We start from the raw sequence: 89,944 nt of genomic DNA, 5'->3' as shown, positions 1-89,944 counted from the left end.
TGCACCCTGATAACTAACTCCCCTGACTGGCTAACACCCGTTGGGGGATTTTTTTTCGGCATTTTTCCGGGAAATGGTAGATATGCAAAGAAGATTAAATTAGTAGATGCACCCTGATAACTAACTCCCCTGACTGGCTAACACCCGTTGGGGGATTTTTTTATGCCGTTAACAGTAACGATGATTGATGATATGCTTCTCCGGAGAATGGTAGTTGCAGCGCGAAGATTAAATTGGTAGATGCAACCTGATAATTAGTTCCCCTGCCTGACTAACACTCATTGGGGGATTTTTTCCTTCTGCGAACAGCAACTATCATATCATTAATGATAATTTTGTCCAGTGTCCAGAATAAACTCAACTATTTAATCTAAAAACGGATTCTTGATAAATGAGTCCTGACAATTAACTCCCCTAGACCGCCACCACTGAGAGATTTTTTTATGTTGGATGTAACCAACATTCCCAATTGTGACAATTCTATCCCGAACATACTATTTAGTCCTAGAAAAGTTGATTGGTAGATACACTCTGATAACTAACTCCCCTGGCTGGCTGCCACCACTGGGGGATTTTTTTATTCCAACAAAATAATAACAACTCTGGGGAAAGATTTATCCGGAGAGATGGGCTTAACCTTAGAACATTTAACTAGTAGATGCACCCTGATAACTAACTCCCATAACGGGCAAAGATTTGATGGAGTTTTTTAAAAAAGTCTTCTGCCGATAGCCTTGGCTCATTTGTAGATGCTTAGGTAAATATTATAACGCAAGATTATAAAAATATTCTAATGTCGATAGTTTTTTATTTTTATTATGATCATAGTGTTTTGACACAGCCTCAATTTAACCCAGCGCCCCAGGAGGGGAAGTCAAAAGTCAAAAGTATTAAATTGCCTCGCAACGAATAAAACAAACACATTTTTTTGTTTGGCTAAAAGCCCTGGTATATAAGCGTTATAAAATGTGTTACTTAGGAGTTTTTGAATCATTGGTTTTTCCCAAGTGTCTCAAGGTTATCATACCAATTAAGCTTTTGCATCCCGTCTCAATCAGATTTTGGTTGATAGTAGCACAATTAGCTTTTGCTATAATATGCCCAAACAGAAAGAACTGTCTAGATATATTTACACATTATGCTAATTTTCACACCTAATTACCAGGTTCTGCACCGATGAGGTTTTCAAAATACTCTTAGTGTTTATCGCACTTTCTAGGTCATTTCACCCTAAAACCATGATCCTTAATGCATACAAGTATTGCATTTTTGCATTACTTTTTGGTGTTGCCTAAGTCTTTTGCCTAGTTATGATGCGAAACTACATCTTGTAGATGTTTTGATTGTAGTTTTATCTATCTTATCATAATTTTAGGATAAATAGCTAGGTTTTTGTTGGCTAGCTTTAACCTTGTAACAAGCCGGGGGATCATTTCGTTACAAGCTTTCTAGTAAATTTGCTCACCCTAAAGTGCCGCTTTGCTCACATAAAGCAATAAAACTTAAACAATGTCATTGCGAATGAAGCGTTTGCGTAGCGTGGCGTAAAGCCCTGGGGGTATGGCTGCGGCGTTTAGAGCCATAACGGAATGTAGGCGGAAGCGGGCTGGGATTGCGTCGCTTGGCTCGCCATGACTGTAAATATTTTTGTCCGATTACAGCCTCGGATAGCTGCTGCAAAAGAATATTTCCACTGATGTTTGCTCAAAGGATTAATTTTTTATAGAATTTTATAGTTTATTTTTGAGAATATGGTAGTCTCCCTAAAGCTTATATGCACATAGCCTCATGAGTTTAGCTGTTATTAAATTTTCTTCAGAAGAGTGTGGCATCTGCCACAAAATGTCTTTTTATGACAAAAAGGTCGCTCAAGAACTGGGTTTGGAATTTATCGATGTGAAAATGCAAGATACGGCTAGTTACCGTAAGTATCGCCAAGTTTTGTTAACTCAGTATCCAGATAAATCAGAAATGGGATGGCCTACTTACATTATCTGTGAATCTCCAGAGGGAGAATTTCAGATTAAAGGTGAAGTGAAAGGAGGTCATCCGAAAGGTGAGTTTAGAACTCGTCTACAAGAAGTTCTCAATTCGGCGGATAGTTAGATTACCTCAAATGAGTTGACTTCCAGGACAGGGCCAATCATGGCCATGGTCATGACATCTTCACGTACCTGTCCTGTAACTTTTGCTGTTTGTCCGGCTTTGAGCAAGTTTTTGTCAGCACCTCTGAGGATTTCGTAAGTGTTACCCTCATCTGTAACTAACGCCCAAGCGCCAGTACCAATATCTCGACGTTCAATTGTACCTGTAATTGTAATGCTCATAAAAAAGTGCTGAGTGCTGAGTGGGTAGGGGCGGGTTTAAGCAGTCGGTCTGTGGTTCGACGAAATCCTTAGTAAACCCGCCCCTACAGGAGTGGGGAGTGGGGAGTGGGGAGTAGGGATTGCTGAGTAGGGAGTTCGCGGTTTTTTCCCCCTTCCCCCTGCCCCCTGCTTCTTTCCTGTTATGCTGTTTGAGTTTCGGTTTTTAATGCTAAACGCGCTAGTCCATAACAGAGTACGGCGTTGGTGATGAGGAAACTCCTCGCTAGGTAGCTACTTCCTAAACCCCAAACGGCTGGGTCGTAAATGGCACTGACTGTTAAAAATGCCGCAAAGCCTAAGCTGGAACCAATGGCAAACCATTTCCAGCTAGGATGTCCTAAGAATAATGCTATTAAGACTACGGGAATTAGCACGCTGGCAAATATGGGATTTAAGGCATTAGTTCCTTGGAGGGTGTTTCCTAGTTCGGGAATAGAACTGCCTAAAACTCTAAAAGGCCATTGGGGTAGGTCAAATATATATAATCCCCGGAGGAAAAATAAACCAGAACTACCAGCTATTAAGCCACTGGATAACGACCAACTCCAGGCGAAGGGGAAGTAAACTCGCAAAAACCAAGCCAGCAGATAGGAACCAAATACCATGAGTAGTTTAGGTACTAGTGCGACTGCACCGCCATCAATCCAAAAACGGGGGTTGAGATAGCCGTTATCTCTTAACCAACGGAAGAAGTCTTGGAAGCTGATTTGTCCTGTGGTGGCAAGTTTTACTGCTGCTTCGGCGTTAAGTTGTCCAGCGCCATAGTAGTTGAAGCTATCTTCTTGGATAACTCTTGCTGACTGCTTGAGGACTTTTAATATTTCGTCTGGTTCTGTAACTCCAGATGCTTTAATTAATGCGGCTACACCTGCAACGTGGGGGGAAGCCATGCTGGTTCCCTGGAGTGCGAGAAATACTCCTTCGCCGTTGTTTTCGGGGTCGATGGTTTCTTGGAGAATTGCACCTGCGTCACTACCACCAGGGGCAGAAATATCTACGCCTGCGCCAAAGTTGGAATAGGCGGCTTTTTCTCCGTCTGGACCAAATGCAGAAACGCCAATTACGTGGGGGTAACGTGCAGGATAACTTGCGCCATTGGCATTTTCGTTGCCGGCTGCGGCTACAATTACTACACCTTTATTGTGGGCGTAGTCGATGGCTTGCTTCATTAATTGGCTTTCGCCACCGCCACCTAAGCTCATATTAATTACGTCTGCACCGTTGTCAGCAGCAAATTTAATTGCTTCGGCTATATCGGCGACGGTTCCGCCACCGTAGGCGCTGAGGACTTTTAAGGGCATGAGATTGGCTTCGTAGGCAATGCCGGCTACACCATAAGTGTTATTGGTAGCTTGGGCTATGGTGCCGGCGACGTGAGTACCGTGTCCGTTATCGTCTGTGGCTTCTTCACGATCGCTTACAAAATCATACCCTTTCACAAATTTCGTGTCTACCAAGTCACGGACGCGAGTTATCCCAGTGTCAATTACAGCTACTGTTACGCCGCTACCTTTGGTTTGACTCCACGCGCCTTCCATGCCGATGTTGTGCAGGTTCCACTGTTTGCTGTAAAATTGGTCGTTAGGGCCAATTAATGCCGGATTTGCTTGATTATCTGGAGATTGTAAAATCTCTTCAAACCAAATTGCTTCAGCTGGTAGAGGAATCTTTCTATAGATGTAATTTGGCTCGATTAATTGGATAAATTCGGCGAATGGAGATTTTTTCAGCTTTTTCAGTCGCTGGCGATCGCCTTCAATAATATACACATTATCTGACGCTGAAAATTGATTGTCTAATCGGGGTGTAACGTTGTATTCTTGAGCGATCGCTTGTAAATTCTGCTGTATTACTTCTGCGGGAATATCTTGGCGAAAATCTAGCAAAATCGTCTCAAACTCGCCTTTAGCTGCTAAACCCTGAAAATTCAGGAAACCAAAAACAGCAGCCCCCAACCCAATGACAAACAAGCACAATAATAATATAAGTCTTTTCATCTTAACTGATCACAGCTTTTTGCCAGTTTTCTCACTACCATAACTTATCTTCGTGCCTGATTGGTGTACTATTTACAATTTTTACTCAATATTTAGGACTGTTTAAACAATGGAACGTGGTCTTTTATGGTTGCCTTTACTATTTGCATTTTTCTGGTTGGCTTGGCAAGGCTCAAGGGAGTACCAGAAGTTGGAAGCATATCGTGTTTGGGCGGAGCAATTTGACAAAGCCAAGTATGATATTTATGCTGTATTGGGTCTAAAAGATAACATTATAACCTGGGGGCAACCCACAACTAAAGGTCCAATTAAATTAGAAACTTTTTCTCTGCTGGATGTTAAAGATATACGTCTTTTGGTAGATGATAAAGTAGTAGAACTAGAAAATTATCCCCAAAAAGGTCGAGTTATTCAGTTAGAATTCATCTTGTCTGAATCCCCATCGGTACGCATCCCATTCACAGAAGTTCCTCTAGCTGCTAAATGGGGTAAGTATTTGCAGGGAGTCTGGCAAGGTTTAAATACAGAACAAAAGCAGTAGTTTATCAGATTATATTTTTTAACTAACTGCTAAGGGCAAGATCCCCGACTTCTTCAAGAAGTCGGGGATCTGGATTTATCCAATAGTAATTTTAATTATGAAATCATTTATCCCATTTTTCGGTATTATCTTACTACTCAATTCCTGTGCTTCCGTCTCTAATAGTTCTGGTCAGGCAGATAATGTTGCGAAACCTCAAGTAGGAAATTGTCCCCAAGAAACAGTTGTGGCTTTACCTGTTACCCAGCAGGATGAAAATTTCTCTGATAGGTTTGATTTCCATATTTACAATGTTTTGGCAGATGCTGATACTCTGAAGTTTCAATCTTTAAGACAGGATTTTGTTTTTTGCCGAGGTAACAATACTTGGACGGTGCAACCAGGAACTTTATCAAAGGATTTACAGCCACCAAGTAACTATACAGAATTAGCCCAAGAGTTAGTAAATCCTAGTTTAAAAAATATTGACCTTCAGGGAAAAATTTATCAGTATCGAGTTTTGAGAGAGCCTTCATTTTATCTAGAGGATGATGCTTTTATTACCAGAGAACAGGAGCCAGATCCAGCAGAAGATAAAGTGGTATTTGAGTTATTTATCCCTGATAATGAAACCTCTCAGAAAAAAACACTCTACACTCTTGAAGATTTACAAGCAGCAGCATCGGGAAGTCAATTAGGTTTTCCTCGCATTACCAGTGCAATGACTTATGGAGAAAGTATTTGGTGGACAGTTGCTTTCGAGCAAGGTGAAGGTAATAACGGCATTGCTACTATTATTAGTTATGATCCACAAACTAATGAGTTTACTTTAATTCAACCAGAGGAATTGGAATTTATACAAATTACCGATTTATCTATTACCGGAGACGCAAAAAAACCGACTTTATGGATGGGGACTCAAATTAGTGGCGAAGGAAATCCCTACATTCCGGCGAAAGGAATAGTTGCTTATCGTCCTAATTTGCAAAATCCTAATTCGGGTTCTTTGACTGCATATACTGTTCATAATAGTCCTTTAGTGGGGGCAATTCCGGATAAACTGCGGTTAGAAAATGAGCTACTTTGGGTGAGTACTGCTAACGGTGTTTGTCAAGTAAAATGGCAAAGTGCTGATAATTCTGATAGTTGGAATTGTTGGCGATTTGCAGCAATGGCTAAACTACCAACGGAGGAATTACCGCTTTACAGTACATCTACTAATAAAACTCCGGCTGTCTCTTTATCTCCTAACAACGGCGAGGAAATTATAGAAGTTTTGTGGTGGAGTCCGGTTGATTCTCAGAATGATAAAGGACGTTATGAAGTGAGATATCCTCAAGGCTTTACAGCAAATCTGGATGAGGGTGCAAGTCGTGATGAGTTTTCTTTACCACCAGGAAAACCACCTGTTTATTGGCCTGGTTTTAATTGGCATTGGAATGGCGCTGGCTTTGTGCGAGGATGGGATGAAGTATCTGGAAATTTCGTCGGTGGTGGACCTCAAGGCATTGGTTCTGGACAATTCTCACCGAATGCTCCCATGAATTGGTATACCATGCGTGGCGATTTAGAGTTACTGGAGCTTTCTACCGAATCTACTAGGTTAAAATATTACTCTGGCTGGGTTGATGAAGCCAAGCTGCAACCTTATTTAACAGTAATACCGCAAGAACTAGCGCAAAATCCAAAACCCAATCCTTTGGCAGCAAAAGCCCCGCAACTACCATCTCGCCGATAACTTTTATGAACGCTGATATAACCTCTAAAGTACCTGTGGCTTTAACCATTGCTGGTTCAGATAGCGGTGGCGGTGCGGGTATTCAAGCTGATTTACGTACCTTTGCTTTTCACTGTGTCCACGGTACTAGCGCTATTACCTGCGTGACGGCACAAAATACTTTAGGTGTGGTGCGGGTTGATGCTATGCCCACTGAGGCGGTGATAGCCCAAATTCAAGCTGTGGCTGAAGATATTGGTGTGCAAGCTGCGAAAACTGGAATGTTACTGAATCAGGAAATTATCTCTGCTGTCGCCCAACAAGTGGAAGCATTGGAAATTCATAATTTAGTCGTTGACCCGGTGATGGTATCACGCACAGGGGCGCAATTAATTGATGATGATGCGGTGAAAACTCTGCGTTATGCCTTGTTACCTCAAGCGGCTATTATTACACCAAATCGTTACGAGGCGCAGATTTTAAGTGGTTTAACAATTAATACTTTAGATGAGATGCGGGCGGCTGCTCAAGTTATACACCGAAATGTGAGAGTAAAAGCTGTTTTAGTCAAAGGTGGCGGGATGCAGGGAAGTTTGCGGGGTGTTGATATCTGGTTTGATGGGCAGAAACTGGAAACTTTGATTACAAAGCAAGTGGAGACGAAAAATACCCACGGTACTGGTTGTACACTATCAGCTGCGATCGCAGCAAATTTGGCGATGGGTATGGAACTATGGCCAGCAGTACAACAGGCAAAGGAGTATGTTACTAATGCACTCACTTACGCCCTCGATATTGGCAAAGGACAAGGGCCTGTGGGACACTATTTTCCTTTGTTACAAAAATAACTCTTAGGAATGCAATTTTTCTATTATTCTTGGGCTAGTTTCAGGGGGGGGACTATACTTTGATAATATCTTTCTACAAACTCTTAAATTAAATTTTTGATACCAATTTATCTATGCAAACAACTCCAAATTCTGTTGGACGTAATTCAGCCAAACCCCCCAATTCTCAAACCCAGCCTACATCTGTACCATTGTATGTGTACCGAGAATTGGCAACAGAGTTACAGTCAACCCAAGCAAAATTAGACACACTCACTAGCAAAAATCACCAACTAGAGCAAGAAAATCAATTACTCCGCCAAGAAATTACCAAAGTTGTTCAGTCTTTTTTACATCTGCAAAAGTTGGTAGATTATAGTCCTCAACCGAGTCATCCCCAAGCTACCCATGCTGCTAGTGAAGTGAAAAGTCCAGCTACAGCAACCCGTCCACCTCAGCAGGCTTCTCGTCAGCGTCCACCCGTCGTTAAGAAAAAAAGTCATCACTCTGACTTTTCTGCACCTGTAGAAATAAATAACCCGATACCAGAGACATTTTTTATAGAAGAGCAAGAAGTTAACTATTATCCCTCGACGGAAAAAAAAGTTAAAGAATTTAGTGGCTGGTGGTTAGCTGTTACTATCTTGTTAATCATGCTCACCGCTTTTGGGGCTGGGTATTTGATTGTGCAGCCCTTGTTTGAAAATCAAAATCGTTAGTCTCCCTCACAACCAAAATTACAAATTTTGTGAGAATAGCGCTAATGGTGAAAGTGTCTGACATTATATCTGGTTAAATTGATTAATAGTCGCTGTCGGTGCTACAGAGACTCAAAACGTATATCAAGAATCTATAAGACCTGGAGCAATTCAGGCAAGACTCGGTGAAGCCGGAATCGCGTGACGAATAATCATGCGAGGTTCAAAAACGAACCTATTAGAAATTAAGGAGTCGAGACCATGAAAAAAGTAGAAGCAATAATTCGCCCATTTAAGCTTGATGAAGTGAAAATTGCTTTAGTCAACGCTGGTATTGTCGGGATGACGGTTTCTGAAGTCCGGGGGTTTGGACGGCAGAAAGGACAGACAGAACGTTATCGCGGTTCTGAGTACACTGTTGAGTTTCTGCAAAAACTGAAAGTGGAAATCGTGATTGAAGACAACCAGGTTGATATGGTGGTGGATAAAATTATTGCTGCTGCGCGCACAGGCGAAATCGGCGATGGCAAAATTTTCATCTCGCCTGTAGAGCAAGTTGTGCGTATTCGGACTGGGGAGAAGAACACAGAAGCTGTATGAAGAGTGCTGAGTAAAAAGTGCTGAGTGCTGATTTCTATCAAGTCCGGTTGAATACTTACGAAACGCGAAAACCTGCCAAACTTTTGCTTTATCTCCCCTCCTCGCTTGCGGGGAGGGGTTGGGGGTGGGGTGACATGATTGTGTTAATCGTAACTAATTAAACAGACATGATATTACCAGTATTTTCAGGTAAATAGACCACACGGTAGGGGCGCAAGGCCTTGCGCCCCTACGACAGATGTGGTTCAAATACATGAAAACTGACGTAAAATACCACTTACAATGGGTGGGACATTTACTCAGCACTCAGCACTCAGCACTCAACATAGATGGTAAACAAAATTGAGTTTACTACACAATAGTTTATGTTTAAATATTAAAAACAGTTGCGTAATGTGACTTTTTCTGCAATCTCCTCATAATTTCTCATTACACTTGAGATATAAATAGTTTTTTTTAAGGAATATGGGCTGATTAATTAACAGCCCTGATTTTCAAGAGACAGCTTTAAATTATGAGGATTGTAGAATATTATGAATTACTGTCCTTGTTGTTCAGGATTACTTTTGCCGCATATACGTGTTTCAGGATTTGCTTGGTTTTGCCGTCATTGTTGGCAAGATATGCCAGTATTTTACCTGGAAAATCCTAGTTCTTTAGAAAAGGCTTTTGCTGATAATTTAGCTGAAAAAATTCAGCCTATAGACAACAATCACATAGTTTACCCTAGTAAAGGTAAAACTATAACTGGCTGGATTGGCTTAAAAGATGTGGCCGTTAATTAGACTAGGACTTACGCACTGTACAAACTAATCATGGTATGCTGTTACCAAAATAGCCAATTTCCGGCTTTGAACAATGACTATGTTAATAGTAAATATACCCGTGTGGTAGGGGTTTAGCATTGCTAAACCCCTACGAAATATGTGCTTTTCAGGGTTATACATATTTAGTAGTTATTGTCAATGCGTAAGTCCTATAAACATAGACGTAGCAGCACTATTTTCATCTTCTCAGTCCACTACAATAATTAATTTTTTTCATAAATTAAACCGGATTCTGATAATGTTTTACTCCCAAATAATCAGACTTTTTAAACATTATTTGAGACAATATTTTATCTACCCACTAAAAAAAGCGAATCACATTTAAAAACCACGGATTAATTCGTGGTTTTTTTACAGCATTTCTGGTATAACTTGCTTAAAGTAACTTAATTGTCACACTGTCAATCTTCTTCCCATGTTTCACTACTCAATAGGTCAATAATCCTATCTCTGAGCAAAAATTCATGCTTTTCTAGTTCCGTCTCAAACAATATCCAGTCTCGATTAGGAACGTATCGACAGAGAGAGTAAATGGGCTGTTGACGGTCAAGTAGTCCTTTTTTGACTAATTGACGTGCTTCTTCCCTAATAACTCCAATATCATATTTAACAGCAGTATCCATAGCTCATTTTTTTGCTTTTGCTCAAGGAATTGATATTTAACACAATAATTTTTTTTGCTCTATCTTTAACTTATCAAAAAAAACAGAGAAAATTGTGAATAATCAAAACATCTCAATTTTTGAGAGCCATCTTTTTTTTAATACCAAGTTGCACTTGCCGAGGCAGTTTACCTTTATGAGTCCAGCTTAGATGTACTCTATGTTTATACACTTTGCCCAGAATCGCATATTTAAAAGCAAATTGGTATCAGTCTTGGGATAGACTCCTCCAGAAGTATTAAGAAATAAACTCGGCGCGATTCGCCATTAAAAAATATTATTACCACAAGAGGATGTAGATTGCCTACTGGGTGACTTACCTATTGGCTAAATCAGAGATAAATGATACATTTCATCAGTCATTCTGATTTTGTGGTGTATGTTCAATTGAGAAGGCTAATTATATAAAAATTAAACTATGTTCCTGAATATTGACAAAGTTCGCCCATATTTTCCCGCACTGGCTGGAAATTGGACTTTTTTTGATAATGCTGGTGGGTCGCAAACTCTGAAAAAAGTAGTAGATAGAATTAGTGAATTCCTTTTGACTACTGATGTTCAACTGGGGGCTTCTTATGAAATCTCTCAATTAGCTGGAGAAAGGGTGGCTTTGGCTAATAGGGGAATGGCGACGTTGATTAATGCCAAATTGCCAAATGAAGTAGTGATGGGATCATCTACTACTATGATGTTGAAAATACTTTCACTGTGTTTGAGCCAAACTTTTACACCTGGGGATGAGGTGATTGTTACTAATTGTGACCATGAAGCTAATATTGGGGCTTGGGTAGCTCTGGAAAAGCAAGGAATTAAAGTTAAAGTTTGGCAAATTCGCCCAGATACTTTAGAACTGCATTTGGAGGATTTAGAAGTATTAATGAGTCCGCGGACAAAGTTAGTGGCTTTGACTCATGCTTCTAATATTTTAGGAACTATCAACCCAATTAAGGACATTACGGCATTTGTCCATGAACGGGGCGCGTTGGTTTGTGTGGATGGTGTAGCTTATGCGCCACATAGATTAATTGATGTTCAAGATTTAGATGTAGATTTTTATGTTTTGAGTTGTTATAAGGTCTATGGTTCTCACTGTGCTTTACTTTATGGGAAAGAAGAGCATTTATTAAGTATGCCGGGATTGAACCATTATTTTATTGAGCAGTCTGATATTCCTTATAAATTTCAGTTAGGAAACCTGAATTTTGAATTAACTTATGGGATGTTAGGTTTATGTGATTATTTGAGTGAATTGGCACAATTACACTATGGGGATCAAACTGCATCGGAACTCAGAAATCAAATGCAGCAGGTATTTGATTTGATTAGTGTACATGAAGAAAATTTGAGCGATCGCCTGCTACAATACCTCAATAGTCAGCCGAAAATTCGGGTAATTGGTAAATCAACGGCGCATGGTGAATTGCGTGTACCAACGATATCTTTTGCTGTTGACGGGGTTCATAGTTCCACTATTCCCGCCCAAATTGATTCTAACTATATTGGGATTCGCTATGGCGATTTTTATGCTAAACGCCTGATTGAATATTTGGGTTTAGCTCCTCAAGGTGGAATCATTCGAGTCAGTATGGTACATTACAATACTGTTCAAGAAGTTGACCGCTTGATTTCGGCTTTTGAACGGGTTTTATAGACAGCCCTGGCGACTAGAAGTCGCGGCTATACAAACTAAACCCGCCTGCGCAAGTTAAAAGTCGCATTTTTTCATTAGTCCAGGTCGGTGGACTTCCCTCCGGGAAGCCGCTACGCGTCATGCCTGTGTAGTAGCGTATCGCTAACGCGAAGCGTAGCCATATTATATTCGCCCAAAACTTTTCTGTTCTCACTCTTTTGAAATCACCTTTGGGGATTTGCCGGAGTGCTAACGAATTCGCTAGTCTATAAATATCCTATTTATTCTTAGCTGTGCTATGGATTGTGAAGGCAAAGCTACGTCCCCAACTGCTGCGAAAAATATAGAATTTGCTCAACTGACTACTACTCGTCAGCCACTGGAATTGCTGCGATACAGTGAGGCTATGTTACGTCGCCCGACTCTGGCTGTACTGACACCGATATTACCGCCAAAGCTGAGTAAAAAATTGCAGCTAGCTTCAATTGTGGCTGATGAGTCGTTACAAGAACTGGCAGAAATTAATCTAGAGCAAATTAGCGACTTTGAACTGCGTCCAGCCCGGATTTATATTGGTCTAAGCTTTGTGGGTTTTGGGGCGTTGATGATACTTGTGCTGCTGCTGTATTTAAACTCTTTGCATCCAGCACTCAATACAATTGACCAAATGCGCCGATATTGGTATGCATACGTTTGCTTTGTTAGCTTAGGTGTAACGGGAATGTTTGTTCTGGGTAGAGAAACGATGCGTCCTATTCCTAAGACCAAAAAATTTAAAAAACGTTAAAATTTATTTTCTATATGTCTAATATCCAAATATTTATAATAAGAGGATTGAAGCTGCACAAGCCTATTCTTTTATTTGCCTTTACCTCTTCTTAAACAAGGGAAGAAAGAAGATATAGCAACGTGCTGAGTGCTGTAAAGCCCTGCGGGCATGGCTGCGCTTAAAGCGGTAGCGGGGCGTTTAGCCCGTGCTGAGTAGTAACCAAGACCCAGAAGACGGTGCGTTAGGCTAAAGCCATAACACGCCACTACTGGCGTGACAAGCTTAAAATGTTGCAAAAAATTGTAGGTTGGGTTGACGTAAGGAAACCCAACATCATTGTTCGCGTTGGGTTGCGCAGCGCTTAACCCAACCTACTTCTAATGCACTGTTTTAGGCTTGTCAGTCCACTACATATACTTAGATTTTTCAATAATCAAATCGGATTCCTATAGAGCTAAATATTTGCTAAAACAAGAATATAAACTATTAGTTTTAGTAGTTCAATATAAAAAGACAGAGAGTGACAAAATAATATAGAATATATTTATTGGTGTAAATGACTTTAATTTGCTCCGTAAATATAGTACTAAAAATTTGGCGATCGCTATCGACCAATCAGCTATGACACAAAGGGCAGAAAATCCTAAAAGTTATCCACCACGCTTTGCTAATGCTAACTTCGATATTGTGGCTATAGCATCTTCGGCTGGTGGGTTGACTGCCTTAAATACAATTCTATCAGCATTACCAAAAGATTTTCCGGCCGCGATCGCATTGGTGCAACATCTGGCTCCCCAGCATCCCTCACTCATGTCACAAATTTTAGCACGGCACACTGCCCTAGAAGTCAAGGAGGCAGAAGAGGGAGATCGTCTCACCCCAGGGAGAATTTACATTGCACCACCTGATTATCATTTATTGGTGAATAGCGATGGCACACTGTTTTTATCTCAGTCAAAACAAATAAATTATTTACGCCCTTCGGCGGATGTGTTATTTAAATCTGTTGCTGACAGTTACAAAAACCGGGCGATGGCTATTGTTCTGACTGGAACTGGTAGAGATGGCGCGACGGGGGTAGAGGCTATCCATGAAATGGGCGGTACTGTGATTGCCCAAGATCAAAAAAGCAGCGAATTTTTTGGTATGCCTAATGCCACAATTAATACTGGCAACGTAAATTATATTTTACCGTTAGATGAGATATCAAAAACCTTATTATCTTTAGTGCTGGGATAAAACATCAGCCTATTTTTTGAGCAAAAAAGCAGGAGGGATGGGGAATAAAGTTTATCCCCTTGTTTTCTTGTGTCCCATTACTCATTTTTTTGTATGACTTCCGCAGAAAACAACCCTGAGTTTGAAAAATTACTTATTTATCTGAGACAAAGCCGAGGCTTTGATTTCACAGGCTATAAACGCTCAACTTTGATGCGTCGGGTACGCAAGCGGATGCAATCTTTGAATATTGAAAGCTTTGAGGATTATTTAGACTACTTAGAAGTTTATCAAGACGAATTTAATCAATTATTTAACACGATTCTGATTAACGTCACTGCCTTTTTTCGAGATACCGCAGCTTGGGAATACTTAGCAGAGCAAGTGTTACCTAAGATTGTGGCGCTTAAAAAAAAATCTGACCAAATTCGTATTTGGAGTGCTGGTTGTGCTTCTGGAGAGGAAGCTTACACTTTGGCTATACTGATGGCGGAAATTATGGGAGCCGAAGAATTTCGCCAACGAGTCAAAATTTATGCTACAGATGTAGATGAAGAAGCGCTGAATCAAGCCCGTCAAGCTGTATATTCAGTTAAGGATATCCAGGTAGTACCACAGGAACTACAAGAGAAATACTTTGAAATTACCGGAAATAATTATGTTTTTCGCCAAGATTTTCGCCGTTCGGTGATTTTTGGTCGTCATGATTTGCTGCAAGATGCGCCAATTTCGCGTTTAGATTTGCTGGTATGTCGCAATACATTAATGTATTTTAATTCTGAGACTCAGGGGCGAATTATGGCTCGGTTTCATTTTGCTCTCAATGATACTGGGTATCTTTTTTTAGGAAAGGCAGAGATGCTGTTAATACATTCTAATTTATTCACTCCTGTAGACTTAAAAAATCGCATATTTAGCAAAGTAACCGTAGCAAATTTACGCAATCGCCTGCTAGTAATGGCAAATGCCGTCGAGGAAGAATCTAACCATCGTTTATCTCGGTATATGCGTCTGCGCGAGATGGCTTTCGATTCTGCATCCATTGCTCAGATAGTCGTCGATACCAGTGGTACATTGGTGCTAATGAATTCCCAGGCTCGCACTATATTTGGCCTTTCACCCAAGGATTTAGCTCGTCCTTTTCATGATTTAGAACTTTCCTACCGACCAATAGAATTGCGATCGCTCATTGAACGGGCTTATGCAGAACGTCGTACTATCACTTTGACAAATGTAGAGCGCTATGTATCCAATGCAGAAATGCAATATTTGGATGTGCGAATTACACCTTTGGAAGATGTTGATAATTCTCTTTTAGGTGTGAGCATTGCTTTTAATGATGTCACCCGTTTTATTCAACTGCAAGAAGCGTTACAACGCTCTCGACAAGATTTGGAGACGACGAATGAGGAACTCCAGTCTACTAATGAAGAATTGGAGACGACGAATGAGGAACTTCAGTCTACTAATGAAGAATTGGAGACGACTAACGAGGAACTCCAGTCTACTAATGAAGAATTGGAGACGATGAACGAAGAATTGCAATCTACCAATGAAGAATTACAAACAATTAATAACGAACTCAGCGAACGCACCACAGAACTCAATCGGACTAATCTTTTTTTGGTCGGTATTCTCAGAAGTCTCCAAACAGGAATAGTGGTGATTGATAATAGTTTTAGTATATTAGTTTGGAATCATATAGTAGAGGATTTGTGGGGATTAAGAGCAGACGAAGTATTAGGAAAATCTTTATTTAGTCTAGATGTGGGTCTACCCTTAGAGCAACTGCGATCGCCTATCCGTGATTCCCTGGGGGGAAAAGAGCAATTCCAAGAAATGATTTTAGATGCTACCAATCGCCGGGGAAGACAAATAAAATGTTATCTGGCTATTACTCCTTTGTTTGGCACAATCATGGAAGGAGCAGTCTTGATGATGACAGATGTGGAGCGAGTCAAAAGTATGATTTCTAGCAAAGAAATTGCTCAAAGACGACAGCTACAGGAATAGGAGTAATTACCAAGGAGCCGGAAAATGATTCGGGACAATTTAGAACAAGCGATCGCCGGGGCGCATCACCGACTAGAGAATTTATCTGCGCGTGCTAATCAAACTGAAGATTCTAGAGAAATATTACAAGAAGCGATCGCGGAAATTTCCATTTCTTTAGAAGAACTACACGTATTAGCTGAAGAGTTAACACAGCAAAACCGGGAATTAGTCACTACTCGCCATCTTGTAGAAGCAGAACGCCAGTCTTACCAGGATTTATTCAATTTTGCCCCCGATGGATATTTAGTTACTGATCTAGCTGGGGTGATTCAAGAAGCTAACTATGCGGCGGCCAAATTACTGAATGTCCGCCAGTCTTACTTAATTGGTAAACCGTTGGCGGTATTTATCCATCAAACAGAACTGGCAAAATTTCGCGACTGCATCAGCAAATTACAAGAGCAGCAGAAACTTACAGAAGAGTTACGGATATTTCACAATGATGGGAAAATAGATTTTCCGGCTGAAATGACAGTTGCTCAAACTGAAGGTAGTTCTGAGCAGGAAAAACCAAGTTTGAGATGGTTATTTCGAGATATTAGCGATCGCCTCCAAGCACAGCAAAAAATCTGCGAACAGGCGGCGCTGCTAGATATTACGACAGATGCAATTCTGGTGAGAGATTTGCAAAACCAGATTTTATATTGGAACAAGGGCGCAGAAAATGTTTATGGCTGGCGCGCCGAAGAAGCCATAGGCAAGAATACCTGGGAACTTTTGTTGCCAGAAGCTTCACCTCAATTCGCAGTCGCACTGCAAACTGTTTTAGAGGATGGTTCATGGGTTGGGGAGTTACGAAAAGTCACCAGAAAGGGTAAGAAAATCATCATTAACAGCCGTTGGACACTGATGTATGATGCCGCAGGTTTGCCCCAATCGATCATGACTGTTGATACGGATATCACTGAGAAAAAACAACTAGAACTAGAGCTTTTACGCGCCCAGCGATTAAAAAGCCTCGGTACTCTTACAAGTGCGATCGCTCATGACCTGAACAACATCCTTGCGCCTATGCTCACAGTAGCGCAACTTCTGCCCCTGAAACATCCTCGGTTGAATGAAAGTTCGCTACAGATGCTCAAGTTATTGGAAACTAATACCAAACGGGGGAGTGATTTAGTTCAACAAATTCAGTCATTTACCAGCAATCTTCCCGGACAAGGTGCAATTGTCTCAGTCTCACATCTCATGAAAGATATTGAGCAGACAATCAAACATATATTCCCAAAATCTATCGAAATTGAGATGAATAGATCCTCAGAGATAGAATTAGTTCTGGGAAATCAAGCCCAGCTGCATGAAGTATTTATCAACTTATTAGTGAATGCTGGTGATGCTATGCCGCAAGGTGGTAAAGTGCAAATCTCTACCCATAAAGCCTTAATTGATCAAAGTTGGACAAAAACCCACACTGCCGCAAAAGTTGGTGACTACGTAGTAATTACAGTTAATAGTACTGGAGTTGGCATATCTCCTGAAATTAGTGATCACATTTTTGAACCCTTTTTCACTTCTCAAGAACAGAATAAAGGAACTGCTTTGGATTTAGCTATTGATATCATCAATAGCTACGGTGGTTTTGTGGAAGTATCCAGTCAAGTAGGAGTTGGGAAACAATTTCAAGTTTACCTACCCAGTTGCGAGAACAGCACTCCCTCCATACTAGAGGAGATTAAACTGCCCACAGGAAACGGAGAATTAATTTTAGTTGTAGATGACGAAGCGGCAATTACACAAATTACTAAAACTACATTAGAAATTCACAACTACAGGGTATTAATTGCCCATAATGCCATTGAAGCCCTAACGCTTTATGGTCAACATCAGCAAGACATTGAACTGGTATTAATGGATATGATGATATCATCAATGTCTGGGGCAAAGGCTATTTGCACTTTGCAAATCATCAATCCGCAGGTAAAAATTGTAGCTATGAGTGCATTGGCTGCTGCTGAGGCTTTAGCACGAGCGAATGTGACAAAGATTCAAGGATTTTTAGCAAAGCCTTTTACTGCGGATGAATTATTAAATTCCATCCACGATGCACTTATAGCTGTAAAAAGTAATTAGTTTGTTGAGTACCCAGTTAAATGATCACTGGACAAATTAATGTCCTTAACTTTTTTAGCACGTTGTTAATTTATAGTGGCAAAAACACATGATGGATGACAAATTGGCGAGCTAGTATATGTGTAGTTTCTTTAATTTGCGGGTGATTTTGTCTGAGAGAGGATTCACATAAACCACTTGGTGGACTAATTCGCAGTTCTTTACACCGATTTTTTACTTGGCTATCTACTGCTTTGATCGCGGTTGTTGAATCACTATTCATAATGTAACCAATCATGCCTCCACAGATCAGATCGGAAGCATATTGTGATGTTACATATCTCATCATTCCATCTACTACATAATCTTTTGCTAGAGATTTGCGTGTTCCATTTTTTGAAACTATATTAAGTCGTTTACATTCAAATGAAAAATAAACATCTTCACTTATTCTTTGAACTGATGTAAAAAGCAGATCAATACGTCCTTTTTCGTTTCCTTCTGAGTCATCCTCTGGGATTTCGCGGTCAATCCTTACAGGTAATCTTACCAAATCTCTTTGCTGCCTCAAAGTAGCTCTAAAACGCTTAGTTATGGGTACTTCATGGTCATCAATTTGAGGTTTATTAAAAACTTGCCATGCAGACAATACCAAATCTAAAATATCGGGAATAAGATGATCAGGAAAAGTATCCGCCCAAAGACTACTGTTACCAACTATTGCCATCAGCTTTCCCTATAGTTGCTCGTGAGGATTGCTGCTGCTATTTCGTCTGCATCATTCAAAGCAGAAGTCTTAGTCCAAAAACGACGAGCTAATGGCTTAAAAATATAAAGCTTGTCTTGGTCGAAAACTTTCAGATTTCGCAAAAAACTAATGCTTCCTTGTTGATTTGGTAAAAGACGAATAATTCGCTGGAGAATATCATCTAAATCCTGTATAGACTCCTGCTCAATATCTACCCAGCTTTGCTCCACATTAATTTTTCTGTCTAAAACAATTATTGCTGCACCCATCTTAGGAGAAATGATAACATTTGCAATTATAGTATACTGACTTTTACGCCCCCAATTATTAAGTACATCAGATAAAAGCTTCAAATATTCTTTGCGTTCTTGGGGTTCACTCCTAACCAATGTAGGAATCGGCCAAGTTCCTCGATTTGGCTGAATGCTTGGTATATAAAGATTTATGGTGTCATTTATTAATATTTGTTCATATTCATCAATATCATAATATTCATAGACATATTTAAGTAATTCGTCTTTCTCATTTTGTATTATCTCCTGACGATTTAATAAAAAGTGTTGACTAATCTGGCTTTTTAAATGTCTAATTTTGTCTGCAACTTGTTCGACAATTTCTTTTGCTTTGGAAGCATCTTGAGTAATTTCCGGTAATGGAAATGGGAATCTTAGCAGTTCCGTAATGTCTATATCACCCCTTTCGATGCCCCAACTAGATGCTGTATGAAATAAGAAATATTGTACTAACTTTGAATTTAAAACAGTAGTTAAAAACATCAAAATTTTCGTATCTTCATGATTGCCATGAATACTTCTAAGAGCATGACGAAATACAACGTCAAAGTCAGCAAAAGCTACTTTCAAACTTTTACTTACAATTATAAGTGGAGCGGTAAATATTTTTTGATCTGGCAGTCTACGAAGCTTTTTAAAGCGATTGCCAATAGGAGTACAATCAGATTCTAAGACAATCAAATCAATATTTTTACTCTTACCCTCTAAAAATAATGTTTTTGAAGAAAAAGGTGATAATATGAATTTATCTGGATCATCATTACCCCCTTCTGGTTGGAAACCTCCACCCATTAACCACCTTTTTGTTATCTGCTTGGTCTTCTTTTTATATTGGTAGTCTTTTAATGTATCTACTAAATCATCTAGTTTTGGTAGTGCAGATAATTTTTCCAGAAACTTTATGTCTCTGGGAGTTCCCCAAAAAGATTGTTTCCAAACCAGCGCAACTTCTTCATTATTAAGGTCATATAATACTTCTCTAAGTCTAACTTTCTTTTGATCATCTGGTGAAATAGATAGAATTTCAGCCCTAATAGTCTCCAATTCTGTTTTAGGAGTTATGTAGTCAATACTGCTAGTTTTTCTATCTGGTTTTTCTTTTCGATACCTGACAATAAGTGTAGGGCTATCAGCACCATCAAACAGGTAAAATCTCATATCGGATAGATTAATTACCTGCTCAAGAGTATATGTCGATAACCACTCCTTTTGAAATGCTAATGCTTTATCTTGGTGGTTAAATAAAATTCCTTCTGCTGGAAGTAAAAAGCAAATACGTCCTTCATCCCGTAAGTGTTGCGGAGCCTTCCATACAAACCCACACGCTAACTGTCTTTGGGCAATTGTATGTTTTTCTTGTTCACACCACTGCTCCATAAGGTTTTTTTGTTTTCCTGTTACTTTTGCCCAAGGTGGATTACCTACTATCAAGTCAAATTCATTCGCATAAATGGGTAAATCTTGAGCAAAAAAATCTTTGCAAATAAGGTTGTTATCTACTAATTTTGGAAGTGCATTACCCTTGTTTTGAAGTTTTTGAATATCTCTAGGATCGAGCTGATCTAAAAAGGCAAGATATAAACTAAAGGCTGCAATACGACAAGCAGTTTCACTAGAATCTGCATCTATGCCAAAAATATTCTGTTTGAGAATATTAATTAGGGCTGGTGCAAGTTCTTCATTATTATTGCTAATATTTCTGTGCTTGATACGCCATTCTTCAGCTAATCGGTTAAAAATTGCTACCAAGAATATACCTGAACCACAAGCTGGGTCAAGAAAACGCTTTTCTAATAAAGAAGTCCATCCATCTAATGCTGTATCCAGAACTATCTCAGCTAAAAATCTTGGTGTGTAGTATATGCCATTTTTCCGTTTTTCTTGTGTTTCAAGAAAGTGTTCATAAATACTACTTATAGTTTCAATAGGAATAATGCTAAAATCATAAGCCCAAAACCCCAGTGACAGTTGACCACTACTGACATCATCACCACGAAAAACCTTTTTTAATATATTGATATGTCCATCTTGAATAAGTTGATTTTCTGCTTGAAGGTCAACATCGAATAAGTCACCATTAAAATCAGATTTAAGTTGTTGAAATAAAGCATATAACAAATGCTTTGCTTCATTAGGTTCGTTTCTTTCTAAAAGGTCAATTAGTCTGTGACAATCTGTTGCGCCTATTTTGTCAAAATAAGAATAATCAATAATTTCTCTATCAACTAGATAACAGGTAAATATTGTGCGCCATAGCAAAGCATTGACAGTTCTGATATCTAGGGTCTGAACAGGTTCTTCTTCCAATAAACTACGACGTGCAGCCGCAAGATTTTTTAGAAGGTAGCGGTCAACGCGCAAATTTGGGTCAAAAGATTTTGGCTGTTCCCTAAATAACTTACCCAGTTCTACTGCTCTGATAAATTGCCTGAGTTCAATTTCATCAGCTACCCGATCTAATATTTGAACAAGACGGTTTTGTTGGGAAACATCTTCTTCCTCTTTGGCAGGAATCGCAAGACTAGAATAAACTTGAACTTCAGTGGGACTAACAATTACAATTAATGGGGCAATACCCTGATTCCAAATCTGGCGATGTAATTCACGCAACTTGTCAGAATCTATACTAGGAACTTCCTTGAAATAGATATAAGGTGCATTATTGACACATAAAATACCATTAAGTTCTAAATCTTTCCAAGCCCTACGCATGGCGTGTGCCTGTGGAGGAGACTGATTACCTGCATTGATTTGTTCAAGGCTATCAAAAAATTCTGGTGGTTTTCTTCCACTAAGTCCAAGTTGTTCTCTCCAATGTAGAATAGGTGATTTATTCATAGTTTTTTCTCCCTTCCTACTCAGGGAAGTTTAAGATATTTCGTCAACTACCTCCATTCATTTAGAAGCAAGGCTATTATCTTATGATGGTAATCTTCTTATATGTAGAAAATTACCAAACAACCATCTAAGTGGTAGTGATTAGAGTTTTATGATCAGGCGTACTACAATAATTAATATAGAAGAAACATCCAAAAAAAGCGATCGCATTCAGAGCGTAGCTTTCTATACACCACAAATAAACAAACCAGGATTCTTGATCTCATTCTTTAACCAAGACTCTAGCAGAAAACAAGCATTGATCTATTAATTTATAGTAAAAATCGGGATGACTGGATTTGAACCAGCGGCCCCTTCGTCCCGAACGAAGTGCGCTACCAAGCTGCGCTACATCCCGTCATAGTAAGCACTCAAATATTCTATCATAGACAATCATAAATTCTCAAAAGATGCTAATTATTTAGAGCTTTGCTTGTTAGGATGAGATTTGTATAACTTCATCAGAGCCGATTGTGACTGTTAAACCAGACTGGTTGCGAGTAAAAGCGCCTCAGTGGGAGCGCGTTGGGAACGTCAAAGAAATTTTACGGGATTTAGCACTCAATACCGTTTGCGAGGAAGCATCCTGTCCCAATATTGGTGAGTGCTTTCAAGCCGGTACTGCGACATTTCTGATTATGGGGCCGGCTTGTACTCGTGCTTGTCCCTACTGTGATATTGATTTTGAGAAAAAACCCCAACCTCTAGATCCCACAGAACCAGCACGACTGGCTGAAGCTGTGCGCCGAATGAAACTCAATCACGTGGTGATTACTTCTGTAAACCGAGATGATTTGGTTGATGGTGGTGCTTCTCAGTTTGTCCGGTGTATTACAGCCGTGCGGAGTGTTTCACCTCAAACTACAATTGAGGTGCTAATTCCTGATTTGTGCGGTAATTGGAATGCTTTAGCCATAATTTTGCAAGCTGCGCCAGAGGTACTCAACCACAACACAGAAACAATTGAACGCTTATATCGTCGGGTGCGTCCCCAAGGTAACTATCAGCGCACTTTGGAATTGCTCAAGCGAGCGCGTCAAATAGCCCCTGAAGTATACACTAAATCAGGGATCATGGTCGGGCTAGGTGAAACTGATGCTGAAATTCGCCAAGTTATGCAAGATTTACGCTCTGTAGATTGTGATATTTTGACTATTGGGCAGTACCTCCAACCCAGTCAAAAACATCTACAAGTTAATGATTTTATTACCCCCGAACAATTTGCAGCTTGGCAGGTATTCGGTGAAGAAATCGGATTTTTACAAGTTGTTTCCTCCCCATTGACAAGAAGCTCATATCATGCAGAGCAAGTCAGGGAATTAATGCAACGCTATCCCCGGTGAGTGGGGAGACGCGATAAATCGCGTCTGTACAAGAAGTTATTAGTGGTTTGTAATAGTAATGATAGCGGTGCGAGAAACTACCATAGCGATTTTGGGTGCAGGTGCTTGGGGTATAGCTTTAGCAGATTTGGCAAGTGCAAACGGACATAAAGTGCGTGTGTGGTCACGTCGGGGATCAGCAAATCTGGAAGCAGTTCTACAAGATGCCCAAATTATCTTGTCGGCTATCTCTATGAAAGGGGTGAGTGATGTCGTCTCTAAAGTCAAATCTATCCCCCTTTCGCCAAAAACAATTTTTGTCACGGCTACCAAAGGCTTAGATCCCCAAACTACTTGCACTCCGTCGCAAATTTGGCAAACAGCATTTCGGGATTATCCAGTAGTTGTTTTATCTGGTCCGAATTTATCGAAGGAAATTCAACAATCTTTACCAGCTGCAACAGTAGTAGCCAGTCATGACACTGCGGCGGCTGAACTTGTGCAACTGGTATTTTCTTCTCCTCGTTTTCGGGTATATACCAATCCTGATCCTCTAGGGGTGGAACTAGGGGGGACATTAAAAAATATCATGGCGATCGCAGCTGGTGTCTGTGATGGCTTACATCTGGGAACCAATGCAAAAGCGGCTTTAGTCACCCGTGGACTCACAGAAATGGTGCGTATTGGCAAGAGTTGGGGTGCAAAGACGGAAACATTTTATGGTTTATCAGGTCTAGGAGATTTGTTAGCAACTTGCAACAGTCCTCTGAGTCGCAATTACCAAGTTGGTTATCAGATGGCTCTTGGTCAAACACTTCCAGACATTCTGGACAACTTACCAGGAACTGCTGAAGGTGTCAACACTTGCCAAGTGTTAGTACAACGAGCCAGACACCATAACATTGCTATCCCGATTACTGAGCAAGTTTATCGCTTACTTCAAGGTGAAGTCAGCACCCGACAAGCACTATCGGAACTGATGCTAAGAGATACCAAGCCAGAGTACAACTAGTGAACCTGAATGGGAGCAATTTAATAGTGCTTTCTCAGTGTATACTAGGCTATCTAAGTTAACCTATCACTTCTAGTTATTCCACAATAATCCCTAGGAAAAAAAATAATAAATCGTCAGGATATTACTTTCATCCCATGTAGATATGACTATGCCAATGATAAACATGATTTTTACTGACCAATGTTTATACCAGTTACCAACGCGACGATAAATATTTATCCCCGTTGAAATACTAACTAGTACAGTACGGATTAAATAGGTATACCATTTCAAAAAGTTCAGAATTCCAAAATATCAGCCTTTTGACTTTTGACTTTTGACCCTTCGGCTACGCTCAGGGTAAAATTTTGACTTCCGCCTTGCGGTGGTTGGTACTGTGTAATCTAAAGCCTAAATCTAAATTTGAATAGCTATTGGTTCAATTCAGACGCTCCACCGATACAGTTCGGTACTAGTCTGAGAAAAATTCAGTATGTTTTCTTAAAGAATAATTACTGAAAACCTCAACCGTGTTAGTTCATCTTGAATCACGGGAACAATAGCAACAGTTAATTAGCTGACCGTAATCTATTGTTACCTGGAGCCATTGAGACGATCCTTATGCCAGCAACATCTTTTTACGCAGATGCGGCCTCCAATATCAAAAAGTCCCGCCAGGCTTTGGATGAAGACCTCATTATCGATGATAGTGAATTGTCGGCAGATGATATCCAAGAATTGGAAGTAGCTGCTGTTGACCCTGCTAACTTTGCAGCCAACAACAACCGTCGGAGTACAGACTTAGTACGTCTATATCTTCAAGAAATTGGGCGGGTTCGACTTCTCGGACGCGATGAAGAAGTTTCCGAAGCCCAAAAAGTCCAACGCTACTTGCGGATGCGGACTGTACTCGCCGATGCAGCAAAGCAAGGGGATGAAGTCGTTGCACCATTTCTGAAGTTAGTTCAAGTTCAGGAGCGTCTGACATCTGAATTAGGACATCGCCCTTCTTTAGAAAGGTGGGCTACCACTGCTGGTATAGAACTGGCGGATCTCAAACCCACTTTAGCAAATGGCAAGCGTCGTTGGGCAGAAATTGCTAAATTAACAGTTGAAGAACTGGAGCAAGTGCAGACCCAAGGACTTCACGCTAAAGAACACATGATCAAGGCGAATTTGCGCTTGGTGGTGTCGGTTGCTAAAAAGTATCAAAATCGCGGTTTAGAACTATTAGATTTAGTTCAAGAAGGAACTCTAGGCTTAGAACGAGCTGTAGAAAAATTTGACCCGACTAAGGGCTATCGCTTTAGTACTTACGCTTATTGGTGGATTCGTCAAGGAATTACGCGAGCGATCGCCACTTCTAGTCGAACAATTCGCTTACCTGTTCATATTACAGAAAAGCTGAATAAAATTAAAAAAGCTCAACGCAAAATTGCTCAAGAAAAAGGTCGGACCCCCACCTTAGAAGATTTAGCAATCGAGTTAGATATGACACCAACCGCAGTGAGGGAAGTGTTGCTCAGAGTCCCTCGTTCTGTTTCTTTGGAAACCAAAGTCGGTAAAGATAAGGACACTGAATTAGGGGAATTACTGGAAACCGATTGTGTAACCCCAGAAGAGATGTTAATGCGAGAATCTTTACAAAAAGACTTGCATAGCCTGTTGGCAGATTTAACCAGCCGTGAGCGTGATGTCATTCTCATGCGCTTTGGTTTGTCAGATGGTCATCCCTACTCCTTAGCCGAAATTGGCCGCGCTCTTGATTTATCCAGAGAACGAGTGCGTCAAATCGAATCCAAAGCTTTACAAAAGCTCCGCCAACCCAAACGACGTAACCTAATTCGCGATTATTTAGAATCTCTAAGTTAGTTATGAGTCGGTTGTTCTTAACATTCGGCAGTTTCAAGTCAAGCAGAATATCTAAGAGTTCAATTGTATCTCTTAGATATCCGACTGTCGAAATAAAAATTCAACTCAGTTGATATTGAAGAATTATTCTGAAATATTTAGTAAAACTTCGCAATAAGACATGATTGTTGCAAATTGCCCCCAAAATTTGTTATATTCTCAATTAATAGGCTTTGTTGAGAAATATTAGTATGACTGTTTACACATCTACTTCACTCAAGGCAGAACTGAATGATCGAGGCTGGCGTTTAACTCCCCAGCGCGAAACAATTCTACACATTTTTCAAGAACTTCCGCAAGGGGAACACCTCAGCGCGGAGGATCTTTATCATCGGCTAGAAAGTGATGGGGAAGGCATCAGTCTTTCCACTATCTATCGGACGTTGAAATTGATGGCACGCATGGGGATTTTGCGGGAGTTAGAACTGGGAGAGGGACATAAACATTATGAAATCAACCAGCCCTACCCGCATCATCACCACCATTTAATTTGTGTTAAATGCAACGCGACTATTGAGTTTAAAAATGACTCTATTTTAAAAATAGGTTCAAAAACTGCTCAAAAAGAAGGGTTTCACCTGCTTGACTGTCAAATGACAATCCACGCAGTCTGTCCTAAATGTCAACGATCGCTCATGCCTTTGTAGTGAGTGCGTTCACATCACAACTGTCCTAATCGATAGGACTCGCCACGGCGGAAATAGGACAAGCAGAAGAAATTAATGAAAAGCCCTGACTGAGTAGGGGTGTATTGTAATACGCCCCTACTGAAGAATGCCTTGCGGTAATAGGGCTATTATTAATCGGTTGGGAAATCATTATCTATAGCCGATCTAAAAGCGTCCGCTTCTGATATCTCTAAGACTAATTCCGTAAAATTCTTGGGCTTGCTTAATGGCTCTTTTGGTATCATCTGCCATCACACCGTTGAGACTTCCTTTATAGAAACCCTTATCTCGTAGTCGCCTTTGGATTTCCAAGACACTAAATTCACCAGAACCTGCGCTAAGGACGCTATGTAACTTAGCTCTAGTTGTGGGGCCAGCGATTCCACTGGCAGCTAAGTAATTAGCAGCTTGAAACCTCCGGACAGCATCCGCAGTATAAGAACCAAAGTATCCATTTGGTGTGCCATTCAGATATCCTGCTTGGATCAAATGTTGTTGAAGTAGTTTGACTGCTTCACCCCGATCTCCCATAGTGAGATTGTCTGTATTCACTGTCTGTCTGGGAGGAGTTTCTACTCCACCACCCACACCAATCGGTGGTAATTTGCTGACTGTTGCTGGTCCGACGATGCCATCAACTTCTAATTTATAAGCTGCTTGGAACCGCTTCACAGATTCTTCTGTAATCGGGCCAAATATGCCTGTGGCATTACCGGAATAGAAACCTGCAACTCGCAAGCGTTCTTGTAAAAACCTGACTTCTTCCCCCTCATCACCTTTAACCAGCACGTTAGAAATGCGGCGTGTATTGGGAGTAACCACAGCACTAACAGGCGTGGTGGCGGCTCTGGGCGGTTGTGGTGGGTTGCTCGTATTAATGGTTTCAAATGGTGTACTGGCAGTAGTCAGTAGTGGCAGTTCTATATTGTTAGTGCTGATTGTAGTAACTTCTGTACTTGCAGAACTGATTGGCTGTGTCTGCCAGTTGGCTAATCTTTGCCGTGTACTGACTCCCACAATCCCATCAACGGCTAAACCATTAGCTTGTTGAAAACGCCGCACAGCATCTTCTGTGGGGAAATCGTAGACTTCTGTGATGCTACCACCATAAAAGCCTGCTTGTCGCAATTGCTCTTGGAGACTCCGCACAGAAGGCCCTTGATCGCCTCGTTCTAGTGCTAAAACGCTGCTGACAGAACTGAGAATAGATAAAGCGATCGCTAGGGGTAACAAATGCTTCCAAGCCTTACTAGAAAAGCGTTTCCAGTCTGGTGCAGATGCTTTGTTTAATAAAGCACTTAGAGACACCAGTTCACTGGATGCGTCGTTTTCATAGGCATCAGCTAAATGAAAATAAGCCAGGTTATCCATATCTGTTTCCTATTCCTACACCAATTATTGTTCTTCGATGGTCGCTTCAGCTTGATGTACTAAGTTTCGCAAATTTTCTAATGTCTGTATACTTACATCCTGCCATAAATTACGTTGGTGTGCTTCGAGTAATTTTTCAGCAATATCACGCATAGCCCACGGATTTTTATCTTGGATAAATTCACAGACAACGGGATCTTGTAAATAGGCTTGTGTTACACCCTCATACATATAATCTTCTACACATTGGGCTGTAGCATCGTAGGCGAATAAATAATCTACAGTTGCAGCCATTTCAAATGCACCTTTATAACCGTGGCGCATCATCCCCTCAATCCATTTGGGGTTAACTACACGAGAACGATACACCCGTGCAATTTCGGCTTTGAGTTCACGAACTCGTGGTTGTTCTGGATTAGAATTATCACCAAAATAGGTTTGAGGATTTTTTCCTTGAAGCGATCTGACTGCGGCTGTTAAACCACCTTGAAACTGATAATAATCATCAGAATCGAGGATGTCGTGTTCTCGGTTATCTTGGTTGTGTAGCACAATCTGCATTTGTGCTAAACGTTGTTCAAAGGCTTCTGGGGCAGAAATTCCCACTAATTCGCCTTTTGCATCAGCTGAACTAGCGCTGGTGTAAGCGTAGCAACTCCAATTAATATAAGCACGAGCTAAATCCTGGTCATCTGTCCAATTTTGCGAAGCCATTAAGCCTTGGAGTCCTGCACCATAAGCACCCGGTTGAGAACCAAAAATCCGGTATTGCGATCGCGCAACAGCTGCTTCTGGAGTCAAACCTTGTTGCATCCACAAATCGGTATCCTGGCTAACTTGGGCTGCTAAGGGATTATACTCTGAAGATTCATTCATTGCTGCTACTGCTGCTACGGCTTGCTCGAATAAATCAATTAAGTTAGGGAAAGCGTCTCTAAAAAATCCCGAAATTCGTAAAGTGACATCGACACGAGGACGACCCAATATACTCAGAGGTAGAATTTCAAAGTCTACAACGCGCCTAGCTGCACCATCCCAAACCGGACGTACACCCAATAAAGCTAAAGCCTCGGCGATGTCATCACCACCAGTCCGCATAGTTGCAGTTCCCCACAACGATAACCCCAATGTTTGGGGATACTCACCGTTTTCTTGGGTGTAGCATTCAATGAGATTTTCCGCCGCTTTTCTGCCCACATCCCAAGCGGTTTCTGTAGGAATAGCCCGAATATCAACGGAATAAAAGTTTCTCCCTGTGGGTAGGACTTCTGGACGGCCGCGTGTCGGTGCGCCGGAGGGAGCGCTGGGGATATATTTACCATCAAGTCCGTGCAGTAAGTTGGTAATTTCTGCATCTGTTTGTTGTAAAGCGGGGAGGAGTTTCTTGCTAATCCAGGAAGATATCTGATCAATCGCCGAAGAACAGACGCAATCAATCGCCGAAGAACAGAGGAGTTGTTCTACTAATAGGGCGGCGTGATTTTCCAAAATTTCTACCGCATCGCCAACCGTCCGACTTGTAGAGACGCGATGAATCGCGTCTAGAGAAATTTTAGTATCTAATACCTGCCGATCGCCTGCTGATAATGGCGTGTTGAAATCTGTTGTCAGGGGATCGAAATCTAAACCCCAATCTGTAGCTATAACACGGGTAATACCTTCAGAATAGCGGTTAGGGATGCGAGCGATCGCCACAATTAAATCTCGCAGTTGTCGCCCTTGGGGACATTGCCCAAAAATGTGTAAACCATCGCGAATTTGCGCTTCTTTCAATTCACAAAGATAGCCACCGATGAAATTTAAAACTACAGATTCAAACTTTAAAATATCGGTTTCATTGGCGATCCCTAAATCTTTGTGAAGATTTTCTTGGATGACTAATTCCCGAATGCGATCGCGAATTAAAGGTAAACGCGTCGGATCTAAACTTTCCGCCTCGTAATATTCATCAACTAAATTTTCTAACTGTTGCAAAGCCCCATAAAGTTCCGCCCGTGTCATTGGGGGAGTGAGATGATCTAAAATCACCGCTTGGGCGCGTCGCTTGGCTTGTGAACCCTCACCAGGGTCATTGACAATAAACGGGTAAAGGTGAGGAAGTGCGCCAAAAGCCACTTCCGGATAACAACCACTAGATAAAGCCACGCTTTTACCCGGTAGCCATTCTAGATTGCCATGTTTGCCCACATGAACCACCGCATCAGCATTAAAACATTCCCGCACCCAATGATAAAAAGCCAAATAAGCGTGAGTTGGAACTAAATCCGGTGCATGATAATTCAAACTAGGGTCAATATCATAGCCCCGTGACGGCTGAATCCCCACAAATATGTTACCGAGTTGCATCCCAGAAACGGCGAAAACAGAATTATCCTCCTCCTCTGTGTCCTCTGCGCCTCTGTGGTTAGTTTCTCCAATCAAACCCCATCTTTCAGTAACTTCTTGCTGTACAGTTATCGGTAAACTAGCAAAATACGCTTGATAATCTGCACCAGAAACACCTTGCAGCACAGGCCGCAACTCTCTACCTTCAGGATCATTAGTTACCCCAGTGGTGAGACGTTGAATTAATTCATCTCCGTGGGTGGGGGGATTATCCACCACATACCCAGAAGATTGTAAAGCTTTAATTATTTCCACACAACTGGCTGGCGTGTCCAAGCCTACGCCATTGGCTAACCTGCCATTGCGATTCGGGTAATTTGCCAAAATCAGGGCAATGCGGCGCTCCTGGGGTGGCTTAGAGCGGAGATTTACCCAATTGGCTGCTAGTTCAGCGACAAACTCAATGCGATCGCTTACCGGTTCATAAACCATCACATCTGTTTCTAAGTCAGGATTGCGCGTTTGTACAGTTTTAAAGGACACAGCGCGAGTAATAATCCGTCCATCTACCTCTGGTAACGCCACATTCATCGCCATATCACGAGGCGAAAGCCCTTGTAACTGTGACTCCCACTGTTCCACACCACCGCCACTCAGAATAACTTGGAACACCGGCACATCTAATTTTTGCCACAAGTCGAGCTGGGGTGCTTCTGTTTCTAAACGCGCCAGAGAAAAACTCGTAGTATTCAGCAATACGCCAATTTGCTCTGTATCTTTCGGCTGGAAAAACTCACTCAATTCTGCTTGGACATCAGGATCACGTAATGAAGAAACAAACACGGGTACAGGTTGTAAATTGCGCTTGATTAAAGCTGTACACAAAGCATCAATTACCTTCGTATTCCCAGATAAATAATGCGCGCGGTAAAAAAGAATGCCAACTTTAGGGAGTGGTAATTCCCCTGTAGGGGCGGGTTTATAGATATCATTCAACGTCAATGAGGATTTTACTAAACCCGCCCCTACTACTCCCCAGTCATACAAGCCGACACGCGGAACCCCTTGCGGTGGTAAGGGTTGAAAGGAAGTATCCAAGCAAGTATCCGAGATAAATTGCAAAGCGTTAACAATGTTTTCCACTCCGCCTTCTCTGAAATACTGTAAAACTTGATTAACGGCACTCAAAGGTAAAGTAGATTGAGAAATTAATTCAGGATCAAGACCATCGTCCCCAGGCATTACTATCAGAGTTGTACCTTGACGTTGTACAATTTCTTGCACTACTTCTAAACCATAAGCCCAATAAGAACGTCCTCCTAACAGGCGCAAAATGATTACTTGGGCAGATTCTAAAACGTCCTCGCCATAAGAATCGATACTTATTTGTTGTTGTAACTGCAACAAACTAGCAACTCTGATGTCTGGAAATGTTGCAGGTAATTTAGGAACGGCGGCTGCTAACGTTTGGATGTCAGTATCAGCAGCAGTAATAAAGACAAAAGGAGCTGGAGTTTGTTGTAAAAAAACTACATCATCTGATTGATTCCATCCGCCCGGTGTGGCACTGATACGATGCATAATCTTGTATTACTGTCTTAAACTGTTGGTTAGAAAACATTAGCATTGAGCAACTTATTCACAGACCATTGAAAATGCTTAGTTCTCCTGATTTGAGTTTTTCTCGAAACTTGCCTTTAGTTGTTTTTAATCAGCTTGGGGAATTGTTACAGCAGATGGCTCAAGTAGTAGGAACTACTGTACTGGTACTCACAGAAGCTGTCTTGGCAAGGGTTGACATACCACTGGAGTGGCAGAGTCAAAGATTTACGCTGGTGATTTCTGAGCAGTTTAGCGCACTTTTGCTAGGGACGCAGGAGCAAGGGGAACGGAAAAATTCCCCAGGATTAAATACTAGTTTGACATTTAATTCGGAAGCGATCGCTTTATTTGTTTCCCAGGTGCGAGACTTGTTTGATGGTAATTCCTACACTCATCAACATCTAGAACGCTATCGTCAAGCTCTTAAACCGAATGAAACCGAGATCCAAACTAAGTTTACGCTGTTGTTATTAGAGTATCTCCTGCCACAGCTAACTGAGGAAATTACCGAAACTCAAGTTGATGACTGTCCACCTGTGGAAGATGCCTGGAAACACAGAATGCAGCGAGAGCATTTGTTAAATCAGGTGACAACCCAAATCCGCAAAAACTTGGATTTGCCAGTCATTATGGCGACAGCAATGGCTTTAGTGCGGGAGTTTTTGGAACTTGACAGGTTAGTAGTATATAAATTTGAAACGTCTCAAGTCAATAGTCACGAAACCCCAGCCCAACGCCTTGGGGGTTATGTCGTCCACGAAGTTTGCGCTGAAAATGCTATTTCATCGGTGTTGGATTATCGAGAAGAAACTTGCTTTACCAACAATTCGACCTGTTGGGAAAAATATCGCCAAGGATTTACTTTAGTTGTTGATGATGTCGAAAAGACTTATGCTCTGGAAGAGTGTTTATTGAATTTTTTAAGAAATAGCCAAGTCAGGGCAAAATTGGTAGCACCAATTATCTTTGAACAAAAGCTATGGGGGTTGTTGATTGCTCATCAATGCCACACTCCGCGACAATGGAGTGAGAATGAGAAAAGCTTATTAACGTCCATAGCTGAACAATTAGCGATCGCCATTCATCAATCTGAGTTAAAGCAATCTCTGCAAGACGTGACACGCACCCTCACAGCAGAAAAACAAACTCTGGAAAAACGCGTCATTGAACGCACAATGGCTTTGCGGGAGGCTTTACTGGCGGCTGAAGCTGCTAGTCGTCTCAGAAATCAATTTCTCGCTACTATCAGCCATGAATTGCTTACGCCTTTAACTTACGTCATCGGGATGTCTTCCACTTTGTTACGTTGGCCTATGGGCGAATTGAGTCAACGCCAACGGGATTATCTGCAAACAATCCATGATAGTGGAGAACATTTATTAGAACTAATTAACGACATCCTCGATTTATCACAAATTGAAGCGGGGAAAACAGTCTTAAATATCACAGCATTTTCTTTGACGGAAACAGGCAAAAGTTCTGTAGAGTCCCTATTCAAAAAAGCTGACAGCAAACAAATCAATCTTAAACTGGATTTGCAAATCGATCCCCAACGCGATCGCTTTAAAGCTGACGTGGGACGAGTTGGACAAATTCTGTGGAATCTGTTAACTAATGCCATTAAGTTTACCCCAGAAGGTGGCAGTGTCACTTTGCGGATTTGGGTAGAAGATAATATGGCTATCTTTCAAATCGAAGACACTGGAATTGGCATTCCTGAAGCACAATTACCACTACTGTTTGAAAAATTTCAGCAACTCGATACACCCTATCGCCGCAGCCACGAAGGTACAGGACTCGGTTTAGCTTTAACCAAACAACTTGTAGAACTACATCGGGGTCGAATTGAAGTAGAATCAACTGTAGCTATTGGTTCAGTTTTCACTGTATGGATACCAGCCCAATCTTGAGGGTGGAGACGCGATGAATCGCGTCTGTACAAGAAAGGACGGAATGTGGGTTAATTTTTGGAGATTGTTATGACAGTCGGGTTGCAAGCAAAACGGGTGGTGGTTGTTGGTGCTGGTTGGGCTGGTTTAGGTGCAACCTACCATTTGGCAAAACAAGGGTACGATGTCACACTTTTGGAAGCTGGTTCCTACCCTGGTGGATTAGTCGCCGGTTGGAAAACCACAGACGGAAAATCTGTAGAAGCGGGAATTCACGGCTTTTGGTATCCTTACAGAAATATTTTTTCCCTAATTAATGAATTAGAAATAAATCCCTTTACTACCTGGACTCGTTCCGCCCAATATTCTCCTGCGGGGTTGGAAGTTGAATCACCAATTTTTCAAGATTTACCGCGATTACCTTCGCCTCTGGGTACTTTTGTTTATACTCAGTTTCAGCGATTACCTTTAATCGACCGCATCAGCGCTTTGCCTTTACTTTATTCTGTGGTGGATTTTGATAATTCTGATGAGGCTTGGCGGCGTTATGATTTTGTCACAGCCCGTGAATTATTCAAAGATTTTGGTGTTTCCGCCCGACTTTACAAAGAAGCCTTTGAACCAATGTTATTAGTGGGCTTATTTGCCCCAGGTGAACAATGTTCAGCCGCCGCCACGTTAGGAATGTTGTACTTTTTTATTCTGGCGCATCAAGCTGATTTTGATGTGGTTTGGTGTCGCGGAACAGTTGGAGAAAAAATATTTCGTCCTTGGGTGGAAAAAATAGAAAAAGCTGGCGCGAAAGTTCTACCCCAGAGGCGTGTAACTGACTTAATTGTGGATAGTCAAAATCAAGCCAAGGGTGTGGTTTGTGGTGATGAAGTATTTGATGCCGATGCGGTAATTTTTGCCGTTGGTGTCACTGGGATGCAGAAAATTGTTGCCAATAGTCCCAGTTTACAAAGCCGGGAAGAGTTCCGCAATTTAAGTAATTTAGGGGCAATTGACGTTTTAGCCACCCGTTTATGGTTTGACCGCAAAATTGAGGTTCCTCGTCCTTCTAATGCTTGCTTTGGCTTTGATGACACCACAGGATGGACATTTTTTGATTTAAATGCTCTACATGATGAGTACAAAAATGAGCCGGGAACGGTGATTGAAGTTGATTTCTATCATGCCAATCAGTTTCTCAGCATGAATGACGCAGACATCATTACTAAAGTCAAGGATTATTTAACAACTTGTGTCCCAGCCTTTGGCAAGGCTGAAGTAATAGATAGCAGTGTAATTCGCTTACCTAATGCAGTGACTCACTTCGCCCCTGGTAGCTATCGTTATATGTTGCCAGCTAAGACCAGTTTTGAGAACGTCTTTATGAGTGGTGATTGGATTGTCAATCGTCACGGTTCTTGGTCTCAGGAGAAGGCTTATGTCACAGGTTTAGAAGCCGCAAATTTAGCAGTTTCCTATTTAGGTCAGGGTCAGCCTGCCCAGATTATACCTGTAGAAGAGGACGAAGCGCACATTCAAATGGCGCGATCGCTCAATCAAAGTGTGCGCGACTTGGGTAAATCGGTTTTGCCTGATTTTTGGTTGCCTTAGCCGAATCTACGACAAACAACTCAAAAAAAAAGTCAACTTGCTCTTTGCCGCATATATTGTCCACTGAGTCCTTGCTGAATCCAATTCAAGCACTCATATTCAGACTTGAATAATTTGGGGGCGGCAATATTATTCAACAGTTCTGGGGGATAATGATCATAAAAATATTTATCCCCCTCTTGAAAGACGATAATCAAGTTATTGCCGTATACATAGCGAGACTTGAAACTATCTCCCTGACTGACAAACTCTGAATTTTGGTCAATATGTTCTTGGGCAATATCAACAATATTATTGATGCTATTGCCATAGATTTCGGCTGGATTATCGGCTTTATGAAATTTGCTTCCACGTCCAATTTCTGACAAGAGTTTATACGAATAAATTTCGTAGTTATCCGCTTTGCCAAAAACGAATGGAATGATGAGATATCCTTGATATGAAACTGATTTTTCATAAATAAGACGACTCATCTTAACCTCCTTTAATATAACTGCTTGTTTTACCACAATCGCCTCAATTACACATCAACATTCAATATCTTTGGGTAATTTAATTTAGGCGTTGTAGTTCACCTCTTGCTATTTTTGCCAAGAGGGGTATTACCCCTTTTTTTGATTAGGGGGGAGTGTGTCGAGTTTGGTCACAAAATCATTGTAATAACCATTATCACTCTTTTTTAAATAAGAGTAAATGTCATTTTCCTAAGACTACCATAAACTCAATTGATTGGGAGGATAATCAAGCTTATTCCAAGGTAGAGGCGGAATTTCTGTACCATGTTGTGACAATAGCTTTTGGAAGTAACGCGCTGTTCCAGGCGATCGCCAAAGGCGGGGCGTAGCCCATCGCTCTTCTATAGGACAATGAACAAAGAAATAAATTCGTTTTCCCGCCTGTAACCACTGCTGAATTTGTGTTACCCACTCTTCCATAAAAGGCTGATTCGTTGATAAATTTGGGTGAGAAATAAATCGAATCAGGATGAAAGGGGCTGTTACACTAAATTGCAATGGCAATTGGGGTTTACGCCGTTCTGAATTTAATTGTGGATCATCTTCTCCAGTGTAGATCGGGCGGGAGTCTAACAACACTCTGCCCACACCTAACTTTTCCAAAAGATTGGTCAAAATACTTACATGAGGTTCATTAAACCAGTCACGATGTCTAACTTCTACGGCTAAAGGTGCTTCTGTACGCGGCCAAGCCTCCAAAAAAGCCGTCAAATCATCAAGGTATGCTGGGCTATAACTGGGAGGTAATTGAGCAAAGACGGGGCCAAGATGCTTACCTAGAGGACTCGTCACCTCTAGAAATTGCAAAGCACCGGGTATAGAGGGTTGCAGTAAACCTTTATGGGTGATATCTCGTGGTAATTTGAGGCAAAATTCAAAACCCGGTGGTACTTCATTCGCCCAACGAGCGATGGTTTCTTGGTTCGGCACAGCATAAAATGTAGTGTTACCTTCTACAGTGGTGAAGCGACGGCTGTAGAGGTGAAGAAATTCCGCAGCACGAGTACCTTGGGGATAGAGTTCATCTATCCAACCTTTATATGCCCAAACTGCACAACCCAGAAAAAAGTTCACTCTGCTATATGTGTATGACACTACATTAATTTTATGCGATCATCGCTTGCCCTGAATTTCTGCAAATTCCTAATCAGGCTAAAGTTTCCGCACATTGGCCAAATTAGCACCAAAGAATTCGCTCAGTGGTTATTAGATTCTACAAAAATACAGCCTTTGGTAATTGATGCCCGCAGTCAAGCAGAATATGAAGTAAGTCATCTGAAATCAGCAGTACATATTGATCCGATTGCGCCTGACTTGCAAGCATTATCAGAAGTAGAAAAAGACACGCCTATAGTTGTGTATTGTTCAATTGGCTATCGTAGTGCCACAATTGCCCAACAGCTTCAGCAAGCAGGATTTACCCGTGTTTTTAATTTGAGTGGTGGTCTTTTTCAATGGGCAAATGAAGGAAGACTCATGTTTCAAAATGAGGAAGTTACACAGTGTATTCATCCATATAATGCGATGTGGGGAAAATTGTTGCAAGATGGAAAGCTCACGCAGAGTCGCAGAGGCGCGGAGAGATAATTTTTTCGCGTTATGCTTGACAAGGGCATTTTATTATTTTTGCTTGTATAAATGTCTCATGTTTCTATTGTTATTCCGACTTTAAATGAACAAACCAGCTTGGGGCGAACTTTACGCCAGCTGACTTTGCTAAATCCTCCAGCTTGGGAAATTTTAGTGGTGGATGGTGGTAGCTGTGATCAAACTTTGGCGATCGCTCAGGGAGTGGTAAATGTACAAGTTCTCTCCTGTGCAGAACCGGGGCGTTCTATTCAAATGAATTACGGCGCATTAGCCGCAACTGGAGATATTGTTTGCTTTCTCCATGCTGATACTTGTGTTCCGGATGATTTAGTCGAGGTGATTTCCCAAACTCTAGCCCAGCCAAATATTGCCTGTGGGGGCTTTATTTCTTTAATGGTAGGCTCTCAAACGACTCGCTGGGGGATATCTTTACATAATTATCTCAAAACCTATTACGCCCCACTGCTGTTTAAACCTTACCTATTTTTTCAAGGATTACGCCTGTTATTTGGAGATCAGGTGATATTTTGTCGTCGCCATGATTTTTGGGATTGTGGCGGATTTGATCCAGCATTACCAATTATGGAGGATGGGGATTTATGCCTCAAACTTGTCAAGAAGGGAAGAATTTATCAAGTTAACCGTATTGTCCAAAGTTCTGATCGTCGTGTGGCAAAATGGGGAAGTTGGAAAGCCACTGCAATTTATCTCTACATCGGGTTTTTGTGGGGAATTGGTGTTTCAGCAACTTATCTCAAGCGGTTTTATCAAGATATTCGCTGATTTGGCGTTGCTGATTGAGAATATGGATTTGTGTCACGCAAAGGCGCATCAGCGAAGCGAAGCACGAAGTGCGTTAGGCGCAAAGGTATAGAGAAAAGGCAAGGTATTTTGGTATTTTGGGCATTTTATACTCTGATTTAAGTAAGTCGGCGTGAAAATTTCGATGTATGTCATTGCGAGTGGAACGAAGTGGAATGAAGCAATCGCAAGGCTCTTGGGAGTTTTACATTCTGTTACATAATTGGGTTTATTTGCGCCGACTTACTTAGCAATGCGGCTGATTCAGGTTCCAGTCATAGTGCAAATAAGAAATTGGTGTTGAGGCGGTTAAGGGTGGATCTGTTTTCAGGTATAAGCCAATGTATTCTGGAACCGAGGGCGCAACCTTTAAAAAGTCCTGACGATACCACTTAAGAATTTTGTTACAGTACAGTATTTGATTTTGGGAATCATAGCGCACTTTCTCAGGATTATTCATGAAACGATGAGCATCTTCATCTAACTGCTGAGTGACTTGTTCAGGAAAATAAGCTCCCGGACGCAGCAGAGGACAACCAACGGAAGCGCAAACTATGGCAAAATGAATTTTTGGCTCTTGTAATTTGTCTCGGAGAATTTGGTTCTCGATTTGAGCGAGGCTGTAACGCTGACCAAAAAGTTCATAAGCTTGACGTTGGAAGAACCACAAAAACGCCAGCCAGTTGGGAATTCCTAAGATTTGCGGGCGAATTGACTTAATTGGGTATCGTTCTAAAATTGTTGAAATCGTAAATGCGTTGTAGAGGTTAATCCATAATGCTAATTGTGCAGTCGTGGAAGAATTAGATGGCAAAGACAGATGTTTTTGGCTGGATAACCAATGATAAATCGCTTGCGGTTGTTCTCGTTTCCAGGCAAGATAATTTACACATCCGGCTTGGTCAACATACTGACGCAGTAACTGATCCCAGGGTTCAAAATCAATCATAAATATCAAATTCCAGACTGTACACGCCAAAGATTTGTATAAATTCCATTCAGCGCTAGCAATTCCTCATGCTGACCCTGCTCGACAATTTGACCGTGAGCCATGACATAAATACAATGACTGTGGCGAATTGTAGATAGACGATGGGCAATGGCTATCGTAGTCCGATTTTGGGTAATGATAGCTAAAGATTTCTGAATAGCCGCTTCCGTCTCATTATCCACCGCAGAGGTAGCTTCATCTAAAATTAAAATTGCTGGGTCTTTGAGAATAGCACGAGCGATCGCTATCCGTTGTCTTTGCCCACCCGAAAGCTTCTGACCCCGTTCGCCGACAATAGTATCGTACTGAAGGGGTAGTTGCAGGATAAATTCGTGAGCCTCAGCTAATTTGGCAGCATGAATAATTTCATCGTGACTTGCATCAAAACTACCATAAGCAATATTCTCAGCTACCGTACCGTGAAATAAAAACACATCCTGACTCACCCAACCGATACAACGACGTAAATCGCATAAATTGAGGTCGCGGATATCAATGTCGTCAATTAAAATACGTCCACTTTGTACCTCATAAAACCGTAGTAAAAGTTTAACTAACGTACTTTTACCAGAACCCGTTGCTCCCACAATACCGATTGTGGCTCCGGCGGGAATCTGGAGAGATAAATTTTTGAGTATATCTTTGCGTTCGTTGTAGGCAAAGGTAATATTATCAAATTGTACTTGACCCTTGACGGTTCCTGTCGGTAATAATTGCTGTCCGTGGGGAATAGTCACAGAGGTATCCAGTAAACCCATGACACGCCGCACCGAAGCCATCGCTCGCTGATATTCGTCCATGATTTCGCTGAGAAAAGTGAACGGCCAGAGTAAATCTTGCACAATAAACACCATAAAGCCATAAGTACCCACAGTCAGGCTACCTTGTAGCACTTCCCGACCACCCAGATACAGCGTCAGCACAAACCCTAGTAAAATCAAAAATCGTAGCACGGGTTGAAAAGCCACACTCAAGGCGATCGCCTGTTTGTTACTGCGACGATAGGATTCACTTTCTTGGTAAACGCGATCGCTTTCATAAGCTTCAGCCGTAAAGCTTTTGATGGTGGCAATACCAGAAATGTTGTTAGCGAGGCGATCGCTGATAATTCCGGCGCGATCGCGTACTGTATCATAGCGGGGAGCTAACCGGGATTGAAAGGTGAACGTTCCCCAGAGGATAAACGGGATGGGTAACATCGCCAGCCACCCAATACCGGGAGCCAAAAGCAAAAAGCTCATCCCCACCGCAGATACTCGCGTGAAAAAGCCGATGAGGTTCTGAGCGCCAGAGTTGAAAAAGCCCTCAAGCTGGTTGATGTCATCATTGAGAATAGATAGCAGGATACCCATGCTGCGGTCTTCAAAGTAAGCAAGTTCTAGTTCTTGTAAGTGGTTGTAAGTATCAACTCGTAATTCGTGTTGTAGGGTTTGTGCTAAATTACGCCAAATTTTGTCGGCTGCATATTGGCTGAGGGATTCTAAACCCCAAGTGGCGATCGTCAGCATAGACAATACTAATAACTGATTCAGGGGATTTTGAATACCAAACCGCGCAATTAAAGAAGTTTCTCGTTCGACTACCACATCTACGGCAATACCGATGAGATAAGGTGGTGCTAGGTCTAATAGAGTACGCAGAATCGAATAAAGAACTGCACCCCAAATTTGAGGTTGATAGGGTTTGGCATAGCGCAGTAAACGCGGTAGGGGGTGAGCAGCAGGTTTTGACATATTGATGGACAGGTTCATAAGAGGAGTGAACTAAAAACTAAAATTTAAAAACTAAAATTTTTGATCAAAATTTATTTTTTGCAATTAATTAGACATGGCAAAATCTTCCGATATCAGTAGTAAAAAAATTATTAGTCTTGTCCCGATAAATGGGTAAAGCGTTGCATTGTTGTTGCCCACATATCGCAGATAAATTATTAACTTAAGTTACGGTAGTTGAAAGTTTATTGGTTTGCTTGATCAGTTTTGTGAGGTTACACTACGTTTCAACGCCATTTGCTACAACGGAGGAACTACCGCAACGCAGTGGCTCCTCAACCTACGCTTGTCCACGCGATCGCACTAACTGTCTATCTTAATCTGGTACGGAAGTTAGTTGTGCGTCAACTCCTTGCCACCCAATCGTACTTGTGCTGGGAGTAGATTTTACTTGAGGTCGCCAATTACCTCAATCAGTCCAGTCTGGAAGGCTCTGTCATAGGTGATAACAGGCCAGCTTTCGAGTTCAGCTTGAGCCATTATCATGCGGTCAAAAGGATCTCGGTGGGCAATTGGTAAGCTTCCTGCTCTAAGGGCATGATCTGTAGTTATGGCAAGTTCGATAAATTTAGCCTGATGCAGTATTTGCGAATATTGTTCAACCAGTTGTTTGGCTTCGGGTAGTTTGCCGATGCGGTATTTGGTGGCAATTTCCCAAGCGGAAGCACTGCTAACAATGATGCGATTTACTGGGTTGCGAATGATTTCTCGGCAGTCAGTGTGGAGCTTTGGATCGTCAAAGAGCCACCATAGAAAGATATGGGTGTCAAGAAGGTAGCTCATTCCCATTGTTGGAGTTCCTCTTCTGGGAGTGGTTCAAAGAAAGCATCACCAAGTTGCCCTTTCAATAAACCAGGGGTGCGGGGTTGTGTGCGTTCCTGATTTAAACCTAGTCGAAAATAATGAATTAGGTTATAAAGTTCTGCTAGTTTATCTTCAGGTATATCTTGCAGTTCTTGAACAATCTTTTGAATTAGCATAAGTCAAGTATTTTTCAGCTTAGTGATATTATACCCCCTCTTCATGCCTAAATAATATAATAATACGATACCATTGTTTGACTTAAAAAGTATTGAAGAGGTATTTGTAGCGGTTATCAAAAACATTGGAAATGAAGTTTGGTTTAGATGGTTTAGAATTAATGCTGACTATCTTCCAAATTAGTGATTTGCAGAAATTGCAAGTAGTTAAGCAAGCGATTAAAAGTTCAAATACTGTTGAGTACTTGCAATCATTTTTGTAGGTTTGTTATCATGGGAGCTATGAGTTTTATCAGTTAGTTTTGTTCGGTTTCACTACGTTTCACCCAACCTTCTGTAGATGGCGAACGACTTACGTCGCGCAAGCTTCGCCCCACGGCTCAGGTAAGGTAGTTGATATCAAAGCGATCGCAGTCGAGATTTGCTCCCAGGATGACTGTGTACTGTTTGAAGTCAGAATAGACATAAAGGCAGGCGATCGGGTGTTGGGAAATCAGTTTAAGGTGTGTTGACGAGGTATTTGTAGAGGTCATCAATCACAGCATTAGCAGCAGACGGATCATTCCATGTCCATGTCCAAAAATCGACGAGAAAAACCTGATTATTCTTAACAGCTTTTAGCTGCTTCCAAATGGGCTTTTTCTTTAATCTCTGATAAGTCTCCATTTCTCCATAATCGTAAGTGTATAGAAGAAACAAAAAATCGCCATCTAGTATATCCAGCCTTTCCTCAGAGATATTAAAAATTCCACGATCAGGGTTAATAACATCCTGTGCTGCTGGGCGTTGCAGTCCAACATCATCAAGAATGGAACCCGAAAATGAATTTTTGACTAAAACATAATTGTTGGAAGGAGAAGTACTAGCAACCGAAATGGTTCGATTTTCATAACGATCGCCTAATGCTGCTTTGAGTTCTTCAATTCTCTTATAATATTGTTCCCAGGCTTGCTGCGCTACTGCTTCTTTCCCTAGTATTTCAGCCACCAAATTAAAATGGTCTTTCCAGTCGGGCATATCAAAAGGAATGAGTACCGTAGGTGCGATTTGAGAAAGTAAAGGATATATTGTTTTAGAAGCTTCCCAAGCCAAAATTAAATCAGGCTTAAGCAGCAAGATTTTCTCCAAATTAGGGTTGTCTGGTAGTCCTACCTGCTGAATTCCCTCTACTTTTTCGCCTAAAAAGGATTGTTCACGCAAATATTTTCCTTTAAGATCCTCAAGTGTATTAGCATTACTACCAATGGGTTTAACACCTAGAGTGAGTGCATGACTTAGCAAAGCACGGTGGGAAATAACAATTAACCGTTTAGGATTATTGGGAACGCAGGCTTCCCCAATTGAGTGTTTTACAACTCGGCAAGGTATTGAGATATTCGTTGCGTGTTCCGTTGAAATATTGCTCATTTGCATCTTTGAACTGTTGCAAGCTGTAACCAAAAGAACGGATAAAGCTATTAATAGCAATGGCTTCATTACCACATAATTCATCAGGTATTTCTTCACATTCATTGGGCTAGTTTTCCACAGCATTAAACTCTATGAAATTTGTGCCAGTTATCGAATAAGTAGCACAAAACGCTAATTAAAACTCCCAACTAACGGAGCCAACAATGGTCAGTGGGTTTCCTCTATTGACAAAGAGTGTGCCGAAATTAGCGGAACCAACATAATCAGTGTTGAAGAGGTTACGAACATTGATTGCTGCATTGAAATTGTCTCTACGATAGTAGATTGCCGCATCTGTGCGGAGATAATCACTGACTTGAGATGAGTTTTCTAGATTGGCTTGACGCTCACCCACATAAAATAATCCCAAGCCAAATCCTAGCCCTTGCAAATCTCCTGTTTGAATGAAGTAAGTCGTCCAAAGACTTGCTTGATTTAGTGGTATGTTAGTAAGACGACTTCCAACTACAGAAGGAATAGCATTATCTCTAGTAACCTCTGCATCTGTGAGAGCATAGGAAGCAACAACATTCCAACCTGGCAAAATTTCACCTGTAACATCTAACTCAATTCCACGGCTGCGCTGCTCTCCAACTTGCACCTGAAAGCCTTGTCTAGCAAGGTCAGGATCAGGATTGGAAGTTAGCACATTTGTTCTGGTGAGATTGTAAGCTGCTAGCGTCGCTGAGAGTCTGCCATCGAGAAAATCAGCCTTGACCCCAACTTCGTATTGAGTTCCTCTTGTTGGTTCAAACGGTTTGTTATCTGGATTACGCCCGATTGATGGACGGAATGATTGACTGTAGCTCGTATAAAGTGAAACAGTCTTACTGGGCTGATAGACTAAGCCAATTCGAGGGCTAAAAGCTCCGTCGTTTTGAATTGTCTTATCACCATCAATCGCTCCACCTTCATTGGTAATCCAATCGTAACGCCCCCCAATCAACATTTTTAGGTTATCGGTGAATGAGATTTGATCTTGAAGGTAAAATCCATAGGACTGGTTAATGCCAAAGTCTGTGAATGAAGCTAATGGAGCTACTGGGAATGAAATCCGATAGTTTGGATTAAGGATATCTAGCGGTGGTAAATCAACTGAATTGCCAGCAAATCCAAAGTAGTTGACTTCGCGATTAAAATCAAAGCCAACGACAAGTTGATGAGATACTGAGCCAGTCTTAAAGTTCCCAACTACATCAATAACCCCAAGATATTTATCAATTGACTGAACAAAATCAAAGTCAAAGTAATCTGTAAGGAAGCGATCATTCAACAAATTCCCGTATTCTAATGACCTGTTATCGGTTGTGGAAAAACCAGTTGTGAAACTATTACGAAGTTGCCAATCGTCATTAAATGCGTGATTAAGGGTATAACCAAACCTTTGACTTGCAGTCTCTATCCCTCCAAAGTAGTAAGGTGTAACATTTCTAGGTATTAAACTGTCATCACTCCTGAGAGGTTCATAAGTAGGGTTTGAAGCACTCTTTCCATATTCATAAAAAAGATTTAGGTTTGTGCGATCGCCTAATTTAAATGAAATTGAAGGCGTAATGCTTGCTATGTATTTTTGAGTAAACGTGAAGTCTTTGAAATCACCTCCACCTCCGTAGGCAGCAATTAGGCGGTATAGGACAGTTTTGTCCTCATTAAGAGGTCCTGATAAGTCAATGCTGGGTTGATAAAATCCATAGTTGCCTACTTCAAATCCAATTTTGTAGTAAGGTTCAGACAAGGGTTTTTTAGTTACAAAGTTAATTACTCCACCTGGTTCTAATGCTCCAAATAATACAGATGCTGGTCCTTTTAGCACCTCTATCTGCTCGATCGCTCCAATTGGAGTAAAGCTGCTGCTATTATCACTTTGCAAACCATCCCGAAAATTTCCACTTCTTCTGGTAGAAAACCCTCGAATAGCAATGTCAGTTGCTCCGGGAATAAATCCTGAATTGTCACCACCCTCAACCAAACCACTAATTGTCTCTAATGCTTGAGTTTGCCTCTGGATACCTCGATCTTCAATCACCTGTCGCGGTACAACCTGAATTGATTGGGGAATATCTCGTAGTGGGGTATCGGTTCTCGTTGCTGTACTGGCATTCGGTACGCGATAACTATCCCGTTCCCCCGTCACTACCAACTCAATCGGCTCATCCTCCTGCGCTGCTGGTTCCTCTTGAGCTTGCGGTGTTTCTGGAGGCTGTATCGCCGTTGCTGTAGATGCTACCGCCAAAACCAGCCCTGCATCATCATCAAATAACTCAACTGTGGGTAAAGCATTCTCACCTACCACCGCCACTCGCACAGTATTTGCATCAATATTTGTGACTGTAATTTCCGTAATTCCCTCAACTGGTTTTTCCGAACGAAATGTAAACGCCTCACCACTGGATAAACGCAATTGAGCATTGGGAATATCTGCAATAAAGTTATTCTCAGCACTGCGATTTATCACTTGCAGTTGTTCACCAAGGGTTGTCTCTAAAATCACCTCCACCCCTTTATCGGTGGGATTTGCTTTCACACCCGTAATTGTGACAATACTTCCCGGAACAACAGGGGGATTGCTGGGAGTTGGTGACTGCACTAGCAGTTGAGCGTTAGTCGTGGGTAGTTCTATTTCGCTCAATTGGCGAATTTGAGAACTTGTTTGATTTTGTATGTCTACATCTTGCTGTTTCTCACCAGCCCATACCGATGAAACTGCAACAATACTCAAACATCCCGAAAGACTGATTAAAAAAGATAGACGAACAGATAAACACCAACTCCTCATAGTTCCTCACACAGCAATCAAAGCTTTTGTTGCTAATTATTTTTGTTAGCTATGAGGTGTAGTGTAGAGAACTTGATTGGGGTGTGTCTATCTAAAAAATGCCATTTTATGATCCAAAAACTGCTTTTTTCCCTGCCAAACACTGACTAGGTGTGATACCATACTGCCGTTTGAAGGCTGCTGCAAAGTTGCCCAAATGTCCATAGCCTACTAAATTTGCCACTTCTACCACTTTATGATCGCCTTGACGCAACAATCTTTGGGCATTCTCCAGCCGTTGCTGTGTCAAATAACCCATGACAGTTGTGTTAAAAAGTGCTGAAAAACCTCTCTGGAGGGTGCGAACACTAACTCCCACTTGCTGCGCTAGTTCACACAGGGATGGCGGATACTCAAGTTGTGTGGTCAAAATTTCTTTAGCGTGGTGAATACGGGCAATGGTATCAGCTTTGAAACCTGGTAATTCATAAATTGGTTGTTGCTCTGCCGCAATCAAATCCAGGTGCATCGCTACTAACTCAAATACCTTCCCTTGCAGATACATCCGCTTTGCAGTACCGCGATAGGGCGGATTCCACATTTGTTGAGCAAGCGATCGCATTGTTGGTGTCACTTTGGGATAAAATGAGGTTTTACAGTCTTCCCCTTTAAACAGTAATTTCTGGATATCAGAGCTATATTGCCCATCCTCCTGCAAAAACGGGTCTAGCACTTCTGGGGAAATCTCTACATTCACCAAAGTTAAACGCTCTCCAGCGCGATACTTTTCAATGTAGCCAGGCGAAATTCCACTACCAGAAAAGTAGCAATGGGTTCCACCCATATTAGGATGAACATTATCAAAGTAAAGCAAGCCTGATAGAAAAATTGTGAACTGAATCGGATGCTCATGAACAGGTGTTTTCACCATCAAGTCCTGGTGATATTCGCAATCTGATAAATTCAACCACACCCCAGGCGATAGCTTCATGCTGCGATTATAGCCCCGTCCCAGGATTTCCGGCACGCCCTCAAGCTCCTCAAAGCTATCAAGTAGGAGATTCTGCACCTGGGGTTGAGGAGCCTCTTGGCACAGTTCATCAAGGTCTGATTCGCTGAGGATGAGTGTCATGCTGGAGTGGGCTAAGTGCAACTTATTATCAATAAATTTACCACTAAATTGCATAATAAGCTACGCCATAACCTAGTATTCACCGAGCGTTCAACTTCTTGAATTAATAAGAAGCTTTATTATAGCGGTATGCACTTGAATGAAATACATCATAGCCCCCTCCTCGCTTGCGGGGAGGGGGTTGGGGGTGGGGTTCTTGTATCTCACTCAACCGAGAACCGCTATAATCGCAGAAAGGGTTCTCTAATAATAACTCTGGAAAACCTTTAAAATCATCGACATTGCGAGTCAATAAAATAGCTTCCTGACATATAGCTGTTGCCGCAATTATTGCATCTGGTAACTTGATTTTCTTTTGTCGTTTTAAAGTAATTGTTTTATTTTCAATATGTTTAATGTACAAATGTATTGTAATCTATCAATACCTTTGCCAAATCGAAAAATCCTTGAATTCATAGCTTGGGTTGTTCGCGTCAGCGTTGCGGAGTAATGGTACAAAACCCAATAGGTTGGGTTTTCCGTTGCTTAATCCCCGAACAGCAGATTATCCTCGAAAGTATGAGTAGGAACGTATCCAGACTGTACGTTCCACAAACTGGTATAAATTCCATTAAGTTCTATTAAGTCCTCGTGCTTACCCTGTTCGACAATTTGACCATGAGCCATAACATAAATACAATGACTATGGCGAATTGTCGATAAACGATGGGCGATCGCGATCGTAGTCCGATTTACAGTAATCTTATCTAAAGAGCGTTGAATTGCCGCTTCCGTCTCATTATCTACCGCAGATGTCGCTTCATCCAAAATCAAAATTGCTGGGTCTTTGAGAATAGCACGCGCTATGGCAATTCGTTGTCTTTGTCCACCTGAAAGCTTTTGACCTCTTTCGCCGACAATAGTATCGTATCCTTGGGGTAGTTGCAGGATAAATTCGTGAGCCTCAGCTAATTTCGCAGCATGAATAATTTCTGACTCAGTAGCATCAAAACTACCATAAGCAATATTCTCCGCCACCGTACCGTGAAATAAAAACACATCCTGACTCACCCAACCGATACAGCGCCGCAGTTCCCCCAGTTGTAACTCCCGAATATCGATATTATCAACGAGGATTTGTCCGCCTTGGATTTCGTAAAAGCGTAGTAGTAGTTTAACTAAGGTACTTTTACCAGAACCCGTTGCACCGACAATACCAATATTTGCTCCTGGGGGAATGTGCAGTGATAAGTTTTTCAGAACATTGGTACGTCCGTTGTAAGCAAAGGTAATATTGTCCAGATGCACTTCACCGCGTACTGCTAGTAAAGAACCGTTTCCTGTGGGGATAGTTATCGGCGTATCTAATAATCCCATGACTCGATTAATAGATGCGATCGCCCGTTGATATTGATCCATAATTTGACTCAAACTGGCAAATGGCCAAAGTAGTCGTTGGACAATGAACACCATAAAACCGTAGGTTCCCACAGTTAACTGATTATTCGCCACCGCAACCCCACCAAAAAACAGCGTAGCGATGAAACCTGTAACTACCACAAAGCGAATAGCTGGATAAAAAGCAGCCGAAAGTGCGATCGCATGACCATTACTCCAGCGATAAGCTTCACTTTCAACTAACACACGTTCTCTTTCGTAGGTTTCAGCAGTAAAGCTTTTAATTGTGGCAATTCCTGAGAGATTATTAGCTAAACGACTATTAATAAATCCGGCTTTATCGCGCACATCTGTATAGAGGGGAGCGAGTCGTTTTTGGAATGCTAACGAACCCCAAAAAATGAAAGGTGTAGGTAATATTGCCAACCAAGCGACATTGGGGGCGATAATCACAAATGAACCACCTACAAATAAAACTGTGGTGATAAAGCGCAAAATACTAGCTGCACCCGAATCAAGAAACCTTTCTAATTGATTGATATCGTCATTTAGTATTGATAAGAACGTGCCTGTAGAGCGTTCTTCAAAGTAGCTTAATTCTAATTCTTGTAAATGGCTATAGGCATCAAGACGTAACTCATGTTCCATAGTTTGGGCGAGATTTCGCCACAGGCGATCATAGATAAATTCAGATAATGATTCTAAAGTCCAAATTAGTAATGTTAATAATGATAAAATTGCCAGTTGTCCAATGGTATTAGTAATACCAAATTGGGCAATTATGGAATTTTCTTGTTCTGCAACAATATCTATAACTACCCCAATTAAATAGGCTGGGGCGAGGTCAAAGATGGTATTGAGGATAGTAAAACTTGCCGCAGTCCACACTTGAGATCGGTAGTTTTTAACGTAGTGTAAAAACCGGAAGAGGGGATGTTCTTTAGAAATAGAAGAAGATTTCATTGTGATTGAGCAAAAATAACTTTAAAATGATTGAAAATATGGGAATTTAATCAAACTACGAATTATTTTGTGGGGGAATTTGGGCGAAAATAGTAGACTGTAACAGTTCCGGAACTTGTTTCCAAACTACATTTCCTTTTTCACTTTTGATATACAGTTGCATAAAATCTAGTAAGGCTGTGGCACTTTCTCCGGGGGTGAGATTGACGAAGAGATAGGTGGATTTATCTGGACTGACGACAGACACAACACAGCCATGATTGCACGCCCATAAACATCCCACTGGTTGAATTTCTACTTGATTATCTGGGAATTTTTCATTGCATAAAGTGTTTAGTTGATCAAGTAAAATATTGCCATCAAAAGGTGGATTTTCTGGTCTTTTTTCAGGGGAACGGTGGCAGGATTTGCAAACGAGTAACGTATGTTTGGGCATTGGTTTAGTGGTAATTGAATAGCAATATTAAGGAAAATATGGTTAGATATTGGATAGGCTTAACTATTCACTGGAATGCTTCATGCGGCGTGATTCGATTTTTTATAAACTATTTCAACAATCTCCTAGTTTACTGTTTGAACTATTGACAAATCCCCCAGAGAATGCTGATGTATATCGGTTTGACTCGGTGGCTGTCAAAGAACCTAAGTTTGAAATTGATGGGGTGTTTCTACCACCTGAAAATGCAAGTCCAGGTGTGGTGTATTTTTGTGAAGTACAGTTCCAAAAGGACGAAAAGCTTTATGAGCGGGTATTTGCAGAATCATCATTATATTTTTACCGTAATCGTGACAGATTTAGTGATTGGCAAGCAGTAATTATTTATCCGTCGCGTAGTACCGAACAAAGTGATATTTATCCTCATAGAAGTTTACTTAACGGAAACCAAGTGCATCGGGTGTATTTGGATGAGTTAGGAGACATTCGTTCTTTGCCTTTGTGGGTGGCCGCGATGGTATTAACTACTGTCAACGAGGAAGAAGCCCCAGAACAAGCCCGGTATTTGTTAAGTCGAACTCGCGCTGAGTTATCGCCACCAAGTAGTCGTGCGATAATTGAGATAGTTACAACAATCATGACTTATCGGTTTGATCAACTGAGTAGAGTGGAGGTAGAAGCAATGTTAGATATTACACTAAAGGAAACGAGAGTTTATCGGGAAATTAAGCAGGAAGGACGAGAGCAAGGACGGCAAGAAGAGGCTGTTAATTTGGTTACTCGACTTTTGAGGAAGCGGTTTGGAGAACTACCCCAGGAGGTGCGTTCTTTGGTTTCGGGTTTGCCTTTGCCAATGTTGGAAGATTTAGGTGAAGCTTTGCTTGATTTTACCAATGTGGCTGATTTGCAGGCTTGGCTAGAGGCACATCAGTGAACAGTTATCAGTTATCAGTGATCACGGTTTTGCTGTTTTGATTTGGCGGCGACTTGATACCAATAAAGTGTTGAGTTGATCAAGTAATTTGTAGTGTCGCACATTTAATTTTCTGCTCATTCTTCAGATAAACAGTGACAAGATTTGCAGAAGAATAACGTGTGTTTGGACATGGATTTAAGGTGTATTGACAAGATATTTATACAAGTCATCTATTACAGCTTCGGCAGCAAGGGGAGTTCGCGCTCTCCAGATTATAGGGTCTACATAATAAACACGATTTTGTTGAACTGCTTTCAGGGTTTGCCAAAGCGGTTTCTTCTGAAGAATACTTAAGTCACGCTCACCAGTTTCATTACCGCCATGAGCAACGACAAACATCACATCGCCATCAGCCATTTCTAGAGTTTCTTCAGAGAAGTTAATAGCACCTTTTGGGTTGAAACCTTGTGATTCTGGGCGTTGCAGTCCCGCATCTCTTAATACATCGCCAATAAATGAGTTTTCTGTTTCACTATATATACCGCCACAGCAAAAAATGACAAAAGAAATCGTTTTGTTTTTGTAGCGATCGCCTAATGCCATCTTCAGTTGCTCAATGCGCTGATTATAGTGTTGCCAAACCTGCTGTCCAATTTCCTTTCTGTTTAATACCTCAGCCATAAAGTTAAAATACTCTTTCCAATTATCCTGCTTTATGTTGTTGCCTAGCCAATCGTATAAGGCTGTAGGAGCAATGTTTGATAGCTGAGAATAAATTGATTCATGACGATTTTTCCAACTGATGATTATGTCCGGTTGAAGCAGCGTTATACCTTCTATGCTGGGTTGTGCGTTTCTTAATGGTTTTATATCGGTAGTCTTATCCTTTAGGTAAGCAGGAAATTTATTGTCATGTTGGAGAGTGCTGCCAACGGGTTGAATACCAAGGGCGATCGCATTCCCTAAAGAGGCTTCATCCAATACTACAAGACGCTGAGGATTGTTAGGAACACAAGTTTCCCCCATTCCGTGCTGCACTACTCGGCATTCTGGCAATAACTGCTTCGAGCTTGTAGCACTCTGATTGACATTTTTACTACAAGCTGAAACAAGTAAGCAGGTTAAGACACCTAAAAATACTAGATAAGTCAGGCGATGTAAGAATATTTTCATTGCGAGAAAAACTTATTTTTAACATCCTCATTGGTATATTTGAGCAACCTGATAATTTAGGAAAGAGAAGATTGTACTGATTCATCACTTATGATCATGTTGATTGAATACATTAATCTTCCTCCACATCCCCTACTTTAGACTTAAAAGCTAAATTATCAAGTTAAAATCGGTATGAAATTGAACTAGTAATTGCAAAGGGTGAGCCTTGAGACACATTAGCCGCATTCACAGTAGAAGCAACATATCTCGTGTCAAATAGGTTCTCAATTCCCAAGCGAAATGTCAGATTTTCCAGCTGATATGAAGCTCCCAAATCTACACGCACATAGCTAGGAACATCAAAAGAATTAGCATTATCGCCCTGTCTGTCACCCACGTAGACTAGACCACTGTTCAAGCTAAGTCCTCTCAACCCAGGTTGCGTAAAATCATACTTAGCATACAAGCCAAAACTATTGGATGGAGAGTTCACAAAGTTGTTACCTTGCAATCCAGTTGTATTTTTTGTCACTTCTGCATCTAGTAATGTGTAGGCAGCAATTAGGCTGAAGTTATCTGTCACCTTACCTGCCATTTGCAGTTCCAAGCCGCGACTGCGAACCTCACCAACCAGAATACTAAAATCAGGATTGTTAGGGTCAGTCTCTGCAACATTGGTTTGAGTTAGGTCGAAGAGAGCCGCAGTCACACTGAGTCTGTCATTGAGAAAGTTTGCCTTGGCACCGATTTCATACTGAGTTGCAGATTTAGGATCCACGAATCCACCACCTGCTAGATTGCCAAATTGTGGTTCTGCCGATTGGCTAAAACTAGCATAGACTGATGCAGAATCCGTGAGGTTATAAACTAACCCCAGTGTCGGAGAAAGGAAAGTTGTTTTTTGAGTGTTTTCATTATTAAACTCTGCATCAAACCAGCCGTAACGTAGACCAGCTAAGATGCGAAACCTTCCCAGCGTGATAAAGTCCTGGATGTATACGCCATAATCTGTATTACTAAAAATTGACCTACTAGGAGCCAAATCAGTTGGCAATGATTCACCAAAGGTAGGATTAAAAACATCAATATTACCGAAGAAGATATTTCTACTATTTCCAGTGAAATCTGAGCGGAATCTGCTATATTCAAAGCCTGCCAATAATTTGTGTTCAGATGCTCCTATTTTGAAATTACCTCTTACCTCACTTCGTAAGTTGAATTGAGTGTAGCTATCAGTAAGTGGATTTCTGTAGAGGTACTCAAGTGTATCTCCGTTAAATCGAAAGGCAGAAAGAGTAAATGAATCTCGGTAAATGTCTAAGTATTGACCGTTTAAACTGAGTGACCAGTTCTTGCTTAAAGGCTGCTCAAAATAAGCACTCACACGATAATTATCACGCTGACTGCGATCGCGCGGATCAACATAACTGCGATCGTAAAGAAATTCATTGTTAAAAAATTTGATCCCGGAATTAAAATTTTGTCGTTGCTGATAATACTCTGTTTCAACCGTTAAAGAACTACCGTTACCGGGCAACCAAGTAATCGAAGGAGCAACTAGGAGGCGATTATCCTCAACATTGGCATAAAAAGAGTCTGCTTCCTGTACCGCAGCTACGAGACGGTAAAGTAGCGTCTGATCAGAATTAAGTGGCCCTGTAAAATCCACTTCTCCACGGTAAGAGTTAAAACTGCCTGCTTGAAAGGTAACAGTGTTACTTGGTATTGCTTGTGGCTTCTTGGTGACATAATTGACTAAACCTCCCGGTGTGCCTGTGCCGTAGAGTAAGGAAGATAGTCCTTTAAGAATTTCAATGCGATCAATGTTTGCCAAATCCCGTACAACAAAACGTTGACTGTCTCGCAAACCATTGATGTAAGTTTGTCGCGCAACGCTAAAGCCACGAATTGTGAATTCGGGAATATTTCCTCCTTGGATATCGCCTCCTCCCGTTCCTCTAGTAACGCCAGGAACAAAGGGAATCAAATCTTCTCCACGCTTGGGAGCGATATCTTCAATCAATTCCCTGGGAATCACCCCAATAGAAGCAGGTGTTTCCAGGAGTGAAACATCTAATCGTGTGCCAGAGGTCGCATCGGTTACACGATACCCCGTATCCTGCTGTCCGGTCACTATCAATTCAATCGGCTCATCACCCTGCGCTGATGGTTCCTCTTGTGGTGTTTCACTTGTCGGCTGCTCTATTTCAGGCTGCATTGCAGTTGCAGCAGGTGTGAAACCAAAAATCAACCCTTCGTTACTGTCAAATAACTCAACCGTTGGCAATCCTGTTTCACCCGCCACTGTCACCCGAATAGTATTAGCATCAACATTAGTAACCGTTATCTGTGTAATCCCCTCAATTGGGTTTTGGGAACGGAATGTAAACCCATCGCCACTGGGTAAACGTAATTGAGCATTGGGAATATCAGCGATAAAGTTATTCTCAGCACTACTATTAGTAATTTGCAGTTGTTCGCCTTGAGTCGTCTGTAATATCACCTCCACACCGTTATCAGTGGGATTAGCTTGCACCCCCGTCACCTGTATTACCTCTGAAGATGCTGGCGACTGTACAAGTAATTCTGCACTCTGGGAAACCTGCGAAATCTCATTCAGTTGAAGAATCTTTCTGTTTGATTTCTCTGACTTCGCTCTTTGCAAAGAACTTGCAACTTGAGACGGAAAATCTCGGTGCTTCCTATGACTAGCAGTCAATACTGGAGATTTACTGTTTCTGACTCCCAGGGTGTCCTTGAATATAGATTCTCCTACCCTCGCCGTAGAAGATTCGCCTTGATTTACCTCACTTCTAGCAGGAGTGCCAATCAAAACCACAACTGCACCCGTCAGCAACAGACTTTGAAACAATTTATCTAACTTCATTTATTTACCTACACTCCCTGACACCACTTGGCAGTATTAAGAAATCTTCCTAACTAAACTGGCAGTGTATGTATAATATGGGATGCGGATTTTGATTTTGAACGCTAGACGGATTTTTTTTGAACGCTAGACGGATTTTTCTGATACTGAAAGTATTGTTTGGGATTTAAGCCGAACTTTTTGCGGAAAGCGGAGGCAAAATAACTGCGACTGTCAAAACCTACCCTAAATGCCACTTCTTCAACGTTCATTTCTCCTAATACTAAAAGTTGTTTGGCTTTTTCTAGGCGATAGTCGTGCAAATATTTAAATGCAGATGTGCCGAAAACTTGACGAAACCCACGCTTCAATTTGAAGTCATTTAACCCTACTTGCCGTGCTAACTCCATCAGGCTGGGTGGATTTTCTAAATTATCTAGTAAAATTTCTTTAGCTTGGTAAATTTTTTCCACATCACTCAAATCCCTTGGTGGAGAGCGATAATTAGAAATATTCTGCTCTTGGAATTGCTGACAATGAAGGGTAATCAATTCCACAGCCTTACTTTCTAGATACATCTGCTTCAGATATCCTTGATGGGGACACTGAAGAATATGAGATAATACAACCCACATTTCCTGTGTGATTTCCCCTTGCTGGTAATAAGGCTGTAATTTATCGCCCATTAAGGCTTGACGCAGAGAAATTGGGATCTGTTCTAAGTCTTCGTCGCCAAAACTTGAGAAAAATTCCTGCGGTTCGATTTTTAGATAAATTCGGGAATACTTCTCTCCGGCTTTCCAATACTCAGTTTCTTTGATGTCGCAGTTACATTCTGAATAATATCTGCCTACTGATTCATCAGTCTCGTCAGTTAAACCGTGGCGTTCAATTCTCACTTTTCCTGAGAGAAAAAAACTTAACCCAAATTGAGATTCATCGAAACTATCTCTCATCCACACAAGGTCATCAGTAAACTCTAGTTGGTTGATTAAAATAGATAATCCACTGCGTAACTTTGTCCAGCAGTCACGAATATGACAGACATCGAGAATCTTTCCTTGGCGGATAGTTTCAACTCCCTTTGTTTGAATGGAAAGTATACCCTTTTGCTGACTTTCTGCCTTGAGTTCTTGCCAGTCTGTATCTGTAAGAATTTTGGTCATGGTTTAATGATAATTTATCTCATTGTCAAGTTGATATATGAATAGGGCTAAGGCGCTGCTTGGAAGTTACCCGAAAGACAAAACTATACAATAGACATCTGGTAAAAATTAAATATGCGGTTTCTAGAAACCTTGTAGAGACGTTTCATGGAACGTCTCTACATTCTTTTTCAGATTAGCTCTTTAACCAGTTATTTAAATAAGAAATATTCTTAATTATTGCATGAAATGGACTGTATGAAAACTAACCATGTATCAAGTTACTTGTTCTAATTCTTTTGACTGTGATCACGAACAGTCTATCTAGTTAAATATAATATTTGCTTAATAAGTATAAAATTTAACTGTAATTAGGGGCAGAAGAAAGGCGATCGCCCTCCCCCAAGAGTATGCGATCGCTTGTCAGCGAATGACCGAATTAATTCGATCATGATAAAATTTCATCTCTCACAACAATCCGCGATAATGAATAAAAACTAACATCACCGACCACGACCCCAACGCCACTTTGACTGCAACTAAGATATTCAGCAAAGGTATCACACCACCACTGACAAGTGCGCCCAAATCTCCGTGGGGTAACTCAAATCCTGCCAAAGTTATCACCGCCAGTACAATAAAAATCAGTACTGAAACCTTTTCCCATCTAGCGGCATTCCAGCGCGTGTAAATCGCCTGCATCCACTCCGATGATGAGGTAATTGCAATCAGTCCGATAGCCGTACCACCCGCTACCCCAGCCGCAAAACCACCGCCCGGACTCAGATGACCCCTAATCGCCAGCTCGATACCTACCAATGAGCAAATAGTCGCTCCCAGACGCGCCAAAATCATGGATGGTTCATCTGTAAACTGATAGATAGTGCAGAAGGGTCTTTCATCAGCCAGCAGAAAACGCGCACCCATAACCGCGATGGTAAATACTACTACTTCAAAAATAGTGTCATACAGCCGATTCCTGAGAATGATACCCGTAACTGCATTAGGTACTCCACTATCTTGTACAACCGATTTGACGATAGAGATATCCGATAAATCCGGTGTTCGATTGGGCATGATCAGAAATATCATGTAAAGCGCTATTCCGGCTGCAATGTAGACCCATTTCATAGATGTTTCTCCCCTGATTCTGGTACATTTACATAGGTCAATATTGTATCTGGTAATAAAAGGTCGGTTTGCATAATGTCATAAATGCGTCGAACCCTGGTTTCGGTGTGATAGAGTTGCTTTTCCTCTCCACTGGTTGCGAGGTCTTGATCATTGTGTTCTTGTGATCGCCGGACACAAGTTGCATGGACTTCTTTATCCATCAGCGCCCGGTGCAAAGCTTGAATATTTGTGTAAGGGACTAACTCCAGACGCATATAGTATTTGCTAAAAATTGTGCGGAAATTATCCATCAGTGGCCCAAGATGGCCTGTGGCTATATCTTCGGCTAGAGAATTTTCATCTGCTGCCTCTAACTCAGAGGACTCATCTTGAAGCACACCCAGACGCATCACCAGAGAAGAACGCACTGCGATCGCATAAAGCGTAATCCCCAGCAAAGTCCCCATTAATGCTTGAGTCAAAGCCACATCCGCCGCCCCCAAAACGGCAAATACCAATGTCGCCACAGCTCCCAGTATTCCCTGAACTACCAGGGCATTGTATGGATTAACCTGAATTACCAGCATTAACGCGGATAACGGCAACAAGGCGGTGATTATATACACATAACTATTATCATTCATGGCGATCATTGGGACTAGAACAATATGCCAAAACATAACCCAGCACTGTATTCCAGATAGCCAAAGAGATGATGCCCAGAAGGAGTAGCGGCCATTCACTGGGTATCTTCAGCAGTAACCCAAAAATGATACTCATGGAGCCGAGGGTATCTGCAACCGAAAGACTATGTAGTTTAAATAATACCGAGCGATGACCGAGTAGGGGTAAAGTTCCCCAAAACCAGAAGAAAAGACCTAAGCATAAGCAGGTATAACTCAACAAGTCAATCATAAATCACTCATGCGTTTAAGTAGATGTGCCAATAACATTAATCCGGCATTACCCACACTGAGAATAATAATCCCGACAACACCAATCATCCAATCATCACGTAAGACAGATACCATCAGAATCATGATTGATGTTTTGGTGGCAATACTGGCAAAAGCCAACATTTTTTGCCAAATATCATCATCTTGCCAAGCTTCATACATGGGTATGAGCAGGGCTAAAATCATGGCAAACAATATCAGATTCACACTTTCCTCCTCCGTCTCACCAGGTGTACTTCATACAACCCCTGTTCGTGATATTTCAAGACAATCGTTTTGGGCGTAAAGGTAATCAGGAATATATCTAGGAATATGAGTCCAGGTGTACGTTGAGGTTTGACTCGTTCCATGATCACATCTTCGTGGTTATGGGGACGAAAGATGATTTCAAATGCCTCAATATAGGCCTGGGGAATGGCTACTATCACCTCACCTAGTACACGTAACCAATCTCTTAATGCTTCCGGCACTTTTTGACGACCAGGTAATAATAGGGCGATGCTGACACCAATAATAATATTAGCCAGACTCAAATCAGAGGTAAGCAAAAACCAAATAGTCAGTCGCAATATCAGATTTAGATGTCCAATCATGCTAATACCATCCCCAACAGCAAAAGCAACATCAAACTCATTACTCCAATCAGATGTTCAAGTTGCTCAAGCACACGTGGTAAGCTGACAACTAACCGTTGAAAAATTAAAAAATGTGCCAACCAGCCAATACCGATGATCGCTAATGATTTGGTGATATTTGCCACAGTGTACGCCTCATAGTAAAGACTACTTGAAGCAATGAGCGCGCCTAGTAATAGGATCAGTGGTGGCCAAAAACCAGGTTTGACATCCTTTCCTTGTCCATGCGGCAGAAAGACGAATTTGGCATAGACGATTGCAGTTCCTACAGCCCCAATATTCATTAACATAACTTGCCAAGGAAGAACATTTTTCAGCGTCAGCATCTTAGCCCCAAAGCCAACCAGTAAGGGACAACCCGATATTGAAAGACTACCCATGACAAGGGCAATCCACAGCGCATTATTAATTGGCTGATTTTGCAATTCCTTGAAGTCTCGACTGGGTAAGTTACCTGCAATCAGGAAAAGCGTTGATTTTGCCAGTCCGTGTCCCAAGGCATAAAAACCTGCTACCTCTGGTGCAACGAGAAGCCAGCCTAGCTGAGAAATACTACTCAACGCCAGCAAACGCTTCGTATCCTTTTCAAATAAGGCATAAATTACGCCCAGAAACGCTGTGGCTACTCCAAATATCCTGACAATGGGATCAATCTCTGGCACTAGCAAAGCACAGCGCACCAAGGGAAATACACCAGTTTTGACAACAACTCCTGACAGCATGGCCGACACTGGCGTTTCTGATTCGGAGTGTGTCAAGGGTAGCCACAATCCTGATACAAATATTCCCCCTTTTGTCAAGAGTCCGACAAAGATTAAGGCGATCGCCTCGGTAGGTGCTTTACTTAACCCAGAAAAAGCAAATGAACCATTCGCCTCATAGACCAACACCGCGCCCACCAGATAAAACAGCATTGCCGTATTACTGACAAACATATAGCGTAAAGCTACCCAAATCGACCGATTGGTTCGGGTATAGGCAATCAAGAGAAACGCCGCAATCCCAATTACCTCTAACGCCACATATAAACTGATGAAATCCGCAGAGACAAAAGCGGCGTTAACGCTGCCATGCAAAATAGCAATTTGTGTATAAAAGAAAGCCGTTTTATCAGTGCGCCAACAGTAGAGGATCACCGCAGTAGTTACCACTGCATTTGTCAATATAAAGTAACCACTTAATTGATCAACTACTAAGGTGACACCGAAACTATCCAGTAAATTTAGTGTCAACTGGGACTGGTTAAAAAATAGCGACAACGCATATCCAGCCGAAACCAGCGCTACACCCAAGGCGAGGTATCGGTCAAGTTTGGGAAGCAGATAAATAACGAATCCCAAAAACAACGGTAATGCGATCCATGCAATAGTAATGTTATTCATGGCGTGTTATTTTTCTCAATTTCGTTGCTTTCCAAGGTCGGATTATCCCGTGCTAGCTTCATTACACCCACCAGCATTATGGCCTGAATCGAAAATCCGATCACAATTGCCGTCAATATAACCGCTTGGGGAACTGGGTCAGCATAAGCTGGATTTTCTCCGGTGATAACAATCGGTGTAAAAAAGCCCTTTCGTGATGCAATCAGCACGTAATAGGCGATAACCCCCGTACTCATCACATCCATAGAGATGATCTTCATCACCAGGTTCTTTTTCAGGATAATGCCAAAAAATCCGCACAATATTGTGGCGAATATATATGCTTCTAACACGGTAATGACCTGTTGGATAGTGGGATAAAATTAGCTATTAAAGCACAGTGTAAATAAACAGATTAGTCAAAAGTCAAAAAGCCTAGATAATCAGCTTTTTGACTTTTGACCCCTCGACTTCGCTCAGGGTAAACTTTTGATTTCCGCGTAGCGGTGCTAGCCTAATAAATTGGCTTTCTCTAAAGATTCTTTTTCTGCTGGCGATTGTTTAAATGCAAACCGCAATAAAGGCGGTGCTAAAAAGGTTGTTAAAATCACCATAATAATGATCGCCGCTTGTAATGGTTTATCAAGAGTACCACTAGCTGCACCAATCCCCGCAAATACTAACCCAACTTCACCACGGGGAATCATTCCTGCACCAACCGCTAACCGGTTAATTTTAGCTTGGCCGAAAACCGCCCAACCTGTAACAATTTTACCGATAATCGCTATCACCAGTAAGAAGGTAGCAATAATTAATCCTTCGCGATTTTCTGGAATGAAAGGATTCAGAACGCCTAAATCAACTTTCGCGCCAACTGTCACAAAGAAAACTGGGACTAAAATATCCGCGATGGGTTTAACCTGCTCATCTAGTTCTTTGCGTTTATCGGTTTCATCCAAAACTAAGCCAGCCGCAAATGCGCCTAAAATAGCTTCTAGATGAATGGCATTACCTAGAAAAGCCATGAAGAAGGCAAAGATTAAAGCCGGGATAATTAAGTTTCCTCGCGTTTGCAATTTATTGGCAATGGCGACAAAAGTTTGATTGAAATATTTGCCTAATAAAATAGCACCAATCAGAAAGACTGTAGCGCTAACAATCAGATAAATGACGTTGAGAATATCAATCTCACCAGTTTTAGCAAGACTCGCAACTACTGCCAAAACAATGATGCCTAAAATATCATCAATGACTGCTGCACCGACAATAATTTGACCTTCACGAGATTTTAACTGCCCAATTTCTGACAAAACTTTGGAGGTAATACCAATACTAGTAGCTGTCAGTGCCGCACCAGCAAAAATCGCTGGAATTACTGGGACATTAAAGAGCAACATCAATCCTGTAGTACCGGCCGCAAAAGGAACAGCGACCCCAACACAAGCAACAACTACCGCTTGTGAACCGACTTTCTGCAATTCTTTTAAGTCCGATTCTAGACCAATTTCAAATAACAGAATAATCACACCCAGTTCAGCGAGAACGGAAACGATTTCACTCTGACTTTGAAAAATTGATGTTACTGCTTCGGGACTGATGTTGTTAATAAATTGCAGGATAGTCATAATGATGGAGTCTGAAGCAGCTGCACCACTGTCAGGAAACACCACCAACTTTAGTGCTGAAGCCCCTACCACTACGCCACCAAGTAACTCACCTAAAACGGGAGGCAAATCTATCATTTTAGACAATTCACCGCCAATTTTACTGGCAAGATAAATGACTATTAAACTGAGTAATACACCAGCTAAGACAATAGGGGCATTTTCAGCTTCGTTGGTAGTTGCGAGTAAAGGATTTTGCCACACGGAGTTAACTATTAATTCTGAAAAAATCATGTTATCTGTCTGTTGTGTTGATGAATTCTGCGGTTAGATTAAGTCCTTGGAGAAATACAAAAGTAATTGTGAAATAGTGGGTAGTTATAGCAACCGCCAAGGTGGTTAGGACATAACAAAATTCCAAAACCCATTCACAGCAAGCATTTCAATTTTGACTTTTGACTTTTGACTTTTGACTTCTGCAACGCCTACCATGCTTCATTAAGTTTGATATCCGTAGGTATCAGGATCACTGACTGTGGAGCCATATTCACTAGTAGCAGCAACATTTCTACTGTGGGCAGAAAGATCAACTAAAGCCAAAGCTTGTTTAAGTGCCTCGGAACGATTCATAAAGAAATGATGTGAAGGTACGAATTTCTCAATGCCAAATTTTTCTAAGCGGCGTTTAACTTTGCCAGCTGCACCAACAACTAATATTTGACGACCTTGCTCATGAGCATCTTGGATAGCATTTTCAATTGCCAAAGAAGCTGTTACACCCAACATAGGGACATCGCTGATATCTAAAATCAGCACATCAGAATCTGCCATTGCTGAATGTTCACGCGCGATCGCTTTGGAAACTCCAAAAATCATCGGTCCACTCAAGTAGAATAATAGGACACGTCCATTAGCTTGATCAAGTAATTGCTTCTCTTCATCGTTCAAGACAATGGCATCATCCGCATCGGTAATCGTCTTCACATCCTGAGCTTGTAATTGAGAAAGACGTTCGATAGTTAAGATGTTGGCAATGAAAACTCCCACGCCGACGGCAACAATCAAGTCAACAAATACGGTTAAGAACATCACACCGTACATAATCAGCGCACCCTTCACGGATACCTTATGAGCGCGTTGCAAAAAGCTCCAGTCGAGAATGTCAATCCCCACCTTAAGAGCAATACCAGCCAATACTGCCATTGGGATAGGTTGAGTTAAAACAGCTGCCCACAAAACTACCACCAGTAAAATCAAAGCACGAGTCAAACCAGATACAGCCGTTCTCGCACCAGTCTGGATGTTCACGACCGTTCCCATCGTTGCACCAGCACCAGGGAGTCCACCACATAAACCAGATACGATGTTACCGATACCTTGACCAATTAATTCCTTATCAGACTTGTGTTCAGTACGAGTCAAACTATCTGCAATTACTGCTGTTAATAAGGTATCAATACAACCTAACATTCCCAACATTGCTGCATCAACGAGCATTCCCCGGATTTCTGATACACTGAAGGTAGGTATTTGCAACGTTGGCAGTCCCATTGGGATTTCGCCAATCCGTCTGATGTCAAAATCCCCGAAAAATACCAGGGAAACTATTGTTACTAATACTAATGCCACTAATTGTGGTGGTACAAAGCGCTTGACTTTAGATGGCATTAAGAAAATAATTGCCAAAGTCATCGCTCCCAAAGCTGTTTCCACAGGATTAATATTTGCGAACAGCTGGGGTAAATTTTGCACCGTTCCTAATACGCCACCTTTAGGACTGGATTGACCCAGAAAAGGAGCAATTTGCAACAAGACCAGGATGACTCCAATCCCAGACATGAAGCCGGAAATTACGCTGTAGGGCATGAGGGTAATATATTTACCCAGCTTGAATACTCCCAATAAGATTTGAAATACCCCGGCTAGCATCACTACTGTAAATGCCATTGCCAAGCCGTTTTCTGGGTTCTTGGCAATCATGGAACTGACAACAGCAGTCATGATTACGGTCATCGGCCCGGTAGGTTCAGAAATCAGGGTTGGTGTCCCACCAAATAAGGCGGCGAAAAAGCCAACGCAAACTGCACCATAAAGACCAGCCGCAGGCCCCGCACCAGAGGCGGCTCCGAACGCTAACGCTAGGGGTAAGGAAACGATCGCGGCGGTTAAACCACCGAATAAATCGCCGCGTAAGTTTCTAAAATTGATCGTATTAGTGAATGTCATGCGAGATTTGTGGTTAGGCAAATAGTAAAATTTGGATTTTTGAAAATTGCCAGCTACTTTCAGGAAGTTTCATGTTTTATGATCATGGAAAATTCAGCCAAGAAAGGTTTAATTCTTTGCAAAGCAGTAGACGCTATTTTTTTTATACGTGGCGATTCGCTGAATACGAATCACTTATAGACAAATCTTAGATCCAAGACATCTAAAAAACTTGAGCCAAAAAACTTACATAAATACAAGTTTTTCTGACAGCTAATTTTTATGGCGTTAAAGATAGTTTACAGCCTAGTGGGTCAATATGATTAATAGACTAACCTAAATATAAAAGAAATATTAAATTGCTTTCATAGATAAAAGGTTATGGATATTAAATAAATTAAATCTAAATAATTGAATCTATAACTAAAACTTATGTAAAATCTAAAATGAAGGTTTTTCTTGAGTGAGTAACCATCAATTTCTATACGGGGATCGACAAATTACTCACCTTAATCAATGAAGTCTCAAAGTTCAAGATGAACCATAAAAATTATAAAAACAATCAATCAGACCAGAATAAATATAAATGGTAAAATGCACCCAAATAATTAATACTGCGTTCCATCACCCAGATTGTCGCCAATCTACTGGAGTTTCCAAATAATCAGGGAGACGGGTTGTGCGATCGCCTAGCGCTGTTCTAATCTGTTGTAACTGGACGTTTTTCGCCCCAGTCAAAATAGCCCCTTCTAGTTTGACATCACGGAGGTTAGCATCCGATAGGTTAGCTCCCATGAGGTTAGTCCCAGAAAGATTAGCTTGATAAAGGCTAGCCCTATTCAAGTCTGAACCCATAAGATTAGCTCTATCTAAGTCAGCTTCAGCAAAACTGGCTTCGGTGAGGTCAGCAAAAAAGATTTCTGTTTGTTGCAATTTAGCAGCATTCAGGTTAGCCCCATTTAAGTTAGCCCCATTCAGGTTAGCCCCTTGTAAGTTGGCTCCAATGAGACCGGCAAATTGCAGATTGGCTTTACCCAGTTTTGCCCATTGCAAGTTAGCTAAAAACAACTTCGCTCCAGACAGATTAGCAGCTTTTAATGTCGCTTGTTGCAAGTTGGCTTTATAAAGGTTAGCCCCAGACAGGTTAGCAGCACGCAGACTTGCTCCCAAAAGGTTGGCTCCTCGTAAATTAGCCCCAGAAAGGTTAGCATGATTCATGTTTGCCCAACAGAAGTTGGCTCGATTCAGGTTCGCTTTCATCAGGTTGGCTCCATGAAGAATAGAACCAGCTAGTTTCGCACCGTCGAGATTGGCTTCACACAGGTAGGAACCGCGCAAGTCAGCTCCACAAAGGTTAGCGCCACGCAAATCAGCTCTTTCTAGGTTGACTCCCAGCAAATCGGCTCGCCGGATATCAGTATTACGTAAATCCAGTTTTTGATTTTCCCCGTCTAGTAGAGAATTACGCCGTCCGATCACAGTCAGGGCTGCTTGAATATCCTGGCGAATTTTTGGTAATACTTCCCCGGTTTTCGGTTCCTCCTGTGGTGTACGACGCGCCCCATTTTTGTGTCTTCCCAAATATATGGGTTGTAAATATTCCAGCTTTCGTTGCTCGTCTTCTGTTTGAATGGGAGCATTTTCTCGCACAAAAGCAGCGAGGATTTCCATGATTGTCCAGTGTTCTTTGGGAAAATCCTGTGTTACTCGCTCTAAAAGATAAATTGCACCTGTTCGGGTTTCAATTTTTTCATGCCCCAGTTGAGAAATTGCCCCCAGAAAGCGTTCTACAATCAGCTTGTCTTGACTGAGTTGGGAATTTTGGATGCTAATTTCGTTGCTTTTTTCAGCCGCGATCGCATTTTTTTGCATAGCTTCCACACGCTTGGCGGAATAGTAAGCATTAATTAACACTGCAAATCCGAGAAACACTATAGCAGTGGTTGTTAAGGCCTGATTTCTATACTGTATTCGTTGATCAACTGTCAAGTCCTCAAGGTACGACGATGCAAAAACAATCAAAGTCAGTGAAAGCACAAGTATAACCGTTGTAGCTATCAACCAACGCCAGAATTTGTCTGTCTTATAAGCAGACATAGCAGTAATATTCCTCACGACACAGAATTATTACTTAGAGTTTAGGAAAGATTAGTATATCATTTAGCTTATGATTTGAATATGCCCCATAACTGATAATTTTTGAATATATTCCATAAGACGGAAATTAATACTTATTTTATGGATAAGATGGCATCAAATATAACAGTACATTAGTTTATCAGTAAATTAATAGGGCGATCGCCAATCAGGGACTGACAATTAAAAAAATATTCCATTGCTGAGGTAGGCAGGGGAGCAGGGGGGATAAAGAATTAATATGGTCTGATGAAATGGGGCAATTTATTTTCTGGCAATCCCTAAGAGGCCTACGGTGTACACACAAGTATTGTCAAGTTGCCTCATCACGTTTTGATCACCCCTAGCCCCCCTTGAGAAGGGGGGAAAATTTCTTAAAGTCCCCCTTTTTAAGGGGGATTTAGGGGGATCAGATCATTTGTGTGTACACCGTAGCCTAAGAGGCAGGGAGCAGGGAGGGAGACAGTAAATGCAAAGGTCACTAGGACAGCAAAGCGTAAATAAACTAACGAAACGCCTGTGATATGGTAATTAAGAATTACGAACTACGTTAGCGTAGCTCTCCCAAAGGGAGCATTACGAATTACGAATTAGTTAAATTTGGCTTCTCGGAGATTTGCATCTTTGAATATGGCATCGCTAATATTAGCACCCTGTAGATTTGCTAGATAGAGGTTTGCTTGTTGTAGATTAGCACCTCTAAGATTAGCCCCAGAAAGGTTAGCTGCACTAAGAATAGCTCCAGAGAGGTCAGCCCCAGAAAGATTAGCCCCACAGAGGTTAGCTGCGCTAAGAATAGCTCCAGAGAGGTTCGCCTCAGAAAGATTAGCCCCACAGAGGTTAACTTGATAAAGATTTGTTAGTTTTAGGTTCGCTTGATTGAGATTAGCCCCTCTCATATCTGTGTGGCTCAAATCCAATTGTGTCTCTACCTCGTCTTTATCAGCATCTCTTCTCCCAATTACCGTTAGGGCTACTTGAATTTCTGTAGGAATTGTTGATGATGGATTGTTGTTAAACTGATATCGATTTAGACCAGCAGAATAATTTTGCACAAAATACGTGAGAATGCCCATGATTTGCCAATGGTATTGAGGATAACTTTGAGCAAATTGTTCTAATTCATAAATTACTGCCAGTTTGTCCTCAATCTGCTCCTGATTTAGATGTTGTGCAACTTCCACTAAACGTTTTTTTAGTGCCTGAAGTTTTAGATTTTTCGCTTGTTTTTGGGTAACAACTATCCCCAGGATGATTTCTTTTAATGCTATCTGTTTACTTGTGAACTGCTGTTTCAATATTTGATAAGTATTAATAATTGCCATCTATATACAGATAATAATCTTCTGTTGCTATTCATGTATTCTATTGTGCTTGTATATAACACTTTAAACATTAGTAAATTTAATGATTTTTTCTATTTTTGAAAAAACCAAAAAATCACATATAATTTTGTAAATCTCACTAATGTGAAGATAGCTATATATTAATTTTGGTATAAAATAATCTAAGTTGTTTATAGCCATAATAATGGTGCGTTACGGATTTCATCCTAATGCACTACTTTAAGCTTGCCACGCCACTACGATACTTAATTTTTTTTCATAAATCAAACAGGATTCCTATATATTCAAATTTATACAGCCTATGATGAAAGATTTAGTGTTAATTGGTGGCGGACATAGCCATGCCATTGTATTAGAAATGTTTGGACTGAATCCTTTACCCGGAGTCCGTTTGACCTTGATTACCCCCAACTCAGACACACCCTACTCCGGGATGCTACCAGGACACATTGCGGGGTTTTATAGCCATGATGAATGCCATATTGACTTACGAAAATTGGCTAACTTTGCTCAAGCCAAGTTATACATTGATAGAGCAGTTGGACTAGACTTGAACAACCACCAAGTGATTTGTGCTAATCGTCCACCCGTAACCTTTGATGTCTTGTCTGTTGATATTGGCAGCACTCCAGCCACAATATCTGTATCGGGAGCAACAGAATATGCAATTGCGGCTAAACCAGTACCAAAATTATTACAACATTGGTATCAGCTCTTAGAAAATGTCCGCAAAAATCCCCAAAAACCGATAAATATAGGGATTGTAGGTGGTGGTGCTGGTGGTGTGGAGTTAGCGCTGTCAATGCAAACTCATTTACAGGCAATTTTGCAACAATATCAGCAACCAATTCAAAATTTACAAATTCATTTATTTCAACGTCATGAGAAACTGTTGCCGAATTACAATCAATCAGTGCAGAATCAATTTCAGCAGATTTTAACTAAACGTGGTATCAATTTGCATTTAGGGCAAACGGTATCTGAAGTTGCACCACTGTATAACAACAAGAATTCTTCATTAACCAACAGAGAAACGCCAGAAATATTTCAGATTAAATGTGAATCTGGTTTATTGGTAGATTGCCATAAAATTTTTTGGGTGACACAAGCATCTGCACCCCAATGCTTAAAAACCACAGGACTGGCTACTGATGAGTCAGGATTTATTTTGGTGGAAGATACATTACAATCTCGAACTCACCCAGAGGTATTTGCGGCTGGTGACATTGCCACAATGATAAATCATCCGCGTCCTAAAGCTGGGGTGTTTGCTGTGCGCCAAGGTAAACCATTGTTTGAGAATTTACAAAAAACTTTATTAGGTCAGCCACTCAAACCCTACATACCACAGCGACAATATCTCAGTTTAATTGGTACTGGTGACAAACGGGCGATCGCTTCTAAAGGAGCTTTAACTTCACCACCGCATCAATTCTTCTGGTGCTGGAAAGATTGGATTGATCGCCGCTTTATGGCACGCTTTGGGGAGAAGATAGGGGACTAGTTCCTGTATTTTTGGGCAAATTAGCGCCCATAATGGCTTAAATTGTTGATGGTGCGTTGCGCTGCGCGACAACAAACCCTACGCTAGTTAAATTTGTAGAGGCAGATACTAAATGGGGTTTAAATTAGAAAGCATTATTCCTTGGGGACGTTCAATGCTGGAATATATCCAGATGTTTGATTTAACTCCTGACGAACTCAAGTTAAATATACTCGATTGTGCTGGAGGTCCTGCTAGTTTCAATGCAGAAATGAAACTTCAAGGCTACAAAGTTATTTCTTGTGACCCGATTTATCAATTCACCGCCGATGAAATTGCTCAACGCATTCAAGAAACTTATGAAATAGTTATCCAAGGTGTGAAAGCCAATCAAGAATGCTATGTTTGGCAGAATATCCCATCACCGGAAATGATGGGTGAAATTCGGATGTCAGCAATGGGTAAATTTTTAGAAGATTTCCCTAGCGGAATTAATCAAGGGCGTTATCTAAAAGATGAATTACCTGTTTTACCTTTTACAGGAAATCAATTTGATTTAGCTTTGTGTTCTCATTTATTATTTACCTATTCTGAGCAACTTTCAGCAGAGTTTCATTTAGCATCAATTATGGAAATGTGCCGAGTTGCTAAGGAAGTACGCATTTTTCCATTGTTACAATTATCTGGTCAACCATCTCCCTGGCTGCAACCAGTCGTCAATGAATTACAACAAAGGGGATATGCGGTAGAAATCAAACAAGTTGCTTATGAATTTCAGAAAAATGGTAATCAAATGTTATGTGTAAAATTAGATAGTTGAAACTGAGGATTCTTTACACTTGGCTCTGCACTAGACAAAGTTACTCAACATCGGAGTATATTAAATTGGCTGCCACGGGCGTGGTAATATTTTTTGTACTCAGCCTGCGGGAAATATATCAAATTATCCCATGAATCAAATAGTTTGGATTGCAAGACACGCTAACCGCCTCGATTTCGTTAACCCTGATTGGTTTCTCACCGCCCAAAGACGTTACGATCCACCCTTATCTGATGATGGTATAGTGCAAACACAGCAATTAGCGAAACGCTTGCAATCAGAAAAAATTGCTCATATTTTCGCTTCCCCATTTCTGCGAACTGTCCAAACAGCCAACGCCGTTGCAGAAGTTTTAGATTTACCCATTAAACTAGAAACAGGTTTGAGTGAGTGGCTAAATCCAGATTGGATGACAGAAGCACCAGAAAGACTGTCAATTCAAGCCTTAGCAGAATTATTCCCCAGAATTGATACTACCTATACAGCCCGTATCGCTGCTCAATATCCTGAAACTCACGAACAAATACAAGAACGTTCTGGAAACACTGCTATCTGCTTGGCTACCGAATATTCTCCCCAAAATATCTTGCTGGTAGGACATGGTGCATCTGTACTGGGGGCAGCAATGGGGCTAGTAGGAGACATTGCCAAAACAGAAGTCAAGGCTTCTTTATGTTCCTTAGTCAAAGTCGTGCGCCAAGGGCCTGAATGGTTGCTAGAACTAAAGGGAGATACTTCCCATTTGACAGAGATAGAGTCAGTAATTCGATTTGCTTAAGTCCTTGATAAGGACTTTAAATATTTACACTCTCCGGGCTAAAGCCATGAAGATTCTTGGTTCAACGAGTAGGGGCGGGTTTAGAGATATGATTCATGATTAATCAACATATTAGTAAACCCGCCCCTACAACTCAGGTGTTTTCAGCGTCTTTCTTATAACTCGCTCTATCCTGGGTTTACGCTACAGAAAAACTAATTAATTCGCTCATTAAATTGTATGACCTTGTTACTAGCAGGAGATATCGGTGGCACGAAAACTATTTTGCGGTTGGTGGACGCATCAGACTCACTAGAGTTACAGACTATTTGTGAGGAATCTTACCGCAGTGGGGATTTTCCAGATTTAGTCCCGTTAGTGCAGCAGTTTCTGATTAAGGCTAATACGCCGACACCACAAAAAGCTTGTTTTGCGATCGCCGGGCCAGTGGTAGATAATACAGCCAAGCTGACCAATTTAACCTGGTTTCTCGATACCGACCGTTTAAAACAAGAATTGGGCATTGATTCGATGTGCCTAATTAATGACTTTGCGGCTGTGGGTTACGGCATTTTCGGGTTAAGTAAAAAAGATTTGCTGACTTTGCAAGTTGGTAAACACAAATTAGAAGCACCTATTGCCATTATTGGGGCTGGGACTGGCTTAGGACAAGGATTTTTGATTAAACAGGGTAACTACTATCAAGTCTTTCCCTCAGAGGGCGGACACGCTGATTTTGCTCCCCGCAGTGAGTTGGAATTTCAGCTATTGAAATATCTCCTGGATAAACATGATATCCAGCGTGTTTCTGTAGAAAGGGTAGTTTCGGGACAGGGCGTTGTGGCAATTTACCAATTTTTACGAGACAGAAAAATATCGGCCGAATCACCAGAAATCGCCCAAATCGTCAGAACCTGGGAACAAGAAGCCGGACAGCCGGAAAAAAGCGTTGATCCAGGTGCGGTGATTGGTATAGCTGCACTCCAAGGAAGCGATCGCCTGTCAGTACAAACCTTACAATTATTTGTAGATATTTATGGTGCAGAAGCCGGCAATCTTGCCCTAAAATTCTTACCTTACGGGGGCTTATATATTGCTGGTGGGATTGCGCCCAAAATCCAAACCCTGATGCAAAAAGGCAATTTTCTCTTAAACTTCAGCCAAAAAGGTAGGATGCGTCCCCTACTGGAAGACATACCTGTACATATTATTCTCAATCAACAAGTGGGGCTAATTGGTGCAGCTTTAAGTGCAGCTAGGTTATAACAACTAGCATCGGTAATATCTGCATCTGCAATAGCTAGAATTATGACTTTTAAAGTTTTGTTACCACTCATCACCGCCACTGTTATTTGTGGTGGATCTGCCCTAGTAGAAGCAAGTAAACCTCAACGTCCAGTTACTGCTGCTACTGCGGCCAAACCAGTACAGCCACGATGGGGGGTATTCACTGCCCCAGACAGGCGCTTTACTGTTTTGATGCCAGGAAAACCAGAGAGGGATACCCAAATCCAAAAAACCTACATGGGGGAAATTAATTTAGAAATGTTTGTTGCCGAACCCCCAAACCAGGAAGTAGCATACTTAGTTGTTTATAATGATTTTCCTTACAATTACGGTCAAATGACTAGCCCCCAAACCATACTAAATAATGCCAGGGATATGGCTATAAAAACTACACAAAGTAATTTAGTTAGTCAGCGTAACATTTTGAGTTCTAATGGTCATCCTGGCAAGGAAATTGAGTATGTTAACACTGGCGGCAGAATCACGAGAAGCAGAATGTATGTTGCCGACGGTCGTTTGTATCAAGTGATGGCAATTACCAGTAAAAAACAGCAGCCAACTTTAGCTAGAACCATTACCGGGTATTTAAATTCCTTTCATCTGGTTGTGAAAAATTGAGATGAATTAGTTTCAAGCTCAAAAACCTGATGCAGCAGGGTTTATACGCTGTTCAACGTCCGGCCATTGGACTCAGAACTAAACAGTTTGTGAGTAGATTTAGGGAAGATGAGGGGCTTGCCACTGCAATCTTTATGCCCAAAAGAGAATTACAATTTTGGTGATTGATTCCTGTGGCTAGGTATCAATACATTAGGCGATCGCTGTACGGAACTATAGGTAACAGCGATCGCTTCCCTAATGAAAATTCACTCTTGTTTGGGGTTGGTTGGTGCTACTGATTTACTGAAGAGAAACCACCATAGTTCTAGTCCAATTAACCCTAGACCACCGATAGTTACACCAGCTTTCAAGGCTAAAGGTTGGTCTATGGCTTTAAATTCGCTGGTTTCCCCTGACGAATGGGTGGGCATTGCTGCTGATGCAGTTCCTATAGACAAACCGAAAACGGTGAGGCTAGCCCAAAGCAGATTTTTGCTGAACATTGGTTAAATTATTGTACAGTTCCAGAGATCACTTTTGGTTGAAATTTCCGCAATCTCAGGGCATTTGTCACCACAGAGACTGAAGACAAAGCCATTGCAGCGCCGGCGAGAATAGGATTGAGTAACCAGCCAAATAAAGGAAACAAAATTCCCGCAGCTACAGGAATACCGATGACGTTGTAGATAAAGGCAAAGAAGAGGTTTTGGCGGATATTGCGAATGGTCGCCCGGCTGAGTTGAATGGCTGTAACGATTCCCTGTAAGTCTCCAGAAATCAGTGTAATATCACTAGCTGCGATCGCCACATCTGTTCCTGTCCCAATGGCAATTCCCACATCTGCTTGTGCTAGTGCAGGTGCATCATTAATCCCATCACCTACCATAGCTACTACTGTGTGCTGAGTAGGAAGTGCTGAATGCGGGTCTTTTAGCCCAAATTGCAGAGACTGGATCAGTGCGGCTTTTTGGTCGGGGCGCACCTCTGGAAAAACTCGCTGGATGCCGACTTGTTGAGCGATCGCTTCCGCAGTCCTACGATTATCTCCAGTTAACATTACTACTTCTAATCCTAGCTTTTGCAGTATTTTTACTGCTGCTGCTGAGGAAGACTTCAGAGCATCGGCAATCCCCATAACTCCTTGTATATCGCCATCTACAGCAATTAAAACTACTGTTTTTGCCGCAGTTTCCCAGTCATTTTTATACTGTTGGAGAGTGTCAGTATTGATTCCTAGTTCTGACATCCAGCGCTGTGTCCCAATTTGTATCAAGCGGTCTGAAACCACAGCTTGCACACCACTACCTGCAACAGCTGCAAAGTTATTCGCTTCAGTTAAACTCACCTCTTGGGATTGGGCATATTTTACCACAGCCTCAGCTAAGGGATGCTCAGAATTACGTTCTACAGAAGCCGCCAACTGTAACAGTTTCAGTTCGTTGTGATGGGCTGTACCATTGACAGAGACAAAATCTGTCACAGTGGGTTTTCCTTCAGTTAAAGTCCCAGTTTTATCGAGAACAATAGTTTGGATTTTGTGTGCTAGTTCTAAGCTTTGGGCATCTTTAATTAAAATGCCATTTTCCGCCCCTTTACCAGTCCCCACCATAATTGAAGTTGGGGTAGCTAAACCCAAAGCACAAGGACAGGCGATAATTAATACCCCCACCGTTGTCATCATGGCTAGGGTAAAGTTACCCATGAAATTAAACCAAATCACAAAAGTGGCGATCGCGATCGCAATCACAACAGGTACAAACCAGCCTGTAACTTGATCTGCCAATCTTTGAATTGGGGCTTTAGAACCTTGGGCTTGCTGCACGAGTTTAACAATTTGCGCCAAAAACGTATCATTTCCTACTCGTGTCGCCCGAAACTGAAAACTCCCAGTTTTGTTCATCGTCGCCCCAATCACCTCATCCCCTGGCTGCTTCTGCACAGGTAAACTTTCGCCCGTTACCATCGCCTCATCTACCGTAGAAGCACCAGTAATCACCTCACCATCTACCGGAATTTTTTCCCCAGGGCGCACCAAAATCACATCATTAATGGCGACTTCCGTAATGGGAATATCCATTTCCACACCATCACGAATAACTTTGGCATTTTTGGGTTGTAGTCCAATGAGTTTATGAATAGCTTCCGAAGTTTTTCCCTTAGCGCGATGTTCTAACAATCGCCCCAGCAAAATTAAAGCAATCACAATCACCGAAACTTCATAATACACATGAGGTACCAAACCCTGAGCGATCAAAAATTCAGGGAAGAGAGTCACAAACACAGAATAGAGAAATGCTGAACCTGTACCCACAGCTATCAGAGTATCCATCGTTGCTGTACGGTGTTTCAAGGCTTTCCAAGCATTCACGTAAAAACTCCATCCACACCAAAATTGTACAGGTATAGTCAAAACTAACTGCACCCAATTATTATGGAGAAATGCGGGAATAAACGGTACATTTAGCCCAGTCATCATGGGTATGGAACCGACAAACATAATAATCCCGATTACACCCCCCACAATCACCTTGCGGGTAATTTCCCGGTCTTCAGCTAACTTACTGGCTTTCTGGGACTCATCTTCGCCAGCCAGGATGTCTTCTTGAGGTAGATAAGAAGAGTATCCCGCCGCATCGATAGCGGCTTGGATTGTCTTTAAATCAGTGCGTTTTTGGTCATAATTGATGGTAGTCTGTTCAGCACCAAAGTTAACGTTGCAGTCAATTACCCCTGGAACCAAGCGAATTGCTTGATCGATATTATTGGCACAGGAAGCGCAACTCATCCCTCGGAGTTTGAGTGTGAGAGTATCCATACTAAGTAAACCACTTTGACTGATGTAGGTGTGAAGCAGAAGTTACACCAGCTGAAACACATCTGGTTTGCATAATCAGACTCGTGTGGGACTGGGCAAAGATGCCCGCCCATGTTATGCAAGTTCAATGTGGAACAGCTGTTCAGATTTAAGCCACTGGATAGCCAGCCGCCGCTAAAGCATCCTTAATGGCAGTTTCTGACGCTTGAGTATCTACGCTGACAAATTTGGTTTGTGGGTCAGCCTGAATGGTAGCGTTGGCATCAACTGTCTTCACTGCATTGGTAATATTGGTGGCACAAGCAGAACAAGCCATATTGGGAACTGTTAGTTTGAGTGTCATAGATTTACGGTATGGAATAATAGAACGAGCAAAACCAAGCTTGTATCTGCCTAATTGCAGTCTGCAAAGCTAACTCAGCCATCTTGAACAGTGACTAGTTGATGGCTGTAGCGGTGCATCTCCACTGTAGTCACCGATAAAATTTGGCTTTTACTGACTGCTAGCGGAGATTTACCTTATATTCATCCTAAACTCTCTAGCGAACTAGAGAGTCTATCAAAGTTTACAAATATTCAAAACTTAGGGTTTAAGGCCTTGCGCCCCTACCGCTTGGTCTATATTCCAATACCGTTCAGTTAGCGTCAAAAATCTTAAAATGTATAGGTTGGGTTGAGGAACGAAACCCAACATTTCCGGGGGCTTGTTGGGTTTCACTGCGTACCCCTACGGGGAAGCAAGCTACAACCCAACCTACAATTTATCCTTAACTGAACCGTATTTTCTTAAAGTCCCCCTTTTTAAGGGGGATTTAGGGGGATCAGATCACTTGTGTGTACACTGTAGCTGCAAGGAGAGAGGCTTTAAAATTTCCCCCTTCCCTACCAGCGCCGGGGGTTAGGTTTCGCGTTAGCTTTTCCACATAACGGAAAAAGTCAGCTGCTATCTAAGAGTGATAAAATGTGTGAGTTATGAGTTGACCTGAAAATACCTGTAAAGCTGTAGCGGGGCGTTGAGCAGCTTGCTATAAAATCTCAGTTAAATTGTCCCAATTTTCAAGAAAAAAGGCTTGGATAAACCAAGCCCTTATGTATACCAAGCATTTACTACACCAATAATAATTTAATATTTCTATGCCTTTAGTTCATCCTCCTAAAGGATGTGTGAAAATAATCTAAAAGCTGATAAGTCAATCACTTGTTTCATCATAAAAAAAGGTCTGGTAATCAACCAAACCCAATTGTTGCTGTGCTTAACAACGTACTGAATTATAATTTATAACTCCTTTTTTTTTAGTTCATCTTCCTTTAGTTAGTATCCAAATATTATTAAACCTAATATATATAATTTTCAGCGTTGCTGAACTAAAGTATGAAAAAGGCTTGAACAAGAGCCAAGCCTTTATATATACCAGGTGTTTACCATATCTAGCTAATTTATATGCAAACACATATCATTTCATCTGTCTTAAAGTTATGTACAAATTTTCTAAAATGTGATACTAGAACTTTGCTCTAATAGATATCTTAATAGACTTATTTCTTCTGAAAAATAAAACCCTGGCGTTGACTCCAGGGTAGATATATGTTTTTCAGGCATTAATGAACTGAATAATAACATGGCAAATAATTTATTTACCCTACCTATTGATATATTTAAAATAAATCGTCTTTGTGATAGGATGACGAATTCTTTTTTCAATTGACTGAGTAAGGAGATAAATTAAAAACACACAAAATAGGCTTGACTATTAGCCAAGCCTATATATACCAAGAGTTTACCATACCTTGTGAGTCTAATTAACCTCATACTAAATTTCATCTATCTATAGGTTCGGATTTCTATATGTTATGAAACATGAAAAAGCTAGTATTTAATTTTACAACTATAATTGATATCATATAAAAAAGGCTTGGCAGCAAACCAAGCCTTCTTAGAAGTAGAATCTATTAAATTAATTTAGCTATTTAGATAACTGCATTCATCATGCACTAGGAAGTTTACAACTGTACTGAAAGATGATAAGGCTTGAAATAGGAGCATAAAAAAGGTTTAGACTAATGCTAAACCTCCATAGAAAGCAGTTATTTCGACACACCAAAGTTAATTTAAACCTACTGTTGATTAAAGTCATCTTCCTCAAGATTGTGTCCAAATATTTGGTAGTATGATATGGACTTAGTTGGCAGTAGCAACTAAATCAGTCAATATGATCCTGAAAGTTGTCCATCCGTCGCTGCTTTCAACTTGAATTATGCCTTGGAGTTGTTCAACTAACTTCTGCACAATTGATAATCCTAGTCCTGTACCACCTTGATTCCAAATGTCAGCATTGGGGAGGCGATAGAATTTATCGAAAATTCGCGTTAATTCTGCTGTAGGAATTTCTAAGGAATTGCGAATAGTGATGATGGTTTTGGGGGGTATTTCCGAGGGATTATGATCTATACTTAAGATAATTTCACCACCAGATGGGGTATATTTACAGGCATTATTGAGTAATTCTGCTAAAATTCGTTCTAAGCTAGTAGCGTCAGATAATAGCGACGGCAAATTTGCGGGCAGATTTAACTGTAAAGTTTGCTGATGTTCTTGAACCCGGACTTGAAACGGCTCAATTACCCAAGGTAGCCATTGTTCTAATACCAACACATCTGGGGTAAGCATCGGACGGGATTGAGATTCTAAGCGTTGTAAGTCTAGTAAATCATTAATTAGTGCCATTTCGCGATCGCACTCAATTTCCAACATTTCCAAATAGCGCTGATTTTCCTCAGAGGCGATTGACATTTGTAACATTTGAATCATCACCTTCATATTGATCAGAGGCGATCGCAACTCGTGAGATAATAAATTCAGAAACTCATTTTTGAGTTGATTGATTTCTGCTAGTTGGGCTACAAGCTGTTCTTGCTCTACTTGCTTTTGACGCGCCTCTATCGCCTGTTTGCGCTCAGTAATGTCTCGGAAAATTAATACAGCACCCGTAATCCGATCTTGATCATCTTTAAGTGGTGCAGCACTGTCATCAATGGGAATCTCTGCACCATTTCGAGAAATCAGAATCGTTTCTGCTGGTAAACCAACAATATTTCCCCCTTGTAAGACTTTTTTTAACGGACTTTCCACAGGTTCGTGAGTTTCTCCATGAGCAATATTGAATATTTCCGATGAATTTCTCCCACAAGCTTCTTCTATTTTCCAGCCTGTGAGACTTTCAGCCACAGGATTCATAAAAGTTACCAATTCCTCAAAGTCACTAGAAATAACTCCATCGCTGATGCTATTCAGGAGTGTAGACAACCATTTTTGATGTGTTTTTAATTGTTGTTCTAGTTTATGTTTAGTCAGAGCTATTTCAATATTTATTTGTAGCTCTCTTTCTTTAAAAGGTTTTAGTAAATAGCCAAAAGGCTCAGTTATTTTTGCCCTAGCTAAAGTCTTATCATCAGCATAAGCTGTCAGAAAAATTATGGGAATATCCAAATGCTTGTGAATTTCATGAGCCGCTTCTATACCATCTATTTGTCCTTTCAACCTAATATCCATTAGCACTAAATCTGGACAAAACTCTAGACACTTATTAATTGCTTCCAGTCCAGAAGCAGCGACCCCAGAAACTATATACCCAAATTTTTGTAGCCGATTACGTAAATCTTTGGCAACAATAGCTTCATCTTCTACTATGACAATTTTTGTGTTTTTCATTTGTAATCACAAATTATACTAAGGGAAAATCTATTTTGAATTCTACTCCGATATCGTTATTAATAGTGATATCTCCTGAGAGTTGGCTACTTAAAGCATCTATTAGTTCCCAGCCTAATGAAGCTGTATTTTTAAAATCAAAATTTGATGGTAAACCAATTCCATTATCCCTGACTATGAGTGTAATCTCATTTACAGAAGTATTTTGGATTTCAATATTTATTTCACCTGATATACCTCCAGTAAATGCGTGTTTTAAGGAATTAGAAACAAGTTCATGGATAATTAAACTACAAGGAATTGCTGTATCTAAACCCAGAAAAATGCCATCATCGACATGAATATTTATGGCGATGGTATCTGTATTTAATTCATAGCAAGTGCATAAACTCGATACTAAATCTTGGACATATTCATTTAAGTTTATTTTGGCTAAATCCGGTGATTGATACATTTTTTCATGAACTAAAGCCATTGATGCAATGCGCTGCTGACTTTGCTGGAATATAGCCATATCTTGTGTATCTTGGATATATGCAGATTGCAGATTTAGGAGGCTAGAAATCACCTGTAAATTGTTTTTTACTCGATGGTATATCTCTTTCAGCAACACTTCTTTTTCTAAAAGTGATGCTTGGATCTGTTCATTTGAATGCTTGCGATCGCTAATATCTTCGACTACAGAAATAAAATACTTTGGTTCACCAGAAGGTTCGCGCATTAAAGATACAGTGAGATTAACCCAGACGATGGAACCGTTTTTACGTAAATAGCGTTTTTCCAGAGAATAATTAGAGATTTCATCTGATAAAACCTGGTTCACATAATTGAGATCAGTATCAAGATCATGTGGGTGGGTAATATCTTGGAAAGTCAGCAAATGTAGTTCCTGAAATGTGTATCCCACAATATCACAAAGCTTCTGATTAACTAATAGCCACTGTCCATTTATGCCTACATGAGCAATACCCACAGCAGCTTGATCAAATGCTGCCCGAAATTGCTGTTCGCTTTCTCTTAATGCCTTCTCTATGCGCTCGCGTTGGGTGATTTCTATTTGTAGTGAATCGTTGATTTTTCTTAACTCTAATGTTCGTTTTTCAACTATAATTTCTAGTCGCTCTAGTAGGTTACTTAAAGCCTCCTCTGCTTGTTTGCGCTCAGTAATGTCAGTATGTGAACCCACCATACGTACTACATTACTATTTTCATCCCACAGCGCTTGACCCCGGTCTAAAATCCATTTATAAGTGCCATTTTTACATAAAATTCGATGCTCGTGAATGTAAAACGGTGTGATATTAGCAAAATGATTTTGAACTGCTGCAATTACCGAATTGCGGTCATCTGGATGCACCCGCATCATACGTTCATCTAAATGTTGAGAAATCTCATGTTCTTCATAACCAAGCATTTCTTTCCAACGAGTTGAGAAGAAAACCTGATTGGTGTTCACATTCCAATCCCAAATACCATCATTATTACCACGTAAAGCTAACTCCCAGCGTTGCTCGGTTTCTCTTAGCACCTCTTCTGTGCGTTTGCGTTCAGCAATTTCCTGTGCTAGTTGACAATTTGCTGCTTCTAGTTGATCATGACTAGGCAGACTTAGTGCTTGAGGTATTAAGGGGAACAATTCTATCGCTGTCAACACAGAAACAAAAGCCGTGATAGCTTTAATTAACCCCGATAGCCAATAACTAGGATACCAAAGCGTCCACACATCCATAACATGGGTTGTACCGCAAGCAACAATAAATGCACTAAACATCAAGAACATCCCACCGAAGGGGACATCTCTTCGTTTGCGGACAAAGTACACCAGCATGACTGGAATAGAATAGTAGGCAATAGCAGTTAACGAATCAGAAATAACGTGTAACCAGACTAATCCCGGTTTCCAGAGATAGCAATGTCCGTGAGGAATAAACTGGGTAGGAAAAAAAAATTATCTAGAATTTCCATGAAAAAACCTAAGTACGGTGAGCATTTGCTGAAAAACGAAGTTTAAACACAGCTTATGGTGGAATTTCCACAGGATGCATATCTTCGCTGAATTCTGGGTAGTTTTTAGTTTCTCAGTTGAGAATGTTATATTTATGGTTATTAATATAACTTGTTAATATGATTGTGATCACAGTAACTGCTCTCTATCAATCGTTTTATAATATACAGGCATTGTCAATAGTAAATACACTTATTTTGGCAAATTAAGTGTATTTTCAGCCATCAAGCTTTTTTTATATTTTTTTAACTTTTAAAATGTCTGGCTAACATATTCAATAGGATTTTTCGTGGTACTAATCGAGCCAATGTACTTCTGATTTGAGTTTTAATATCACCCATCACCAGCGTTGGTTGACCATTTTCTAAAGCCTTTAATGATTCCAGCACAACTTCTTCTGAAGAATAAGCCTTATCTGTATTTCCTGCTAAAGTTGTCGGAAAGTTAGCTTCTACAAAAAAGTTTGTTTCTATTGGCCCTGGACAAGTAGCTAGCACACGCACACCATAGGGGCGATTTTCTGCCCAAAGTGCTTCACTGAAACTGAGAATAAAAGCTTTACTAGCAGCATATACAGAAAGATAGGGTATGGGTTGAAATGCCGTAATTGAAGACACGTTAATTATTCCCCCAGAATGACGTTGACGCATGAGGGGCAAAAATTTATGAGTTAAATCTACCAACGCTAAAACGTTAAGTTGGACAATTTTGATTTGCCGTTCTCTGTCACTTTCGGCAAAATCACCATAGTCACCAAAACCAGCATTATTGATTAATAAATCAATGGTTAAACCCTTAGTTTTAGTAGCATCAAACACAGCCGCAGGTGCATCAGGTTCTGTTAAGTCTTTAACTATAACATCTACTTGAATATTGTATTGGTCTTGTAGTTTTTTTGCTAATTGATTCAGTTTTTCTGCGGAACGAGAAACTAACACCAGGTTTGTCTGACTTGCGGCTAATTCTTCAGCAAAAGCTTTACCTATACCGCTAGATGCACCAGTTATTAAAGCAGTTCGCATTCTTAATATTTAAGAAATTATTATCATTATTATAAGTTTTAAAAATGGTTTATACAAGTTTTAACGATTCAGAGTTACTGAAGATCCAAGATAAAAAATACACATAGTATTAAGTTGCTACTGACACATACGTAACAAAATAATGCACCGAGAATAAGAGAGGATATACAAGTAAATCGTAGTTTATGAAAGTTTATGCGTCACTTTTACTAGTGTATTTTGCTAGCTATAATTGAAAATATTCACCTCAGCAGAGGTACAAACACTACTGCTAGCAGCAAAGAATAGTCCGCCGTGCATCTGTGGACTGACGGCATGAAAATTAATGTTTGCTTTCCTGTGAAATATATGTTATCTTAGATTTTCATGTGGTTAAGGACGTATAGCTCAGTTGGTTAGAGCGCTACGTTGACATCGTAGAGGTTCCTCGGTTCGAGTCCGAGTACGTCCATTTAAATCAGTGAACAGTTAACAGTTATCACGTCTATTTAGTAGTGGACTGACAAGCTTAGAATGTTGCATCATGTTTCTCTTGTGGAACAGGCATACTTCGACAAGCTCAGTACAAGTCTTGCCTGTTATGGGCGGGCAGGATGCCCACCCCACAATATTTATTATGCCTAAAATTAGCTGTGCCAATCCAGTAGGGTGGGTTAGCGGAGCGTAACCCACCATTATGCTGAAATTGGGTTAAAATTATCACAAATGCCCGGTTTTGAGTCTATGCGTCAATGTCTTAATCCTGACTGTCTCTACCCTAACCCCGATAATTTCCAATTTTGCCAGAAGTGCGGTAGCAAATTACTTTTGCGAGAAAGGTATTCGCCGCAGTCAATTTTAGGACAAGGGGGTTTTGGTCGGACATTTCTAGCCATTGACGAAGATAAGCCATCAAAACCCTTTTGTGTAATTAAGCAGTTTTTACCCCAAGCACAAGGAACAGACAGCACTGAGAAGGCTTCGCAGTTGTTTGGTCAAGAAGCTGAACGTTTGGAAGAGTTGGGTAAGCATCCCCAAATTCCAGAGTTAATGGCTTATTTCACCGCAGATAATCGCCAATATTTAGTTCAAGAATTTGTGAAAGGTGAAACTCTACAAGCTGAGTTAGAGCAAAATGGTGTTTTCTCAGAACAGCAGATACGAGAATTATTAATAGAACTGTTGGATATTTTGCAGTTTGTTCACAGTCAACAGGTAATTCACCGAGATATTAAGCCAGAAAATATTATTCGTCGCAGTGCTGACAACAAATTATTTTTAGTGGATTTTGGCGCTGCTAAGGTAGTAGAGCAAAAACAACGTACAGTTACAGGAACAATTATCGGTTCGGCGGAATATTGCGCTCCTGAGCAGTTGCATGGGAAACCTAAATATATTAGTGATTTATATAGTTTAGGGGTGACTTGTCTGCATTTATTAACTCAAATTAGTCCTTTTGATTTATATGATGTGATGGAGGGGGAATGGGTATGGCGAGATTACTTGAATGGGAATGTTGTTAGTGATGATTTAGGGAAGATTTTGGAAAGGTTGGCAAATCCTATTCCTAAGCAGCGTTATCAATCTGTTGAGGAAGTTGTGAATGTTTTAAAGATTAGAACCTCAACACCTAACCCTGTAAGCGAAGAGATAAGAACCCCACCCCCTAACCCCCTCCCCGCAAGCGAGGAGGGGGAACTAAAATCATCTGTGGGGATGGACTATAGTCATCTGCGTGATTTACTCGCTGCTTGGAAATGGAAAGAAGCGGATGAGGAAACAACGCGGGTAATGTTAGCAGTGGCGAAGCGGGAAATAGTAGGTTGGTTAGTTATTGAAGATATAGAGAAGTTTCCTTGTGAAGACCTCCGCACTATTGACCAGTTGTGGGTTAAATATAGCAATGGGCGCTTTGGTTTTTCTGTGCAGAAGCGAATTTATCAAAGTTTGGGGGGAACGAGAGATTTTAATGGTAAAATCTGGAGCGCCTTTGGGGACACGGTAGGATGGAGAAAAAGAGGAAAGTGGTTATACTACAAGGATATTATTTTTAATATAAAAGCACCTGAAGCCCACCTGCCTTTTTGGGTGGTCGCGGTTGTGGGAGAGGTGCGTAGTGTTCTTCTCTCGCGTCGAGACTTGTAAACTTTGTCCTGAAAAATATGATTAGGACAAAGGAAATTATGCGCCTATTCAATATCTCGCCAGAGAATAAATTCTCTGTCTAATAGCAGAAGTCCGTTTCAACGGACTGTAAGGTTTATACAGCTTTTTGTCGGTGGCGCTAAAATTGCGGGTGTTGCTGAATCAGAGTATGAAATGCCAAAATTACCTTTCTTTTTCTTTCTACCTTTGCGCCTATGCGCCTTTGCGCGAAAAAAATTCCTATTTTAAATCAGCAACGCCGATATTTTGAATACTGCCATAAATTGTGCGATCGCCAAAGGCGCGGCAGAGCATCATTGCTCTCATTTATTCCTGATAATAATTTACACTTAATTTTTCAGTAAAAATCTATCCGTGCTAACCAGAACTACAATTAACAGCACTAGCTTAAATTGCCAAGGGGCTAATACTAAACTTAAAATTAGACTGATGATCGTAAACAAACTGATCAGATAAGCGATTTCACCATCACACTTTTTAGATACATAGCCGATAGCTAAACCAGTACAGAGTGGAATCAAAAAAGACAAATGCATTTTTACTATCCTCGTAACTAAAATGCAAAAATGGATAAAAGCAGACAAAAACTGTTTTTATAATTGTGGTCAATTTTACAGCTAAGTTGATGTTATGCAAAATCCTCTAGGTCAATCAACCGTCTAGATGAGGCAAAAATCCGGTAAGTCAGTTAACCCTTCGTGCTATTCCTGAGTAGACGATCTAGCATATTACATTTAGAAGGAACTTTTTTAAATTAAACACCCGATGCTGAATATTCCTCAACTACTGGCGACTGAATTAAACCTCAAACCTCATCAAATCCAAAACGCGTTAGAACTTTTAGCCGAAGGTGCGACGGTTCCCTTTATTGCACGTTACCGCAAAGAGCGCACTGGGGAAATGAATGAAGTCCAACTGCGGGACCTGTTTGAGCGCTATGCTTATTTAACAGAATTGCAAGAACGGAAAACGGTAATTTTAAATGCGATCGCTGAACAAGGTAAACTCACAGATGAACTCAAAGCCAAAATTACCGCCTGTTTACAAAAAACCGAACTGGAAGATTTATACCTTCCCTATCGACCAAAACGCCGTACCCGCGCCACTATAGCCAGAGAAAAAGGTTTAGAACCTTTAGCGGAGTTCATCAAGTCGCTAAATGTCCCAAATGCTGTAACAGCATCACTAGAAGAGGAAGCAGCGAAATATGTTTCTGAGACTCAGGGAGTTAAAACAGCACAAGAAGCGCTCAAAGGTGCTGCTGATATTTTAGCAGAGGAAGTAGCAGAAAAAGCCGAGTTACGCGCATATCTGCGTGATTACCTCCTAGCCGAAGGGGTATTTGTCTCTCACATCAAAAAGGAGCATCCCGAAGGGACAACCAAGTTTGAGATGTACCGCAACTATCAGATACGGGTGAGAAATATTGCACCTCATAATCTGCTGGCGTTGTGTCGAGGTGAAGCAGAGGGAGTGTTAAATTATGAAATTGCTTTTGATGAAGATTTGGTACTTGATTATTTAGAATCAAAGGAAATTAAGGCGAAAGTGCGAATAATCCGCGATTTTTATCAGGGGATGCTCAAAGACGCATTTAATCGGTTAATGAAAACTTCCATTATCGGTGAGGTGATTTCTCAGAAGAAAACATACTCTGATATGGAATCAATTAAAACCTTTGAAGCAAATCTGCGAGAATTACTGTTATCTGCACCAGCAGGGATGAAACCGACATTAGCTATAGACCCAGGCTTTAGAACTGGGTGTAAAGTGGCGGTACTCGACCAAACCGGACAATTTTTAGAATACCAAGCGGTTTTTCCCCACCAAGCGGCTGAACAACGCGCCAAAGCTGCACAAACTATGATAAATTTGATTGAAAAATATCAGATTTCCTTAATTGCAATTGGTAACGGTACAGCTTCCCGTGAGACAGATGAGTTTGTAACGCAGATATTACAAGCCATCGACCGCAAACCTGTTAAAGTCATGGTAAATGAGTCCGGCGCATCGATATATTCTGCGAGTAAAGTGGCGTTGGAAGAGTTTCCCCATTTAGATATTACTGTGCGTGGTGCGATTAGTATCGGTCGCCGTTTGCAAGACCCTCTGGCGGAACTGGTGAAAATTGATCCGAAATCTATCGGTGTCGGACAATATCAGCATGACGTTGATCAAAAGTTGCTGAAAAAGAAGCTAGATGAGACTGTAGAAAGTTGCGTGAATTACGTCGGTGTGGACTTAAACACGGCATCTAAGGAACTTTTGACCTTTGTTTCCGGAATTACGGCTACAGTGGCTAATAACATTGTCGCTTATCGCAACGAGCATGGAGTTTTTAAGAATCGCCGACAATTGTTAAAAGTGGCTAAATTGGGACCGAAGGCGTTTGAACAAGCGGCGGGTTTTCTGCGAATTCGTGGCGGTGATAACCCTTTAGATAATACAGCAGTGCATCCCGAAAGTTATGCTCTCGTGCAGGCGATCGCAGCTGATTTAGATGTATCCTTAAATCAAGTCACCGAAATAGCCGCAAAACTCAAAAAAACCAACCTAAAAAAATACGTCACTGATAGCATTGGCGAACCCACACTGCGCGACATTATCAGCGAACTAGACAAACCAGGAAGAGACCCCCGTGCAGAATTTAAGTACGCCACCTTTAGAGAGGGAATCAAAGAAATTAGAGATTTAGAGGTGGGAATGGAATTAGAGGGAATTGTCACGAACGTAGCTAACTTTGGTGCATTTGTCGATATTGGCGTACACCAAGATGGCTTAGTACATATTTCCCAACTAGCTGATAGATTCGTAGATGACCCTCAGAAAATTGTCAAAGTCGGACAAGTTGTAAAAATACAGGTGTTGGAAATTAACGAAAAATTAAAGCGGATTAGTTTATCAATGAAAGCCGTAAAACAATAACCGAACCTTTCTATCTTAGTAGTAATTTGACACTCCTCAACCAGAAATAAACAATTCTCTGTTTTCTCTTCCTCTGTGTCCTCTGCGCCTCTGTGGTATGGCTAACGCCACGCTCCGCGAACGTTAAATCTCCCCTCCTCGCTTGCGGGGAGGGGTTGGGGGTGGGGTGCAATTATTTTATTAATCGTAACTACAGACTGGAAACAATCAGCCAAATGGTAGAACTAAAATCTATCTTTCAAGAGATGAAAAAACCCAGTATTTATTGAACAATAGTAAAAGACTCGTAAAGAATCTATTTGTTATTTTTTAGTAGGTGAACACAATGTGGGCAACATTTTTAACTGCCATAGCTACAGCATTGAGCTTGTTAATTGTCGATTTAGTTGTACCTGGTGTCAACATTGCTAATTTTCCAGCAGCTATGATTGCGGCTTTAGTAATTGGTTTGATTAACGGTTCAGTTAAACCAGTGCTTTCTACTCTTTCTTTACCGCTTAACTTTGTGACATTAGGAGCATTTTCGCTCATAGTTAACGGTTTTTGTTTCTGGTTAGCAGCAGTGCTGGTTCCTGGGTTCGCAGTTCGTGGACTTATCGCATTTATCCTCGGTCCAGTGATTCTATCTTTTGCTAGCACCTTCATTAACAATTATTTTGCCGAAAGGAATCCTGCTTTAAGCAGCAGTGGTGACGCAAATACCCCAGGCGAACTCCCCTCTAGATAAGTAAAGGTAAAAATCCAGAAATAATCGCTGAATTATCTTAATTCAGCATTCTCACAAAAAACGTAATTAAACAAAATCACCAAATCATGAAAATAGTTCGTTTACTGTTAGGTTTAGTTTTACCTCCTTTAGGTGTGTTTCTCACAGTGGGCGCTGGCCCAACTTTGTTGATTAACATTTTACTGACACTTTTAGGTTGGCTTCCCGGTAGTATCCACGCAGTTTGGGTAATTGCTAAACATGAAGAACAAATGAATGCAGAAAGAGGCAGTTACTAAAATTGTCTAGGTAAATAAAGTTTGTAGTGAGGACTTTAGTCCTCCGAAAAAGGTAAAACCCTTACTACAAGCTTATTTAATTATGTACATTCCCCAGACTACTTCTTAGTAAGTTCCTCATGTTTATCAGCCGACTCTTTCTCTTTGAACATATCAGCCGTTGATAGCAGCAACTCTCGTAAAGTTTGTTTAATTTGACGCTCTTTTTTAGCTAGAGACGAACCAGCTTCACCTAGTTTATCTTCTAATTGCAATCGCTTCTCGTCTACTTGTGTAGCAACAACTTCAGCTTTTGGGCGAGCTTGGTCATACCAATGTTTTGCCTCATCGATATAATCTTTCACTTCACCATCTCGTCCGCCATACCGTGCAGCCAAATTCGCTCTGACGATGGACAATTGTGCTTGCAACTGAGCGTAACGTTTCTTTAATAGAGAGACTTCTTCACTATCTCTAATGGTATTAATAGCAGAAGCAATGGCATTTTTAGTATCATCAGTTTTATCTTGGCCAGTTTCTTCAATTTCTGCTAAAATACCATCAACTTCTTGCTGAATTTCTTCCTCTTCATTATCTAATTGAGCTTGCAGCTTTTTCACTTCCGCCTGGGTTTTGGCAATAGATTCGTGTCTTTTACTATTAACACCTTCCAGCGCCCCTTCAATTGAAGCAGTCACCTCTTCTCTGATTTCCGCACCCTTACCTTGAAGATTCTCCACTACAGCAGAAACCGCATCTTTCACCAAATAACGAATGTCGCTAGAACCTGCTTTCAACTCTGAACCTAGTTGAGCAACAGCCGACTTGACAATTTCGCGAATCCGCTCAGTTCTTAACTGTCCAGTTTCTTTAACCTGCTGTAAATCAGTTTGAATTTGTTCTTTAATGTTGTTAGGCATTTTTCAGCTTTCCTATTTAGCTAATTGGATAAAATTTTTCAGACATTATCCTCCATATACATTATGATGGAGGAGTTTATAAATAGAAACTTCCTTTAGATAGAAAAGCGAAATAATTAACCATCACATTTGTAAAATTCTTGCCTTCATCTCTTGGCGTGCTTGGCGGCTTGGCGGTTAGATAATAATATAAAGCTGCGTAGATATAGCGATTCCTATCTTCAGAACGAACAGCAATAATATGATTGAATGAATCACACACTCAAGAAAATGACAATCGCCACAATCAATCCTTATCTCAGCAGTAACTTTGCGCCTATCCGGGAAGAAATCACCACAGATACCTTGAAAGTCATAGGTGAATTACCCGCCAATCTATCCGGGATGTTTGTCCGTAATGGACCGAATCCTCAATGGTCGCCTATTGGTCAATATCACTGGTTTGATGGCGATGGGATGTTGCACGGTGTCAGAATTAACAACGGTCAAGCCACTTATTGCAATCGCTATGTGCAAACCAGAGGATGGAAAATAGAACAAGCCGCAGGTAAAGCTGTGTGGTCTGGATTATTTGAACCGCCGCAAATGGATAACCCTCATGGTGGATACAAAAATACTGCCAATACAGCCCTAATTTGGCACGCGGGTCAGATGTTAGCACTCAATGAAGGTGGTGCGCCCCACGCTATTAAACTTCCTGATTTACAAACAATTGGTGAATATACTTATAATAATC

The 89,944-nt window shown here is 41.0% G+C and carries 73 protein-coding genes and 2 tRNA genes (1 of these 75 running past the window's edge); 34 read left to right on the top strand and 41 right to left on the bottom strand.

All coding sequences use genetic code 11. The annotated features are described in order from the left end of the window. Positions 1-1,788 precede the first annotated feature (1,788 nt). Positions 1,789-2,106: a thioredoxin family protein gene (locus ACM0OW_RS15795; RefSeq protein ID WP_414551114.1), complete on the top strand. Its 318-nt coding sequence runs from the start codon at positions 1,789-1,791 to the stop codon at positions 2,104-2,106. Here ACM0OW_RS15795 and ACM0OW_RS15790 read toward each other — a convergent pair. Further along, a complete protein-coding gene (locus tag ACM0OW_RS15790; RefSeq protein ID WP_414551113.1) occupies positions 2,103-2,327 on the bottom strand; it encodes a hypothetical protein in 225 nt (74 codons plus the stop codon). The two genes, ACM0OW_RS15795 and ACM0OW_RS15790, sit on opposite strands and share 4 nt — an antisense overlap. Positions 2,328-2,506: 179 nt before the next feature. Next, the gene (locus tag ACM0OW_RS15785) at positions 2,507-4,363 is read right to left on the bottom strand and encodes a S8 family peptidase (protein WP_414551112.1); all 1,857 of its coding nucleotides are present in this window, start codon (positions 4,361-4,363) and stop codon (positions 2,507-2,509) included. A gap of 109 nt (positions 4,364-4,472) precedes the next feature. On the opposite strand from ACM0OW_RS15785, the gene ACM0OW_RS15780 reads away from it, so the two are divergent. The 6 genes from ACM0OW_RS15780 to ACM0OW_RS15755 all read left to right on the top strand — a co-directional run bounded on the left by ACM0OW_RS15780 (position 4,473) and on the right by ACM0OW_RS15755 (position 9,510). Continuing rightward, the gene (locus ACM0OW_RS15780) at positions 4,473-4,904 is read left to right on the top strand and encodes a hypothetical protein (protein WP_414551111.1); all 432 of its coding nucleotides are present in this window, start codon (positions 4,473-4,475) and stop codon (positions 4,902-4,904) included. A gap of 97 nt (positions 4,905-5,001) precedes the next feature. After that, positions 5,002-6,621 (top strand): hypothetical protein, encoded by a 1,620-nt coding sequence (locus ACM0OW_RS15775; protein WP_414551110.1) that lies wholly within the window; start codon positions 5,002-5,004, stop codon positions 6,619-6,621. Positions 6,622-6,626: 5 nt separating this feature from the next. Next, positions 6,627-7,448 (top strand): bifunctional hydroxymethylpyrimidine kinase/phosphomethylpyrimidine kinase, encoded by an 822-nt coding sequence (gene thiD / locus ACM0OW_RS15770; protein ID WP_414551109.1) that lies wholly within the window; start codon positions 6,627-6,629, stop codon positions 7,446-7,448. A gap of 113 nt (positions 7,449-7,561) precedes the next feature. Continuing rightward, positions 7,562-8,146 (top strand): hypothetical protein, encoded by a 585-nt coding sequence (locus tag ACM0OW_RS15765; protein WP_414551108.1) that lies wholly within the window; start codon positions 7,562-7,564, stop codon positions 8,144-8,146. Positions 8,147-8,386: 240 nt separating this feature from the next. Then, entirely contained in the window at positions 8,387-8,725 is a 339-nt protein-coding gene (locus ACM0OW_RS15760) for a P-II family nitrogen regulator (protein ID WP_414551107.1), read from the top strand. Positions 8,726-9,258: 533 nt separating this feature from the next. Then, positions 9,259-9,510 (top strand): hypothetical protein, encoded by a 252-nt coding sequence (locus ACM0OW_RS15755; RefSeq protein WP_414551106.1) that lies wholly within the window; start codon positions 9,259-9,261, stop codon positions 9,508-9,510. A 443-nt stretch (positions 9,511-9,953) separates the two neighbouring features. Here the strand turns inward: ACM0OW_RS15755 and ACM0OW_RS15750 are convergent, their stop codons facing one another. Beyond that, positions 9,954-10,175 carry a DUF4327 family protein gene (locus ACM0OW_RS15750; protein ID WP_414551105.1) on the bottom strand — a complete coding sequence of 74 codons (222 nt, stop codon included), beginning with the start codon at positions 10,173-10,175 and terminating at the stop codon, positions 9,954-9,956. Between the two features lie 457 nt (positions 10,176-10,632). On the opposite strand from ACM0OW_RS15750, the gene ACM0OW_RS15745 reads away from it, so the two are divergent. From ACM0OW_RS15745 to ACM0OW_RS15725, 5 genes are all read left to right on the top strand, one after another. Further along, a complete protein-coding gene (locus ACM0OW_RS15745) occupies positions 10,633-11,865 on the top strand; it encodes a cysteine desulfurase-like protein (protein WP_414551103.1) in 1,233 nt (410 codons plus the stop codon). A 277-nt stretch (positions 11,866-12,142) separates the two neighbouring features. Then, positions 12,143-12,631 carry a hypothetical protein gene (locus ACM0OW_RS15740; RefSeq protein ID WP_414551102.1) on the top strand — a complete coding sequence of 163 codons (489 nt, stop codon included), beginning with the start codon at positions 12,143-12,145 and terminating at the stop codon, positions 12,629-12,631. 603 nt (positions 12,632-13,234) lie between these two features. Further along, a complete protein-coding gene (locus tag ACM0OW_RS15735) occupies positions 13,235-13,852 on the top strand; it encodes a chemotaxis protein CheB (protein WP_414551119.1) in 618 nt (205 codons plus the stop codon). A 93-nt stretch (positions 13,853-13,945) separates the two neighbouring features. After that, positions 13,946-15,844 carry a CheR family methyltransferase gene (locus tag ACM0OW_RS15730; RefSeq protein ID WP_414551100.1) on the top strand — a complete coding sequence of 633 codons (1,899 nt, stop codon included), beginning with the start codon at positions 13,946-13,948 and terminating at the stop codon, positions 15,842-15,844. 24 nt (positions 15,845-15,868) lie between these two features. After that, positions 15,869-17,956, top strand: a complete 2,088-nt coding sequence (locus tag ACM0OW_RS15725) for a PAS domain S-box protein (RefSeq protein ID WP_414551098.1) — start codon at positions 15,869-15,871, stop codon at positions 17,954-17,956. Between the two features lie 70 nt (positions 17,957-18,026). Here ACM0OW_RS15725 and ACM0OW_RS15720 read toward each other — a convergent pair whose 3' ends face one another. The 3 genes from ACM0OW_RS15720 to ACM0OW_RS15710 form a co-directional block, all read right to left on the bottom strand. Beyond that, on the bottom strand, positions 18,027-18,662 hold the full coding sequence (locus ACM0OW_RS15720) for a hypothetical protein (RefSeq protein ID WP_414551096.1): 636 nt from the start codon (positions 18,660-18,662) through the stop codon (positions 18,027-18,029). Continuing rightward, positions 18,662-21,814, bottom strand: a complete 3,153-nt coding sequence (locus ACM0OW_RS15715; protein WP_414551094.1) for an HsdM family class I SAM-dependent methyltransferase — start codon at positions 21,812-21,814, stop codon at positions 18,662-18,664. Before ACM0OW_RS15715 ends, ACM0OW_RS15720 begins: the two co-directional genes overlap by 1 nt. Before the next feature lie 323 nt (positions 21,815-22,137). After that, positions 22,138-22,211: transfer RNA gene (locus ACM0OW_RS15710), tRNA-Pro, on the bottom strand. 115 nt (positions 22,212-22,326) lie between these two features. Here ACM0OW_RS15710 and lipA point away from each other — a divergent pair. The 4 genes from lipA to ACM0OW_RS15690 all read left to right on the top strand — a co-directional run bounded on the left by lipA (position 22,327) and on the right by ACM0OW_RS15690 (position 26,727). Continuing rightward, a complete protein-coding gene (gene lipA, locus ACM0OW_RS15705) occupies positions 22,327-23,196 on the top strand; it encodes a lipoyl synthase (protein ID WP_414551092.1) in 870 nt (289 codons plus the stop codon). A gap of 67 nt (positions 23,197-23,263) precedes the next feature. Next, the gene (locus ACM0OW_RS15700) at positions 23,264-24,187 is read left to right on the top strand and encodes an NAD(P)H-dependent glycerol-3-phosphate dehydrogenase (RefSeq protein ID WP_414551118.1); all 924 of its coding nucleotides are present in this window, start codon (positions 23,264-23,266) and stop codon (positions 24,185-24,187) included. 603 nt (positions 24,188-24,790) lie between these two features. After that, positions 24,791-26,041 carry an RNA polymerase sigma factor SigC gene (gene sigC / locus ACM0OW_RS15695; protein WP_414551090.1) on the top strand — a complete coding sequence of 417 codons (1,251 nt, stop codon included), beginning with the start codon at positions 24,791-24,793 and terminating at the stop codon, positions 26,039-26,041. A gap of 230 nt (positions 26,042-26,271) precedes the next feature. Further along, positions 26,272-26,727 (top strand): Fur family transcriptional regulator, encoded by a 456-nt coding sequence (locus ACM0OW_RS15690; RefSeq protein WP_414551088.1) that lies wholly within the window; start codon positions 26,272-26,274, stop codon positions 26,725-26,727. Positions 26,728-26,913: 186 nt separating this feature from the next. Here ACM0OW_RS15690 and ACM0OW_RS15685 read toward each other — a convergent pair whose 3' ends face one another. Together ACM0OW_RS15685 and cobN are read right to left on the bottom strand one after the other, a co-directional pair. After that, positions 26,914-28,119: a peptidoglycan-binding protein gene (locus ACM0OW_RS15685; protein ID WP_414551086.1), complete on the bottom strand. Its 1,206-nt coding sequence runs from the start codon at positions 28,117-28,119 to the stop codon at positions 26,914-26,916. 24 nt (positions 28,120-28,143) lie between these two features. Next, positions 28,144-32,025: a cobaltochelatase subunit CobN gene (cobN, locus tag ACM0OW_RS15680; RefSeq protein ID WP_414551084.1), complete on the bottom strand. Its 3,882-nt coding sequence runs from the start codon at positions 32,023-32,025 to the stop codon at positions 28,144-28,146. A 74-nt stretch (positions 32,026-32,099) separates the two neighbouring features. On the opposite strand from cobN, the gene ACM0OW_RS15675 reads away from it, so the two are divergent. Both ACM0OW_RS15675 and ACM0OW_RS15670 read left to right on the top strand, forming a co-directional pair. Then, entirely contained in the window at positions 32,100-33,956 is a 1,857-nt protein-coding gene (locus ACM0OW_RS15675; RefSeq protein ID WP_414551082.1) for an ATP-binding protein, read from the top strand. Positions 33,957-34,025: 69 nt separating this feature from the next. Further along, entirely contained in the window at positions 34,026-35,537 is a 1,512-nt protein-coding gene (locus tag ACM0OW_RS15670) for an FAD-dependent oxidoreductase (RefSeq protein ID WP_414551080.1), read from the top strand. 32 nt (positions 35,538-35,569) lie between these two features. Here the strand turns inward: ACM0OW_RS15670 and ACM0OW_RS15665 are convergent, their stop codons facing one another. Both ACM0OW_RS15665 and ACM0OW_RS15660 read right to left on the bottom strand, forming a co-directional pair. Then, on the bottom strand, positions 35,570-36,010 hold the full coding sequence (locus ACM0OW_RS15665) for a hypothetical protein (protein WP_414551078.1): 441 nt from the start codon (positions 36,008-36,010) through the stop codon (positions 35,570-35,572). Between the two features lie 237 nt (positions 36,011-36,247). Then, positions 36,248-37,126 carry a DUF72 domain-containing protein gene (locus tag ACM0OW_RS15660; RefSeq protein ID WP_414551076.1) on the bottom strand — a complete coding sequence of 293 codons (879 nt, stop codon included), beginning with the start codon at positions 37,124-37,126 and terminating at the stop codon, positions 36,248-36,250. Between the two features lie 33 nt (positions 37,127-37,159). Here ACM0OW_RS15660 and ACM0OW_RS15655 point away from each other — a divergent pair, with 33 nt between their 5' ends. Next, positions 37,160-37,639 carry a rhodanese-like domain-containing protein gene (locus tag ACM0OW_RS15655; protein ID WP_414551074.1) on the top strand — a complete coding sequence of 160 codons (480 nt, stop codon included), beginning with the start codon at positions 37,160-37,162 and terminating at the stop codon, positions 37,637-37,639. Positions 37,640-37,690: 51 nt separating this feature from the next. Continuing rightward, complete coding sequence (locus ACM0OW_RS15650) at positions 37,691-38,425, top strand: TIGR04283 family arsenosugar biosynthesis glycosyltransferase (protein ID WP_414551072.1); 735 nt, start codon at positions 37,691-37,693, stop codon at positions 38,423-38,425. Between the two features lie 265 nt (positions 38,426-38,690). Here ACM0OW_RS15650 and ACM0OW_RS15645 read toward each other — a convergent pair whose 3' ends face one another. The 4 genes from ACM0OW_RS15645 to ACM0OW_RS15630 all read right to left on the bottom strand — a co-directional run bounded on the left by ACM0OW_RS15645 (position 38,691) and on the right by ACM0OW_RS15630 (position 42,186). Beyond that, a complete protein-coding gene (locus ACM0OW_RS15645) occupies positions 38,691-39,392 on the bottom strand; it encodes a DUF547 domain-containing protein (protein ID WP_414551070.1) in 702 nt (233 codons plus the stop codon). A 5-nt stretch (positions 39,393-39,397) separates the two neighbouring features. Further along, positions 39,398-41,167: an ABC transporter ATP-binding protein gene (locus ACM0OW_RS15640; protein ID WP_414551068.1), complete on the bottom strand. Its 1,770-nt coding sequence runs from the start codon at positions 41,165-41,167 to the stop codon at positions 39,398-39,400. A 426-nt stretch (positions 41,168-41,593) separates the two neighbouring features. After that, positions 41,594-41,989, bottom strand: coding sequence for a type II toxin-antitoxin system VapC family toxin (locus tag ACM0OW_RS15635; protein WP_414551066.1), 396 nt, complete (start codon positions 41,987-41,989; stop codon positions 41,594-41,596). Further along, the gene (locus tag ACM0OW_RS15630; RefSeq protein WP_414551064.1) at positions 41,986-42,186 is read right to left on the bottom strand and encodes a hypothetical protein; all 201 of its coding nucleotides are present in this window, start codon (positions 42,184-42,186) and stop codon (positions 41,986-41,988) included. The genes ACM0OW_RS15635 and ACM0OW_RS15630 overlap by 4 nt, the downstream gene beginning before the upstream one ends. Positions 42,187-42,317: 131 nt before the next feature. Between ACM0OW_RS15630 and ACM0OW_RS15625 the strand changes: the two genes are divergently transcribed. Further along, positions 42,318-42,449 carry a hypothetical protein gene (locus ACM0OW_RS15625; protein ID WP_414551062.1) on the top strand — a complete coding sequence of 44 codons (132 nt, stop codon included), beginning with the start codon at positions 42,318-42,320 and terminating at the stop codon, positions 42,447-42,449. Between the two features lie 39 nt (positions 42,450-42,488). Next, positions 42,489-42,698 (top strand): hypothetical protein, encoded by a 210-nt coding sequence (locus tag ACM0OW_RS15620; protein ID WP_414551060.1) that lies wholly within the window; start codon positions 42,489-42,491, stop codon positions 42,696-42,698. On the opposite strand, the gene ACM0OW_RS15615 is transcribed toward ACM0OW_RS15620, so the two are convergent. The 6 genes from ACM0OW_RS15615 to ACM0OW_RS15590 all read right to left on the bottom strand — a co-directional run bounded on the left by ACM0OW_RS15615 (position 42,685) and on the right by ACM0OW_RS15590 (position 50,298). Then, positions 42,685-43,593, bottom strand: a complete 909-nt coding sequence (locus tag ACM0OW_RS15615; protein ID WP_414551059.1) for an iron-siderophore ABC transporter substrate-binding protein — start codon at positions 43,591-43,593, stop codon at positions 42,685-42,687. The genes ACM0OW_RS15620 and ACM0OW_RS15615 overlap by 14 nt on opposite strands. Before the next feature lie 178 nt (positions 43,594-43,771). Continuing rightward, complete coding sequence (locus ACM0OW_RS15610; RefSeq protein ID WP_414551057.1) at positions 43,772-46,411, bottom strand: TonB-dependent siderophore receptor; 2,640 nt, start codon at positions 46,409-46,411, stop codon at positions 43,772-43,774. Between the two features lie 106 nt (positions 46,412-46,517). Further along, positions 46,518-47,576, bottom strand: coding sequence for a helix-turn-helix transcriptional regulator (locus ACM0OW_RS15605; RefSeq protein WP_414551055.1), 1,059 nt, complete (start codon positions 47,574-47,576; stop codon positions 46,518-46,520). Positions 47,577-47,625: 49 nt separating this feature from the next. Next, positions 47,626-47,925, bottom strand: coding sequence for a hypothetical protein (locus ACM0OW_RS15600; RefSeq protein ID WP_414551053.1), 300 nt, complete (start codon positions 47,923-47,925; stop codon positions 47,626-47,628). Between the two features lie 122 nt (positions 47,926-48,047). Beyond that, a complete protein-coding gene (locus ACM0OW_RS15595) occupies positions 48,048-49,862 on the bottom strand; it encodes an ABC transporter ATP-binding protein (RefSeq protein WP_414551051.1) in 1,815 nt (604 codons plus the stop codon). A 55-nt stretch (positions 49,863-49,917) separates the two neighbouring features. Then, positions 49,918-50,298: a DUF1636 family protein gene (locus tag ACM0OW_RS15590; RefSeq protein WP_414551049.1), complete on the bottom strand. Its 381-nt coding sequence runs from the start codon at positions 50,296-50,298 to the stop codon at positions 49,918-49,920. A gap of 82 nt (positions 50,299-50,380) precedes the next feature. Between ACM0OW_RS15590 and ACM0OW_RS15585 the strand changes: the two genes are divergently transcribed. After that, positions 50,381-51,232 (top strand): Rpn family recombination-promoting nuclease/putative transposase, encoded by an 852-nt coding sequence (locus ACM0OW_RS15585; RefSeq protein ID WP_414551047.1) that lies wholly within the window; start codon positions 50,381-50,383, stop codon positions 51,230-51,232. 177 nt (positions 51,233-51,409) lie between these two features. Here the strand turns inward: ACM0OW_RS15585 and ACM0OW_RS15580 are convergent, their stop codons facing one another. The 14 genes from ACM0OW_RS15580 to ACM0OW_RS15515 form a co-directional block, all read right to left on the bottom strand. Next, a complete protein-coding gene (locus ACM0OW_RS15580) occupies positions 51,410-52,387 on the bottom strand; it encodes an ABC transporter substrate-binding protein (RefSeq protein ID WP_414551045.1) in 978 nt (325 codons plus the stop codon). Positions 52,388-52,550: 163 nt separating this feature from the next. Beyond that, positions 52,551-55,256: a TonB-dependent siderophore receptor gene (locus tag ACM0OW_RS15575; protein ID WP_414551043.1), complete on the bottom strand. Its 2,706-nt coding sequence runs from the start codon at positions 55,254-55,256 to the stop codon at positions 52,551-52,553. Between the two features lie 104 nt (positions 55,257-55,360). Continuing rightward, positions 55,361-56,401 carry a helix-turn-helix transcriptional regulator gene (locus tag ACM0OW_RS15570; protein ID WP_414551042.1) on the bottom strand — a complete coding sequence of 347 codons (1,041 nt, stop codon included), beginning with the start codon at positions 56,399-56,401 and terminating at the stop codon, positions 55,361-55,363. 447 nt (positions 56,402-56,848) lie between these two features. Continuing rightward, positions 56,849-57,511 (bottom strand): Na(+)/H(+) antiporter subunit B, encoded by a 663-nt coding sequence (locus ACM0OW_RS15565; RefSeq protein ID WP_414551040.1) that lies wholly within the window; start codon positions 57,509-57,511, stop codon positions 56,849-56,851. Then, positions 57,508-58,137, bottom strand: a complete 630-nt coding sequence (locus tag ACM0OW_RS15560) for a DUF4040 domain-containing protein (RefSeq protein ID WP_414551039.1) — start codon at positions 58,135-58,137, stop codon at positions 57,508-57,510. The genes ACM0OW_RS15565 and ACM0OW_RS15560 overlap by 4 nt, the downstream gene beginning before the upstream one ends. Further along, positions 58,130-58,408: a monovalent cation/H(+) antiporter subunit G gene (locus ACM0OW_RS15555; RefSeq protein WP_323215497.1), complete on the bottom strand. Its 279-nt coding sequence runs from the start codon at positions 58,406-58,408 to the stop codon at positions 58,130-58,132. Before ACM0OW_RS15555 ends, ACM0OW_RS15560 begins: the two co-directional genes overlap by 8 nt. Beyond that, positions 58,405-58,656, bottom strand: a complete 252-nt coding sequence (locus ACM0OW_RS15550; protein WP_414551037.1) for a hypothetical protein — start codon at positions 58,654-58,656, stop codon at positions 58,405-58,407. Before ACM0OW_RS15550 ends, ACM0OW_RS15555 begins: the two co-directional genes overlap by 4 nt. After that, a complete protein-coding gene (locus ACM0OW_RS15545) occupies positions 58,653-59,042 on the bottom strand; it encodes a Na+/H+ antiporter subunit E (protein WP_414551035.1) in 390 nt (129 codons plus the stop codon). The genes ACM0OW_RS15550 and ACM0OW_RS15545 overlap by 4 nt, the downstream gene beginning before the upstream one ends. Continuing rightward, positions 59,039-60,466, bottom strand: coding sequence for a cation:proton antiporter (locus ACM0OW_RS15540; RefSeq protein WP_414551033.1), 1,428 nt, complete (start codon positions 60,464-60,466; stop codon positions 59,039-59,041). Before ACM0OW_RS15540 ends, ACM0OW_RS15545 begins: the two co-directional genes overlap by 4 nt. Further along, positions 60,463-60,798 (bottom strand): cation:proton antiporter subunit C, encoded by a 336-nt coding sequence (locus ACM0OW_RS15535; RefSeq protein ID WP_414551031.1) that lies wholly within the window; start codon positions 60,796-60,798, stop codon positions 60,463-60,465. The genes ACM0OW_RS15540 and ACM0OW_RS15535 overlap by 4 nt, the downstream gene beginning before the upstream one ends. 156 nt (positions 60,799-60,954) lie before the next feature. Then, positions 60,955-62,343, bottom strand: a complete 1,389-nt coding sequence (locus tag ACM0OW_RS15530) for a cation:proton antiporter (RefSeq protein ID WP_414551029.1) — start codon at positions 62,341-62,343, stop codon at positions 60,955-60,957. Positions 62,344-62,547: 204 nt separating this feature from the next. Next, positions 62,548-64,275 carry a SulP family inorganic anion transporter gene (locus ACM0OW_RS15525; RefSeq protein WP_414551028.1) on the bottom strand — a complete coding sequence of 576 codons (1,728 nt, stop codon included), beginning with the start codon at positions 64,273-64,275 and terminating at the stop codon, positions 62,548-62,550. 603 nt (positions 64,276-64,878) lie between these two features. Continuing rightward, positions 64,879-66,351 (bottom strand): pentapeptide repeat-containing protein, encoded by a 1,473-nt coding sequence (locus ACM0OW_RS15520; protein ID WP_414551026.1) that lies wholly within the window; start codon positions 66,349-66,351, stop codon positions 64,879-64,881. Positions 66,352-66,980: 629 nt separating this feature from the next. Continuing rightward, a complete protein-coding gene (locus ACM0OW_RS15515) occupies positions 66,981-67,715 on the bottom strand; it encodes a pentapeptide repeat-containing protein (protein ID WP_414551025.1) in 735 nt (244 codons plus the stop codon). Positions 67,716-68,037: 322 nt separating this feature from the next. On the opposite strand from ACM0OW_RS15515, the gene ACM0OW_RS15510 reads away from it, so the two are divergent. From ACM0OW_RS15510 to ACM0OW_RS15490, 5 genes are all read left to right on the top strand, one after another. Then, complete coding sequence (locus ACM0OW_RS15510; RefSeq protein WP_414551023.1) at positions 68,038-69,240, top strand: FAD-dependent oxidoreductase; 1,203 nt, start codon at positions 68,038-68,040, stop codon at positions 69,238-69,240. Between the two features lie 112 nt (positions 69,241-69,352). Beyond that, positions 69,353-70,039, top strand: a complete 687-nt coding sequence (locus tag ACM0OW_RS15505) for an SAM-dependent methyltransferase (RefSeq protein ID WP_414551021.1) — start codon at positions 69,353-69,355, stop codon at positions 70,037-70,039. 130 nt (positions 70,040-70,169) lie between these two features. Next, positions 70,170-70,817, top strand: a complete 648-nt coding sequence (locus ACM0OW_RS15500) for a histidine phosphatase family protein (protein WP_414551020.1) — start codon at positions 70,170-70,172, stop codon at positions 70,815-70,817. A 219-nt stretch (positions 70,818-71,036) separates the two neighbouring features. Further along, positions 71,037-72,062 carry a glucokinase gene (locus tag ACM0OW_RS15495; protein WP_414551018.1) on the top strand — a complete coding sequence of 342 codons (1,026 nt, stop codon included), beginning with the start codon at positions 71,037-71,039 and terminating at the stop codon, positions 72,060-72,062. 42 nt (positions 72,063-72,104) lie between these two features. Continuing rightward, positions 72,105-72,701, top strand: coding sequence for a hypothetical protein (locus tag ACM0OW_RS15490; RefSeq protein WP_414551016.1), 597 nt, complete (start codon positions 72,105-72,107; stop codon positions 72,699-72,701). A gap of 248 nt (positions 72,702-72,949) precedes the next feature. On the opposite strand, the gene ACM0OW_RS15485 is transcribed toward ACM0OW_RS15490, so the two are convergent. The 6 genes from ACM0OW_RS15485 to ACM0OW_RS15460 form a co-directional block, all read right to left on the bottom strand. Then, complete coding sequence (locus ACM0OW_RS15485; protein ID WP_414551014.1) at positions 72,950-73,186, bottom strand: hypothetical protein; 237 nt, start codon at positions 73,184-73,186, stop codon at positions 72,950-72,952. A gap of 8 nt (positions 73,187-73,194) precedes the next feature. Further along, positions 73,195-75,498, bottom strand: coding sequence for a heavy metal translocating P-type ATPase (locus ACM0OW_RS15480; protein ID WP_414551013.1), 2,304 nt, complete (start codon positions 75,496-75,498; stop codon positions 73,195-73,197). Between the two features lie 148 nt (positions 75,499-75,646). Then, positions 75,647-75,841 (bottom strand): heavy-metal-associated domain-containing protein, encoded by a 195-nt coding sequence (locus ACM0OW_RS15475; RefSeq protein WP_271919606.1) that lies wholly within the window; start codon positions 75,839-75,841, stop codon positions 75,647-75,649. 1,836 nt (positions 75,842-77,677) lie between these two features. Then, on the bottom strand, positions 77,678-79,207 hold the full coding sequence (locus ACM0OW_RS15470) for a response regulator (protein WP_414551010.1): 1,530 nt from the start codon (positions 79,205-79,207) through the stop codon (positions 77,678-77,680). A 13-nt stretch (positions 79,208-79,220) separates the two neighbouring features. Continuing rightward, complete coding sequence (locus tag ACM0OW_RS15465; RefSeq protein ID WP_414551008.1) at positions 79,221-81,035, bottom strand: PAS domain S-box protein; 1,815 nt, start codon at positions 81,033-81,035, stop codon at positions 79,221-79,223. Between the two features lie 422 nt (positions 81,036-81,457). Then, positions 81,458-82,234 carry an SDR family NAD(P)-dependent oxidoreductase gene (locus tag ACM0OW_RS15460; RefSeq protein ID WP_414551006.1) on the bottom strand — a complete coding sequence of 259 codons (777 nt, stop codon included), beginning with the start codon at positions 82,232-82,234 and terminating at the stop codon, positions 81,458-81,460. Between the two features lie 376 nt (positions 82,235-82,610). On the opposite strand from ACM0OW_RS15460, the gene ACM0OW_RS15455 reads away from it, so the two are divergent. From ACM0OW_RS15455 to ACM0OW_RS15435, 5 genes are all read left to right on the top strand, one after another. Further along, a tRNA-Val gene (locus tag ACM0OW_RS15455) sits at positions 82,611-82,685 on the top strand. Positions 82,686-82,939: 254 nt separating this feature from the next. Further along, a complete protein-coding gene (locus ACM0OW_RS15450) occupies positions 82,940-84,358 on the top strand; it encodes a GUN4 domain-containing protein (protein WP_414551004.1) in 1,419 nt (472 codons plus the stop codon). Between the two features lie 786 nt (positions 84,359-85,144). Next, positions 85,145-87,304, top strand: coding sequence for a Tex family protein (locus ACM0OW_RS15445; RefSeq protein ID WP_414551002.1), 2,160 nt, complete (start codon positions 85,145-85,147; stop codon positions 87,302-87,304). Between the two features lie 325 nt (positions 87,305-87,629). Continuing rightward, positions 87,630-88,031 (top strand): phage holin family protein, encoded by a 402-nt coding sequence (locus tag ACM0OW_RS15440; RefSeq protein WP_414551001.1) that lies wholly within the window; start codon positions 87,630-87,632, stop codon positions 88,029-88,031. An 86-nt stretch (positions 88,032-88,117) separates the two neighbouring features. Further along, positions 88,118-88,309, top strand: a complete 192-nt coding sequence (locus ACM0OW_RS15435; protein WP_414550999.1) for a YqaE/Pmp3 family membrane protein — start codon at positions 88,118-88,120, stop codon at positions 88,307-88,309. Positions 88,310-88,407: 98 nt separating this feature from the next. Here the strand turns inward: ACM0OW_RS15435 and ACM0OW_RS15430 are convergent, their stop codons facing one another. Continuing rightward, the gene (locus tag ACM0OW_RS15430) at positions 88,408-89,208 is read right to left on the bottom strand and encodes a histidine kinase (protein WP_414550998.1); all 801 of its coding nucleotides are present in this window, start codon (positions 89,206-89,208) and stop codon (positions 88,408-88,410) included. A gap of 270 nt (positions 89,209-89,478) precedes the next feature. Here ACM0OW_RS15430 and ACM0OW_RS15425 point away from each other — a divergent pair, with 270 nt between their 5' ends. Further along, positions 89,479-89,944, top strand: partial view of a carotenoid oxygenase family protein gene (locus ACM0OW_RS15425; protein WP_414550996.1) — the beginning only. The gene runs 938 nt beyond the window's last position; 466 of the gene's 1,404 nt are visible here — the first part of the coding sequence; it begins with the start codon at positions 89,479-89,481; its stop codon lies off the right edge, out of view.

Origin of the sequence: Anabaena sp. CCY 0017, assembly GCF_963920885.1 — a bacterium.
Lineage (GTDB): Bacteria > Cyanobacteriota > Cyanobacteriia > Cyanobacteriales > Nostocaceae > Nodularia.
Note: the sequence above shows the minus strand (reverse complement) of the source record. Positions and strands in the feature narration are given on the sequence as shown.

Excerpts from the sequence above, each read along its gene's own strand:
- ACM0OW_RS15540 (WP_414551033.1), bottom strand. The coding sequence starts at position 60,466 with ATGAATAACATTACTATTGCATGGATCGCATTACCGTTGTTTTTGGGA.
- ACM0OW_RS15720 (WP_414551096.1), bottom strand. The coding sequence starts at position 18,662 with ATGGCAATAGTTGGTAACAGTAGTCTTTGGGCGGATACTTTTCCTGAT.
- ACM0OW_RS15715 (WP_414551094.1), bottom strand. The coding sequence starts at position 21,814 with ATGAATAAATCACCTATTCTACATTGGAGAGAACAACTTGGACTTAGT.
- ACM0OW_RS15630 (WP_414551064.1), bottom strand. The coding sequence starts at position 42,186 with ATGCTAATTCAAAAGATTGTTCAAGAACTGCAAGATATACCTGAAGAT.
- ACM0OW_RS15475 (WP_271919606.1), bottom strand. The coding sequence starts at position 75,841 with ATGACACTCAAACTAACAGTTCCCAATATGGCTTGTTCTGCTTGTGCC.
- ACM0OW_RS15725 (WP_414551098.1), top strand. The coding sequence starts at position 15,869 with ATGATTCGGGACAATTTAGAACAAGCGATCGCCGGGGCGCATCACCGA.
- ACM0OW_RS15775 (WP_414551110.1), top strand. The coding sequence starts at position 5,002 with ATGAAATCATTTATCCCATTTTTCGGTATTATCTTACTACTCAATTCC.
- ACM0OW_RS15735 (WP_414551119.1), top strand. The coding sequence starts at position 13,235 with ATGACACAAAGGGCAGAAAATCCTAAAAGTTATCCACCACGCTTTGCT.
- ACM0OW_RS15510 (WP_414551023.1), top strand. The coding sequence starts at position 68,038 with ATGATGAAAGATTTAGTGTTAATTGGTGGCGGACATAGCCATGCCATT.
- ACM0OW_RS15430 (WP_414550998.1), bottom strand. The coding sequence starts at position 89,208 with ATGCCTAACAACATTAAAGAACAAATTCAAACTGATTTACAGCAGGTT.
- ACM0OW_RS15610 (WP_414551057.1), bottom strand. The coding sequence starts at position 46,411 with ATGAGGAGTTGGTGTTTATCTGTTCGTCTATCTTTTTTAATCAGTCTT.
- ACM0OW_RS15665 (WP_414551078.1), bottom strand. The coding sequence starts at position 36,010 with ATGAGTCGTCTTATTTATGAAAAATCAGTTTCATATCAAGGATATCTC.
- ACM0OW_RS15445 (WP_414551002.1), top strand. The coding sequence starts at position 85,145 with ATGCTGAATATTCCTCAACTACTGGCGACTGAATTAAACCTCAAACCT.
- ACM0OW_RS15765 (WP_414551108.1), top strand. The coding sequence starts at position 7,562 with ATGCAAACAACTCCAAATTCTGTTGGACGTAATTCAGCCAAACCCCCC.
- ACM0OW_RS15505 (WP_414551021.1), top strand. The coding sequence starts at position 69,353 with ATGGGGTTTAAATTAGAAAGCATTATTCCTTGGGGACGTTCAATGCTG.
- ACM0OW_RS15595 (WP_414551051.1), bottom strand. The coding sequence starts at position 49,862 with ATGAAATCTTCTTCTATTTCTAAAGAACATCCCCTCTTCCGGTTTTTA.
- ACM0OW_RS15635 (WP_414551066.1), bottom strand. The coding sequence starts at position 41,989 with ATGAGCTACCTTCTTGACACCCATATCTTTCTATGGTGGCTCTTTGAC.
- ACM0OW_RS15485 (WP_414551014.1), bottom strand. The coding sequence starts at position 73,186 with ATGTTCAGCAAAAATCTGCTTTGGGCTAGCCTCACCGTTTTCGGTTTG.
- ACM0OW_RS15655 (WP_414551074.1), top strand. The coding sequence starts at position 37,160 with ATGCGATCATCGCTTGCCCTGAATTTCTGCAAATTCCTAATCAGGCTA.
- ACM0OW_RS15785 (WP_414551112.1), bottom strand. The coding sequence starts at position 4,363 with ATGAAAAGACTTATATTATTATTGTGCTTGTTTGTCATTGGGTTGGGG.
- ACM0OW_RS15745 (WP_414551103.1), top strand. The coding sequence starts at position 10,633 with ATGTTCCTGAATATTGACAAAGTTCGCCCATATTTTCCCGCACTGGCT.
- ACM0OW_RS15440 (WP_414551001.1), top strand. The coding sequence starts at position 87,630 with ATGTGGGCAACATTTTTAACTGCCATAGCTACAGCATTGAGCTTGTTA.
- ACM0OW_RS15530 (WP_414551029.1), bottom strand. The coding sequence starts at position 62,343 with ATGATTTTTTCAGAATTAATAGTTAACTCCGTGTGGCAAAATCCTTTA.
- ACM0OW_RS15545 (WP_414551035.1), bottom strand. The coding sequence starts at position 59,042 with ATGATTGGACATCTAAATCTGATATTGCGACTGACTATTTGGTTTTTG.
- ACM0OW_RS15525 (WP_414551028.1), bottom strand. The coding sequence starts at position 64,275 with ATGACATTCACTAATACGATCAATTTTAGAAACTTACGCGGCGATTTA.
- ACM0OW_RS15575 (WP_414551043.1), bottom strand. The coding sequence starts at position 55,256 with ATGAAGTTAGATAAATTGTTTCAAAGTCTGTTGCTGACGGGTGCAGTT.
- ACM0OW_RS15750 (WP_414551105.1), bottom strand. The coding sequence starts at position 10,175 with ATGGATACTGCTGTTAAATATGATATTGGAGTTATTAGGGAAGAAGCA.
- ACM0OW_RS15570 (WP_414551042.1), bottom strand. The coding sequence starts at position 56,401 with ATGACCAAAATTCTTACAGATACAGACTGGCAAGAACTCAAGGCAGAA.
- ACM0OW_RS15780 (WP_414551111.1), top strand. The coding sequence starts at position 4,473 with ATGGAACGTGGTCTTTTATGGTTGCCTTTACTATTTGCATTTTTCTGG.
- ACM0OW_RS15590 (WP_414551049.1), bottom strand. The coding sequence starts at position 50,298 with ATGCCCAAACATACGTTACTCGTTTGCAAATCCTGCCACCGTTCCCCT.
- ACM0OW_RS15730 (WP_414551100.1), top strand. The coding sequence starts at position 13,946 with ATGACTTCCGCAGAAAACAACCCTGAGTTTGAAAAATTACTTATTTAT.
- ACM0OW_RS15520 (WP_414551026.1), bottom strand. The coding sequence starts at position 66,351 with ATGTCTGCTTATAAGACAGACAAATTCTGGCGTTGGTTGATAGCTACA.
- ACM0OW_RS15465 (WP_414551008.1), bottom strand. The coding sequence starts at position 81,035 with ATGCTGGTGTACTTTGTCCGCAAACGAAGAGATGTCCCCTTCGGTGGG.
- ACM0OW_RS15500 (WP_414551020.1), top strand. The coding sequence starts at position 70,170 with ATGAATCAAATAGTTTGGATTGCAAGACACGCTAACCGCCTCGATTTC.
- cobN (WP_414551084.1), bottom strand. The coding sequence starts at position 32,025 with ATGCATCGTATCAGTGCCACACCGGGCGGATGGAATCAATCAGATGAT.
- ACM0OW_RS15565 (WP_414551040.1), bottom strand. The coding sequence starts at position 57,511 with ATGAAATGGGTCTACATTGCAGCCGGAATAGCGCTTTACATGATATTT.
- ACM0OW_RS15690 (WP_414551088.1), top strand. The coding sequence starts at position 26,272 with ATGACTGTTTACACATCTACTTCACTCAAGGCAGAACTGAATGATCGA.
- ACM0OW_RS15650 (WP_414551072.1), top strand. The coding sequence starts at position 37,691 with ATGTCTCATGTTTCTATTGTTATTCCGACTTTAAATGAACAAACCAGC.
- ACM0OW_RS15640 (WP_414551068.1), bottom strand. The coding sequence starts at position 41,167 with ATGTCAAAACCTGCTGCTCACCCCCTACCGCGTTTACTGCGCTATGCC.
- ACM0OW_RS15615 (WP_414551059.1), bottom strand. The coding sequence starts at position 43,593 with ATGAGCAATATTTCAACGGAACACGCAACGAATATCTCAATACCTTGC.
- ACM0OW_RS15470 (WP_414551010.1), bottom strand. The coding sequence starts at position 79,207 with ATGAAAAACACAAAAATTGTCATAGTAGAAGATGAAGCTATTGTTGCC.
- ACM0OW_RS15740 (WP_414551102.1), top strand. The coding sequence starts at position 12,143 with ATGGATTGTGAAGGCAAAGCTACGTCCCCAACTGCTGCGAAAAATATA.
- ACM0OW_RS15625 (WP_414551062.1), top strand. The coding sequence starts at position 42,318 with ATGAAGTTTGGTTTAGATGGTTTAGAATTAATGCTGACTATCTTCCAA.
- ACM0OW_RS15480 (WP_414551013.1), bottom strand. The coding sequence starts at position 75,498 with ATGGATACTCTCACACTCAAACTCCGAGGGATGAGTTGCGCTTCCTGT.
- ACM0OW_RS15495 (WP_414551018.1), top strand. The coding sequence starts at position 71,037 with ATGACCTTGTTACTAGCAGGAGATATCGGTGGCACGAAAACTATTTTG.
- ACM0OW_RS15685 (WP_414551086.1), bottom strand. The coding sequence starts at position 28,119 with ATGGATAACCTGGCTTATTTTCATTTAGCTGATGCCTATGAAAACGAC.
- ACM0OW_RS15675 (WP_414551082.1), top strand. The coding sequence starts at position 32,100 with ATGCTTAGTTCTCCTGATTTGAGTTTTTCTCGAAACTTGCCTTTAGTT.
- ACM0OW_RS15795 (WP_414551114.1), top strand. The coding sequence starts at position 1,789 with ATGAGTTTAGCTGTTATTAAATTTTCTTCAGAAGAGTGTGGCATCTGC.
- ACM0OW_RS15515 (WP_414551025.1), bottom strand. The coding sequence starts at position 67,715 with ATGGCAATTATTAATACTTATCAAATATTGAAACAGCAGTTCACAAGT.
- ACM0OW_RS15435 (WP_414550999.1), top strand. The coding sequence starts at position 88,118 with ATGAAAATAGTTCGTTTACTGTTAGGTTTAGTTTTACCTCCTTTAGGT.
- ACM0OW_RS15460 (WP_414551006.1), bottom strand. The coding sequence starts at position 82,234 with ATGCGAACTGCTTTAATAACTGGTGCATCTAGCGGTATAGGTAAAGCT.
- ACM0OW_RS15645 (WP_414551070.1), bottom strand. The coding sequence starts at position 39,392 with ATGATTGATTTTGAACCCTGGGATCAGTTACTGCGTCAGTATGTTGAC.
- ACM0OW_RS15560 (WP_414551039.1), bottom strand. The coding sequence starts at position 58,137 with ATGAATGATAATAGTTATGTGTATATAATCACCGCCTTGTTGCCGTTA.
- ACM0OW_RS15450 (WP_414551004.1), top strand. The coding sequence starts at position 82,940 with ATGCCCGGTTTTGAGTCTATGCGTCAATGTCTTAATCCTGACTGTCTC.
- ACM0OW_RS15490 (WP_414551016.1), top strand. The coding sequence starts at position 72,105 with ATGACTTTTAAAGTTTTGTTACCACTCATCACCGCCACTGTTATTTGT.
- ACM0OW_RS15760 (WP_414551107.1), top strand. The coding sequence starts at position 8,387 with ATGAAAAAAGTAGAAGCAATAATTCGCCCATTTAAGCTTGATGAAGTG.
- ACM0OW_RS15585 (WP_414551047.1), top strand. The coding sequence starts at position 50,381 with ATGCGGCGTGATTCGATTTTTTATAAACTATTTCAACAATCTCCTAGT.
- ACM0OW_RS15755 (WP_414551106.1), top strand. The coding sequence starts at position 9,259 with ATGAATTACTGTCCTTGTTGTTCAGGATTACTTTTGCCGCATATACGT.
- ACM0OW_RS15580 (WP_414551045.1), bottom strand. The coding sequence starts at position 52,387 with ATGAAAATATTCTTACATCGCCTGACTTATCTAGTATTTTTAGGTGTC.
- thiD (WP_414551109.1), top strand. The coding sequence starts at position 6,627 with ATGAACGCTGATATAACCTCTAAAGTACCTGTGGCTTTAACCATTGCT.
- ACM0OW_RS15605 (WP_414551055.1), bottom strand. The coding sequence starts at position 47,576 with ATGCAATTTAGTGGTAAATTTATTGATAATAAGTTGCACTTAGCCCAC.
- ACM0OW_RS15555 (WP_323215497.1), bottom strand. The coding sequence starts at position 58,408 with ATGATTGACTTGTTGAGTTATACCTGCTTATGCTTAGGTCTTTTCTTC.
- ACM0OW_RS15790 (WP_414551113.1), bottom strand. The coding sequence starts at position 2,327 with ATGAGCATTACAATTACAGGTACAATTGAACGTCGAGATATTGGTACT.
- sigC (WP_414551090.1), top strand. The coding sequence starts at position 24,791 with ATGCCAGCAACATCTTTTTACGCAGATGCGGCCTCCAATATCAAAAAG.
- ACM0OW_RS15670 (WP_414551080.1), top strand. The coding sequence starts at position 34,026 with ATGACAGTCGGGTTGCAAGCAAAACGGGTGGTGGTTGTTGGTGCTGGT.